Here is a 111,980-nt window from a genome sequence, read left to right as displayed (position 1 = left end):
ACGCGGTTGCGCGGACATGAGTTCCATTATGCCAGCGTCACACATCGCGGCGACGATGCGCCGCTGGTCGAACTGAGCGACGGGCAGGGTAAGTCTCTGGGGCCTGCCGGCAGCCGACGCGGGCCGGTGTCGGGGACTTTCTTCCACGTCATCGCGGTCGACCAACCACTGGAGTGAGCCATGAACGCCTTTCGCCGCTTTCTCGTCCTTCTGGCCGGGCTGATGGGAGCGTCGGGCGTGGCGGCGGCAGCGGCGGGGGCGCACATGAACCCCGATCCGAACCTCCTCACCGCCGCCTATTTCCTCATGTTCGGCGCGCCGGCGGTGATCGGCGCGGTTGCGTTTGCCGCCGCGCGGGGGGCGGAATGGTCTCTGGCTACCTCGGGGGCGGCGGTGATCGCACTGGGAACGGTGCTGTTTTCAGGTGCACTGGCGGCGCGAGCCCTTTGGGGCATCGTGATTTTTCCTATGGCCGCGCCGACCGGCGGGACTATGCTGATCCTCGGGTGGCTGGTCCTGGGACTGGCGGCTTTCGAGCGGAGAGCCCGTGTCGGCTGAAGTTGGCCAAAAGGTTGCATCAAGCAGGATGAGTCGTCGTCGCCCGTCCCGTCCGGGCTGGCGGCCGCAACGGGAGCACTAGCTGCACATGTCAGTCGAGGTCGAAGATAAGATGCTGGACAAGCCGGAGACCGCCGCCCGCGCCACACCTGCCGCGGCGGGCGACGATGTCGCCAAGTTCCGCGCCGCCGTGATCGCCAAGCTCACCTATGCGGTGGGCAAGAATCCGGCGGCGGCGAGCGATCGCGACTGGTTCCTGGCCACGGCCTTCGCCACCCGCGACCGCATTGTCGACCGCTGGGTGACGTCCACCCGGCAGACCTATTCGGAAGGCCGCAAGCGGGTTTACTACCTCTCGCTGGAATTCCTGATCGGCCGCCTGCTGTTCGACGCGCTCACCAATCTTGAGCTGCTGGACACGGTGCGGGCGGCGCTCGGCGATCTCGGCGTCGATCTCGACCGGCTGCGTCAGGTCGAGCCGGACGCGGCGCTCGGCAATGGCGGCCTCGGCCGTCTGGCGGCCTGCTTCATGGAAAGCATGGCGACGCTCTCCATCGCCGCCTATGGCTACGGCATCCGCTACGACCACGGCCTGTTCCGCCAGCGCATCAAGAATGGCTGGCAGATGGAATATCCCGAGGACTGGCTGTCCTTCGGCAATCCGTGGGAATTCGAGCGCCCCGAAGTGCTCTACGACATCGGCTTCGGCGGCTCGGTCGAGGCGATCTCCACCGGCGGCGACCGCAAGAAGCAGGTCTGGCACCCGGCCGAGACGGTGGAAGCGGTCGCCTATGACACGCCCATCGTCGGCTGGCGCGGCCGCCATGTGAACACGCTGCGCCTGTGGTCGGCGCGCGCGGTCGACCCGCTGCGGCTCGACGCCTTCAACCAGGGCGACCATGTCGGCGCGCTGGCCAACCAGGTGAAGGCCGAGGCGATCTCCAAGGTGCTCTACCCGTCCGACGCCACCCCGGCCGGACAGGAACTGCGCCTGCGGCAGGAATACTTCTTCACCGCCGCCTCGCTGCACGACCTTATCCGCCGCCACATCGACAGCTTCGGCGACATCCGCTCGCTGCCCGACAAGGTGTCGATCCAGCTCAACGACACCCACCCCGCGATCGCGGTGGCCGAACTGATGCGCGTGCTGCTCGACGAGAACGACATCGAGTGGGACGAGGCGTTCGACATCACCACCCGCACCATCTCCTACACCAACCACACGCTCCTGCCCGAGGCGCTGGAGACCTGGCCGGTGCCGCTGATGGAGCGCGTGCTGCCGCGCCACATGCAGATCATCTACCAGCTGAACGCCAAGCATCTGGAGCGGGTGCGCACCGAGTTCCCCGGCGACGACGCGCTGCTCTCCTCCGTGTCGCTGATCCAGGAAGATCACGGCCGGCGCGTGCGCATGGGCAACCTCGCCTTCCTCGGCTCGCACTCGATCAACGGCGTCGCGGGGCTGCACAGCGACCTGATGACCACCACGGTCTTCAAGGATTTCTACCGGCTGTTCCCCGAGCGGATGAACAACAAGACCAACGGCATCACCTTCCGCCGCTGGCTCTACCAGTCCAATCCGGCGCTCACCAACCTGCTGATCGACGTGTGCGGCCCGGCCGTGCTGGACGACGCCAGCCAACTCACCAAGCTCGCCGCGCTCGCCTCCGATTCGTCGCTGCACGACCGCCTCGCGGCGGCGCGCCGCCAGAACAAGGTGGCGCTGGCCCGCCTGATCCGCGACCGGCTCGACATCAAGGTCAATCCGGGCGCGCTGTTCGACGTGCAGATCAAGCGCATCCACGAGTACAAGCGCCAGCTTCTCAACGTGCTGGAGACCATCGCGCTCTATGACGCGATGCGCGCCAATCCGGCCAAGAACTGGGCGCCGCGCGTCAAGATCTTCTCCGGCAAGGCGGCGGCGAGCTACCAGATGGCCAAGCTGATCATCAAGCTGGCCAACGACGTCGCCAAGGTGGTGAACGACGACCCGACCGTGCGCGACCTGCTCAAGGTGGTGTTCCTGCCCAACTACAACGTCTCGCTGGCCGAGGTCATCATCCCGGCGGCCGACCTGTCGGAGCAGATCTCCACTGCCGGCATGGAAGCCTCGGGCACCGGCAACATGAAGATGGCGCTCAACGGCGCGCTCACCATCGGCACGCTCGACGGCGCCAATGTCGAGATCAAGGACCATGTCGGCGACGACAACATCTTCATCTTCGGCCTGACCGCCGAGGAGGTCGAGGAGCGTCGCCGCAACGGCATCGACGAGGCCGGGGCGATTCGCAATTCGGCGCATCTCGGCGAGGTGCTGGACGCCGTCGGCTCGGGCGTGTTCTCGCCGGACGAGCCGGACCGCTTCAAGCCGCTGGTCGACGCGCTGCGCCACCACGATTTCTTCCTGGTGACGCCGGACTTCGACGCCTACTGGGACGCCCAGCGCGCCGTCGACGCCCGCTGGAACGACCGCGCCGCCTGGTGGACCTCCAGCGCCCTCAACACCGCCAATATGGGCTGGTTCTCCTCCGACCGGACCATCACCGAATACGCCACCGACATCTGGAACGTGCCGGTGCGCCCCATCCGCTGACCCCGACGGGCCATGCGGCAGCCGCCGCATGGCCCGTCCTTTCCGGCTTTCGCCACGATTAAGTGGCCGTGAATGTGGACTTTGTCTTGCCGGTAGAGGAACCTTCACTCTCCCCGGGTCTTGATCCCGGTCGTCCGGGTCGGGAGAGGTTGGCAGTGATGTTCGCGTGGCAGGCGCCCGACCGGGAGGTCGACGCACTCGTTGGGGGCCGCCACAACGATCCGTTCGGCCTGCTGGGCCCGCATGAGAGCGCCGACGGCCTCGTCATCCGCGCCTTCGTTCCCCATGCCGGCACGCTGGAGGCCATCGAGCCCGACGGCACGCGAATCGCCGCGCTGTCCCGCCGCCACGACGCCGGATTCTTCGAGGCGCTGGTGCCCGGCCGTCCCGCCTGGGCGCGCTACCGCCTGCGGGCGCGCAATGACGGCGGCGAATGGGAGCTCGACGATCCCTATTCCTTCGGGCCCGTGCTCGGCCCGATCGACGACTATCTGCTCGTCGAGGGAACCCATCGCCTGCTTTATGAGCGGCTCGGCGCGCATCCCTGCGAGCATGAGGGCGTGGCGGGCGTGCGCTTCGCGGTGTGGGCGCCGAACGCCTCGCGCGTCTCGGTGGTCGGCGACTTCAACACTTGGGACGGGCGCCGCCACCAGATGCGCAAGCGCGTCGACAGCGGGCTGTGGGAGCTTTTCGCCCCCGGCGTCGGCGAAGGCACCATCTACAAATACGAGATCGCCGCCGCCGACGGCCGCCTGCTGCCGCTGAAGGCCGACCCGTTCGGCTTCCGCGGCGAGTTCCGCCCCGCCACCGGCTCGGTGGTGGCGCGCACCGACACGTTCGAGTGGCACGACGAGGCCCATATCGCCGCCCGCGCGCAGGGCGAGGCGCGCCGCAAGCCGATGAGCGTCTACGAGGTGCATCTGGGCTCCTGGCGGCGCGGCGAGTGGGGCCGCTTCCTGACCTATGACGAACTGGCCGACCAGCTCGTCTCCTATGCCGCCTGGATGGGCTTCACCCATATCGAGCTGCTGCCCATCTCCGAGCACCCGCTCGACGCTTCCTGGGGCTACCAGCCGATCGGCCTGTTCGCGCCGACCAGCCGCTTCGGCGACCCGGCCGGCTTTGCCCGCTTCGTCGACCGCGCGCATCAGGCGGGGCTGTCGGTGATCCTCGACTGGGTGCCGGCGCATTTCCCGACCGACATTCACGGCCTCGCCCATTTCGACGGCTCGACGCTCTACGAGCATCCCGACCCCCGGCGCGGCTTCCACCCCGACTGGAATACGGCGATCTACGACTTCGGCCGGCGCGAAGTCGCCAATATGCTGATCGCCAACGCGCTGTACTGGCTCGACCGTTTCCACATCGACGGTCTGCGCGTCGATGCGGTGGCCTCGATGCTCTATCTCGACTATTCGCGCCGGCAAGGGGAATGGTCGCCCAACCCCGACGGCTCCAACGACAACAAGGACGCCGTCGCCTTCCTGCGCCGGGCCAACGAGGCCATCTATGCCGAGCATCCCGGCACCGTGGTGATCGCCGAGGAATCGACCTCCTGGGCCGGCGTCTCGCAGCCGGTCTATGCCGGCGGCCTCGGCTTCGGCTTCAAGTGGAACATGGGCTGGATGCACGACACGCTCGACTACATGTCGACCGGCGCCGTCTACCGTCCCTGGCACCACGACAAGATCACCTTCGGCATCACCTACGCCTTTTCGGAAAACTTCGTGCTGCCGCTCTCCCATGACGAGGTGGTGCACGGTAAGGGCACGATCTTCGGCCGCATGCCGGGCGACGACTGGCAGCGCTTCGCCACCCAGCGCGCCTATTACGGGCTGATGTGGGCCTATCCCGGCAAAAAGCTGCTGTTCATGGGCCAGGAATTCGCCCAGCGCCGCGAATGGAGCGAGGAACGCTCGCTCGACTGGCACCTGACCGACCAGGGCCCGCACCATCGCGGCATGCAGATGCTGGTGCGCGACCTCAATTTCCTCTACCGCGACGTGATCGCTCTGCACGCCCGCGACTGCGAGCCGGAAGGCTTCCGCTGGATCGTGGTCGACGACAAGGACCAGTCGGTGTTCGCCTGGCTCCGGTTCGGGGCGGAGGGCGACCCGCCGGTGGCGATGGTCGCCAACCTCACCCCGGTGCCGCGCACCGACTACCGGCTCGGCCTGCCGCAGGCCGGCAGGTGGCGCGAGATCCTCAATACCGACGCGGCAGGCTATGGCGGCTCCGGCCTCGGCAATCTCGGCGCGGTGACGGCCCATGCCGACCCCGCGCACGGGCTGCCGGCCAGCGCGCGCGTGGTCTTGCCGCCGCTCGCCACACTCTACTTCATATGGGAACCGGAAGAGGCCGCGCCGCAGGGCGCGACCGGCGACCGGCAATAGAGACTTCAGGGAGACGACGCTTCATGGCACGGCCGACGCTTCAGCATGCTCCTCTGGCCCGTTCGGCCATGGCCTATGTCCTTGCCGGTGGCCGGGGCAGTCGTCTCATGGAGCTGACGGATCGCCGCGCCAAGCCGGCCGTCTATTTCGGCGGCAAGTCGCGCATCATCGACTTCGCGCTGTCCAATGCCATTAATTCGGGCATCCGCCGCATCGGCGTCGCCACCCAGTATCAGGCCCACAGCCTGATCCGGCACATGCAGCGCGGCTGGAACTTCCTGCGGCACGAGCGCAATGAGAGCTTCGACGTGCTGCCGGCGAGCCAGCGCGTCTCCGAGACCATGTGGTATCTCGGCACGGCCGATGCCGTGTTCCAGAACCTCGACATCATCGAGGCCTATGACACCCGGCACATCATCATCCTGGCCGGCGACCACATCTACAAGCAGGACTACGAGATCATGCTCCAGCAGCATGTCGACCAGGGCGCGGACGTCACGGTCGGCTGCCTCGAAGTCCCGCGCGGGGAGGCGAGCGCCTTCGGCGTCATGCATGTCGACGCCAAGGACCGCATCATCTCCTTCCTCGAAAAGCCGAAGGACCCGCCGCCGATGCCGGGCAAGCCGGACAAGGCGCTGGCCTCGATGGGCATCTATGTCTTCGAGACCAAGTTCCTCATCGACCAGCTGCGCCGCGACGCCGCCGATCCGCTGTCGACGCATGATTTCGGCAAGGACATCATCCCCTACATCGTCAAGCACGGCAAAGCCTCGGCGCACCATTTCGCGCGCTCCTGCGTGCGCTCGGACATGGAGACCGCGCCCTACTGGCGCGACGTCGGCACGGTCGATGCCTATTGGGAAGCCAATATCGACCTGACCGGCGTGGTGCCAGAACTCGACCTCTACGACCGCGACTGGCCGATCTGGACCTATGCCGAGATCACGCCGCCGGCGAAGTTCGTGCATGACGACGAGGGCCGGCGCGGACAGGCGATTTCCTCGCTGGTGTCGGGCGGCTGCATCATCTCCGGCTCGTCGCTGCGCCGGGCGCTGCTGTTCACCGGCGTGCGGATCAATTCCTACGGCTCGATCGAGAACGGGGTGATTCTGCCCTATGTCGAGGTCGGGCGGTCGGCGCGGCTGAAGAACGTGGTGATCGACTCGCATGTGCGCATTCCCGAGGGGCTGGTGGTCGGCGAGGATCCGGTCCTCGACGCCTCACGTTTCCGCCGGACCGAGAAGGGCATCTGCCTCATCACCCAGTCGATGATCGACCGGCTGTCGAGCTGATGCGGCCCCGCGCCCGGACAAGTCATCCGGGTGACGGGGAGCGGGCCTAATGGTGCAGGACGGCGCGGGGCGCGGCAGCGGCAGGCTGGCGCGGAATATGCAGCCGGGAATTCAGTGCGCGGGATCGGGGCGTGTCATCCTTGAAGGTTCTTTCGGTCGTTTCGGAAGTTTTTCCGCTGGTGAAGACCGGCGGCCTGGCCGATGTGGCCGGCGCGCTGTCGGCGGCGCTGGCGCCGCACGGCGTCATGCTGCGCACGCTGATCCCCGGCTATCCCTCCGTCATGGCGGCGCTGGAGTCGGGCGAGCCGGTCCACCGCTTCGACCAGCTCTTCGGCGGGCCGGCGCGGCTGCTGGCGGGCCGGGCCGGCGGGCTCGACCTCTTCGTCGTCGACGCGCCCCATCTCTATGACCGGCCCGGCGGCCCCTATGTCGGGCCGAACGGCGTCGACTGGCCCGACAATGCCCAGCGCTTCGCCGCGCTCGGCGTAGTGGCGTCGGGTCTCGGCCTCGGGCTGGTGCCGGGCTTCGTGCCGGACATCGTGCACGCCCATGACTGGCAGGCGGGTCTTGCCCCGGCCTATCTGCACTATTCCGGCACGCGGCGGCCGGGCACGGTGATGACGATCCACAACATCGCCTTCCAGGGCCAGTTCCCGGCACCGGTGGCGGCGCTGCTCGGCCTGCCGCCGCATGCCTTCGCGATCGACGGCATCGAGTATTACGGCATGGTCGGCTACCTCAAGGCCGGCCTGCAGCTTGCCGACCGCATCACCACCGTCTCGCCGGGCTATGCCGGGGAGATCCTGCTGCCGGACGGCGGCATGGGGCTCGACGGCCTGCTCAACATGCGCAGCCACGTGCTCTCGGGCATCCTCAACGGGCTCGACGACGAGGCGTGGAACCCGGCCACCGACCCGCTGATCGCGGCGCGCTTCGACGCCAAGGCGATGAAGGGACGCGCGGCCAACAAGGTGGCCTTGAAGGCGGCCTTCGGCCTCGATCCGGACCCGGACGCGCTGCTGTTCGGCGTGGTCAGCCGGCTGTCCTGGCAGAAGGGGCTGGACCTGCTGGCCGACAGCCTCGGCACGCTGCTCGGGCTCGGCGCGCAACTCGTGCTGCTCGGCTCGGGCGATGCCGATCTTGCCGGGCGCTTCGCCGGGGCGGCGCAGGCGCATCCCGGCCGCATCGGCGTGCGCCTCGGCTATGACGAGGCGGTGGCGCACCGGCTTCAGGCCGGCTCCGACGTGCTGATCGTGCCCTCGCGCTTCGAGCCCTGCGGGCTCACCCAGCTTTCCGCGCTGCGCTATGGCGCGCTGCCGCTGGTGGCGCGTGTCGGCGGCCTCGCCGACACGGTGATCGATGTCAACGAGATGGCCCGCACGACGGGGGTGGGAACCGGCGTGCAGTTCTCTCCCGTGACCGCGCCGGCGCTGCAACTCGCGCTCAAGCGCGTCGCCGGGCTGTGGCAGGACAAGGCGCTGTGGAAGAAGCTCCAGCGCAACGCCATGAGCACGGACGTCTCGTGGCAGCGCGCCGCCGGCCAGTATGACGCGCTGTTCCGCCAGCTCGCGGCGGAGCGCGGCGCGTGAGTTCCTATTCCGTCGCGTCCGGACGTCCCGAGCCGATGGGCGTCACCGCCGACGCCTCCGGCGTCAATGTGGCGGTGTTCTCGGCCCATGCCGAGCGGATTGAGTTCTGCCTGTTCGACGCGGCGGGCGAGGTCGAGATCGCCCGCATCGCCCTGCCGGAACGCACCGGTGACATTTTCCACGGCCATGTCGCCGGCGTGCCGGCGGGCGCGCGCTACGGGCTGCGCGCGGTGGGGCCGTGGGCGCCGGAGCAGGGGCACCGCTTCAATCCCTACAAGCTGCTGGTCGATCCCTATGCCAGCCGGCTCGACCGGCCGTTCCGGCTCGATCCGTCAATGTTCGACGCCCGCGCCCGCGGTGCCGCGCGCGACGAGACCGACAGCGCCGCCGCCGTGCCGAAGGCCATCGTGCCCGCGTCCGCCGCTCCCGGGGTAGGGCTGGTGGAGCGCGCGCCGTCGCCGCCGTTCCGCTGGGATGCGCAGGTGTTCTACGAGCTGCATGTGCGCGGCTTCACGAAGCTGAACGAGGCCCTTCCGGCCGAGATGCGCGGCACCTTCGCGGCGCTGGCCGAGCCGGCCGCGCTCGACCATCTGGTGCGGCTCGGCGTCACCACGGTCGAGCTGATGCCGGCCATGGCGTGGATCGACGAGCGGCATTTGCCGCCGCTCGGGCTGACCAATTACTGGGGCTACAACCCGCTGGTGTTCGGCGCGCCCGATCCGCGCCTCGCCCCGGGCGGCTTCGAGGAGGTCACGCGCGCCATCGCCGCGCTGCACGGCGCCGGCATCGCGGTGGTGCTCGATGTCGTGCTGAACCATACCGGCGAGAGCGACGAATTCGGCCCGACGGTGAGCCTGCGCGGCCTCGACAACGCGACCTATTACCGGCACGCCAAGGACGATCCCGCGCGCCTGCTCAACGATGCCGGCACCGGCAACACGCTGGCGCTGGAGCGGGCGCCGGCGCTGCGGCTCGGCATGGACGCGCTGCGGCGCTGGGCGGCCTGCGGGCTCGACGGCTTCCGCTTCGATCTCGCCGCCACGCTGGGGCGGCGAGTGGACGGTTTCGATCCCGATGCGCCCTTCCTCGCCGCGCTCCAGCAGGACCCCCTGCTGCGCGATCTCGCGCTGATCGCCGAGCCGTGGGACATCGGGCCGGGCGGCTATCAGGTCGGCCAGTTCCCGCCCGGCTGGGGCGAATGGAACGACCGCTTCCGCGACACGGCCCGGCATTTCTGGCGCGGCGACGGGCCGGTGGGCGAGCTGGCGACCCGGCTTTCCGGCTCGGCCGACATCTTCGCACGGCGGCACCGGCCGCTGTCGCGCGGGATCAACTTCGTCACCGCCCATGACGGCTTCACGCTCGCCGACCTCGTCGCTTTCGAGCACAAGCACAACGAGGCGAATGGCGAGCAGAACCGCGACGGCACCGACAATAACGGCAGTTGGAACCACGGCGTCGAGGGCTGGACCGAGGATCCCGCCATCAACGCCGCGCGGCGGGGCGACATGCGGGCGCTGCTGGCGACGCTGCTGGCGTCGCGCGGCACGCCGATGCTCACCATGGGCGACGAGTGCGGCCGCTCGCAGGCCGGCAACAACAACGCCTATGCACAGGACAACGAACTGACCTGGCTCGACTGGTCGAAGCTGGACGAGGATCTCGCCGCCTTCACCGCCCGGCTGGTGAAGCTGCGGCTCGACCATCCCGCCCTGCGGGGGGAGGCGCCGCTGACCGGGCGTCCGCCTGATGCCAGCGGCCTTGCCGATGTGGAATGGCGCAGCCCTGAGGGCGGGCCGGTCGACTGGGACGGGCCCGGCACGCGCACGCTGGTCGCGGTGTTCTACTCGCCCGCCGGCGACGGGCAGGGCGCCGACCGCGTGGCGGTGGCGCTCAACGCTTCGGGCGAGGCCCGGCAACTGGTGCTGCCGCTCCCCCGCGAGGGCTTCGTCTGGCGCACGGCGCTCGACACCGCGCAGCCGGACGGGATTACGCGCGAGGGGCAGGACGCGCTCGCCGCGCGCTCCGTGCGGATCGCGGTCGAGGAACCCGTCGCGGGCGGATCGCGCGGAAGCGGCGATCCTCAGCTCCTGCAGCGGCTTGCCGCCGGGGCGGGCATCGACGCGGAATGGTGGGACGTCACCGGCACGCATCAGGAGGTCGGCGACGATACCAAGCGCGCCCTGCTGGCGGCGCTGCGGCTGCCGGCCGGTACCGACGGGGAGGTGCGCGATAGCCTGGCGCTGCTGTCCGAGCAGCGTTTCGGGGCCGACCTGCCGCCGGCACGCGTGCTGCGGACCGGCGCGCCGCGCCTGCTGACGCTGGCGGGAGCGGCGGCCGACGCGCCGCGCCGGCTCGACCTCGCCATCCGCCTCGAGGACGGCGGCAGTCTCGAATTTCCGGTGCGCCCGGAGGACGGGCGCCGCGACACCGTCGAGCGGCCGGACGGACGGCTGGCCACGATCCGCACCATCGAACTGCCGGAACTACCGGTCGGTCGGCACCGTCTGGTGCTCGGCGCGGCCGAATGCCGGCTGACCGTGGCGCCGCGCGCCTGCTACCTGCCGGCGAGCCTCGCGGACGGCGGGCGGATCGCCGGCATCGGCACGCATCTCTACACGCTGCGGCGCGCGCAGGACGACCAGGGCATCGGCGACTTCACGGCGCTGGGCGACCTCGCCGCGCTGGCGGCCGGCGCCGGCATGGAGGTGCTGGGCCTCAACCCGCTGCACGCGCTGTTTCCGCACGAGCGCGAGCGGGCGAGCCCCTATTCGCCGTCCGACCGGCGCTTCCTCGATCCGATCTATATCGACATTGCCGCGCTGGGCATGGACCTCGCCGGCTTCGCGGCGGTCGCGGGCGAGGCGAGCGTCGACTACAGCGCAGTGTGGGCGGCCAAGGAGGCGGCGCTGAAAGGCGCCTTCGCGGCGTTCCAGAAGGCGCCGGACCCCGATTTCGACCGCTTCGTCACGGAGGGCGGGCAGACGCTGGCCCGCTTCGCGCTGCATCAGGCGATAGCCGCCGCGCATCCGGGCACAAGCTGGCGCGACTGGCCGGGCGGGCTCGCCGAGGCGGACGGGCCGGCGTCCGAGAGCTTCGGGCGCGAGAATGCCGGGGCGGTGCGCTTCGCGCTCTGGCAGCAATGGGTTGCCGACCGCCAGTTCGCCGCCGCTGCCGCGAAGGCGCGCGCGGCGGGGCTGTCGCTCGGCTTCTACCGGGACCTCGCGGTCGGCACCACGCCGGATGGGGCGGAGGCGTGGTCGGAGGCCTCCATGCTGATGCCGGGCGTCACCATCGGCGCGCCGCCCGATCCGCTGGGACCGGAAGGGCAGAACTGGAACCTGCCGCCCTTCGACCCGCTGGCGCTGACCCGCGACGGCTATGAGCGCTATGCCGGCCTCGTGCGCGCCAATATGCGCCATGCCGGGGCGCTCCGGATCGACCATGTAATGGGGCTGCGCCGGCTGTTCCTCATCCCGCACGGGGCCAGCGGGGCGGAGGGCACCTATCTCGCCATGCCCTTCGAGGACCTCGCCGGGCAGGTGGCGCTGGAGAGCGAGCGAGCGAAATGCCTCGTGGTGGGCGAGGATCTCGGCACCGTGCCGTTCGGCATGCGCGACCAGCTCAACGACGAGCGCATGCTGTCCTACCGGGTGCTGTGGTTCGAGCGGAACGGCGAGGACTTCATTCCGCCGGCCGATTATCCGGCTTTGGCGGCGGCGTGTGTGTCGACGCACGACTTGCCGACGCTGGCCGGCTGGTGGGCGGCGGTGGACCTCGACGAGCGCCGCGCACTCGGCCTCGAGGATGAGGCGAGCCATGCGGCGGCGCTGGAGGGCCGCGCCCGCGAGCGCGAGCATCTCGCGCAGGCGCTGCTGAGGGAGGGGCTCATCGCGCAGGTGCCGGCCGCCGATGCGCCGCTCGACGACGACTTTCTCGCCGCCGTGCACGGCTATGTCGCGCGCACCCCTTCCATGCTCGCCTTTGCCCAACTCGACGACCTTGCCGGCGAGAGCGTGGCGGTCAATTTGCCGGGCACCGACCGCGAGCGGCCGAACTGGCGGCGCCGGCTCGCCCGCCCGCTGCGGGAGGTGATGGAAAGCGCCCGCGCCCGCGCCGCGCTCGCGGCGATGACGCGCGAGCGCGGCGGCGGCTGAACCCGGTCAGGGTGTCGTCGGCGCGGGGGCATTCGGCGCCGGCACGGCCGGCGGCGGGGTCGTCATCGTGTCCGGCGCCGGGGGCGGCGGCGTGACCGGATCGGCCGCCGGAGGCACGGCGGGCGTCGTCGCGGCCGGCGGCGTCGGGTTCTCGGTCGGCTGTGGCGTCATCCGCCCCGAATACTGGACGGCGGCATAGGCCGCCAGGAGGAGGACGACGGCGGCGAGGATCAGCAGGGTGTTGCGGCTCATGGGCGCGTCTCCGGCGGGCGGTGGGCCGCGAGCGGATGATGCCGGGCCGGCCGGCGCGTGCCGCTCCCGAAATCGCTTCCGCACGCAGATTTCGATTGTCCCAACGTGACGATTAGACGAAAGTTCCGACATGCCCGGCATGGCTCGCCTGCCGGGACAAGGAGCGAGCCGCGAACGCGGCCACGCTGCCCGCAATGTCGGGCCGGACAGGGAGGGACCGAACATGCCGCACGCCGATTTCGACGTTGTTACGCTCTCGCCTTCCACCGTGCGCGTGATGCACCGTGTGGCCCACCACATCTATGAGTTCGCGCTGGTGGACGATGGCGACGGCCGCCGCGTGGTGAGCCGTGGGCCGCAGATCACCTTCGGCCGGGATTGTGTGATCCCCGCCTGGGACCTTGTCGGCGTGGCCGAGCAGGTCGCCGCCGCCACGGCGCGCCATACCGGCATGATCGACTGACGACGCCCGCGCCCTGAACGGCCCGGCCGCCCGCGCGGCCGCTTCGCGACGCGCGGCCCCCGGGCCGTGATCGCTCGCTTTTCCCTCCGCCGACCGCCTCGTGCGCCCTTGCGCGGGCCGCCGCCGTGCGTCCGCATGCCCCTTCGCGACCGCCGGATGGGTGCTGGTATCCCGCGATCAATCATGTATATGGAGAAATACATGTATATCGGCGGATATACGGAACAGGGAGCCACGCCATGTCGTCTCGCCGTCTTTTCCTGCGCCGCGCCTCGGCGTTGCTCGCCTTCGCCGGCCTCGTCGGCGTCTTGCTCGCGCCGGCCGGCCTGCGCGCGCAGGAGACCGTGCCGACCGTCTTCGCCGCCGCCAGCCTGACCAACGCCTTCCAGGACATCGGCAAGCTCTACAAGGAGAAGACCGGCAAGGACGTGACCTTCTCCTTCGCCGCCTCCTCGTCACTCGCCAAGCAGCTTGAGGCCGGCGCCCCCGCCGCCATCTTCGCCTCGGCCGACAACAAATGGATGGACTATGCCGAGGGCAGGGACCTGACCCTCAAGGCCACCCGTGTCACCCCCATCGGCAACAGCCTCGTGCTGATCGCCCCCGCCGACAGGGCGAGGGACGTGACCATCGACGGGTCGTTCGACTGGCTCGCCTTCCTCGGCGCTGACGGCAGGATCGCTACCGGCCTCACCGACAGCGTGCCGATCGGCATCTATGCCAAGGCGGCGCTGACCAGCCTCGGCCAGTGGGACAAGGTGAAGGCGCGCATCGTCGGCACCGAGAGCGTGCGCGCCGCGCTGGCGCTGGTCGAGCGCGGCGAGGCCGCCGCCGGCATCGTCTATTCCACCGACGCCGCCATCGCCAGGAACGTGAAGGTCATCGCCACCTTCCCGTCCGACAGCCACCCGCCGGTCGAGTATCCGTTCGAGATCGTGAAGGGGCAGGACAATCCGGCGACGCGGGCGTTCTTCGCCTTCCTCACCAGCCCGGAGGCGAAGGCGGTGTACGCCAAATACGGCTTCGTGGTGAAGTGACGTCCTCCTCTTGAGAGGGCAAGCGGATCGAGCCGTGTGCGTGCTTCGAGGCCGGCCATTCGGCCGGCACCTCAGCATGACGTAACGTGCTGGATCATGAGAACCACGTCATCCTGAGGTGCTCGCGCAGCGAGCCTCGAAGGATGTTCGTTTCAGGGCGGAAAGCATGCTCACCCCCGAGGAATGGACGGCCGTCCTGCTGAGCCTGAGGGTCGCTTTCTGGGCGACCTTCTGGAGTCTGCCCGTCGCCGTGCTGACGGCCTGGGTGCTGGCGCGCGGGCGCTTTCCCGGCCGGGGGATGCTGGACGGCATCGTCTATCTGCCGCTGGTGCTGCCGAAGGTGGTGGTGGGCTATCTTCTCCTCCTCACGCTGGGCGCGCGCGGCTTCATCGGCCAGTATCTCGACGCCTGGTTCGGCATAAAGCTGATCTTCACCACGGCCGGCGCCACGGTGGCGGCTGCCGTGGTGAGCTTCCCGCTCACCGTCAACGCCATCCGCCTCGCGCTGGAGGCGGTCGACCGGGGGCTGGAGACGGCGGCGCGCACGCTGGGCGCCTCACGGCTCGACGTGTTCTTCTCGGTGACGCTGCCGCTGATGCTGCCGGGCATCCTCTCCGGCGCGCTGCTCGCCATCGCCTCGGCGCTGGGCGAGTTCGGCGCCACCATCACCTTCGTCTCCAATATCGAGGGCCAGACCCGCACCATCCCGCTCGCCATCTACAGCGCCACTCACATCCCGGACGGTGACGCCATGGCGCTGCGGCTGACGCTTGTGTCGGTCGTGCTGGCGCTCGCCGCGCTGCTGCTGGCGAGCCTCGTCGACCGGCGCATCCGCGCGCTGATCGGGCGGGCGTGAGGGCGCCATGATCGAGATCGATATCCGCCTCGCCCGTCCGGGTGGCTTCGTGCTGGAGGCGACCTTCCAGGCGCCCGGCGCCGGGGTGACGGCTCTGTTCGGTCGCTCGGGGGCGGGCAAGACGACCATCATCCAGGCGCTGGCCGGCGTGGTGCGCCCCGATGCCGGGCGCATCGTCGTGGACGGCGAGGTGTTCTTCGATGCGGCGCGCGGCATCGACCTGCCCATAGAGGCGCGGCGCACCGGCTATGTGTTCCAGGATGCGCGGCTGTTTCCCCATCTCTCGGTGGAGCGGAACCTGCGCTATGGCGAGCGGCGCACCCGGGTCACGGAGCGGCGCATCGACTTCGGGGCGGTGGTCGACCTGCTCGGCATCGGCCATCTGCTGGCGCGCCGGCCGCACACGCTCTCCGGCGGCGAGCGCCAGCGCGTCGCCATCGGCCGGGCGCTGCTGGCGCAGCCGCGCCTTTTGCTGATGGACGAGCCGCTGGCTGCGCTCGACGCGGCGCGCAAGGCGGAGATCCTGCCCTATATCGACCGCCTGCGCGACGCGATGGGGCTGCCGGTGCTCTATGTCAGCCACTCCATCGACGAGGTGCTGCGCCTGTCCGACCGTATCGTGGTGCTGCACGAGGGCCGGCAGGTGGCGGCCGGCACGGTCGGGGAGGTGATGGCGCGCCCGGAGGTGGTGCCGGTGGTTGGCCGCTTCGACATTGGCAGCGTGCTCGACTGCGTGGTCGCCGGGCACGATGGCGGCTACGCGCTCTCCGACCTTGCCTTCGCCGGCGGGACGCTGCGCGTGCCGCAGGTCGCCCTGCCTGTCGGCGCGCCGGTGCGGGCGCGGGTGCGCGCGCGCGACGTGGCGCTGGCGCTGGCGAAGCCCGAAGGCGTCTCGGTCTCCAACCTGTTCCCGGCGGTCGTGGAGGAGGTGCGGCTACAGGAGGGCCCTTATGCCGATGTGGCGCTCGCCCTCAGCGAGGGGCGGCTTTCCTCCATGGTCACGCGCGAGAGCGTGGAGCGGCTGGGGCTGCGCCCCGGCCTTTCCGTCTGGGCGATGGTCAAGAGCGTGGCGGTGGACAGCCGAGGCGCCGATTTCAGCGCGGCCCCCTGAAGGTCAGGGCGGCGCCATGATCGGGGCGACGCCGGGGCCGACCGCCCGTTCGTCGCTGACGAAGCCGATCACCGCGAGGACCAGCAGGGCGATCACCAGCCCTATGATGAGGCCGCGCACGCCGCCGGCGCGGTGGCCGAAGAAGCCGGTGATGCTGAGCACCAGCAGGATGAGGATGACGACGATGAGGGTCTGCATGGGGCCTCGTGGCGCAGGACTTGGCCTGTGGAGAACCCGGCCGGGCGTGGAAGGTTCCTCGCTACCGGACGTGTCCGCCTTCCGCGCCCGCTATGGCGCCCCTTCGCGCACCGGCGGCGCATGTGGCGCCAGCGCCGCGCGCAGTTCGTCCATGGCGTCCCGGCTTGCGTCGGCGCTGCTGCGCTCGATGGAGCGGTAGAGCGCGATCAGCCGCTCGCCGAAGGGCGTGAGTTCGCTGCCATGGCCGCGCCTTCCCGGATGGGTCTCGACCACCGGCTCGCGGAAATTGCGGCCGATCTCGTCCACCAGCAGCCAGGCACGGCGGTAGCTCATGCCCATCTTCTTCGCGGCGGAGAGGATCGAACCCTCGCGGCGTATGGTCTCCAGCAGGTCGATCATACCCGGGCCGAGATGGCGGCCGTCGCCGAAATAGACGCGGATGAACAGGCCGTCGCGCGGCGCCTGCGCGTCGGCCTTCGCTTCCGTTTCCGTCGATGGATTTGCCACGCGCCTCTCCCCCGCACGATGTTAGGGGAAGAGGCGCCCGGCTGGAACCCGTGAGGGCGGTGCGATCAGGCGGTGCGCAGCTTCGGGCGCCGCCAGCCGAAGGCGAGGTCGAGCACCAGCATCACCACGAGCGAGGCGCCGACCAGCGGGAAGACGAGGCCGACCACCGCCATGATGGCGATCAACCCCCACATCACCGAGCGGTCGGCGGGCGCGGGCGGCACGCCGAGCGAACCCTTCGGCCGGCGCTTCCACCACATCACCCCCGCCGAGACGGACATCAGGATGATGGCGAGGCAGACCACCAGCAGGAAGAGCTGGTTGGCCAGCCCGAATTCCTGCCCCATGTGGAAGTTGATACCCCACTCCATCGCCTTCGCCACCGGGCCGTAATCGGCATAGGAGAAGTCGATCAGCGGCTTGCCGCTGTACTGGTCGAGATGGACGACGCGCTGCTTCGACAGGTCGTCCGGATAGACGGTGGCCGAATAGACGCCGCTCGCCCCGCCCGGCAGGCTGAGCGTGTAGCCGGGCGACACGCCGAGCCTGTTCACGATCGCCGCCGCCGCGTCGACCCCGATCGGGGCGCCAGTGCCTGTCGATTCGGGCATCTTCGCCTGCTCAAGCGACCAGGTGGTGGGGCCGTTGGCATGGGCGAGGTGCTCGTCCGACATCGGCACGTTCACATACAGGCCGGAGGGGTAGCCGTAATTGGAGCTGTTCGCCCATTCGTTGACCTTCTCGCCCCAGACCAGCGACCACGGCATGCCCGACAGCGACATGAAGGCGATGACGGTGCCGGCGAAGGCGCCGGTGACGGCGTGCAGGTCGCGCCAGAACACGCGCCGGCGCGGCGTGCCGCGCACGCTCACGACACCGCCCATTCGGCCGCCGGCCTGCTTGCGCGGCCACCACAGATAGAAGCCGGTGCCGACCAGCAGGATCGACCAGCCGCCGACGATCTCGATGATGCCGTTGGCGACGGTGCCGAACTCGGCGAGGCTGTGCAGCCGGCGCATCAGCCACATGATGGTGCCGCGGTCGGCGAGTTCGCCGAGCACGCGGGAATCATAGGGGTCGACATAGACCGAGCGGCGCTCGCCCTCAGTGGTCTTGATCACCACCTCGGCCGAGGCGGTCGGGTCGGCCGGCACGATGACCTTGAGCGCCGTGCCGGGGCGCGCCTTCAGCGCGGCGTCGATCCAGGCGCTCGGGGCCTCGACCGGCGTCGCGCGGGCCTCGACGACTTTGAGCTGGCGGTGCCAGATGCCGTCGATCTCGTCGCGGAAGAGGTAGAGCCCGCCGGTGACGGCGAGCAGGACCAGGAAGGGCAGCACCAGAAGGCCGGCATAGAAATGCCAGCGCCAGACGGCGCGGTAGAGACTGGCGGCGCGCTCGGGCGCCTCGGCGGCGGACATGGCGATATCGCTCATCGGAATCGATCCCGGATTGGGTGCGTCGGAACGCGCCGCGACGCCCGGCCGCCGTCAGGGGGCCGGGGTCGGGTGGCGCGCGAGCGGATCAGTTGGCGGGGGTGCCGTGGTCGTGGCTGTGCGCGGCCGGCGCGTCCTTAGGCCCGGCCATGCCCTCGACCTTGAACTCCACCTCGACCTTGCCGGCCTTGGCGAAGGTCAGCGAGCCCTTGAAGCTCTCGCCTTCCTTCAGCGGCTGCTTCAGGTCCATGAGCATGAGATGATAGCCGCCGGGCGCGAGCTTCACCTCGCCGCCGGCCGGAACCGCCAGCCCGTCGGGCAGCATGCGCATGGTCATGATGCCGTCCTTGACGGCCATCTCGTGGATCTCGACGCGGCCCGCGACATCGGCGGTGGCGGCAAGGAGGGTGTCGGCGTCCTTGCCCTCATTGTGGATCGCGAGGTAGCCGCCCGCGACCTTGGCGCCGGCCGGCGTCACGCGCGACCAGGGATGGCCGATCTCGATCTCGCCGACCTTGAAGCCATGCGCGAAGGCGGGCTGGACGGCGAAGAGGGCGAGGGCGGTGGCGAGGATGGCGAAGCCGATGCGGTCCTCGGCGTGGCGGAGCACGTGGCTCATGATGTAGCGGATCATTGGGTTCACTCCCTGATGCCGGCGTGGGCGCGTGGCGCGGCCGGCGAATTCGACTGACGGTGATGGGCGCGGCGGGGCGCGGTCAGGCGAGGGGAGGGGCCCGTGTGTGGCGGGGCGTGCGCTCAGGCTGGAGCGCGGGGGCGGAAGCGCGCGGGAGCGTCACCCGGGCGCTGAGCCGGGCGGCCGGCTGCGCGGGGACGGCGGCCGACGGCGGCGGCAGCGCCGCGCCGGCCGCGGTCTGGCAGCCGGTGGTGCAGCAATCCGGGGTATGACGGGCGGGATCGGCCGGCGAGGACGGCGCGTCATGCGCGCCCGAGCAGATGACCTGCCCGAACGCGTCCACCGCGATGCCGCCGGCCGCGTGCGCGCCGCCGGCGAGGCCCCCGAGCAGGGACTGCAGCACGAGCAGATAGGCGACGGCAATCACCAGCGCCAGACGGCGCAGGGCCGTTGCAGGTGTCCGTCGGTCCGGTTGACTGCCGTGGGTGATCATCGCCCGGTGCTTCCTCGCCCGCGATCTAACACGAGCGAGGCCGTCAGGAAAACAGCGGCACGGCGCCGCTGTGCCGCTGGACGTCGCCATTCCCGGGCCGAGCCCGGGGATGACGATGTGTTTGGTGGGGCAGGGTCCCGGCGCGGAGGCCCCGTCCGTCAGGCCGAGGCGCCGGGGCCGGCGGCGGCGCCGGGCGGGCTCTTGCCGAGGATGATCATGCCGAGCACCTCGTCCTTGGTCACATCAGAGGTGCGGGCGGTGCCGACCAGCTTGCCGTTCTTCATCACGCTCACGCGGTCCGCGAGGTCGAAGACGTCGTGGATGTCGTGGCTGATGAGGAAGATCGCGATGCCCTCGGCCTTGAGCTGCTTGATAAGCTCCGCCACCTGCGCCGTCTCCTGCGGGCCGAGCGCGGCGGTCGGCTCGTCCATGATCAGGATCTTGGCGTTGAAGTGGATGGCGCGGGCGATGGCGACCGACTGGCGCTGGCCGCCGGAGAGGCCGCGCACCGGCTCCTTGAACTTGCGGAAATTGGGGTTGAGCCGGCCCATCACCTCGCGGGTGGCGGCCTCCATCGCCACGTCGTCGAGCGTTCCCCACGCGGTCCGAAGCTCACGGCCGAGGAAGAGGTTGGCCGCGGCGTCCACATTGTCGGCGAGGGCGAGCGTCTGATAGATCGTCTCGATGCCGTAGCGCTTGGCGTCGCGCGGATTGGCGATGTCGACCTTCTCGCCGCCGATGCGGATCTCGCCCGCATCGGGCCTGTAGGCGCCGGCGAGGATCTTGATCAGCGTCGACTTTCCGGCGCCGTTGTGGCCGAGCAGGCCCACCACTTCGCCGGGATAGAGGTCGACGGTCACGCCGTCGACGGCGCGGATGCCGCCGAAGGCGATGCAGATGTCGCGCATCTCCACCATCGGGGCGCCGGAGATCAGCGAGGCACCGGGATTGGCCACGGGAGCGACGGTTTCGGCTGTGACAGCGTTCATGACGTCACCTCTCACTTGAACCGCTTGCGGTAGACGGTGTCGATCCACACCGCGAAGACGAGGACGATGCCGACGACGATGTTCTGGTAGGGCGTGTCGACGCGCATCAGCACCATGCCGGACTGCAGGCTCTGCATCACCAGCGCGCCGACCATGGCGCCGGCGATGGTGCCGGAGCCGCCGGAGAGCGAGGTGCCGCCGATGACCGCCGCGGCGATCACGTAAAGCTCGTCGAGCGTGCCCTGCGCGTTGGTCGCCGAGTTGAGGCGGGCGGTGGAGATGGCGGCGCCGATGGCGGCGAGCGCACCCATCAGCGCGAACACCGCGAGGGTGACGCGCCGCGTGTTGATGCCGGCGAGTTCGGCCGCCTCCGGGTTGCCGCCGATCGCGAAGACGTAGCGGCCGAAGCGGGTGCGGGTGGTCACGAACGTCATCACGATGCCGACTGCCAGCGCCACCAGCACCGGCACGGCGTAGCCGAAGCTGATCGAGATGCCTTCCGGCGGGATGGTGATGCCGGCGGCCTCGGCGTAGCGGCGGGCAAGGACCGGCGGCAGCGTGTAGGCGTTGACCACCAGCGTCGCGGCGACGACGGCGGCACAGCCGGCGGCGACGGTGACGCACTCGGCCCACATCGGCTTGAGCGGAAAGTGGAAGCGCTGGCGCTGGCGGCGGGCCTGCACCGCCGCGACGGCGATGGCGAGGCACGCGATGACAGCGACGATCCAGCTCCATTCGGCGCCGATCGAACCGTCGGCGCCACCGCCGAGCAGCTTGAAATTGTCGTCGGTGAGCGGAATGGTCTTGCCTTCCGCGACCGCCCAGGCGGCACCGCGCCAGACCAGCAGGCCGCCCAGCGTGACGATGAAGGCCGGCACGCCGAGATAGGCGATGACGAAGCCGTGCAGCGCGCCGATGGCCGCGCCGAGGCCGATGCCGACGGCGAGGGTGAGGATGAAGACGGCCGGGTGGTTGAAGCCGAAGGTCGGCATCAGCGTGCCGACCTGGAACACCGCCATCACCATGCCGGTGACGCCGAGGATCGAGCCGACCGACAGGTCGATGTGGCGCATCACGATCACCAGCACCATGCCGGTGGACATGACCGCGATCGACGAACTCTGGACCGAGAGGTTCCACAGGTTGCGGGCGGTGAGGAAGGTGCCGCCGGCGAGGACGTCGAACGCGATCCAGATCACCGCGAGCGCGCCGAGCATGCCCAGGAAGCGCATGTCGACTTCCAGCGCGCCGAGGAAGGAGGTCGGCGCGGCGGTCGGTGCCGACGGGGATCCTCCCTGCGGCCGGGATGACGGGACGGGGGTGCTGGCCGTCGTGGTGTCGGTCATGTGCGTCCTCCTGCGGCCCGCGCGGCCCGCGCGGGCGCCCTGATGGGCGAGCGGCGGGGTTGGCCCCCGCCGCGGTTGTGCTGGATCAGTTGCAGGCCTTGACGGTGCCCGGCTTCACGCCCTGGCAGACGGTGGCCTTCGGCACCCAGCCGGCCTCGATGATCACGTCCAGATTGTCCTTGGTGATCGGAACCGGCTTCAGGAAGGTCGAGTTCATCGGCAGGCCCTTCGGGCCGCCGGTGAAGGTGGTGGTGCCCTTCACCGCCTTGGGATCGGTGCCCTTGGCGAGTTCGAGGGCGATCTCGGCGGCGCGCTTGCCGAGCTCGCGCGAGTCCTTCCAGACCGAGACGGTCTGGGTGCCGAGCGCGATGCGGTTCAGCGCCGCGAAATCGGCGTCCTGGCCGGAGACCGGCACCGAGCCGGCGAGGCCCTGGGCAGCGAGGGCGGCGACGGCGCCGCCGGCGGTGCCGTCATTGGAGGCGACGACGGCGTCGACCTTGTTGTTGGCGGCGGTCAGGAACTGCTCGGTGTTGCGCTGGGCGTTGGCCGGCAGCCAGCTGTCAGTGTAGGCCTCGCCGACATTCTTGATGTCGCCCTTGTCGATGGCGGGCTTGAGCACTTCCATCTGGCCGGAGAACAGGAAGTCGGCATTGGGATCGGAGGCCGAGCCCTTGATGAAGATGTAGTTGCCCTTCGGCTTGATCTTCATCACCTCGGCGGCCTGGAGGCGACCGACCTCCTTGTTGTCGAAGGTGATGTAGTAGGCGTCGGGATTCTCGATCAGGCGGTCATAGCCGACGACCGGGATGCCCTCGTTGCGCGCCTTGGTGATGGCGGGGGAGATGGCGTCCGAATCCTGCGCAAGGATGATCAGCGCGGTGGCGCCCTGGGCGATCAGCGCCTCGACGTCGGAGAGCTGCTTGGCGGCCGAGGACTGGGCGTCGGCGGAGATGTACTTGGCGCCGGCGGCGGCCAGCGCCTTCTTGATCGCGGCCTCGTCGGTCTTCCAGCGCTCTTCCTGGAAGTTGGACCAACTCACGCCCACGACGGGCTCGGCGGCGCGTGCCACGCCGGCGGCCATGACGGTGGCGAGCGCGGCGGCGGTGACAGTCAGTTTCAGATTCATGCTTTCCTCCCAAGGGGGTGCGATATGCCGGTGCCGCTTGGCTTGGCGCTCCGGGGGCGGCGCGCATGCCACGGTCGTTCTTGACGTTCGAACCTCAGAAGCACTGAGATCCATCAGATTCAGGATCGGCCGCGAAGGGCCGACAGACCTCCAGACACCTCGACGATCGGGGTGATGGCCGTCAACGTAACAAATCGTGAGCCTGTATGCCCTCGATACTTGGTCTAGGCAATCGCCTCACTCGATGAGTTGCGTACCTCAGATTTTGAGGGCAACATGGCGACATGTCCAGAGGTGTTTCGCGCATAACGCTGCAAGACGTGGCCCGGGAGGCCGGCGTGTCGCTCGCCACGGCCGACCGTGTGCTCAACGGGCGCACCGGCGTGCGCGGCGTCACGGCCGAGCGTGTGAAGGAAGCCGTGACCCGTCTGGGATACCGCCCGAACCTTGCCGCCGCGCGCCTCGCGCGGGGCGAGACCTACCGTTTCTGCTTCGTGCTGCCGGTCGGCGCCAACGTCTTCATGCGCATGCTGGCCGAGCAGGTGGCCAACACCGCGGACTGGCTCGCCTCCAACAACGCCTATATCGACACGCTGCGGGTCGACGTCTTCGCGCCGGACACGCTGGCGGCGGCGCTGGAAGGGCTGATCGGCCATTATGACGGCGTCGCCGTGGTGGCGCTCGACCATCCGCGCGTGCGGGCGGCAATCGACGACCTGAGCGCCTCGGGCATCGCCGTGGTGACGCTGGTGTCGGACGTGCCGTCCTCGCACCGGCTGCATTATGTGGGCATCGACAACATCGCCGCCGGGCGCACCGCCGCGACCCTGCTCGGGCGCTTCGCCGGCGGGCGGCGCGGCGCGGTCGGGCTGATCGTCGGCACGCCGGCGCTGCGCGACCATGCCGAGCGCCAGTTCGGCTTCACCCAGGTGCTCGCCGGCGAATATCCGGCGCTGCGCGCGCTGCCGGTGCAGGAGAGCCTCGACGAGGACGAGCGCACCGAGGCCATCGTCTCGCAGATGCTGCGCGAGGTGCCCGATCTGGTCGGCCTCTACAATGTCGGCGCCGGCAATCGCGGCATCGCGGCGGCGGTCTCGGCCGCCAACCGCGCCGGTGATCTCATCGTCATCGGCCACGACCTCACCGACGACACCCGCCGCTTTCTGCTGCGCGGGGTGATGGACGCGGTGATCAACCAGGACGCCGGGCACCAGTCGCGCTCGGCCGCCCGCGTGCTGCTGGCCCATTGCTCCGGCGAACCGCTGCTCAACGAGCAGGAGCGCATCCGCATCGACATCTTCGTGCGGGACAACCTGCCGTGACTTTCCCAAACCCTGCTGCCGAAAGGGCGTGAGGCATGTTTCTCGGCCTCGACATTGGAACCTCCGCCATCAAGGCGGTGCTGGTCGACGACGCGCAATCGGTCGTCGCGACCGTGGAGACGCCGCTGGCGATCTCGCGCCCGCATCCTGGCTTCAGTGAACAGAACCCCGAGGACTGGTGGCAGGCGACGCTGACCAGCATCGACCGTCTGAAGGCAGAGCAGCCCGCCGCGCTTTCCGCCGTGCGGGGCATCGGCCTGTCCGGCCAGATGCACGGCGCCGTGCTTTTGGACAAAAACGGTGAGGTGCTGCGCCCGGCGATCCTGTGGAATGACGGGCGCTCCTCCACTGAGTGCCGCGAACTGGAGGCGCGGTTCCCCGCGCTCCACCAGGTCGCCGGCAATCTCGCCTTTCCCGGCTTCACCGCCCCGAAGCTGCTGTGGGTGCGAAAGCACGAGCCGGATATCTTCGCCCGCACCGCCAAGGTGCTGCTGCCGAAGGCCTATGTCGGCTACCGCCTGACCGGCGAGATGGTCGAGGAGATGTCCGACGCCTCCGGCACGCTGTGGCTCGATGTCGGGGCGCGCGACTGGTCGGACGCGGCGCTGGAGGCGACGTATCTTTCCCGCGCCCGCATGCCCCGCCTCGTCGAGGGTAGTGCGGCCGCCGGGCGCATCCATGCCGATCTCGCGGCCCGCTGGGGCATGGCGAGCCCGCCGGTGCTGGCGGGCGGGGCGGGCGACAATGCCGCCGGCGCCGTCGGCCTCGGCGCCATCCATGCCGGCAATGCCTTCGTCTCGCTCGGCACGTCGGGCGTGCTGTGGGCGACCACCGACCGCTATGCGCCGAACCCGCAGTCGAGCGTGCACGCCTTCTGCCACGCCATTCCCGCCACGTGGCACCAGATGGGCGTCATCCTCTCGGCCGCCTCGGCGCTGGGCTGGTGGTCGGGCGCGGCGCAGGTGCCGGTCGCCGACCTCTTGGCCCCGCTCGGCGAGCGCCCCTCGGCGCCCTCGACGGCGACTTTCCTTCCCTACCTGTCCGGCGAGCGCACGCCGCACAACGACACCGCTATTCGCGGCGCCTTCATCGGCCTCGACCACGACACCACGCGCGAGACGCTGACGCAGGCGGTGCTGGAGGGCGTCGCCTTTGCCTTCCGCGACTGCCTCGACGCGCTGGCGGCGGCGGGCACGCGGCTCACCGAGGCCGACGTGATCGGCGGCGGTTCGCGCTCGCGCTTCTGGATCGCGGTGCTGGCGAGCGTGCTCGGCCTGCCGCTCAACCGGATCGAGGACGGCGAGCGGGGCGGGGCCTTCGGCGCCGCGCGCCTGGCCCGCATGGCCGCGACCGGCGAGAGCCCGGCGCAGATCTGCCTGCCACCGCGCCGGATCGAGACGATCCGGCCCGATCCCGAGCTTCAACATGCCTATGCGGAACGGCACGCGCTCTACCGGGCGCTGTACCCCGCCCTGAAGGGAGTGACGTCATGACTGCATCCGCCCGCTTCTTCGCCTCCACCGAGCCGCTGAAATATGCCGGCCCCGAGAGCCGCGATCCCTTCTCCTTCCGGTGGTACGACAAGGACCGCGTCGTGCTCGGCAAGCGGATGGAGGACCATCTGCGCTTCGCCGTCGCCTACTGGCACAGCTTCACCTGGCCGGGCGGCGACCCGTTCGGCGGCGAGACCTTCCTGCGCCCTTGGATGCACGGCGCCGACGAGATGGCGCTCGCCCGGGCGAAGGCCGATGTGGCCTTCGAGCTGTTTCGCATCCTCGACGTGCCGTTCTTCGCCTTCCACGACCGCGACATTGCCCCGGAAGGCGCGAGCCTGAAGGAATCCAACGCCAATGTGCGCGCCATCGCCGACATCTTCGCGAAGAAGATGGAGAGCGAGAAGGTGCGCCTGCTGTGGGGCACCGCCAACCTGTTCTCCAACCGGCGTTTCATGGCCGGTGCGGCGACCAATCCCGACCCGGACGTCTTCGCCTTTGCTGCCGCGCAGGTGAAGAACGTGCTGGAGATCACCCATGAACTCGGCGGCGAGAACTACGTGCTGTGGGGTGGCCGCGAGGGCTATGAGACGCTGCTCAACACCGACCTGACGCGCGAACTCGACCAGCTGGGCCGCTTCCTCAACCTCGTCGTCGAGCACAAGCACAAGATCGGCTTCAAGGGCACCATCCTGATCGAGCCGAAGCCGCAGGAGCCGACCAAGCACCAGTACGACTTCGACGTCGGCACGGTGTACGGCCTGCTCTGCCGCGCCGGGCTGGAGAAGGAAGTGAAGGTCAATATCGAGGCCAACCACGCCACGCTGGCCGGCCACTCCTTCGAGCATGAGATCGCCATGGCGGCGGCGCTCGGCATCTTCGGCTCGATCGACATGAACAAGGGCGACGCCCAGTCCGGCTGGGACACCGACCAGTTCCCGATCAATGTCGAGGACACGGCGCTCGCCATGTACGAAATCCTGCGCGCGGGCGGCTACACCACCGGCGGTACCAATTTCGACGCCAAGGTACGGCGCCAGTCGATCGAGCCGGAAGACCTCGTCATCGCCCATGCGGCCGCCATGGATGTGTGCGCCCGCGCCCTGCTGATCGCCGCCGACATGATCGAGGACGGCGCGCTGCAGAAGGCGGTCGATGCGCGCTATGCCGGCTGGGACGCGCCGGCCAACAAGGCGATGCTGGGCGCCGGCTCCTCGCTGGACGCCATCGCCGCCCGCGTCGAGGCGGAAGGTCTCGACCCGCAGCCGCGCTCGGGCCGTCAGGAGCGCCTGGAAGCCCTCGTCACCAGCTATCTGCGCTGAACGGGGCCGCAACGATCTGCGCCGGCCGGAACGTGGTCCCGCCGGCGCAGATTTCATCATACTGTGATTGACTTGACGGCAATTCCCCCGTTCGATCCGTGCTAGGGAGCGACCCGTGACTCGGCGGCATGCCATTGCGCGCGCCATGCCTTCAGAGGGGAAGTGACGAAATGCCGTTTGCTATGACGAGAGCGGGCCTGACGGGAATGGTGCTGGCGGTCGCGGTCGCGCTTCCCCTCGCCACGGCGCAGGCCCAGATGCGCCCGGCCGCCAGCGTGGGCAACCAGATTGTCGACGTGCCGGAAAAGCCCGGCTATGTGCCCTCGGCGGACGAGGAGCAGCTCGACCCGGCTTTCCGCCGGCAGCCTGTCTATTTCCGCACCAACGAGCCGCCGGGGACGATCATCGTCCACACCAATGAGCGCTTCCTCTATCTCGTCCTCGGCGACAACCGGGCGATGCGCTACGGCATCGGCGTCGGCCGCGACGGCTTCCAGTGGGCCGGGCTGCAGAAGGTGACGCGCAAGGCCGAGTGGCCGGACTGGACGCCGCCGCCGGAGATGATCGAGCGCCAGCCCTACCTGCCGCGCTTCATGGCGGGCGGGCCGGGCAACCCGATGGGCGCCGCCGCGCTCTATCTCGGCTCCACCGTCTACCGCATCCACGGCACCAACATGCCGAACACCATCGGCATGGCGATCTCTTCCGGCTGCTTCCGGCTGGTGAATTCCGACGTGCAGGATCTCTACAACCGCGTTCCGGTAGGGACCAAGGTCATCATCCGGCAGGCGCCCGAGCTGTGAAGCCGCGCCGAGGCTCGACTGGGGGAAACATGAACAGGATCGCAACCGCGCTGGCTTTCGCCGGCGCCCTGACCGGCGCCGTCGTCACGGCGAGCTTCGCCCAGGCGGGTACGCTCGACGACGTGAAGACGCGCGGCGTGCTCAAATGCGGCGTAAGCCAGGGCCTCGCCGGCTTCTCGGCCAAGGACGACAAGGGCCAGTGGGCCGGCTTCGACGTCGACCTGTGCCGGGCCGTCGCCGCCGCGATCTTCGACGATGCGTCGAAGGTGGACTATGTGCCGCTCTCGGCCGATGCGCGCTTCCCGGCGCTGCAGAAGGGCGACGTCGACCTGCTCTCGCGCAACTCGACCTGGACGCTGTCGCGCGAGGCCGGCCTGAAGCTGATGTTCGCCGGCGTCTCCTATTATGACGGGCAGGGCTTCCTCGTGCCGGTGTCGAAGAACGTCGTCGGCGCGCTCGAACTCGGCAAGTCGAAGATCTGCACGCAGAGCGGCACGACCAGCGCGCTCAACGTGCAGGACTACTTCCGGCAGAACAAGATGGATCTGGAGCTGATCGAGCTTCCGACCGTCGCCGAGGTGGTGAAGGCCTATGCGGACGGCAAGTGCGACGTGCTGACGACCGACGTGTCGCAGCTCTACGCGCTGCGCCTCCAGCTTCCCAAGCCGGCCGACCACATCGTGCTGCCCGACGTCATCTCCAAGGAGCCGCTGGGCCCGGTGGTGCGCCAGGGCGACGACGCCTGGCTGAACCTCGTGAAGTGGAGCCTGTTCGCCCTCGTCAATGCCGAGGAGCTTGGCATCAGCACCGCGACGCTCGATCAGGCGCTGAAGTCGGAGAAGCCGGACGTGAAGCGCTTTGTCGGCACCGACGGCACCTATGGCGAGCAGCTCGGCGTCACCAAGGACTGGGCCGTGCGGATCGTGAAGAACGTCGGCAATTACGGCGAGGTCTTCGAGCGCAATGTCGGTGCGCAGTCCAAGCTCGGTATTCCGCGCGGCATCAACCAGCTCTGGAGCGCCGGCGGCATCCAGTACGCCCCGCCGATCCGCTGAGCCTTAGCCAGCGCGACGCACGAAAATAAGCCGGCGATCCGGGAGACGGATCGCCGGCTTTTTCAGTTGCTCCTCGAGGGGGAGGGTGTCACTCGCCGCGCCACTGCGGGGGGCGCTTGGCGAGAAAGGCGTCGACGCCTTCGCGGAAATCGGCGCTGCCATAGGTCCTGCGCACCAGATCCGCGTCGGGCGCGTGCGGGTCGTGGGCGAGGCGGCGCAGCATCTCCTTGGTGACGGCGAGCGTGATCGGCGCGTGCGAGACGAGGCGGGTCGTGATGTCCGCGAGGCGGGCAGCGAGTTCTTCGGGCGGCACGATGGTGACGTAGCCCGCCGGCAGTTCCTCGGCCTTCGGCGTCTCGGCCAGCAGCAGCATGCGCTTGACGACGCTGGCGCCCAGCGTGGCGACGAGGCGCTGTACGTTGGAGGCGGAGAGGCAGTTGCCGAGCGTGCGGGCGATCGGCACGCCGAAGCGCGCGCCGGGCGTGGCGAGGCGGAAGTCGCAGGCATTGGCGAGCGCCATGCCGCCGCCGACCGCCCAGCCTTCCACCACCGCGATGGTGGGGATGGCGAGGTTTTCCAGCCGGCTCACATAGTGCTCGACCTTCTCCTCATAGGCGATGCCGTCCTGGCCCGAGGAAAAGGCCCGGAACTGCTCGATATCCGTCCCGGCCACGAAGGCCTTGCCGCCGGCGCCGCGCAGCACGGCGACGCGGATCGAGGGATCGGCGGCGATGCGCGCGCAGGCCCCGGCGAGCTCCTCATACATCCGCCAGGTCATGGCGTTGCGGGCCGAGGGGCGGTCGAAGACGAGATGGGCGACCGCGCCCTCCACGGTGAAGCGAACCGTGCCCTGGTCCGCCTCCGGCTTCAGATCGGCGGCAGTGGCGGCGACGTTCATGGCGCAAAGGCTCCGCGCGCGGTGAGTTCCTCGACGGCGGCCTTGTCGAGGCCGATCTCCTTCAGCACTTCCTCGGTGTGCTGGCCGAGCAGCGGCGGGTGCAGGCGCACCTGCTGCGGCGTGCCGGTCAGCTTCACCGGGAAGCCGATGTTCGAGACCTTGCCCTCGTTCGGGTGGACGATCTCCATGCGCATCTGGCGGTGGCGGCCGTGCTCGCTCTCGAAGGCTTCGGGATAGGTGTACATGGTGCCGGCCGGGATGCCGACGGCGAGCAGCGCCTCCACCCATTCGTCGGAGGTGCGGGTGACGAAGCTCTTCTCCAGCTCCTCGATCAGCACTTCGCGGTTGGCGAGGCGGTCCGGGTTGGTCTTGAACCGCGGATCGTCGACAAGGTCGGCACGATCCAGCGTCTCGCAGAGCTGCAGCCAGAGCTTCTGGTTGGTGGCGCCCATGACGAAATAGCCGTCCTTGGACTTCACCGCCTGATAGGGCGCGCTCATGCGGTTGGCGGTGCCGAGCGGGATCGGCTGGGTGCCGCGACCCCAATATTCGGAGATGTCCCACACCGAGAAGGCCAGCGCCGCCTCGAACAGCGAGGCGTCGATATACTGGCCCTCGCCGGTGGCCTTGGCACCGATATAGGCGGCGAGCGCGGCATAGGTGGCGAACAGGCCGCAGCCGATGTCGGCGACCGGCACGCCCGCCTTGACCGGCGGACCGCCGGGATGGCCGGTGACGCTCATCACGCCGGACATGGCCTGCGCCATCAGGTCGAAGCCCGGGCGGCCGGCCCAGGGGCCGGACTGGCCGAAGCCGGAAATGGACGCGTAGACGAGGCGCGGATTGTACTGGCGCACGGTCTCATAGTCGCATTTCAGCTTCTTCATCACGCCGGGCCGGTAGTTCTCGACCAGGATGTCGGCGCTCTTCACCAGCTCGTAGAACAGCTCGCGGCCGGCCTCGCTCTTGAGGTTCACGGCCACCGACCGCTTGTTGCGGTTCATGTTGAGGAAGCCCATCGAGTCGGGGCCCTTCATCTTGAAGCCCATGGCGCCGCGGGTCTGGTCGCCGGTGCCCGGGGGCTCGATCTTGATGACGTCGGCGCCGAGGTCGCCGAGCAGCATGCAGCTATAGGGACCGGCCATCACCTGGCTGACGTCGAGCACGCGCACTCCGGCGAGGGGAAGCGGGCGGGCGGCCGTGGCCGTGTCGCCCTCGCGCTGCGGCGTGGCGGGCGTCTCCCGCGCATGGTCAAGAACGTCGCTCATCGGTTTCGACCCTTTCAGAATTCCGGGCTTGGCCCGAATGCACAATCAATAATTACGTGTTTCACACCGCATCCCGCCGAAACGGGCGGCGCTCAGGCGGTCAGCGGGCTGCCGGCCTTGCGGCCGCGCGCCGGAGTGCGGTCCTCGGCCGGCGCAGCCGGCGCCTCCATGCCGGTGCGCTGGATGAAGGCGCGGGCGATGCCGGAGGTGGTGCCCATCACGTGGACTTCCAGCAGGTTCCCGAGGCGGGGCCCGTCGCGCGCTTCCAGCGCCTCGATCATGGCCTTGTGCTCGATCACCGCCGCCGCCCAGTGCTCGCGGCTCTTGCGCACCACGAAGCGGCAGGCATGGATGCGGGTGAGGATCTGCTGGTAGAACGCCGAGAGCGTCGCATTGCCGGTGATCTCGAAGAAGGATTCGTGGATCAGCCGGTTATGGCGCAGGTACTCGGCCTCCTCGCCCTTCTCGAAATGCTCCATCATCCGGTCGTGCAGGGCGCGCACGCGGGCGATCTCGACGTCGCTGGCGCGGGTGCAGGCGAGGATGCCGGCGAGCCGTTCCAGCGAGGCCATGATCGGGAAAAGCTCCTCGATCTGTTCTTCGGTGATGCGGGCGACGATGGCGCCGCGATGCGGCAGGATCTGCAGCACGCCCTCGGCGGCGAGCACCTTCAGCGCCTCGCGGATCGGCGTGCGGGAGACGCCGAAGCGCTCGCAGAGCTGTTCCTCCGGCACCTTCTCGCCGGGCCGCAATTCGCCCTGCAGGATCATTTCCCGCAGGGGCGCCACGAGCGATTCGTGGAGAGAGTGTCGGACGATCGGAGCGGACGGCATTCGTTGTTTCCTTGGCGGCTTCTGCGAGCCTGGACGTTTCCTGTCCGAAGGATAGCCGGGAAACACCGGCGCCGGGAAGACGATCACGCCGACCTCCCCTGCGCCCCGGCATCTCCCGCTCCGGCGCGGCCGAAGAATCCGCCCTTGAAGACGGCGGAGATCAGCGGCAGGCACAGCAGAAAGATGCCGAGCCCCATCATGGTGGCGACGAGCGGATTGGCGAAGAAGATCGCCGGCGAACCGTCCGAGGTCAGCATGGCCTGCCGGAACGCATCCTCCGCCTTGTCGCCGAGCACCATGGCGAGCACGAAGGGCGCGAGCGGGTAGTCGAGCTTCTTGAACACGTAGCCGACGATGCCGAAGCCCAGCGCCAGCCAGATGTCGAAGACGTGGTTGGCAACTGTATAAGCGCCAATGACGCAGACGATGGTGATGATCGGCCCGACCACGGTGAAGGGCGCGCGCAGGATGACGGCGAACAGCGGCACCGTCGCCAGCACCAGCACGACGGCGATGAGGTTGCCCATATACATGGAGGCGATGAGGCCCCAGACGAAATCCGGGCGGGTGGAGAACAGCATCGGCCCGGGCGAAAGACCCCAGATCATCAGCCCGCCCATCATCACCGCCGCGGTAGCGGAGCCGGGAATGCCGAGCGCCAGCATGGGCAGCAGGGCGCAGGAGCCGGCCGAATGGTCGGCGGTCTCGGGCGCGACGATGCCTTCCGGCTCGCCCCGGCCGAAGTTCTTGCCGCGCTTCGAGAAACGCCGGCCCAGCGCGTAGCTCATGAAGGAGGCGGCGGTCGGCCCGCCGGGGGTGATGCCCATCCAGCAGCCGATCAGCGCGCTGCGCACCAGCGTGACCCAGTAGCGCGGCACTTCGGCGACGGTGCGGGCGATGGTGCGGATGTCGAGCTTGGCGCGCACGCCCTCGAATTTCAGCCCTTCCTCCATGGTCAGCAGCAGTTCGCCGAGGCCGAACAGGCCGATGACCGCGATGAGGAAGGAGATGCCGCCGATCAGCTCGTCGAACTCGAAGGTCAGGCGGCTCTCGCCGGAGATGGTGTCGATGCCGACGGTCGCGACGGCGAAGCCGAGCATCATCGACACCAGCGTCTTGAAGGGCGAGCCGCCGGCCATGCCGATGAAGCTGGCGAAGGCCATGAAATAGACGGCGAAATACTCGGCCGCGCCGAAGCGCATGGCGAAATTGGCGACCCAGCTCGACAGCAGCGTGATGACGATGACGCCGGTGAGCGCGCCGATGCCGGCCGAGGTGAAGGCGAGGGTGAGCGCGCGTACCGCCTGGCCCTGCTTGGCCATCGGGTAGCCGTCGAAGGTGGTGGCGACGGAGGAGGGCTCACCGGGGATGTTGAACAGGATCGAGGTGGTCGAGCCGCCGAACAGCGCGCCCCAGTACATCGAGGTCAGCAGGATGATCGCCGAGATCGGGTCCATGGTGAAGGTCAGCGGCAGCAGCAGCGACACGCCATTGGGTGCGCCGAGGCCCGGCAGCACGCCGACGACGAGGCCGAGCAGGACGCCCACCACCATGATCATCACGTGATGGGCGGTGAGGGCGACGGCGAAGCCGTCCATCAACTGACCGAAATTACCCATGGCCGCGTGCGCTCCCTTGCTCTTTTTCTTCTTCGTTTTTCAGTAGATGCCGAAATATTCGAGGATCGGGCCCTTCAGCAGCGGGACCATGAAGATCTTCTCGAAGATGACGAAATTGACCGCGACCACCACAGCGGCGGTGAACAGCGAGGCCGGGTTGCGGAAGCCGGCGGAGACCCGCATGGCGTAGAAAATGTAGAGCGCCATGCCGATGTAGAGGCCGAGCCAGGCGGAGACGAGCGTCAGCGCCACGATCGGCAGGAAGAAGGCGAGGACGGTGCGCAGGCGCTCCCCGTCGATGAAGACATCGGACACCGTGGCGCGGCGCAGCACGGTCTGGCCGATGGTGACGAGGCTGCCGAAGATGATGAGGCAGCCGATGTAGAACGGGAAATAGCCCGGCTCCGGGCCGCCGTCGTTCCAGGTGATGCCGTTGAGCGTCGCGCCGTAGCACACGACGCCGCCGGCGGCGGCGGTCGCGCAGGCGGTCGCGATCTCCATGGTGTTGCGCGAGATGTCCATGACGTCGCTCCGGGCCGGCGCCGGTGGCGCCCGCTTCAGGTCGTGGTTTGGGTTCGGGGGTGAGGGGGCGGCGCGCCGCCCCCTCGGCCGTCGGCCGCAGCTCGGGCTACTGCGCGGCCTTCAGCCAGCCATTGGTCTTGTAGATCTCGGCGTAGGTCGCCTCGTGCTTGGCGATGAAGTCCTTGAAGGCGTCGCCGGTCAGCATGCGCGGGATCTGCGCGCCGCGTTCCTCATAGCCCTTGAACTCCGGGGTGCCGACGACCTTGGTCAGCAGCTCGACATAATAGGCCAGCGCCTCCGGCGGGATGTCCGCCGCCGCCCACACGGTGCGGGGTTGGGCGAAGGTCTTCACGTCGATGCCGGCTTCCACGCAGGTCGGGACGTCGTTCCACGACTTGCCGTCGGCGATGACGGTCTTGTCGGCGAGGCGCTCGCTCTCGAACACGCAGAGCGGCTTCTGCACGCCGGCCTTCCACTGCTCGACGCTCTCGCTCGGGTTGTTGACGTTGGCGGTGATGTGGCCGCCCGCGACCTGGATCGCCGCCTCGCTGCCCGACTTGTAGGGGATGTAGGTGAGGTCGGTGCCGGTGGCGCGCTCGATGAGGGTCATCAGCGTCTCGTCGGCTTCCTTGGCCTTGGCACCGCCGAGCTTGATCTGGCCGGGGTTTTCCTTCGCCTTGGCGATGAAGCCCTTCACGTCCTCGATGCCCGAGGTCTTGGGGTTCACCCACAGGATGAAGGGGTCGAACACCAGCGCCGCGACCGGGGTAAGGTCCTTGAGGCTGTAGGAAAGCTTGTTGGCGAGCGGCAGGACATAGGCGTCCTGGGTGCCGAAATAGAGCTTGTAGGGGTCGCCCTTGTTCGACTTGGCGTAGATGAAGGTCTCCGCGCCCGAGCCGCCGGACTTGTTGGCGACGATGATCGGCGTGGTCAGCAACTCGTTCTTGCTCAGCGCGGACTGGACCACGCGGGCGAAGGTGTCGGTGCCGCCGCCGGGACCGGCCGCCGCCACGAACTCGACCGGGCGGTTCGGCTGCCAGTCGGCAAGAGCGGCGCCGGGAAGGGCCACCGTGAGCGTGAGCGCAAACGCAGTAAGGGCATAGTTGGGCACGAACGTCCTCCCTAGTGAGAATTCTTGAGCGGGCGGGAAACGTTCCCAGCCTCGCGGTTGGCGGCACGCTAACGCATCAATCATTTCACATCAATAATTATAGATGCGATTTTGATGACGCGATGCAAGCGCGTCATCCGCCTGTGGGGAAGCCGATTTCGATCTCCTGAAGAGCTAATAGAATTAATGGGTTGCGACGTGGGATAGCTGGTGCCCGCACGCACCGGCGGTCGCGCTGGGCACGGGCGGAGCTCTCACGAACCCGTCCGGCGCACCGGCGCGAGGGGCGTTTCGCCGGCGATGGCGCTGTCGAAGCGGGCCTGGGCCTGGGCGATCTGCGACAGGTGCGCCTGTGCCCATTGCCCAAGCGCCATCACCGGCTCGCGCAACGAATGGCCGAGCGGTGTCAGCTCGTAATCCACGCGCGGGGGGATGGTGGGATAGACGGTGCGCGAGACGAGGCCGTCGCGCTCCAGCCCGCGCAGGGTGAGGGTGAGCATGCGCTGCGAGATGCCGTCGATCATGCGCTTGATCTCGTTGAAGCGGCGCGGGCCGTCGGCCAGCATCATGACGATCAGCACGCTCCATTTGTCGCCGATGCGGGCCAGAACACGGCTGACGCCACGGCAGCTTTCGTTCTGGAAATGTTGATGTTCCTCAGTCACTTCCGTGTGCCTCGGTATGAGAATTGTGCGTTCTTGCGGCATATGGGGGCAGGCACCTAATTAGTCCAGGTCACAATTCGTAACCGTGGCAATGAAGGTTCCCCCATGTCAAATGCGACGCTCCTCCATCTCGATTCCTCCATCCTCGGCGGCCATTCGGTCAGCCGTCAGGTCAGCGCCGCCATCGTTGCGCGCCTGACGCAGGCCGACCCGGCGCTGAGGGTGGTCTATCGCGACCTCGCGGCCGATCCGCTGCCGCACGCCACGCCGGCCAGCATGCCGGCCGACCATCCGCTGTCGGGCGGCAAGGGTGACGTCGCCAGCCAGCAGGCGCTCGACGCCTTCCTTGCCGCCGACATCGTGGTGATCGGCGCGCCCATGTACAATTTCTCGGTGCCGACGCAGCTTCGCGCCTGGGTCGACCGCATCCTCGTGCCGGGCAAGACCTTCGCCTATGGCGCCAACGGCGCGGTGTCGGGGCTGGCCGGCAACAAGCGGGTGATCGTGGCGCTGGCGCGTGGGGGGAACTATGCCGATCCCGGCTTCGCCGCCGCTGCCGAGCATGCGGAGACTTATCTGCGCTGGGTGTTCGGCTTCATCGGCATCGCGCCGGAATTCATCGTCGCTGACGGCATCGCGGCGGGCCAGCGCGAGGCGGCGCTGGAAGGGGCGCTGAAGAGCGCGGGTGAACTGAAGGCGGCGTGAGGGGTATTCATGGAGCGTCATCCCGGACGGCCGGAGGCCGATCCGGGATCGCATCGGAGACGGTGAGCGATCCCGGCTCTGCGCTGCGCTTCGGCCGGGATGACGTTCTGTCTGAACGCGGCCCACCTACTCGGCGGCGCGGACGTCCGGCGGGTCGAGCGATTCGTGCACCATCGCCGCCTTGTGCCGCAGGTGCAGCTTGAGGATGGCGCCGAGCCGCGCGCCGTCGCGGGCCCTGAGCGCGGCCATCATCTCCTCATGATCGTCCACCGCCTCGCGCCAGCGGTCGCTGGACTTCTGGGCGATGAAGCGCACCGCGTGGATGCGCACCATGAGGGTCTGGTAGAGCTGCGCCAGCGCGTGGTTGCCGGCGATGTCGAAGAATTTCTCGTGGATGGCCCGGTTGAGCCTGAGATAGGCGGCCGGGTCGCCGGCCCGGTAATACACCAGCATCTCGTCATGCATGGCCTGGACGGCGGCGACGTCGGCGTCGGTGGCACGGGCGCAGGCAGTCTCGCCCGCCACCGCCTCAAGCGCCCCCATGATCGGGAACAACTCGTCCACCTCTTCGGGCGAGACGCGCGCCACGCTCGCCCCGCGATTGGGCGAGAGAATCAGCAGGCCCTCATTGGCGAGAACCTTCAGCGCCTCGCGCAGCGGGGTGCGCGAGACGCCGAAGCGCTGGCACAGCGCCTGTTCGGAGATCTTGTCGCCGGCCTTGAGATCGCCGCGCATGAGCATGTCGCGCAGCTGCGCGGCCAGCTCGTCGTGCAGGCTGCGTCGCGGAATAATGGCCGTATCCGACATCGCCATGCGGCGGGTCTCCCGGAGGCCGCGCGCGAGGCGCGGCATGAAAGGTCACAAGGACCCCTAAATTGACCCGGCCGGCGGATTTCGCAAGCCGGCCGGGCCGATCCGCTCACGCGGCGGCGCGTATCGGGTTCGAGGCGCAGTCGGCGAGGTAGTCCATCGCGGCCTGCGTGCCGCCCTTGCGGTGCGGGACGCCGGCGACCGACAGGCCCATCTCGACGCCGGCGAGGGCGCCCAGAATGGTCAGGTCGTTGGTGTCGCCGAGATGGCCGATGCGGAACACCCGGCCCGACAGCTTGGTGAGGCCGGTGCCGAGCGACATGTCGAAATGGTTCAGCGTCTTCTCGCGGAAGGCGTCGGCGTCATGGCCTTCCGGCATCAGCACGGCGGTGAGCGAGGACGAATAGTACTTCGGGTCGCGGCAGAGCACTTCCAGGCCCCAGGCGCGCACGGCGCGGCGGGTCGCCTCGGCGTGGCGGTCGTGGCGGGCGAAGACGTTGTCGAGCCCTTCCTCGTGCAGCATGTCGATGGCTTCGGCGAGGCCGTAGAGCAGGTTGGTGCCGGGCGTGTAGGGGAAGAAGCCCTTCTCGTTATGGGGCAGCATCTCCTCCCACGACCAGAACAGCTTGGGCATGGAGGACTTCTTCGCCGCCGCCAGCGCCTTGTCGGAGATGGCGTTGAAGGACAGGCCCGGCGGCAGCATCAGGCCCTTCTGCGAGCCGGAAACGGTGACGTCGACGCCCCATTCGTCGTGGCGGTAGTCGATCGAGGCCAGCGAGGAGATGGTGTCGACGAGCAGCAGCGCGGGATGGCCGGCATTGTCGATCGCCTTGCGCACCTCGGCGATGCGCGAGATGCAGCCGGTCGAGGTCTCGTTATGGACCACGCAGACCGCCTTGAACTCGTGGTTCTTGTCCTCGCGCAGCCGCGCCTCGATGGCGTCGGCATCGGCGCCGATGCGCCAGTCGGAGGCGATGAACTCGGGATGCAGGCCGAGCTTGATGGCCATGTTCTTCCACAGCGTGGCGAAATGGCCGGTTTCGAACATCAGCACCTTGTCGCCGGGCGAGAGCACGTTGGCGAGCGCGGCTTCCCACGCGCCGGTGCCGGAGGCCGGGTAGATGATGACCGGGCTGGCGGTCTTGAAGACGCTCTTCATGCCTTCCAGAACGCGCTTGCCGAGCTTCTGGAACTCGGGGCCGCGGTGGTCGATGGTCGGCATGTCCATCGCGCGCAGGATGCGGTCGGGCACCGGGGTGGGACCCGGAATCTGCAGGAAATGACGACCCGCGACCCGGGCGGCATTACTGGACATCTGTGTTCTCTCCCTTGGTCGGCGCCGGTTGACGCGCGCGCCTTTGATCGACGGCAAGGCCGGGGATACGCGCTCCCGGCGCGTTCCATCTTGCATAAATGAATTATGAATGCAAAATGCGGTCAAGTCCATGGGGGCCGCTCGCGGTCCCGCACAGATGGGCGCATGGGAGTGAGAGCATCATGGCGGCACGGCTGACGCCCGGACTGGAGCGGCGTCTGAAGGCGGAAGTCTCGGGAGATGTGTGGTTCGACCGCTTCAATCGCGGCCGCTACGCCACGGACGCCTCGTTCTACCAGATCATGCCGCTCGGCGTTGTCGTGCCGCGTACCGCCGAGGAGGCCGAACGCGCCATCGCGCTCGCCCGCGTGGAGGGCATCCCGGTCACGCCGCGCGGTGGCGGCACCTCGCAATGCGGCCAGACCATCAACGATTCGCTCGTCATCGACGGCTCCAAGCACCTCAACCGCATTCTGGAACTCGACGTCGAGGGCCGGCGCTGCGTGGTCGAGCCGGGCATCGTGCTCGACGACCTGAACCGGGCGCTGAAGAAGCACGGGCTCTGGTACCCGGTCGACGTGTCGACCGCCTCGCGCGCCACCATCGGCGGCATGGCCGGCAACAATAGCTGTGGCGGGCGCTCGCTGCGCTACGGCACGATGCGCGACAATGTGCTGTCCATCGACGCCATGCTGGCCGACGGCACCAAGGCGCATTTCGGCCAGGTGGACCACAACCTTTCCGGCCTGCCCCTCGATTCGCCACTGGCCCCGCTCGCCCGCGACCTGCTCGACCTCGGCGCCCGCGAGGCCGGTGAGGTGGCCGCACGATTCCCCAGCGTCCAGCGCCGCGTCGGCGGCTACAATCTCGATGCGCTGGTGCCCAATGAGCGGGGTTATAACCTCGCCCATATCCTCGTCGGCTCGGAGGGCACGCTCGCCTATTCCACCCGCATCGAGCTGAAGCTCTGGCCGCTGATCGGCAAGAAGGTGGTCGGCGCCTGCCATTTCGGCAGCTTCTATCAGGCGATGGATGCCGCCCAGCATCTGGTGAAGCTCAAGCCCATTGCCGTCGAGCTGGTGGATTCGACGCTGCTGGCGCTGGCGAGCGAGATTCCGATGTTCCAGGCGACGCTGCGCCAGTTCGTGCGCGGCACGCCGGAGGCGATCCTCCTCGTCGAGTTCGCCGAGGACGAGGCGGAGAACGAGCGCCGGCTGAAGCTTCTTGAAGACACGATGGGCGATCTCGGCTTCGGCTGGGACCGCGAGGGCGCGCGGTGGGGCGGCGTCGTCGCCGTGCGCGAGGCGGGCTTGCAGGCCGCCATTGCCGATGTGCGCACCTCCGGCCTCAACATCATGATGTCGATGAAGCAGGCGGGCAAACCCGTCTCCTTCGTCGAGGACTGCGCCGTGCCGCTGCCGCACCTCGCCGACTACACGGCGCGGCTGACGGAAGTGTTCGAGAAGAACGGCACGCGCGGCACCTGGTACGCGCACGCCTCCGAAGGGTGCCTGCATGTGCGCCCGGTGCTGAACCTGCGCCTTGAGAAGGACGTGAAGGCGATGCGCGCCATCGCCGAGGAAGCCTTCGCCATGGTGCGTGAGTACAAGGGCTCGCATTCCGGCGAGCATGGCGACGGCATCGTGCGCTCGGAGTTCCACGAGCCGATGTTCGGCTCGCGCCTCGTGCGCGCCTTCGAGGAGGTGAAGGACCGCTTCGATCCGAATGGGCTCTACAATCCCGGCAAGATCGTGCGCGCCCCCAAATTCGACGACCGCAGCCTGTTCCGCTACGCGCCGGACTACAAGGTGGAGCCGATCCGGGCGGCGCTCGACTGGACCGGCTATTCCGGCGAGGGCGGCGGCCTGCAGGGCGCCATCGAGATGTGCAACAACAACGGCGCCTGCCGCAAGGCGGTGGGCGGCGTCATGTGCCCGAGCTATCGCGTCACCCGCGACGAGAAGGATGTGACGCGCGGGCGGGCAAATACGCTGCGCCTCGCCATTTCCGGCCGGCTCGGCCCCGATGCGCTCGCCTCCGACGAGATGATGGAGACGCTGAAGCTGTGCGTCTCCTGCAAGGGCTGCCGGCGCGAATGCCCCACCGGCGTCGACATGGCCAAGATGAAGATCGAGGCGCTGGCGGCGCGGGCGAAGGCGAAGGGCATCACCCTGCACCAGCGGCTCGTCGCCTACATGCCGCGCTATGCCTGCCTCGCGGCGAGGGTGCCGTGGCTGCTGAACCTGCGCGACAGCCTGCCGGGCGCGGCCAAGTTCTCCGAGATCGTGGCGCAGTTCTCCGCCCGCCGCACCCTGCCGCGCTGGCGCGCCGATGCCTTCCGCGAGGATGACGTCGCCTTCGGTCCGGCGGACGGGCGCGAGGTGGTGCTGTTCGCCGACACCTTCAACCGCTGGTTCGAGAAGGAGAACGTGGTCGCCGCGCTCGACGTGCTCACCTCGGCCGGCTACCGCGTGCACATGCCGCGTCCGGTGGATGGGAGCCGGCGGGCATTGTGCTGCGGGCGCACCTTCCTGTCCGCCGGCCTCGTCGACGAGGCGAGGGCCGAGGCGCGCCGCGTGGTGGAGACCTACGCCCCCTTCGTCGCGCGCGGCGTGCCGGTGGTGGGGCTGGAGCCGAGCTGTTTGCTCGCCTTCCGCGACGAGCTGCCCTCCATGCTGCCGGGGGAGGGGACGCAGAAGCTCTCCGCCCATGCGCTGCTGATCGAGGAATTCATCGCCCGCGAGATCGACGCCGGGCGCTTCGACCTGCCGCTGGCGCCGGTCGCCGAGAAGGCGCTGCTGCACGGCCACTGCCACCAGAAGTCCTTCGGCGCCATGGGCGCGGTGGAGAAGGCGCTGCGCCTCGTGCCGGGGCTGCATGTCGAGACGGTCGAATCGAGCTGCTGCGGCATGGCGGGGGCCTTCGGCTACCACGCCGAGACCATCGACACCTCGCTGGCCATGGCGGAACTCTCGCTGCTGCCAGCGGTGCGCAAGGCCGAGCCCGGCACGCTGGTGGTCGCCGACGGCACCTCCTGCCGTCACCAGATCCATGACGGCGCCGACCGCGACGCCATCCATGTCGTGCAGGTGCTGGCACGCAGCGCGGCGGCCGCCCGCAGCCGCCAGCCGGCGCGCCGGCTGGAAGCGGCAGAATAGGGGACGGCGCTTCCCCGTTTATCGCTGCGGATATTCAGGCGCTCGAGCTTGCCGGCTCGGGCGCCTTTGTCTTTTAACGGTGCCGTATTGCGCCCGGCGGCGCCGGCAAAGAAAAGCCTCCCCGGCCGGGGCCGAGGAGGCGGGAGTTGCGCGGATGGTCGGGCCGGTCAGTTCACCGGCATGGCGCCGATCGAGGGGTCGCCATAGAACCACTGGGTCGGCGCCAGCGCGAACCACGGCACATAGGTGCAGATCATCAGCACCATCAGCAGCACGAACAGGAAGCCGACATTGGCCTTGGTCGTCTGCCAGATGTCCGATTTGGCGATCGAGCAGGCGGCGATGAGCACCGAGGCCACGGGCGGGGTCTGCTGGCCGATGGCGAGGTTCAGCGTCAGCACCAGTCCGAAATGCACCGGGTCGATGCCCACCTGCTGGATCAGGGGCAGGACGATCGGAACGGTGAGGATGATCGCCGCCGCCGAATGCAGGAACATGCCCAGGATGAGGAAGAGCACGTTCAGCAGCAGCAGGACGAGGTAGGGGTTGGTCGTCAGCTCGGCGATGGAGCTGGCGAGAGCCTGCGGCACCCGGCTTTCGGTCAGGAACACGCCGACCAGCGCCGAGGAGGCGACCAGCAGCATGACCACCGCCGTCTGCAGCGCGCCGTCGACGAGCGCCCGGTAAAGGGCCCTGAAGTCGAGCTCGCGATAGACGATGACCGAGATGAATAGCGCCGCGCACACGGCCACGGCCGCGCCTTCGGTGGCGGTGACGAAGCCGCCGAAGATGCCGCCGAGGATGACGACCGGCAGCATGAGCGCCCACAGGGCCTCACGGAAGGCCGTCACCAGCCGGCTCCAGGCGAAGCGCTGTTCGACGGGGAAGTCGTTCTTCACCGCGTAGTACCAGCTCGCCAGCGCCAGTCCCGCGCCGCCCAGCAGGCCGGGAAGCAGGCCGGAGATGAACATCTTCACCACCGAGACCTGCGCCATGACCGCGTAGAGGATCATGGGGATGGACGGCGGCAGGATGATCGCCAGGCTCGCCGAAGAGGAGGAGATCGCCGCGGCGAATTCCTTGCTGTAGCCGCGGCTCTTCATGGCCGGGATCAGCAGCGAGCCGAGCGCGGCGACGCCGGCGACCGCCGAGCCGGAAATCTCGGCGAAGAACATCGAGGAGCCGATCGTCACCATGGCGAGGCCGCCGCGCACGAAGCCGAGCATGGCGGAGGCGAGGTTGATCAGCCGCCGCGAGATCGACGACGAGTTCATGATGCCGCCAGCGAGGATGAAGAGCGGGATCGCCAGCAGCGGGAAGTTGGTGGCGCCCTCGAACATGACCAGCGCCACGTTCGGCAGCATGTCGGCGCCCTGCGTCGCCCAGATGGCGATCACCGCCACCATGCCGAGAGCCACGGCGATCGGCACGTTCAGCAGCACCATGCCGAACAGGCCGATGAACATAAGACCCATCGTGCTGCTCATCGGACGTTGCCTCCCGCGGCAGGAGCCGATTCATGGACGGTTTCCAGCGCTTCCTTCAGCTCGTGGTCCTCGAAGCCGGCCCCCCGCGCGGCGGCGAGAACCTCGGGGAAGCGTATCAGCTCGGCGATGATGAACAGCACCGCCGTGATCGGGATGACCGACTGGGTGACGACCAGCGACACGTTCGGCAGCGAGACCAGCGTGCTGCCCTGGAGGATGTCGAGCACCTCAAGGCCGGTGACGGTGAGGATGACGAAGAACGCCAGCACGATGATTTCCGCGACGATGGTGCTGGCGACGCGCAGCGACGGCGGGAAAGCGTTCACAATGCCCGGAAAGCCGATATGAGCGCCGCGCAGGGCCGCCAGGGCGCTGCCGTAATAGGTCAGCCAGCACAGGCCGATCGAGGCAATCTCGTCGTACCAGACCAGCGAAAGATCGATGGCGCGAAAAACGAAGCCGAGCACGATGATGCCGGTCAGGGCCGCCATCAGCGCGGCAGCGATGACTTCCAAGATCCGGTCGTAGGATCTTCTGATTGCGAGCATGTTCCTGTTCCACGGGCGCGGCCGATCGGCCGCGCGTTCTGATGGGGCGGGAGGGGGGCGTTCGGGAATGTTCCGGCCGGCGTTCCGCGAGGATGGCCGGCCGGAACGGGCTCAGGAGCCCTTGCCGAGGGCGAGGGAGTCGTCGACCAGCTTCTGGCCGCCAGGGACTTCCTTCGCGAACTCCTCATAGACCGGCTTGGATGCGGCGATGAAGGCGGCCTTGTCGACCTCGTTCACCTGCATGCCCGCTTCCTTGAGCTTGCCGAGAAGCTCGCCGTCGAGCCGGGCGGCGATCTCAAGAGCCACCGGCTCCATCTCGATGGCGGTCTCGGTCAGCGCCTTCTGAACGTCGGGCGGCAGCTTCGACCAGCTGCGGCCGGCGGTGAGATAGGCCGGCGTGTAGACATGGCCGGTCATCGACAGGTACTTCTGCACTTCCTGGAAGCGCGAGGGGTAGATCTGGGCGAGCGGGTTCTCCTGCCCGTCCATCACGCCGGTCTGCAGGGCGACGAAGACTTCGGAGAGCGCCATCGGGCTCGGCGTTGCGCCATAGGCCTGGAACATGCGCACGCGCCACACGCCCTGCGGGACGCGCAGCTTGATGCCCTTGAGGTCTTCCGGCTTGTTGATCGGACGCGTGTTGTTGGTGACGTGGCGGATGCCGTTCTCCCAGACCGCGATGATCTCGTAGCCCTTGTCCTTGGCGATCGGCACCAGCACCGGCTTGATGACGGCTTCCCGGATCTTGGCCGCATGATCGCGGTCCTTGACCAGATAGGGCATTTCGAACACGCCGAATTCCGGCGCGACCGTGGTCATCACGGTCGAGGGGAGGGCGAGATCGACGGTGCCGAGCTTGAGCTTCTTGAGCAGTTCGGTGTCGCCGCCGAGCTGGCTGGAGCCGTAGACGACGACCTTGCCCTTGTCGCCCAGCTTGGCATTGGCGCGCTTGGCGAATTCCTGCGAGGTCTGGTCGAACAGCGAGCCAGGCTCGCCGACATGGCCGAGCTTGACCTCGACGGGTTCGGCGACTGCGGTAGCGGCTAGCAACAGAGTGCCGGCGAATGCCGACACGATTCGCGTGAAGCGGATCATGGCATGCTCCTTTGGGTTTCCTGTCGACCGGTTTTCCGGTGCTTTCTGGCTTGGCGCGGCGTTGCCGTGAACGACGCCATACGAGTGACGCCGATCCTAGACCAACCGAACTATGAATTATGAATGCAAAAATTCCCGAAGAAGGCAAGGCGAGACTTGACGTTGCCGTACCGAAAGGCTCATTCGGCCTCAGCAAGAGCCAGCCCAGCCAGGGAGCGAACATGCCTAGCCTGACCCTGAATGCCGCCCAGACGATCCTGTCCACCGCCCTCGACGTCATCCGCAAGGGCAACTTCAAGCCGATGGCCGTCGTGGTGCTCGACGCGCGCGGGGCGGTGAAGGTATCCGCCGCCGAGGACGGCACCAGCCTGAAGCGCTTCGAGGTCGCCCACGGCAAGGCCTATGGCGCGCTCTCGCTCGGCATGGGCTCGCGCTCGATCTTCAAGCGGGCGAAGGAGCAGGCCTTCTTCGTCACCTCGGTGACGGACGTGGTCGGCGGCGCGCTGGTGCCGGTGCCCGGCGGCGTGCTGATCCGCGACGAGTCCGGCGAGATCGTCGGCGCGGTCGGCATCTCCGGCGACACGTCCGAGAATGACGAGGCGGCAGCGATTGCCGGCATCGAGGCGGCCGGGCTCAAGGCCGATCCCGGCGCCGACTGACGGCGCGGCTCCGTCGCGGAGCCCCTCCATTACCGATCACAAGGGCGCGCGGCGGGAACGCCGGGCGCCCTTCGTGCGTTTGCGCTCAGGACCGTTGCGCCCGCCGGGCGGGATGCGCGTGCGGCAAGCTGAACGAAAGCGACAGTCGTCGTTCAGTCGCCATTCATCCCGGCACCGCTACGACATGTCCAGCGCATCGTATTTCGGAGGATATCCGTGATGAAAAAGTTCAATATCGCCCTCGCCGCGGCCGCAACTCTGCTCACATCCAGCGTCGTTCCGGCAATGTCCGCTCCGTGGAGCCCGCAGGGACTGAGCAATCAGGGCTCGCAGGTGGAGCAGGTGCGTTATCGTCGTGGACCTTATTACGGTGGTGGCCGAAATTACTATCGCGGCTACCGCGGTTACAACTATTACCGGCCCGGCTATCGTCAATATAATGGCTGGTGGTATCCCGCCGGGGCCTTCGCGGCCGGCGCGATCATCGGCGGTGCCATCGGCGCCATGGCCAACCAGCCGACCTATGCCGCACCGCCGGCCTATGCAGGCGGTGGCGGCGCCCATGTGCAGTGGTGCGCCAGCCAGTACCGTTCCTACCGGGCCTATGACAACACCTTCCAGCCCTATAACGGGCCGCGCCAGCAGTGCGTCTCGCCCTACTAAGCGACGACGCGCATTTCATCCGACGACGCAAAGCCCGGCCTCGCAGCCGGGCTTTTTGCATGTCGGGCGGCGAGGTCGGGCACCCTGGCCCGCCCACCCCTACGGCGCCGGCAATGCGGGATACAGGGCCGGGCTGCGGTCATGTTCCGCACGGAGTGCAGGGCGCGATGGGCTTCGAAGCCCGGAGCCCACATGGCGTCAGAATATACGTATTTAATTCAAAATTTGAATGATATTTCAGTCTATTTCTATCTATGTCAATCTAGAAGCGTTGTAATATCGGTTTGAATCTAGGGCTGGCTGAGTCTTTTTGAGTCATGGCGCTTACATATGGCACCGATTTCAGCGATTTTGCCTAACGCATGATGCTGTAGACTCTCTGTGTCGGTAAAATGAACTGGACGTTTGAACGGTGCTGCGGTTTATTCATGCCCGCATAATCACTATCTTGCGTTGCATGCGGCATATTTAGGGGGCGTGCGGGATGCCTTTTGGCGTCGGGGGGCGGCACGAAAGTCGCAATTTCGTCAATTGCTTGAACGGCTCGACCGCTCTGGTGCAGATCGCGTCCCTGCCGGCCGGGCGCAGGTCGAGCCCGATGCCCGATTCGGGGCGGGGCAGGGATCTGCGTATCGGCAAGGCGGGTGCCTTTGCCGGTGCGCTCGCGACGGTCCTCGCCGCGGCGGTCGCTGTGCCGCCCGCCGCCGATGCCGAGACTCTGAACGGCTCCGGCCAGGCCGGTTTCGATACCCTCATCCCGCAGGCGACACAGCCCGGGGACAACGACACCGTCGATATCGCCATCGGTTCGACCGCCGGCAATGTCGTCATCGGCTCCGGTCTTGCCCTTCCAGGCGCGGCGACCGGCATACAGCTCAATTTCCTTGCGGACCCCGGCACGCCGGCAGGCGATGCGAACGTGAACGTCGAGAACGGCGCCCATTTCGTCATCGGCTCGGGCGCGGCCGTCGACTTCGTCGGCAATGGTCGTTTCAACATCGGCCGCGGCGCCGGTGCCGAGGGCTCGGTCGGCATGACCGGCGGCACGCTGTCGCTCGGCAAGGAGAACGGCTACTCGGCGCTCAACATCGGCTATACGGGCAGTGGCAGCTTCACCCAGTCCGGCGGGGCGGTGGATCTCGACGGCAGCGCCTTTCAGGTGGGCGTGGTCGGCGGAACCGGCACCTATAACCTCAATGGCGGCAGCTTTTTCCTGACGCCCGCTTCGACGGTCTATCTCGGCGAGGGCGTCGGCGGCGTCGGCACACTCAATGTCACCGGCAACGCGCAGTTCACGACGACCGATGTCGTGTCGGGCGGCGGCACACAGATGTTCGTCGGCGTCGATGGGGGCACGGGCAAGATCGTGCAGGACGGGGCCGGTTCGCTCGTGTCGATAGACACTGGCAGCAATGCCTTCTGGTTCGGCTGGGGCACCGGCGGGCAGGGCACTTACGACCTGCGGGCCGGCACGTTCAATGTCGATGGGACGACCGGGGTCACCTTCGGCCGCGATGCGGGCACGTCCGGCACCTTCCTCCAGAGCGGGGGCACCTTCTCCTCCACAGGCCAGGTCATCATCGGCGCTGGCGGCACGGGCTCCTACACCCTGTCGGGCGGCACCTCGACGATGAACGGTGGCCTGCGTATCGCCAGCGGCGCCGGGACCGGCCAGGTGGTGCAGTCCGGCGGCGCCGCGACGGTGATCGGCGGCATCACCTATGGCTCCGGCATTGGCAGCTATGAGCTTAATGGCGGCACCTTCACCGTCGACGGCATCACGGGCGGGAACGTCAATTCGACCTTCAGCTTCGGCGGCGGCACTCTGATCGCTTCCCAGAGCTTCACCACCTCATCGGCTTTCGCCACCAGCTTCGACGCCGCCTCGACCATCCAGGTCGACGGCACCGACGTGCTGAGCTGGAACAGCGTCATCTCCGGTACGGGCGGGCTCACCAAGACCGGCACCGGCACGCTGAGCCTCGGCGGCGACAACAGCACCTATGGTGGTGACGTCGCCATCGCGGGCGGCACGCTTGCGCTGACCAACAAGAACGGCATCGGCATCGGCAACGACGTCACCGCAGGGGCCGGCACCGTCTTCGACCTGACCGCCCTCGACGCCGGCAATCCCGGTACGGGCGCGGGAATCGTCCAGATCGGGGCGCTCTCCGGTGGCGGCGAGGTGAAGCTCGGCGACAGCTTCCTCGTGTCCTCCGTCGGCGCGGGCCAGAGCGCGGCCTTTTCCGGCACGATCACGTCGGACGGCTGGGCCTACGATTCGCTCTACGGGCGCTTCTACAAGGCGGGTGCGGGAGATCTGCTGATCAACGGCTCGACGATGGAGCGGGGCGAGGCGACCATCATCGAAGGCTCGATGACGCAGAGCGCGGGCACGACGAACTGGTCCAACATCAATGTCGGCGGCGACGGCGGGACCGGCCTGCTCACCGTGTCCGGCGGCACGCTCACCCTGAATGTCGGCCTGCGAGTCGGCGATTTCGGCGGCACCGGCACGGTCAACCAGACCGGCGGCACGGTGCAGCTGGAGCAGAGCTGCGACGACGACGACAGCTGCGCTTCGCTCAATATCGGCAATCAGGGCGGCACCGGCATCTACAACATCAGCGGCGGCTCGCTGCTGCTGGGGGGCGGCAGCCACTCCATCGGCCGCAATGCCGGCAGCCGGCCGACCAGCAGCGGCACCCTGAACATCAGCGGCACCGGCCTCGTGCAGCTCTCGCCCGACATCAGCGACGGCTATCTCGTCATCGGCGACCGCGATCCCGGCAGCCAGCCCAACAGCACGGGCGTCATCAACCAGACCGGCGGCACGCTGCGCATCGCCGGCTCGCGCCTGTATCTCGGCGGCTACGGCTCGGGCACCTACAACCTCAATGGCGGCACGCTGGAGATCGGCGGGGCGAGCCTGCTCGGCCTCTATGGCGGCGGCGGCAACACCACCGGCTCCTACGACTTCAACCTGGGCGGCGGCGCCATCAAGGTGATCGGCAGCAGCCTGACCACCTCGGTCGACGCCGAGCTGACCGGGACGTCGATCTCCACGATCGACACCAACGGCTTCGACGCCACCTGGAACGGCACGCTCTCCGGCACGGGGTCGCTGCGCAAGAGCGGCGAGGGGCTGCTCGACCTGACGAAGCCGGAGAACAGCTACATCGGTGACACCTATTTCGCCGGCGGCAAGCTGCGCGCGGTCGACGGGGCACTCGGCGCCGGCGACATGATCTTCGAGGGCACCAGCAGCTTCGTCTTCGCCAGCACCTTCGGGCTGACCAACGATGTGACGCTGCAGTCCGGCGTCATCGGCGGCTTCGATGTCGGCGGCGGCCTGACGGGCACGCTGAGCGGGAATATCTCGGGTGCCGGCGGGCTCGCCAAGACCGGCCTGGGCACGCTGGTGCTCGACGGCACGGAGAACACCTATTCCGGCGCCACCCTCGTGCAGGAGGGCACGCTCGTCGTCGCCAGCGAGGGCGCGCTGTCCGACTTCACGCAGGTCAGCGTCACGACCGGCGCCTTCTTCGAGCTTCAGGGCGTGGAGCAGAGCGTCGACGGTCTCGAGGGTGACGGCAATGTCGTGCTCGGCGCGGGTTCGAGCCTGACCGTCGCCCCGACGGCGGGCGGCTCCGAGTTCAGCGGCGTGATTTCCGGCCCGGGCGGGCTGAACGTCTCGGGCTCCAGCTCGACGCCGGGGGCTCCGCCCAGCGTGCTCACGCTGAGCGGCATCAACGACTATTCCGGCCCGACCTCGGTCGACACGGCCAAGCTCGTCGTCAACGGCTCGATCGCCAATTCGGACGTCACGGTGGGGGAGGGCGGCACGCTGGGGGGCTCGGGCACCGTGAAGTCGGTGACGCTAACCCCCAACTCGACGCTTGCGCCGGGTAACTCGCCGGGGGTTCTTACCGTCGTTGAGGATGTGAACTTCGTCGCCGGCTCGGCCTATGAGGTGGAGTTCGACGGCTCCCTGTCCGACAAGGTTATCCTTCAGGAAGGCGACGCCTTCATCGCCGATGACGCCGAGCTCAGCCTGCTGATCCTGTCCCGCGCCAGCCTGCTCACGCCCTACACCATCATTGAAATCGCGGATGGCTCCTCGGGCACGGTGCAGGTCACGGGCGACGGGTTCGAGGTGACGTTAAACCGCCCGCTGCTCGAAGCGCTGATTTCCTATTCCAGCACGTCGGTGGACGTGACTTTCGAGGCCATCGACGCCCCGTGGTCGTCAATGATGCGCACCACCAACCAGGGGGCGACCGCCAATGCCGTCCAATCGCTGGGCTATGGCAATCCGCTCTTCGAGGAGGTCGCCTTCCTGAGCGACGTGCAGGTCGGCCCCACCGTGGACCTGCTGTCGGGCGAGATTGGCCCATCGGCCAAGAGCGTGCTGATCAATGACAGCCAGTTCCTGCGCAGCGCGGTGTTCGACCGGCTGGCCAGCGCCGACAGGCCGGAGGCGGCAAGCGGCATCGTGGTCGCTCCGCTGGCTTATGCCGCGCCCGCGCCGACGGCGGCGGCCTTTCCGGTGAAGGCCGAGCCTGCGGTTGCCGAAGCGCCCGTGAGCGCGATCTGGTCCCAGGCCTTCGGTTCCTGGGGCTCGACGGACGGCAACGGCAACGCCGCCTCCGTCAATCGCGACACGGGCGGATTTTTCATCGGCGCCGACACGCTGTTCGGCGACTGGCGCCTTGGCGTGCTTGGCGGCTACAGCCGGACGAGCTTCGACGTCAATGCGCGCTCTTCGACCGGCGACAGCGACAATTATCACGCGGCCCTCTATGCGGGAACGAACTGGGGGGCGGTGAACCTGCGCGCCGGCGCGGCCTATACCTGGAACGACGTGTCCACCTCGCGCTTCGCGCCGCTTCCGCTCCCCGGGACGCTGAATGCCGACTACGACGCCGGCACGGCGCAGGTGTTCGGCGAACTTGGCTACGGCATGAGTTTCGGCGCGGTGGATTTCGAGCCCTTTGTCGGCCTCGCCTATGTGAATCTCGGCACGGATGCCTTCGCCGAAACCGGCGGGCTGGCGGCGCTCTACAGCCCGAGTTCGACGATGGATGCCACCTACTCGACGCTGGGCCTGCGCGCGGCGTCGACGGTCAATTTCGGCCGGACAGTCGCGACGCTCAAAGGACTGCTGGGCTGGCGCCACGCCTTCGGGGACGTGGATTCGCTGTCGACCTACATGTTCGAGATGGGCAGCACGCCGTTCACCGTCGCGGGCGTGCCCATTGCCGAGGACTCGTTGCTGGTCGATGTCGGAATGAGCGTGGCGGTCAACGCTTTCGTGAATGTCGGCATCGCCTATAGCGGCGAGTTCGGCGACGGCTCGACCGACCAGAGCGTGCGCGGAAGCCTCGACTGGAAGTTCTGAGGCGTCGGGTTTCCCGCCACGGCGACGCAGCCGTCCGCGCAGCGTGGATCGAACGCGTCCGCGCGGGCTCGTGCCAGGCCGCGACCATTGCTCCGTGTCAACGCATCCTCGCCACAGGGAACACGGAATTGTTGCCCGCGCCGCGCCGGCGCGGCCAGCACCCGGCTGGACGGGCTTGCCTGCGGCAGGCCTTCGCGAATGGCCTCGCCGTCGAGCGATCAAGAATTTCCGTCGGATGTAGTGGTAGCGGGAGAGGGACTTGAACCCCCGACCCCAGGATTATGATTCCCGTGCTCTAACCAGCTGAGCTACCCCGCCACGACGCGCCGGCAGCGGGGCCGGAGCGCAGAGTGGCGCGATATAAGGAAGGGGGCCGGACGGTGTCAAGGCGGGAATGTCCCGCAAAGGGTCCACTCGGTACGACCGCCCCGGAGAAACGGCCTGGCGCAAGGCGTCCGGACGCATTCCGCGCCGCCTGTCTTCACCAGTGGGCGTCGGCAGGCGTCCCCTCCAGCACTTCGGCAATGCGCCGCCGGGTCGCCGGCGAAGTGTCCGGCGGCAGCGCGCCGGGGGCGAAGAAACCGATCTCGACGATCTCGCGATTGGGCACATTGGCGACGCCCCGCTCGAAGCGGTCGATCACATAGACCGCCACGTGGTCGCGTCCGCCCAGATGCCGGTTCAGCAGCAGCCCGTGCAGGCGCGGCGGCGCGGTGGGCGTGACGGCGGTCTCCTCGAAAAGCTCGCGCAGCACCGCCGCGTCGGCGCTCTCGCCGGGGTCCACCGCGCCGCCCGGCAGGTGCCAGCCGGGCACGTAGCTGTGGCGCAGCAGGAGGACGGCGCCGGCCTCGTCGATCACCACGGCGCGCACGCCGAGGGTGACGGAGCGGGTCAGCCGGCCCCAGCCATGGATGAGGCGCACCAGCAGCCGCCGCGACGCCGGCATCGGGGTGGGCAGGCTGCCGGGCTCGGCCCTCGCGCCTTCCTTCCCCCGTCCGGGGCTGGTAAGGAAGCCCCCGTGTTTGTCCTCGCCCATGTCACCGACGCCCATCTGGGACCTCTCCCCCGCGCGCGCTTCGCCGAGCTCGCCGGCAAGAGGGCGCTTGGCGTGCTCAACTGGCGGCGCGGGCGCCAGCACCGATTCTCCATTGCCACGATCGACCTGCTGGTGGCCGACATCAAGGCGATGGCGCCCGACCACATCGCGGTGACGGGCGATCTGGTGAATGTCGGCCTCGCCGCCGAGTTCGCCACCGGCCTCAATTTCCTGAAATCGCTGGGCGAGGGGCAGGACGTGACCGTCGTGCCCGGCAACCACGATGCCTATGTGCGCTCGACCGCCCATCACTCGCTGCTCAACTGGGGCGACTATATGCGCGGCGACGGCGTGAACGGCGACGTCACCGACGCCAGCGCCTTTCCCTTCGTGCGCCGTCGCGGCGGGGTGGCGCTGGTCGGGGTCTCCAGCGCGGTTCCCACCCATCCCTTCATGGCGACCGGCAAGGTCGGGCGCGACCAGCGCGAGCGGCTCGGCCATGTGCTGGACGGGCTGGCGGCGGAAGGGCTGTTCCGCGTCGTGCTGATCCATCACCCGCCCTGCGGCCATCGCTCCGCCCATAAGCGGCTGATCGACGAGGAGGCGGTGCGCGCCCTGCTGGCGCGCCACGGCGCCGAGCTGGTGATCTGCGGCCATGATCACGTGCCGATGGTGGAGATGATCCCGGGGCCGAATTCCGGCCTCATCCCGGTCGTCGAGGCGCCGTCCTTCGCCGCCGGACCGGAGGACCGCCACTGGCCGGGTGGGTATCATCTCTACCGCATCGAGCGGGTGGCGGACGCGTCCTTCCCCTGGCGCTGCACGCTGGAGGCGCGCGGCTTCCAGAGCGGCGACGCGGGCGTGGCGACGCGCACGGTGCGCGTGCTCTCGCAGGGCTTCAGCGCAGCCTGAACTCGGGCAGGACCAGCGCCAGCACCAGCATGGCGAGCACGCCGACCAGAATGCCGAGAACGAAGGGGATACCCCCGTGCCGCCCGCCCGCCGGGCCGGTGGCCCGCGGCTCATGCGCGGGCCGGTGCGGGGCCGGGTGCGGCTCGGCGTCCGGCGGCAGGGCGACGGCGACCAGCGCCTGCTCGCGGGCGATCAGCCGGCGGGCGATGTAGCGCGTCACCGCATCGACGATGTCGTTCGGATTGGTGCTCTCGGCCAGCACGTGGCGTCCCGAGCGGGTGTCCTGCAGAAAGCGGAAGGTCCGGCGGTCGCGGCCGAGCGTGACATGGGCCACCATGTCGACGAAGAGACGCGGCGTCTCGCCCGGCATCAGCCCGCGATCGAACAGGTCGGCATGCTCCAGCGGCACTTCCGCGAAGACCGGGTCGAGCAGTTCGTTGAGCATGGACAGGCGGGCGAGACTGGCGTCGCGCAACTCGACGATGACGCCCGAGCGCTCGGCCGCCTCCACCCGCGCCACCCGCAGGGCGTCGCGCAGCGACAGGCCGGGCATATCGCCGCGATAGCTCTCGCCGTCGTCCATCCGCTCCGGATCCCCGTTACCCGCTTCGCGGCCCGTAGGCCGCCTTCCGCATCATAGAACCGCCCGGTTAATGGGCCGTTCGTCCGTCCCCATGCTGCACGCGAAGCCGGAAGCGATTATGAAGTGGCAGGGGAGCTGCGAACAGGGCGCGGCCGCGTGGCCGGGAACCACGGGGCCTTGCATCGGGAACGGCATGTCGAGGGACTACGCGATACCGCCCGGCGTGGTGGCGCCGGACGACTATGAGGCGCTGGCGCGCGAGCGCCTCAGCCCGGCCGCCTACGCCTATTTTGCCGGCGGGGCAGGGGACGAGGCGACGATCCGCTGGAACCGCGAGGCGTTCGAGCGGGTGAAGCTCGCCCCGCGCGTGCTCGGCGAGCTCACCGGCGGCGGCACCGGGCTTTCCCTGTTCGGGCAGGAGTTCGCCCATCCGATCCTCGTGGCGCCGACCGCCCATCACGGGCTGGCCGTGCCGGAGGCGGAGATCGCCACCGTGGTCGGGGCGGGCGGGGCGCGCGCCGGCATGGTGGCGAGCACCGAATCGGACGTCACGCTGGAGGAGATCGCGGCGGCCGCCCGCACGCCGCTCTGGTTCCAGCTCTACATCCAGCACGATCGCGGCTTTACCGCCGATCTGGTGCGCCGCGCCGAGGCGGCGGGCTATGGCGCGCTGGTGGTGACGGTCGACGCGCCGGTGCACAGCCTGCGCAACCGCGAGCAGCGCGCCGGCTACCGCGCGCCCAAGCTCTCCGAGCACGCCAACACGCGCGGGCTGCACACGAGCCACATCGCCGAGGCGGCGCTGGGCGAAAGCCTGATGTTCCGGGGCTTCCTCGACGTCGCCGCGCGCTGGGACGACATCGCCCGGCTGCGCGGGCTGACGAGCCTGCCGATCCTGCTCAAGGGCATCATGACGGCGCAGGATGCCGAGCTCGCCATCGCCCATGGCGCCGACGGGCTCATCGTCTCCAACCATGGCGGTCGCGTGCTCGACACGGTGCCGGCCAGCCTCGATGCCCTGCCCCTCATAGCCCGGCAGGTCGCCGGCCGTGTGCCGGTGCTGATGGACGGGGGAATCCGGCGCGGCACCGACGTGCTGAAGGCGCTGGCGCTCGGGGCCTGCGCGGTGATGGTGGGGCGGCCCTGCCTCTACGCGCTGGCGGTGGCCGGGCCCGCCGGCGTCGCCCACGTGTTGCACCTTCTCCGATGCGAGTTCGAGGTGGCGATGGTGCTCACTGGCTGCCGCACGCTGGCCGATATCGGGCCGCAGGTGATCTGGCGGGACGGCCGCTGAGGCGGCTCAGTAGAGCGTGGCGCGGTAGCGCTCCAGCATCTCCGCCTGACTTTCGGCGGTGGCCATGCCGAGCTGGTCGCGCATGATCTCGCCCATGCTGGGCAGTCGGTCGCGCGGCAGGAAGCTGTCCGCGTCCCAGGCACGCGAGCGCATCAGCGCCTTGGCGCAGTGGATATAGACCTCCTCCACCGCGATACGCAGCACTGTGGCCGGCGCCTTGCCGTTCACGACGAAGCGCGCCAGCAGGTCGGCATCGTCGCGGATCTCCGCGCGTCCGTTGACCCGCAGCGTCTCGTCGACGCCGGGAATGAGGAAGAGCAGGCCCACCGCCGGATTGGCGATCAGATTGGTCAGCGTGTCCAGCCGGTTGTTGCCCGGCCGGTCCGGCAGAAGCAGCGTGCCGGGGGCCTCGACCACGACGAAGCCCGGGGCGTCGCCGCGCGGGGTGACGTCGGCGTGCCCGTCCGCCCCCATGGAGGAGAGCATGACCAGCGGCGAGAAGCCGATGAAGGCGCGCGAATGCGGGTCGATGGCCGGCAGCACCTTGCGGCGGCTGCGCTCGCGCGGCTCGGCATAGAGCGCGCGCAGTTGCTCGGGGCGGGTGATGCGGGCCATGGCGATTGCTGTCCGGTCTACCTGTCAGTTCTTCACCACGAGCTGCACGCGGTCGGCGGCGAAGCGGGCTCGTGAATACTGGATCGGCCGGCGCTGCGCATCCCCGTTGATGGCGTCGACCACCAGCACGGTGCGCCCGGCCGGCAGGCTGAGCTCGCGGCGCTCCTCCTCGTCGGCGGGGCGGGCGGTGATGCGGGTCTCCAGTCGGCGGTAGTCGCCGAGGCCGAGCGTTTCCAGCGCCCGCGTCACCGAGCCGGTGGCGGCGACCAGGAGGTCGAGGTCGCGGCAGCGGGCGGCCTCGTACCAGTGCGAGCCGATATTGAGCGGCACGCCGTCGGCCTCGCGCACGATGTCGACGCGCAGCACCTCGGTACCGGGCGGCAGGCCGAGGGCGGTGGCGATCTCCGCGCTCGCCGGCTCGATCCGCGAGCCGGTGAGGCGACCGCTGGGGGCGCGTCCCTCGCGGGTGACGATCTCGGAGAAGCGGGTGCGCGGGCCGATGGGGTAGCGGATCGGCGGCTCGCGCACGAAGGTGCCGCGCCCCGGCGTCGCCTCGATCAGCCGTTTCTCCGCCAGTTCCGCCAGCGCCCGGCGCAGCGTGTGGCGGTTCACGCCGAAGCGTTCGGAAAGCTCCATCTCGGTCGGCAGCCGCGCGCCGGCGGCAAGCCGGCCGTCGAGGATTTCCGCCTCGAGGCGCTCGGCGATCTGCTTCCACAGGGCGACGCCCGTACCCCGGGCGACATCCTCGCCGGACGCGGGAAGGGACGGCTCCGTCACGGCACTGTCGTCGCTCTCGCTCATAAGTTTCACCGCCGCTGCAAAACTGCGCTTGCCTATTTGTATAGATGAATATACAAATCCGCCGAAATGTAAACGGCCTTCACGGCCCGTCGGGCGCGGATCCCAAAATGCAGCCATCCGAGACACCTTCCACTGACGGCCATGCCCCGCATGCCGCCCGCCAGAGCGCCATGGCGCTGCTGGCGCGGGCCCAATCGGGCGAACTCGACGCGATGCTGGCGATGCTGGCGCGGCTGGCGCCGGTGCCCGCGGCCGCCGACCTTCGCCCGCCGGAGATCGGCCTCGTCATGCTGCGCGGCCGCACCGGCGGCGACGGGGCGCCGTTCAATCTCGGCGAGGCGACGGTCGCCCGCGCGGCGGTGCGGCTGGAGGGCGGCGCCACCGGCTTCGCCTACCGGCTCGGGCGCGACGCTTCGGCGGCGCGCGCGGCGGCCATCGTCGACGCGCTCTGGCAGGACGGCGCGCGCCGTCCGGCGGTGGAGGCGGCGCTGGCCCCCGTCCGCGCGCGGCTGGAGGCCGAGGCGGCGCAGCTGCGCGCCGAGACGGCGGCCACCAAGGTCGATTTCTTCACCCTCGTGCGCGGGGAGGACTGAGATGTCCGCCACTCTTCTTGCCAGGGGTTTCGACGATCCTGTCTTCGAGTCGCAGGCTACCTTCCGCGCCGCCATGTGGGCGCTGTCGCGGCCGGGCCGGGTCGAGCCGCTCGATGCCGGCCTCGCCCCGCCCGCGCCGCTTTCGCCCGAGGCGGCGGCGCTGGCGCTCGCCCTGTGCGACTACGAGACCCCGCTCTGGCTCGACCCCGCGCTGGCCGCCGTGCCGGCGGTGGCCGAATTCCTGCGCTTCCACACCGGCGCGACGATTGTCGAGGAGGCCGCCGAGGCGCGTTTCGCGCTCATCGCCGAGCCGGCCGACATGCCGGACTTCGCCGTCTTCGCGCAGGGCACGCCGGACTATCCGGACGCCTCCGCCACGCTGATCGTGCAGGTGGAGCACTTCACCGGCGGCCTCCTTCTGGAGGGGCCGGGCATCGAGGGGCGGACCGCTTTCGGCGCCACGCCGCTGCCGGCCGATTTCGCCGCGCGCATGACGGCGAACCGGGCGCTGTTCCCGCTCGGCGTCGATCTTCTTCTGGTGGGGCCGGGCGGGGTTGCCGGCCTGCCGCGTTCCGTGACGGTGTGGGAGGGCTGAGCCGATGTATGTGGCGGCCAAGGGCGGCGAGAAGGCCATCCGCAACGCGCATGCGCTGCTGGCCAAGCGTCGGCGGGGCGATACCGATCTTCCCTCGATCGGGCTCGACCAGATCGCCCAGCAACTCACCCTCGCGGTGGACCGAGTGATGGCGGAGGGGTCGCTTTATGATGTGGAACTGGCGGCGCTGGCGGTGAAGCAGGCGCGCGGCGACCTGATCGAGGCGATCTTCCTCATCCGCGCCTTCCGCACCACACTGCCGCGCTTCGGCTATGCGAAGCCGCTCGACACGGGCGGGATGCAGGTGCGCCGGCGCGTCTCCGCGACCTATAAGGACCTGCCCGGCGGGCAGCTTCTCGGCCCGACCTTCGACTATACGCACCGGCTTCTGGATACCTCTCTGGCGCTGACCGATCAGGCCGATGAGGTGGACGATCGGGCCGATGAGGCCAAACAGGCCGATGACGCCGTCGCGCCCGTTTCCATGCCCCGCGTGACCGACCTGCTCGGCCGCGAGGGGCTGATCGAGGGCGCGCCGGAAGACGACGGTTCCGAGCCCTTCGACCTCACCCGCGCGCCGGTGAGCTTCCCCGTCGACCGCCCGACCCGGCTTCAGGCGCTGGCGCGCGGCGACGAGGGCTATCTGCTGGCGCTCGGCTATTCCACCCAGCGCGGCTATGCCCGCTCGCACCCCTTCGTGGGCGAGATCCGCTTCGGCGACGTGGACGTGGTCTTCGAGGCGCCCGAACTCGGCTTCGAGGTGTCGCTCGGCACGGTGCAGATCACCGAGTGCCAGACGGTGAACCAGTTCAAGGGCTCGGCGACCTCGCCGCCGCAGTTCACGCGCGGCTATGGCCTCGTCTTCGGCCAGTGCGAGCGCAAGGCGATGTCGATGGCGCTCGTCGAGCGGGCGCTGCGCTGGCAGGAACTCGGCGAGGAGCGTGGGGCCCCGGCGCAGGACGAGGAATTCGTGCTCTCCCATTGCGACAACGTGCAGGCGACCGGCTTCGTCGAGCACCTCAAGCTGCCGCATTACGTGGACTTCCAGGCCGAACTCGACCTCGTGCGCCGGATGCGCGCCGAGCAGGAGACGGAGCGCCGGGACACGGAACTGAAGGAGGCGGCGGAATGAACGCCCGTGCCATCGGCGGCATGCCGGAGATCACCTATAATTTCGCCTATCTCGACGAGCAGACCAAGCGGATGATCCGCCGGGCGATCCTCAAGGCGATCGCCATTCCCGGCTATCAGGTGCCCTTCGCGGCGCGCGAAATGCCGATGCCCTATGGCTGGGGCACGGGCGGCGTGCAGGTGACGGCCGCCGTGCTCGGCCGCGACGACGTGCTGAAAGTGATCGACCAGGGCGCCGACGACACCACCAACGCGGTGGCGATCCGCGGCTTCTTCGAGAAGACCGCTGGGGTGGCCACCACGACCTCGACATCGGAGGCGACCATCATCCAGACCCGCCACCGTGTGCCGGAGACGGCGCTCACCGAGAACCAGATCCTCGTCTACCAGGTGCCGATCCCCGAGCCGCTGCGCTTTCTCGAGCCGCGCGAGACCGAGACCCGCCAGCTTCACGCGCTGGCCGAGTACGGGCTCATGCATGTGAAGCTCTACGAGGACATCGCCCGGCACGGCCACATCGCCACCACCTATGCCTATCCGGTCGAGGTGGCGGGGCGCTATGTGATGGACCCCTCGCCGATCCCGAAATTCGACAATCCCAAGCTCGACGACTGCCCCGCGCTCCAGCTTTTCGGCGCGGGACGCGAGAAGCGCATCTACGCCATCCCGCCGCACACAAAGGTGCGCTCGCTCGATTTCGAGGACCACCCGTTCAAGGTGCAGCGCTTCGCCCATCCCTGCGCGCTCTGCGCGGCGACGGGGGTCTATCTCGACGAGGTGATCCTCGACGACCAGGGCGGGCGGATGTTCGTGTGCTCGGACACCGACTACTGCAACACCCGGCAGGAGCAGGGCCATCGCGGCGAGATGTCCGGCGCGTCCCCCTCACCCCAACCCTCTCCCCCGCGGGGAGAGGGAGCAGACGGCGCGCTTCACCTCTCCCCGTCGGGGAGAGGTCGGCCCGCAGGGCCGGGTGAGGGGACTTCGGACGGGTCCACCACGCCGTCGTCAGCGGGCGATCCCGGATCGGCGCGTGCCGCGCCGTCCGGGATGACGAAGTAGAGGAGAGGCACGTCATGACCGAGCAACCCCTCCTGATCGCCGAAGGGCTCTCGAAGAACTACGGCGCCCGCATCGGCTGCCGCGACGTCTCGCTGGAGGTCCATCCCGGCGAGGTGCTGGCGGTGGTGGGTGAATCGGGCTCGGGCAAGTCGACCCTGCTCGGCCTGCTCTCCACCGAGCTTGAGCCGAGCGCGGGCCGCGTCTCCTACCGCATGCGCGACGGCCGGCTGGCGGACCTCGCCACCCTCGGAGCGGCCGAGCGGCGCCTGCTGATGCGCACCGACTGGGGCTTCGTGCGGCAGAACCCGGCGGACGGGCTGCGCATGGCGGTCTCGGCCGGCGGCAATGTCGGCGAGCGGCTGATGGCGGTGGGCTGGCGCCACTACGGCAATATCCGCGAGGAGGCGCTCGACTGGCTCGGCCGGGTCGAGATCGCCGGCGACCGCATCGACGACGATCCGCGCGCCTTCTCCGGCGGCATGCGCCAGCGCCTGCAGATAGCGAGAAATCTCGTGACGCGGCCACGCCTGGTCTTCATGGACGAGCCCACCGGCGGGCTCGACGTCTCGGTGCAGGCGCGTCTGCTCGACCTCATACGAGGGCTGGTATCCGAACTCGGCCTCGCGGTGATCATCGTCACCCACGACCTCGCGGTGGCGCGCCTGCTGTCGCACCGCATGGTGGTGATGCGGCAGGGCCGGGTGATCGAGACCGGGCTGACTGACCAGGTGCTCGACGATCCGCGCGAGCCCTATACGCAGCTTCTGGTGTCCTCGGTGCTGGCGGCGTGAGGATGTTCCCCCCTTCTTCGCCGTCATCCCGGACGGCGCGGCACGCGCCGATCCGGGATCGTCTGCTGACGGGAGCGCGCGGTCGGCCCGCGTTCCCGGCTCTCCGCTTCGCTACGGCCGGGATGACGAGGGAGACACGACATGGTGACTAATCCCATCCTTTCCGTCACCGGCGTCGCCAAGACCTTCATTCTGCATCTGCGCGAGGGGGCAAGGCTGCCGGTGGTCGACGGCGCCGGTTTCGAGCTGTTCGCCGGCGAGTGCGTGGCGCTGGGCGGTCCCTCGGGGGCCGGCAAGAGCTCGCTGCTGAAGATGGTCTACGGCAATTACCGCGTCGATGCCGGCGCCATCCTCGTGCGCGACGGCGCGGAGGCGGTGGACGTGGCGAGCACCTCGCCGCGCCGGCTGATCCGGCTGCGCGACACCACCATGGGCTATGTCAGCCAGTTCCTGCGGGTGATCCCGCGCGTCGGCGCGCTCGACGTGGTGGCCGAGCCGCTGGTGCATGACGGCGTGCCGCAGGCGGAGGCGCGGGCGCGGGCCGGCGTGCTGCTGGCGCGGCTGAACCTGCCCGAGCGGCTGTGGCAGTTGCCGCCGGCCACCTTCTCCGGCGGCGAGCAGCAGCGCGTGAACATCGCGCGCGGGCTGATCGCCCATCGGCCGCTGCTGCTGATGGACGAGCCGACCGCCTCGCTCGATGCCGCCAACCGCGCGGTGGTGGTGGAACTGATCGAGGAGAAGAAGCGCGCCGGCGTCGCCATTCTCGGCATCTTCCACGATACCGAGGTGCGCGAGGCGGTGTGCGACCGGGTGATCGACGTCACCAGCTTCGGGCGGGCGGCGGCATGAACGAGACGGTCTACGCCAATGCGCGGCTGGTGCTGGAGGGCGAGGTGCGCCCCGGCCATCTCGTCGTCCGCGACGGACTGATTGCCGAGATCGGCGAAGGCGCGGTGCCGCGTGGGGCGCAGGACCTTGCCGGCGACTACCTTCTCCCCGGCTTCGTCGAACTGCACACCGACCATGTGGAGGGCCATCTCTACCCGCGCCCGCGGGTGACGTGGAACGCCTTCGCGGCGGTGACGGCCTATGACGCGCAGATCGCCGCCTCCGGCATCACGACCGTGTTCGACTCGCTGCGGGTATGGCCGGACAAGCGGGCCGTCGGCATGGACGGTGACGCGCCGCTGCTGGCGGCGGCGCTGCGCGAGGCGGGCAGGGCCGGGCTGCTGCGCGCCGAGCATCACGTGCATCTGCGCTGCGAAGTGGCGGCCGATGGCGTCGTCGAGGAGACGCTGGCGCTGATGGAGAGCGCGGATGTGCGCCTCATCTCGCTGATGGACCACACGCCGGGCCAGCGCCAGTTCCTCACCGTCGAGCAGTTCCGCAGCTACTACAAGAAGAAGAGCGGCATGAGCGACGACGAGATGGACATTGTCGTCGCCGACCGGCTGGAGGCCCATGCCCGCCACGCCCGCACCAACCGGGCGCGCCTCGTCGATCTCGCCCGTGCGCGCGGCATCGTGCTGGCGAGCCATGACGACGCCACCGACGCACATGTCGCCGAGGCGATCGAGGATGGCGTCGCCATCGCCGAGTTCCCGACCACGGACGGCGCCGCCGACGCCTCGCACGGCGCCGGCATACGCGTGCTAATGGGCGCGCCGAATGTGGTGCGCGGCGGCTCGCACACCGGCAATGTCGCCGCCGCCGGTCTCGCGCGGCGCGGCGTGCTCGACATCTTGTCGTCGGACTACGTGCCGGGCAGCCTGCTGCTCGCGGTCTTCACGCTGCCCGGGCTGGTGGAGGGGATCGACCTGCCCGGCGCCGTCCGCATGGTCAGCGCCAATCCCGCCGTGGCGGCCGGCCTTGCCGATCGTGGCCGGCTGGCGCCGGGGCTGAAGGCCGACTTCATCCGCGTCGCCGATGTCGGCCCGGCGCCGGTGGCGCGCGCCGTGTGGCGGGACGGGGAGAGGGTGGCGTGAGCGGGGAGCCGGCGGACGCGGACGGACGGCTGGGGCCGGGGCTGCTGGTGCTGGTGGTCGGACCCTCGGGCGCCGGCAAGGACACGCTGATCGCCTATGCCCGCGAGCGTCTGGCCGGGCGGCCGGGCCTGTGCTTCGCGCGCCGGCGCATCACCCGCCCGACCGACGCCACCGAGAACCATGTCAGCCTCGACGAGGCGACGTTTGCGCGGGAACTGGCGCAGGGGCGCTTTCCGCTGCACTGGCGCGCCAACGGTCTCAGCTACGCGCTGGGCGAGGAGGTGGCGCAGGACATCGCGAGCGGTCTCATCGTCGTCGCCAACGGCTCGCGCGCGGCGGTGGCGGAGGCGCGGACGCGCTTCGCCCGGGTCAAGGTGGTGCATGTGACGGCGCCGCCGGAACAGCTGGCGGCGCGCATCGCCGCGCGGGGCCGCGAGAGCGCGGAAGAGGTGCTGGCGCGCCTCGCCCGCGAGCCGGCGCTCGACGCGCCGCCCGACCTGCGCATCCTCAATGTCGATGCGGTAGACGCCGCCGGCGAGCGGCTGACGGCCTTCCTGCGCAGCCTTGCGTGACCGGCCGGACATGAAAACGGCCGGGTCGTGGCCCGGCCGTCTTTTCAATGCGACGTAATGGCGTTCACTGCCGGTATTGCTGGATGCGCGTGGTGCGCAGGCCGGCAAGGCCGTGACGGTCGATGGATGCCTGCCAGGAGAGAAACTCCTCGGTGGTCAAAGTATAGCGCTTGCAGGCTTCCTCGAGACTGAGGAGCCCGCCGCGCACGGCCGCGACGACTTCCGCCTTGCGACGAATGACCCAGCGCCTTGTGTTCGGCGGGGGCAGATCGGCAATGGTCAGCGGACTTCCGTCCGGCCCGATTACATATTTCACCCTCGGGCGGTAGGGCTCTGTCATGTTACGCTCACTCAATACACACGACCAATGCAGGCAGCATATCTCGCGAGCTTTAAATATTTCCCTAAGCGAATCACGTAGCGGTGAGCGTGAATTGTTTGCCGATACGTTAATATTTGCGCAGGACTTTGTTTACGGTTGATGTCGCAAGGGCAGCACTGTCGTGGCCGCATCGCGGAATGACGGTTACTGGAGCCCGATCGGCGTTAACGCGCGGTTCACGACCGTTTCGCGCGCGGGCAGGGTTCATAGAAGCGCCATCGTGCCCTATATAGGTGCGTCGACCGCGCTCCCGCTTTCCGACTCTCCTGTTCCGGGCCCATGATCCGTCTCGATGATACCTCCCGTCCTGCCAGCCAGACGCGCGTCGTCGTGGCGATGTCGGGCGGCGTGGATTCCTCCGTCGTGGCGGCGCTGTACGCGCAGGCCGGCTACGACGTGGTGGGCGTGACGCTGCAGCTCTACGACCATGGCGAGGCGATGCACCACCGCCCCGGTGCCTGCTGCGCCGGCCAGGACATCTACGATGCGCGCATGGTGGCCGAGAAGCTCGGCATCCCCCATTACGTGCTCGATTATGAAAGCCGGTTCCGCCACGCGGTGATCGAGCGCTTCGCCGACGCCTATGCGGCCGGCGAGACCCCCATTCCCTGCGTCGACTGCAATCGCACCGTGAAGTTCCGCGATCTGCTGGAGACCGCGCGCGACCTCGGCGCCGACATTCTCGCCACCGGCCATTACGTCACCAGCCGGGCGCTGGAAGGCGGGCGGCGGGCGCTGTTCCGCCCGCTCGACGAGAGCCGCGACCAGAGCTATTTCCTCTACGCCACCACGCAGGCGCAGATCGACATGCTGCGCTTCCCGCTCGGCGAGACCACCAAGCCGGAAGTGCGCGCGCTGGCGGAGAGCTTCGGGCTGAAGGTCGCCGACAAGCCGGACAGCCAGGACATCTGCTTCGTCCCCAACGGGCACTACACCGCCATTGTCGAGAAGCTGCGCCCCGAGGCGGCGGAACCCGGCGACATCGTGCATCTGGACGGGCGCGTGCTCGGCCGCCATGCCGGGGTGATGCGCTACACGATCGGGCAGCGCAAGGGGCTCGGCATCGCCGCCTCCGAGCCGCTCTATGTGGTCGGCATCGACGCCGGCGCCCGGCGCGTGGTGGTCGGCCCGCGCACGGCGCTCGGCGTCGCGGCGATCCGCATCGACGAGGTGAACTGGCTCGGTGACGAGCCGCTGGACGCGGCGGCGGCGGGCGAGCGCGAGATTTACGTGAAGGTGCGCTCGGCGCGCGCGCCGGCTGCCGGCCATCTCGGTCGCGCGGCCGATGGCGGCATCGAGGTGCGCCTGCACGTGGCCGAGGAAGGCGTGGCGCCGGGGCAGGCCTGCGTGTTCTACGAGGAGGGCGGCGCCGGGGCGCGTCTGCTGGGCGGCGGGGTGATCCGCCGCGCGGCCGAGGCCTTCACCGGGGTGACACGTGACGTGGAGATGATGGCACGTTCGGCGTGAGTCGGGCGTTGGTGGCGTGACGGGCGGCTGCCCGGGGCATTCAAGGGGAACCGCATGACGACCGATCTCGATCGCGCCACCGTGGAAGAGGCCTATGCCCGCTGGGCGCCGATCTACGACATCGTGTTCGGCGCCGTGTTCGAGCCCGGCCGCAAGGCGGCGCTGCGCGCGGCGGAGCGGATTGGCGGGCGCATCCTGGAATTCGGCGTCGGCACCGGCTTCGCGCTGCCGGCCTACAAGCCCAGCAACCGCCTGGTCGGGGTCGACATTTCCGAGCCCATGCTGCGCAAGGCGCGCGAGAAGGTGGAGAAGGAAGGCCTCTCCCATGTCGAGGGCCTGTGCCTGATGGACGGCGCCCATATGGGCTTCGCCGACAATTCCTTCGACGTCGTCATGGCGCAGTTCGTCATCACCGTGGTGCCGCACCCGGAGGAGACGCTGGACGAGATGGCCCGCGTGCTGAAGCCGGGCGGCGAGATCATCCTGGTGAACCATCTCGGTGCCGAGGACGGGCCGCGCGCGGTCTTCGAGCGCTGGTTCGCGCGGCGCGCCCGCAAGCTCGGCTGGCGCCCGGAATTCCAGTTCGCCCGCCTGCACAACTGGGCGGTGCGCAATGGCTCCGTCGACCTGCCGATCAAGCGCGACGTGGCGCTCGGCATGTACACCATGGTCCGCTTCCGCAAGCGCACCGAGGCCGAGATGGCCGCCGCGACGGAAAGCGTGGCGCTGGCGGGCTGAGGACGGTATTGCGCGGGGGCGTCCGATCGCGGACGCTCCGGCACGAATCCCCGTCCTCGCGCCGCATGGGCAGATCATGGCCTTCCTGTTTCGCGCCCTCGCGCTCTGCCTTCTCGCCATCGCCGCATCCGCTCCCGCCCGGGCGCAGGAGAAGGGCGCAGTCGCCGTGCCGGGCGGCATCAGCTACGAATTCCTCGAACGCTGGGATGTCGACCGGCTCAACACGGTCCTGAAGACCGAGACGCCGGCCTTCGCCGGTGTTGCGGTGGACTACACGCCGGCCCGCAACGCGGTGCGCCTCTACCGCGTCACATACCCTTCCGTGATCCCCGAGCGCGGCAACCGGCCGACGACCGCGACCGGCCTGCTCGCCATCCCGGACCTGCCGGGCACCAGCTTTCCCATGGTCTCCTACCAGCACGGGACGGTGTACGGAAAACAGCAGGTGCCGTCCTTCATCGCGCAGTCGACCGAGACGGCGCTGATGGTGGCGCAGTTCGCCGGGCAGGGCTATGTCGTCGTCGGCGCCGACTATTTCGGCCTCGGCCTCTCCACCGAGCCGGAAGGCTACATGGTGAAGGCCGCCCACCAGCAGGCGACCGCCGACATGGTGACGGCCAGCCGGCAGGTGCTGGCGGCGATGAAACTCTCCACCCCCAAACTGTTCCTCGCCGGCTGGTCGCAGGGCGGCTTCGTGACCATGGCGCTGCTGGAAAAGCTGGAGGCGGACGGCATCGCGGTGAACGCCGCCGCCACCGCCAGCGCGCCGGTCGACATCTTCGTGGCGCTGAGCGGCTTTCTCGACTTCCCGCGCCCGAACGACGCCTCCTGGGTGACGACGCTGTTCATCCTCTCGTCGTTCTCGTTCGAGAACTATTACGGCGTGCCGGGGCTGGCGCGCTCGCTGATCGCCGACGCGTATTACGAGGTGGCGCGCAAGGCCTATGCGCGCGAGCCGTTCGACGCCGCCAACATACCGACCGATCTCAGGAAGCTGATCCGGCCGGACTATTTCGACCCGCACTTCTTCGCGGCGTCCGCCTATGGGCGGCTGGTGGCGGCCACCAACGCCTATCGCTGGATCATCCGTACGCCGGTGCGCAACTATTACGGCGAGAAGGACGAGGTGATCAGCATCGGCCTCGGCCAGCTCGCCCAGACCTACCAGCGCGCCATCGGCGCCGGCAATCCTGCGGTGGAGGCGATCTCCACCGGCGAAACCACCCACCGCGGCACCTTCGCCACCGCTGTGCCCCAGTGGAAGGCGTGGTTCGACGGGAAGTGAGGGGGGCGACCTTCACTCCAGCCCGTTTTCACCCCCACCACACCTGCGGTCCCACCGGTACGATGCCTGTCGGGTTGATGGTGGTGTGGCTCTCGTAATAGTGCCGCTTGATGTGGGTGAGGTTGACCGTGCCGGCGACGCCGAGGCGGTGGTAGAGCGCCTTCACGAAGCGCGACAGGTTCGGGTAGTCCGCGATCCGGCGGATGTTGCACTTGAAGTGGCCGACATAGACTGGGTCGAAGCGGATCAGCGTGGTGAACAGGCGGATATCCGCCTCCGTCAGCGTCTCGCCGAACAGCCAGGAGCGGCCTTCCAGCCGGGACTCCAGCTCGTCCAGCATGGTGAAGAGGGCGCCGACCGCCTCCTCATAGGCGGCCTGCGCGGTGGCGAAGCCGGCCTTGTAGACGCCGTTGTTCACCGCGTCGTAGATGCGCGCATTGAGCGCGTCGATCGCCTCGGCCAGCGCCGCCGGGTAGTAGTCGTGCCGGTCGGGGGTGAAGGCGTCGAAGGCCGAGTTGAGCATGCGGATGATCTCCGCCGATTCGTTGCTCACGATGGTCGCGCGCTTCCTGTCCCACAGCACCGGCACGGTGACGCGGCCGGAATAGTCGGGGGCGGCTTCCAGATAGACCTCGTAGAGCCGCTTCTTCCCCAGCACGGAATCGGCGGTGGCGCCGTCGGTGTGCCGCTCGGCATGGTCGGCGAAGACCCAGCCCTCGGCGCCCATGAAGGGGTCGACCACCGACACCGAGACGACATCCTCCAGCCCCTTCAGCGCGCGCAGGAGGAGGGTGCGGTGCGCCCAGGGGCAGGCATAGGAGACATAGAGGTGATAGCGCCCGGCCTGCGCGGGAAAGCCGCCCTCGCCGGTGGGGCCGGGGGCGCCGTCAGGGGTGATCCAGTTGCGGAAGCTGGTGACGGTGCGCACGAAGCGCCCGCCGGTGCTCTTCGTGTCGTACCATTTGTCGACCCATTTGCCCTCGACCAGCAGTCCCATAATCGCCTCCCTCTGTTGTCCGGGAGAGTAGAGCGGAACGGGCGGCATTCCAGCGGGGATCGCTTGCGCGGGCGGCAGGGCGGTCTTGCGCGCATGCCTTCCGGCGTCGACCCTTTCGGCGTCAGCTTTCGCCGGCCATGACGTGGCGGCCGCGGCCCTCGCCCTTGGCGCGGTAGAGGGCAAGGTCGGCCTGCCGCATCAGCACCACCTCGTCGTCGCCGTCGCCGGCGACGGCGCTGCCCGCCGAGGCGCGCACCACGAGATGGCGGCCCTCGATGTCGTATGGCGCGCCGAGCGCCTCGACGAGGCGGGCGCCGAGCGCGCGGGCGCCCTCCGGCTGCGCCGCGCCGGTCTGCAGCACCGCGAATTCGTCGCCGCCGAGCCGGGCGGCGAGGTCGCCCGCGCCGAGGCAGCCGCGCAGGCGCTCGGCGGCGGCGACCAGAAGCGCGTCGCCGACCGGATGGCCGAAGCGATCGTTGACGGTCTTGAAATGGTCGAGGTCCACCAGCAGCAGCGCCGCCGGCGGGCCGCTGCCTGCGGTGGCCTCGCGCAGGCGCTGCGAGAACAGCGTGCGGTTGGCGAGGCCGGTGAGCGGGTCGTGATGGGCGAGGTGGTGGATGCGCATCTCGGCGTGGTGGCGCTCGGTGGCGTCCTCCACCGTCGCCAGATGGCCGCCATCCGGCGTGGTGTCGAGTTCGACGACGAAGACCCGTCCGTCGGACAGATGGAGGGTGAGCGAGGCCGGCATCGTCGCCGGCAGTTCCGCGATGGCGCGGCGCAGGCGGCGGATGTCGGCGGCCGTCACCCGGCCGGCGGCCACAGCCGCGCGGGCGAATGCACCGAGGGAGAGCCCGACCAGCGCGGCCTCCCCCGGCAGGGCCAGCAATTCGCGCAGGCGCGGGTTGATCACCGCGATGCGCCCGTGCGGGTCGAGCATGCACACGCCCTGGTTCAGATGCTCCATGGCGGTGGCGAAGCGTATGTGCTGGGTGCGGCGCTCGCGCTCCATCTGCGCCAGACGGCCCTGGCTGCGGATCTGCCGCACCCCCAGCACCACCACGCCGGCGAGGCTCAGCTCGACGAGGCCGGCGCCGAGCAGGATCACCAGCGCCTCCTGCTGCCAGCTGCCCAGCACATGCACGGCTTCGCGGCTCACCTGGACCTCCACCGGATAAGCGGCCACCGGATGGGTAGCGGTGAAATGGGACGGGCCGACGCGGATGGTGCGTTCGTGCGGCTTCTCGGCCACCGGCACGAAAGCGGCGAGGGGGTTGCCGCCGCCATCCTGCGGGCGGCCCTCGAGGGCGGGATAGCGGGCGAGGACGTCGCCATCGGTATGAACGAGCGAGATGACGTCGCCGGAGGTGGCGGCCACCGTGCCGTACAGGGTCTCGAAATAGCTCAGCCGCACGGCGCCGATCACGATCCCGACGAAGGCGTCGTCCTTGCCGCTCACCCGCTGGGCGATGTGGACCGTCCACACGGTGTCGTTCGGATCGGCCAGCGGCACGGAGACATAGCGCCCGTTCGGCGGACCGTCGCGCAGCGCGGTGAAAAAGCGGCGCTCCGCCAGATTGCCGACCGAGGCGGTGATGGGATGGGAATGGCCGACCACCTCGCCCTTGTCGTCGATCAGCGCGATCAGTTCGATATGGGCGAGGCCGGCGATGCGCTGGCGCAGCGATTCGTGCAGATCCGGCCGGTTCTTCTGATCGCGCAGGGCGTCGGGATTGTCGACCTCCTGGGTCTGAAGCTCCTGCAATATGCCGTTCTGAGCGGTCTCCAGCGCCTGAAAGGCGCGTTCGGCCTGATCGGCCAGCACGAGCGCCATGCGCTTGAGCTCTTCGTCGACGCGATGGATGGCGGCGTGGCGGAACTCGATCAGCACGAGGATGACGCCCACGGCCAGCAAGGCGCCGACCACGACACCGAACAGCGCGAGCTGGCGCCCGACCTTGCTCCGCCGTTCGCGTCCGGGGGCAGGGCGGGCGACCTTTCGCGCGGATATGGGCTCGTCACGCATCAGGGCATCCGAAGTCATCGGCGCGCGACCAGCGGCACGCACCTATGACGCATTATCGCACCGATCCGTTAAAAGATGCTGCGCCCGCCGCTAGCCGCCGTCGCGCGCCGTTGCCGCAAGCTGCTTCCAGTAGAGCAGCGTGGCGGTCAGCCCGCCGCGGGGCTTCAGCGCGAAGCCGGGAATCTCGCCGGCGCGGACGAAGCCGTGCTTCTCGTACAGGCCGGCGGCGCCGCCATCGGCCGCCGTGTCGAGCACAAGAAGGGTGCGGCCATGGGCGAGGGCCAGCCGTTCGGCCTCGTCCAGCAGCGCGCTGGCGATGCCGCGTCGGCGATGGGCGGTCGCCGTCATCATCTTGGCGATCTCGGCACGGTGGGGCTGGTTCTCCGGCAGGGCGAGTTGGAGCGTCACCGTGCCGGCGAGAGCGCCGTCGAGGAACGCGCCGAGCACGATCCGCTCGCCGCGTGCCGCACTGTCGAGCGCCGCGCGGCAGAAGGCCGCCGCCCGCTCGGGGGACAGCGGGTGCATGAAGGACACCGAGCCGTCGGCGGCCACGGTTTCGATGAGGAGCGCGGCGAGCGCGTCGACGGTCGCATCGTCGGGGGCGAGGGGGCGGATGGCGGGCGCGGTCATGGTGGCGGTGAGGCTAATCCATCCCACGAGGGGACGGCAACGCTCGACCTCGCGCGCCGCCTGTGCTATCCGGCCCGACCAATCGAGGAAGGTCCCGATGTCAAGGATGCCGGCCCAGCGACGACGAGACGAGCGAGCCCGCCGCGCGGATGCGCGCGCGTGCCTGTCCGTTTCTGCCCGCCGGCGGCCGTGAGGCGCGGACGCTCGGTGCGCACTGTGCCGAGCCTTGAGCGCCGAGTGTCCCGATGACCGAACTGTCCATTTCGCTTCTGCCCGAGAACCCTTCCGACGATGCCGCCATCGAGCGGCTGGTGGCGCGCACCTTCGGTCCGGGCCGTTTCGCGCGCACGGCCTATCGGCTGCGCGAGAACAACCCGCACCGGCGCGACCTCTCCTTCACCGCCTATATCGGCACCATGCTGGTCGGCTCGGTGCGGCTGACGCCGATCGAGATCGGCACGCTGCCTGCCCTGCTGCTCGGCCCGCTCACCGTGGAGCCGCCCTTCCGCTCGCACGGCATCGGCCGGCGGCTGGTGGAGCGCAGCCTGGAAGCCGCGAAGGCGGTCATGGACATGTCGGGCGCGGCGCGCCTCGTGCTGCTGGTGGGCGACGAGCCCTATTACGGGCGCCTCGGTTTCCACCGGGTGCCGCACGGCCAGGTGAGCCTGCCGGGGCCGGTCGATCCCGCCCGTGTGCTGGTCTGCCCGCTCGACGCGACGCCGCTCGACGAGGTGCGCGGCGCCGTGAGGAAGCGCGTGCCGGCGTGAGGCGAGGGGCGGCTCGCCGCCCCTGGCGCGACGTTGCTGTTGATAGGCGTCCGCCAGCCGGGCCCGCATCGACCGGATTCCGTCGATCCGCGGTCGAATGACAGTATAGTGGCCGTCAGCCGCCGCCCCCTGCCTGTTTTCCCCTGATCGCAGAACCTCTGGAAGCCGTGATGAACATGTCGGACCTGATCTACGATCTTGGCCTGCATCGCGGCGAGGACACGGAATTCTATCTCAAGAAGGGCTTCCGAGTGGTCGCCATCGACGCGAACCCCGAGCTGTGCGCGCGCGCCCGGCAGACCTTCTCGCCCCATATCGCCGATGGCCGCCTGATCATCGTCAACAAGGCGATCTCCGACCAGCGCGGCACGCTGACCTTCTACAAGAACGAGCTGACGGAGTGGGGGACGGTCGACCCCGACTGGGCGCGCCGCAACGAGCGGCTCGGCAAGAAGTCGGAGGAGATCGAGGTCGAGGCCGCGCCCTTCGAGGACATCATCGCGGAGTTCGGCCTGCCCTATTTCATCAAGATCGACATCGAGGGCATGGACATGGTCGCCCTGCGCTCGCTGAAGCTCTCCGCCGAACGGCCGAAATACATCTCCATCGAATCCGAGAAGGTGTCCTTCGGCAAGCTGCGCGAGGAGTTCGAGACCTTCCGCGAACTGGGCTATGACCGCTTCAAGGTCGTGCGCCAGGACACGGTGCGCAAGCAGCGCCCGCCGAATCCGCCGCGAGAGGGAAGCTACGCCGACCATGCCTTCACGTTCGGCGCCAGCGGCCTGTTCGGCGACGAGGCCCCCGGCGAATGGCTGACGGCGGAGCAGGCGATCGAGGCGTACAAGTCGATCTTCCTGCGCTATCACCTCGTCGGCGACGAGCCGCTGCTCGGCCCGAATCTTGTCAGGGTGCTCAACCGGCTGCGCTATCGCGCCGGCTGGTACGACACCCATGCGCGCCTTGCGGGAAGCTGAGCGGGCCTCGAGGCGGGGCTAGCGCCCCTCGCGCGCCCAGGCCGCCGCCACGCCGGCGAGCAGGATGAGCAGGCCGGATAGGCCGGCGAAGAGCGGGAACAGGCCGAGGCCCCGCACCACCGACACCTCGCGCATGGCAAGGCCCATCCAGTCGTCGCCGGCGAAACGCTCGCCGGAACGCACCGCGATGACGCGCGGCACGCCCCCCGCGAGGTTTGCCATGCGCCAGACGCCGCCGCCGGTGGCCTCGACGGTCGGGCGCAGCGTTTCCGTCGTCGACGTCACCTCGGCGAATTCGCGCGGGTTGAGCGGGCCGACATTGACGAGGGCGGTGTGGATGCCGTCGCTCGCCCGCCACAGGCCGAGCGTATCGGCCGGGAAGGTGACGCGGAACAGGCCCGGCGCGGCGGGCTCCAGCGTGGTCCTGCGGGTGGCGCCGGTGGGGGTGGTGATGGTCACAGGCGGGGCGGAATCGCCCATGGTCTGGCGCTCGACGACGATGTCGCCGCCATGGGCGGACATTTTGAGACGCTCCTCCTCGAGGTCCGGCTCCTTCATCAGCCAGTGCGAGAGCCGGCGCAGCAGGTCGATATGCGGGCCGCCGCCCTCATAGCCGCGCGCCCACAGCCAAAAATGATCGGACAGCAGCAGCGCCACCCGGCCCTCGCCGACGCGGTCGAGCAGCACGACGGGCTTGCCGTCCGGGCCGTCCATCACGCTGGTGCCGCGCGGGTTCTGCGTGTCGACCACGCGGAAGAAGCGCGACCAAGCCGGCGGCTCGCTCTGCGAGCCGGGCAAAGCGCGCGTCACCGGGTGGCGCTGGCCGGCCTCGGTGAGACGGGCGCGGAACGGCGTCTCGGTCATGGTGCCGGTGGGTGCCGCCGGCAGGATGGAATCCAGCGGCGTGTAATAGACCGAGCCGTCCGAGATGTAGTCGGTGCCGGCGGCGACGAGCAGGGCGCCGCCTTCCTCCACATAGCGCACGATGTTGTCGAAATAGATCATCGGCAGCACGCCCTGCTGGGCGTAGCGGTCGAAGATGATCAGGTCGAAGTCCTTGATCTTCTGCTGGAACAGCTCGCGCGTGGGGAAGGCGATCAGCGACAGTTCGTTGATCGGAGTGCCGTCCTGCTTCTCCGGCGGGCGCAGGATGGTGAAGTGCACGAGGTCGACATTGGCGTCGGACTTCAGCAGGTTGCGCCAGGTGCGCTCGCCCACATGCGGCTCGCCGGAAACGAGCAGCACGCGCAGCTTGTCGCGCACGCCGTCGATGGAAACCGCCGCGCGGTTGTTCACCGGCGTCAGCTCGCCTTCAAGCGCGGCGGCCTCGATCTCGACGATGTTGGCGCCGGCATGGGTGATCTCGACCTCGACGCTCGCCGGCTGGCCGGCGGTGACGATGGGGCGGGCCACCACCTCGCCGTCGCGGCGCACGGTGACGGCGACGCGCGCCCCGGCCGGGGCGCCCTCGTCCTCGACCCGGTAGCCGATGGTCTGCTTCTGGCCGACAATGCCGAAGCGCGGGGTGGAGGTCAGCGCCACGCGGCGGTCGCGCTCGCCCTCCTTGCCGGAGATGATGGCATGCACCGGCGCGCGGAACCCGAGCGCGGCGACGCTGGCCGGGATGTCGTGGACCCGGCCGTCGGTGATGAAGATGGCGCCGGCCACGCGCTCGGGCGGCACGTCGGCGAGCCCGGCCGACAGCGCGGTGAACAGGCGCGTGCCGTCCATCTCGCCGGCACCGCCGCCGGCGTCGATGAAGCGGATCTCGGCGCCCTGCTCCTTCAGCCGGGCGAGGCGGGTTTCCAGCTCGGCGCGGGCGGCTTCGGTCATGCCGGTGCGGTCGCCGAAATCCTGGCTGGCGCTCTTGTCGACGACGACGGCGACGACGGTGGAGAGCGGTTCGCGCTCCTCCTGCGTCAGCGAAGGATTGGCCAGGGCCAGCACGGCGAGCGCGATGGCGAGCGCGCGCAGTAGCGAGCCGCGCGTGCGCGAGACGATCACCAGCAGCGCCACCACGCTCGCGACGACGGCGGCCGCGATCAGCCAGGGCAGCGGGATGAGCGGATCGAAGGCGAGGCCGAGATTCATGCGGTGAGCCTTTCCGCGCGCCCATCAGCCGTCATCCCGGACGGCCGTAGGCCGCGCCGGGATCGTGGGCCGAATGGAGAGCGATCCCGGCTCTCCGGCTGCGCCTTCGGCCGGGATGACAAAGTCCGGATGATGAACTCCATCACTGCCCGAGCCTCTCCAGCAGGGCCGGCACATGGACCTGGTCGGCCTTGTAGTTGCCGGTGAGCACATACATCACGAGGTTCGCCCCAGCGCGGTAGGCGAGTTCGCGCTGGCGCTGGCTGGAGCCGGAGACCGGCAGCATGGGCTGGCCGTCATCGTCCACCGCCCAGGCGCCGGCGAGGTCGTTGGAGGTGAGGATCACCGGCGAGACGCCGTCGCCGGCGCGGGCCGGCCGCTCCTCGCCGTCCTCCGGCGCCGGAAGCGCCTCGACCCAGGTGGTGCCGCCGGTGAAGCGGCCGGGGAAATCGCGCAGCAGGTAGAACGCCTTGGTCAGCACGTGATCGCGGGGAACGGGTTCGAGTTCCGGTATGTCGAGCCCGGAGAGAATGGCGCGCAGCGTGTCGTTGGCCGGCGAGCCGGCGCCGTTCGAGCCGGGCAGGGTGGTCTCGGCGTCGCGCGTGTCGAAGACGATGGTGCCGCCCTGCTTCATGAAGGCGTCGATGCGGGCCAGCGCCTCGGGGCTCGGGCGGGCGGCGCCGGGCACGATCGGCCAGTAGAGCAGCGGGAAGAAGGACAACTCGTCGCGCGCAATGTCGACGCCCATCGGCTCGCCGGCCTCCAGCGCGGTTCGCTCGCCGAGGAAGCTGGTGAGGCCGTGCAGGCCGGCGCGGCTGACCGCATCGGTGTCGGCGTCGCCGGTGATGACATAGGCGAGGCGGGTGGCGCTGGTGGCCTGCACCGCGAAATCGGCCTCGGCGGCGGTCATCGGCTTGTCCGGCTTTGCCGCCGGGGTGGCGGGTGCCACCTGCGCCAGCGGCCGGGGCTCGGCCTGCGCCGGACCGGACGGCAGGGCGGCGGCGAGGCCGAGGGCGAGCAGCACGGCGGCGCTGGCGGCGCGGCGGGCGGTGAGGCGGGCGAAGCCGCCGGCGAGCAGGAAGACGATCATGGCATCGATCAGCAGGAGGGCGAGCAGGGCCAGCAGCAGCGGCGCGCGCAGGTCGCGGGGCGTGGCGTCGCGATAGGGCTCCAGCCGGCCGAGGCCGGACAGGTCCAGCGCGACGAGGCGGTCGCGCGGCAACAGCGCGTTGACCGCCACCAGCCCTTCCGGCGGGCCGTAGAAGCCGGGCGGATGGTCGGCGCTGGCGCGGCCGGTATAGCCGACGGGAATCGCCTTGGCGGTCGGCGTGGTGGGGCGGAAGGCGCCGAAGCCGTCGAGCAGCCGGCTCGGGGCGATGGTCTCGCCGGTCATCACGGTCGTCGCGCCGGCCTCGCCTCCCGCCTCGGCCGCGCTGGACCCGCCGAGCGCGACGACCCGGCGCAGCATGTCGACGAAGGCGCCGGAGATCGGCAGGTTCGACCACGAGGTGTCGGCGGTGACGTGGAACAGCACCAGCGCGCCGGCGCCGCGCCGCTCGCCGGTGACGAGCGGCGTGCCGTCCGAGAGTGTGGCCCAGGTGCGCGAGGCGAGCAGGCCGTCGGGCTCGGCCAGCACCTGCCGCTCGACGGTGACGTCATTGGGTACGGTCACGTCGCGGAACGGCCCCTCGGCGGTGAAGCTGCCGAGCGACTGCGGCTGCTCCCAGGAGAGCGAGCCGCCGAGCACGCGCCCGCCGCGCCGCAGCGTCACCGGCACGAGGTCGTCCGAGCCGTTGGCGAGGCGCGGGCCGGCGAAGCGGATGAGAACGCCGCCGCCCTCGATCCAGCGGGCGAGGCGCGCGCGCGTCTCCGGCTGCAGCGTGCCGACGTCGGACAGGATGATGACGGGCAGCTTGCCGTCGATGAAGCGGTCGATCGCCTCGGAGGTCGTGGCCCCCTCGGCCGTGCGGATGTCGGCGAAGGGGCCGAGCGCGCGGGTGAGATAGTAGGAGGGCGCCAGCAGCGGCTGGCGCTGGTCGGCGGAGGTGCCGGAGACGATGCCGACCGTGCGCCGGCGCCAGCGCTTGTCCAGCAGCTGCACCGCGCCGGCGGAGGCCTCGTCGACGATGTCGAGCCGGGCGACCTCGTTGCGGATCTCGACCGGCAGGTCGAAGCGGGCCTCGGTCTCGCGCGCCCCGGGTTCGAAGCCGAAGGGCGCCTCGCCGAGCACGAGGCCGCGCATGTCGTGGGCGCGCACGGTTCCGGCGCGCGCCAGCGTGTTGCGGTCGGCCCGCACCACCTTCACGGTCAGCGCGTCGACCGCATTGTCGGCGGCGACGAGAGCCACCGGCTCCTTGACGCCATCGGCCAGCGTGGTCAGCGGCCGGTTGCCGGCGGCGGCGGCGATGTCGGCGGGAATGGCCTCGCCGCCCTCCAGCGCCACACCGTCGGAGAGATAGACGATGGACGCCTCCGGCGCGGCGGCGAGCGCCTTGCGCAGGCTGCTCAGGGCGGGCGCGCGGTCGGGCACATGCGGCACCGGGCTGAGGGTGCGCAGGCGCTCTCGCGCCTCGTTCGGCGCCATCACGCGCGGCTCCAGCGGCGGCTCGCCGGTCGGGATGAGCACGATGCCGCGCCCTTCGAGGTCGGCATCGGCGACGACGCCCTCGGCGCTGGCGCGGCGCGCGTTCCAGCTTGCGGCGGCCGGCCAGCCGGAATCGATCAGCAGCACCACCGGCCCGGAGGCGGCGGGGCCGGCGACCGGCGGGTTCCAGATCGGGCCGGCGGCGGCGATGATGATGATGGCGGCGAGCAGCAGGCGCAGCGCGGTGAGCCACCACGGCGTGCGGGCCGGCGTCTCCTCCTTCGGCGGAATGTCGAGCAGCAGCCGGGTCGGCGCGAAGGCGACCTTGCGCGGGCGTGGCGGCACCAGCCGCAGCAGGAACCACAGCAGCGGGAGGCCGGCGAGGGCCGCCAGCAGCATCGGCGTGGCGAAGGCGAGGGGCAGCCCGAACAGACCCGTCATGCCACGTGTCCCGTCTCGTCGGCCGCACTCTCGCGCGGCGGCACCGCGCCGTGCCCGCCGCTCATGCGGGCGTGCAGCCCGAGCAGCAGCTCGCTCGCCGGCCGGTCGGTGCGGTGGACGACAAAGCTCCAGGTGCGGCGCTCGGCCTCGTGGCGGATGGCCTCGCGGTGGGCCCCGACGCGGGCGACATATTCCGCCCGCACCGTCTCCGCCCGGCCGATGGTGAGCGTGGCGCCGCTTTCCGGCTCGCGGAACTCGACACGGCCGGAGAAGGGAAAGGTCTCTTCCGCCGGATCGCAGACCTGCACGACATGGCCGTGCGCGCCGGAGGCGGCGAGCCCGGCGAGGCTGGCCACCACCTCGCGGGTCGGGCTCCACAGGTCGCCCAGCAGCACCACCTCGGCGAGCGGGGAGGGCGCGAAGGCAGGCGGCAGGCTCTGCGGCAGGCTCGGCGCGTGGACCAGCGATTCCGCCATCTTCTCGACGATGCGGCGGGAGGCCGAGGGGCGCATCACGCCGGGTATGCCGACGCGCTCGCCGCCGCGCACCAGAAGCTCCGCCAGCGCGAAGGCGACGATGAGCGCGCGGTCACGCTTGGTCTCCCAGACCAGCGGCGAGGCGAACACCATGGAGGCGGACAGGTCCGGCCAGATCCATACCGTGTGGGCGGCTTCCCATTCGCGCTCGCGGACATACAGATGGTCGTCGCGGGCCGAACGGCGCCAGTCGACGCGCGAGGAAGGCTCGCCATCCATGAAGCGGCGGTACTGCCAGAAATTCTCTCCGGTGCCGGCGCGGCGGCGCCCGTGCAGGCCGTGATGGACGCTGGCCGCGATCCGGCGTGCTTCCAGCACGAGGCGGGGCATCGCGGCCACGAGGCCGGCGGCATCCTGCGCTGCGCTTCGCACGGCTGTATCGGCGTCGAACTCCACCCGCTCTCGTCTCCGTCACACGGTGCCGCGGCACCTGCCGCCGGCAATGCAATCCATCAGCCACACGGCTGAACGCAAGGGCTTCCCGGACAGCCGGTCGTCAGCCGATCTTCCGGGCGAGCTTGGCGATGACGCCCGGCACCGTCTCGCCATCCGCGCGCGCCGCGAAGGTCAGCGCCATGCGGTGCTTGAGGATCGGCTCGGCCAGCGCCACCACGTCGTCGATCGACGGCGCATAGCGCCCGTCCAGCAGCGCACGGGCACGCACCGCCAGCATCAGCGACTGCGAGGCGCGCGGGCCGGGGCCCCAGGAGATGAACTTGGAGAGGTCGCCGGCCTCGGACCCCGGACGGGCCGAGCGGACCAAAGTGAGGATGGCCTCGACCACGGATTCGCCGACCGGCAGCCGGCGCACCAGCCGCTGGGCGGCGGCGAGTTCGTCGGCGTTCATCACCGCGCGCGGCTTGGTTTCCTCGGCGCTGGTGGTGTCGAACAGGATCTTCCTTTCCGAGTCGCGGTCGGGGTAATCGACGTCGATCTCCATCAGGAAGCGGTCGAGCTGCGCCTCGGGCAGCGGATAGGTGCCTTCCTGCTCCAGCGGGTTCTGCGTCGCCAGCACGTGGAAGGGCTTGGGGAGGTCGTGGCGCACGCCGGCCACGGTCACATGGCCTTCCTGCATGGATTGCAGCAGGGCGGACTGGGTGCGTGGGCTCGCGCGGTTGATCTCGTCCGCCATCAGGAGCTGGGCGAAGACCGGGCCGGGAATGAAGCGGAAGGAACGGCGCCCGCCGGCACTCTCCTCCAGCACCTCGGCGCCGAGAATGTCGGAGGGCATGAGGTCCGGGGTGAACTGGACGCGCCGGGCATCGAGGCCGAGCACCACGCCGAGCGTCTCGACCAGCTTGGTCTTGGCGAGGCCGGGCACACCGACGAGAAGTCCGTGGCCGCCGGAGAGAATGGTGATGAGGGTGCGCTCGACCACCGTTTCCTGGCCGAAGATCACCGCGCCGATGCCGGCGCGGGCGGCGCGCACATTGGCCGCCGTCGACTCCGCCGAGCGGATGATCATGTCGTCGAGGGATTCGAAATTCTCGCCGGTGGCGGACGTCATGTCGTACTCCTGCAATCACCGAGACCCGTGTCGAAACGATCCGTGCCGACCATGTTGCGCTGCAACAAACAATATTGCAATGCACCTACCACCGTACCGTTTCGGTCTGGAACGGGAGGCAGGCATGGGCTTTCGGAAGGGCAAGCTTACGCTATCTTGCAACCGCGTCGACTATCGGGCGGGGGATCACGACTGCGCGATTACGTCTGTGTGACACGGATTGGATCATGACTTCAGGGGCTTCCGGCCGACTTGACGAATTGGTGCGGGCGGTCGGAAACGGTCGCGAACGCCCCCTGCCGCCGATCGAAAGCTGGAATCCGCCCGATTGTGGCGAGATCGACATCGTGATCGACCGCGAGGGCGTATGGCACCATGACGGGCGGCCGATTCGCCGCGAGGGGCTGGTGCGCCTGTTCGCCTCGGTGCTCAAGCGCGAGGGCGAGCGCCACGTGCTGGTCACGCCGGTGGAGAAGCTCGGCATCCGGGTGGAGGACGCCGCCTTCCTCGCGGTCGAGATGAACGTCGACGAGAGCGGGGCTTTGCCCGTGCTGGTGTTCCGCACCAACATGGACGACCTCGTGGCCTGCGACGAGGTGCATCCGCTGCGCATCGAGACGGGGGCGGACGGGGGGCCGCGCCCCTATATATATGTGCGTCGCGGCCTGTGGGCGCGGCTCACCCGCGCCGTGTTCCTCGATCTCGCCGAGCGGGCCGAGGAGCGGGTGGTGGACGGGCACGCCGTGTTCGGCGTCGCCTCGGGCCGGGCGTTCTTCGCGCTGGCGCCCGCCGAGACCGTGAAAGAGGGCCTATGATCGCCGTGCCGCATCCCTTCTCGCCCGCCGATGTCGCCGCGACCGATGTGAGCGCGCCGCTGACGCTCGACGATTTCGTCGCTCGTGCCCGCGTCCGGCTGCTGGCGGTGCCGGACCTGACCGGCGACCCGCCGCGCGGCGACCACGAACTGACGCCGGAATACCGCGCGCTGGTCGACGCGCTGCCGATCCGCGCCGCCGCCGTGCTGGTGCCCGTGGTCGCCCGCCCCGAGCCGACCGTGCTGCTGACGCTGCGTTCCTCGCATCTGGCGAGCCATGCCGGGCAGATCTCCTTTCCCGGCGGCAAGATCGACCCGCAGGACGACGGCCCGCTCGGCGCGGCGCTGCGCGAGGCGGAGGAAGAGGTCGGGCTCGCGCGTGGCCTCGTCGCGCCGCTCGGCTATCTCGACGCGTATCTGTCGCGCACGGGCTTCCGCATCGTGCCCGTGGTGGCGACGGTGGAGCCCGATTTCGCGCTGACGCTGAACCCCGGCGAGGTCGATGAGGCTTTCGAGGTGCCGCTCGACTTCCTGATGCGCCCCAACAACCATGTGCGCGAGACCCGCGAATGGCTCGGCATGATGCGCACCTTCCACGCCATGACCTATGAGCGCCGCCGCATCTGGGGCATCACCGCCGGCATATTGCGCAGCCTCTATGAGCGGGTCTATCTGCCATGACCCGCATCCTCGCCGAGATCGCGCTGTTCCTGCTGCCCTTCGCGGCCTTCGCGCTGTATCTGCGCCATGGCCGCAAGGTGGACTCGGTTTTCGCCGCCTGGTCGCTGCGGGCGCTGGTCGTCTGCTCGCTGCTGGCCGTGTTTCTGGTGGCGGCGAGCCTCTATTTCATCGAGGCCACGGGGCGCGGGCCGACGACCGGGCGCTACGTGCCGCCGACCTGGCAGGACGGCGTGCTCACCCCCGGCCATATCGAATGAGACGCCGGGCATGAACCCGCTTCTGGAGGGCCGCCCGGGCCTCGCCCGCGTGCTCGCCGCGCTGGACGGGGCGGGCGAGGAGGCTCGCATCGTCGGCGGCGCGGTGCGCGACTGGCTGATCGGGCGCGGCCTGCGCTCGGATATCGACATCGCCACCACCGCCACCCCCGACGAGGTGACGCGCCGCGCGCACGCGGCCGGGCTGAAGCCGGTGCCGACCGGCATCGAGCACGGCACGGTGACAGTGATCGCGCAGGGCGAGCCCTATGAGGTGACGACGCTGCGCGAGGACGCGGAGACCGACGGCCGGCGCGCCCGCGTGGTGTTCGGCCGGAGCTGGCGGCATGACGCCGAGCGGCGCGACTTCACCATGAACGCACTCTACCTCACCCGCGAGGGTGAGCTGGTCGATCTCGTCGGCGGGGTGGCGGACGCCAGGGCCGGGCGGGTGCGCTTCATCGGCGACCCGGATGTGCGTATCGCCGAGGACTATCTGCGCATCTTGCGCCTGTTCCGCTTCCATGCCGCCTTCGGTCGGGGGCCGCTGGACGAGGCCGCTCTGGCGGCGGCGATCCGCAACCGCGCCGGGCTCGATCGGCTCTCGCGCGAGCGGGTGCGGGCGGAGTTGCTCAAGCTCATCGTCGCGCCGCGCGCGCCGGAGACGCTGGCCACGATGGACGCCGCCGGCCTGCTGGCGCCGGTGCTCGGCGGGGCGGGGGACGTGCCGACCTTCGCCCGGCTCGCCGGCATCGAGGCGGGCCTCGGCATGGCGCCCGACCCGGTGCGCCGGCTCGGCGCGCTGGCGGTGCGCGGCGAGGCGGATGCGCTGGCGCTGCGCGAGCGGCTGCGGCTCTCCAATAGCGAGGCCGCGCGCCTCGCCGCGCTCGCCGGCCCGGCGCCGACACCGGGCATGTGCGAGAAGGGGCAGAAGGCGTTCCTCTACCGCATGGGCCGCGAGACGTTCCAGGACCGGGCGCTGATCGCCTTCGCCCGTTCCGGCGCCGCCCTTGACGAGGAGGGCTGGCGCGCTCTGGCCTCCATCGCGGCCGACTGGCCGCTGCCGGAGTTTCCGCTCAAGGCCGCCGACTTCCTCGCGCGCGGCCTGACCCCCGGCCCGGCGCTTGGCGCCGCACTCAAGCGGGCGGAGGAAGCGTGGATCGAGGCGGGTTTCCCCATGGGGGAGGCGGCGCTGGAGGGGATTATCGAGGGGGCGGCGAGGTGATCGTCATCCCGGCCGAAGCGTAGCGGAGAGCCGGGATCGCTTCCCCAATATCCCGCGATCCCGGATCGCGCCGCTGGCGCGTCCGGGATGACGGCTTTCCCTCACGGCCACTTCACCACGGGCGGCATGGAGGAGAGGATCGAATCCACATTGCCCCCCGTCTTCAGCCCGAAGATCGTGCCGCGGTCGTAGAGCAGGTTGAACTCGACATAGCGCCCGCGCCGGATGAGCTGTTCCTCGCGCTCGGCCTCGGTCCACGGTTTGTCGAAATTGGCGCGGACGAGGTGGGGGTAGACGTCGAGAAAGGCGAGGCCCACCGCCTTGGTGAAGTGGAAATCGGCGTCCCAATCGCCCGAGTCCAGCCAGTCGTAGAAGATGCCGCCGATGCCGCGCGGCTCGCCCCGGTGGGGCAGGTGGAAATACTCGTCGCACCACGCCTTGTAGCGGGCATAGTCGATGTGCGGGCGGCCCTCGCAGGCGCCGCGCATCGCCGCATGGAAGGCGACCGAATCCGGGTCCTCCTGCGTGCGGCGGGCGTTCAGAACCGGGGTAAGGTCCGCCCCGCCGCCGAACCACGCCTTGGTGGTGACGACGAAGCGGGTGTTCATGTGGACCGCCGGCACGTGCGGATTGTGCATATGGGCGATCAGCGACACGCCGGTGGCGTGGAAGCGCGGGTCTTCCTCGGCGCCGGGAATCTGCTTGCGGAACTCGGGGGCGAACTCGCCATGCACGGTCGAGCAGTGGACGCCGACCTTCTCGAAGAGCCGGCCGTGCATCATCGCCATCATGCCGCCGCCGCCGGGGGCGCCGGTGGAATCGGTGCGCTGCCAGGGCGTGCGCACGAAGCGGCCCGGCTCGCCCGGATAGAGGCCGGCCGGGGCGTCGTCCTCCAGCCGCTCGAAGGCGGCGCAGATGCGCTCGCGCAGTTCCTCGAACCAGGCGCGGGCGGCGACCTTGCGGCTTTCAACATCGGCGGTCATGGCAATCCCCAATCGGCTGGCCGCGCTTCTAGCGCCTCCCGCGCGGTGCCGGAAGGGGCGGCTAGACCATGGTGCCGGACAGCGCGCCGATGACATAGGTCGCCGCCATGGCGAGCGCGCCCCAGAAGGTGACGCGGGCGGCCGCTTTCAGCGGGTCCGAGCCGCCGGCCCTGGCGCCGGCGACGCCGAGCACGGCGAGGAAGACCAGCGCCGCCGCCGAGACCGTGACGGGCACGCCCGCAGCGGGCGCCACCAGCGCCGTCACCAGCGGCAGCGCGGCGCCGGCGGCGAAGCTGGCGGCCGAGGCGAGCGCGGCCTGGACGGGGCGCGCCGTGGTGATCTCGTTGATGCCGAGTTCGTCCCGGGCATGGGCTTCGAGGGCGTTGCCGGCCGTAAGTTGCGTGGCGACCTGCGCGGCCAGCGCGGGATCGAGGCCCCGCGCCACATAGATCGCCGTCAGCTCGGCATGCTCGCCGACGGGGTCCGCCGCCAGTTCGGCCTTCTCGCGGGCGATGTCGGCCTTTTCGGTGTCGGACTGCGAGGACACCGAGACATACTCGCCCGCCGCCATCGACATGGCGCCGGCCACCAGCCCGGCGATGCCGGCGAGCAGCACCGCGCCACGGTCGGCATCGGCGGCGGCGACGCCGACGATCAGGCTGGCGGTGGACAGGATGCCGTCATTGGCGCCCAGCACAGCGGCCCGCAGCCAGCCGGCGCGGTCGATGAAATGGCTTTCGGCGTGGCGGGCGCGCATGGGGAATCATCCTTCGGGTGTGGCAACGGCGCCAGTCTGGGCGAGGATCTTGAAGGTGGTATGATGGCGCCGTCAAAGCCTCAGGCTTCGACATACTGGTGCCGCATCGGCGGCGCAGAAGGCGGCCATGTTCGCACGCCTCTTTGCCCTGTTCGAAAAGCTGGTCGATTCCTTCCATCCGATGCCGATCGCGCGGCCACCGGAGGACCTGCTCGCGTTCTACTTGCACTTCGTCCGGCAGACCGGCTGGGTCTATGTGGCGGCGCTGGGCGCGGCGTTCCTCGTCGCCATCATCGAGGTCTCGCTGTTCCGCTATATCGGGCAGATCGTCGACCTTGTGCAGACCTCCTCGCCGCAGACGATCTTCGCGGACCATGGCGGATTGCTGCTGTGGATGGGCTTCGTCGTGGTGGTCGCGCGCCCCTGCGCGAACCTGCTGCACGACCTTTTGGTGCGCCAGACCATCACCGCCAAGGTCGGGCCGATGATCCGCTGGCAGTCCTATCGCTGGGTGGTGCGCCAGAGCGTCGGCTTCTTCAGCAACGATTTCGCCGGCCGCATCGCCACCCGCGTGCTGCAGGCGGGGCCGGCCGTGCGCGGCTCGGTGGTGGAGGTGATCGACGCGCTCTGGTACGCCGGCATCTACGCGGTGAGCGCGGTACTGCTCTTCGCCGAGGCCGACTGGCGCCTCGCCATGCCGATGGTGGGGTGGATCGTCTTCTACGTGCTGGCGCTGACGGTCTTCGTGCCGAAGATCCGCCATCTCTCCAAGCGGACCGCCGAGAGCAATTCGGCGCTGACCGGGCGGGTAGTCGACAGCTACACCAACATCCTCACCGTGAAGCTGTTCGCCCATTCCGACCGCGAGGACAGCTATGTCCGCTCGGCGCTGGCGCGCAACATCGAGGACAACAGCCGGCAGCAGCGCCACATCACCCGTATGGCGGCGACGGTGAGCGTGCTGAACAGCCTGATGCTCGGCGGCGTCGGCGGGCTCGGACTCTGGCTGTGGTCGGTCGGGGCGATTAATCTCGGCGCCATCGCGCTGTCCACCGGCCTCGCCATCCGCATCACCAACATGTCCGGCTGGATCATGTGGGTGGTGACGGGCGTGTTCGAGAATGTCGGCACGGTGCAGGAAGCCATCACCACGCTGTCGCGTCCGCGCGAGGTGGTCGACCGCCCCGGGGCGCCGGAACTCGTCGTCGCGCGCGGGGAGATCCGCTTCGAGGATGTCAGCTTCCACTATGGCAAGGGCGCCGGCGTCATCGACGACCTGTCGCTGGTCATCCGTCCCGGCGAGCGGGTGGGGCTGGTGGGCCCCTCGGGCGCCGGCAAGTCCACCCTGATGAACCTGCTGCTGCGCTTCTACGATCCCGAGAGCGGGCGCGTGCTGATCGACGGGCAGGACCTCTGCGCCATCGCGCAGGAGAGCCTGCGCGCGCAGATCGGTGTCGTCACGCAGGACACCTCGCTGATGCACCGCTCGGTGCGCGACAACATTCGCTACGGCCATCCGGAGGCCGACGAGGCGGCGGTCTGGGAGGCGGCGCAGCGCGCCCATGCCGCCGGCTTCATCGCCGGGCTCTCCGATCCGCAGGGGCGCACCGGGCTCGACGCCCATGTCGGCGAGCGCGGCGTCAAGCTCTCAGGCGGCCAGCGCCAGCGCATCGCCATCGCCCGCGTGCTGCTGAAGGACGCGCCGATCCTCGTGCTGGACGAGGCCACCTCGGCGCTCGATTCGGAAGTGGAAGCGGCGATCCAGACCAATCTCGACGCGCTGATGGCCGGCAAGACCGTGATTGCCATCGCCCATCGCCTCTCCACCATCGCCCGCATGGACCGGCTGGTGGTGATGGAGCACGGGCGCATCGTCGAGACCGGCACCCATGCCGAGCTGGTGGCGCGCGGCGGGCTCTATGCCCGGCTGTGGCAGCGCCAGTCCGGCGGGTTTATCGACGCGGATGAGGTGGACGCGGCGGCGGAGTGATCCCTTTTCCGCCCTCATCCCCGAGGCTTGAGGGAAGAGGGGGGCAAGCGAAGCGCCGCGTTGGCCGGGCGTTCTAACTGTCGCCGTCGTCCAAGGAGGTGATGGACAGGATTTCGAGACTGTGCGGCCCGAGCTGGACAACGTCGCCCACGGCTTTGCCCATCAGGGCGATGGCGACGGGAGAGCCGTGCGAAACGGTCGCCTGAGACGGGTTGGCCTCATCCTCGCCGACAATGCGGTAGGTCTGGACGCGACCATCATCACGCTCAAAGCTGATGATGTGACCGAACGCGACGACGTCGTTCGACGGCGGCGGCAGCGACACCCGCGCCGTCTCCACGCGCTGGGAATAGTAGCGGAGGTCGCGGAGCGGAACCGCCGACTGCCGTCGCCTCTCATTGACGTCTTCCAGCGCATTCGCGACCGCCAGCGCCTGCTGAGCGCGTGCCAACTCCTCCTGCAGCATCCGCAGGCCGGCCTCGGTGACAAGATTGATTCGACCGGAGATCGGGCGCGCCGGCAGAACGGTTTCCGATGCGGCCTCGGCACTTTCTTCCTTCGCAAACGCCACGCTCAATGTTCCGGGCTCCTGTCGGCCGTTCCAGATGTCGATGCCCACAGCTAGCACTGCGCGGTGCGGGCGGGCTATGGCCGGCGCTGCGGAGGCATGCCGCATTCCACGGGTCGAGCCCGGGGATGAGGGCCGTTCAGTCTGAAACGTCAAATCCCCCCGGTCTGCCGCAGCGCCTCGCCGAGAATCATCGCCCCCGCCAGCGCCACGTTGAGCGAGCGGGTGCCTTCGACCTGCGGCACGCGGATGCGCGCATTCGCCGCTGCATGGATCGCCTCCGGCACGCCGGCGCTCTCGCGGCCGAGCAGCAGCACGTCGTCGGGCGCGAAGGCGAAGGCGGTGTGGGCGACCGCGCCGCGCGTCGTGCACAGCACCAGCCGCCGCGCCTCGCTCCGGCGCCACTCCTCGAAGCGGGCGAAGCTGGCATGGCGCAGGATGGCGGCGCGGTCGAGATAATCCATGCCGGCGCGGCGGAAACCGGCATCTCCGGCCGGGAATCCGGCCGGCTCGATGATGTGCAGGCTGAGCCCGAGGCAGGCGCAGGCGCGCGCCAGCGTCCCCGCATTCTGCGCGATATCCGGCTCGTAAAGGGCGAGCGCCAACGTCATCCGATACTCTCCTCCGGCATCATTGCCGCGCCCGCCTCCCGGCCGGCCCCGTGACGGGCCGGCGAACAGATGGGGGCAGGACGGACTGCCGCACTGCCTTCATCTGGACAAGGGCCTGTTCCGATGCAATTAGAGGCACTCGAAGGTAGGGTCGACCGCGCGCCACGCGGCCGCACGCCCGTTTTGCGCGAGCACCCGGCGACGGGGCTAAGCGGGCTTTGCGGGGGAGCGCGGTTGCGGGCATGAGGGGAAAGGAAACCGATCGTGGCAGCAACTGAGACGGCGGGTACCACGCGCCGCGACTTTCTCTACATCGCGACCGGCGCCATGGGCGCGGTCGGCGCCGCGGCCGTCGTCTGGCCCTTCATCTCCCAGCTCCAGCCGGATGCCTCGGTCCTCGCGCTGTCGTCGACGGAAGTCGACCTGTCGCAGATCGCCGAAGGGCAGATGGTCACCGTGAAGTGGCGCGGCAAGCCGGTCTTCGTGTGGAGCCGCACCGAGAAGGACATCGCCGAGGCCAAGGAAGTGCAGCTTTCCGCGCTGCTCGATCCGGTGGCCCGCAATGCCAACCTGCCGGCCGACGCGCCGGCCACCGATGCCAACCGCGCCGCTGTCGACAAGGAAAAGTGGCTGGTCGTGATCGGCATCTGCACCCATCTCGGCTGCGTGCCGATCGGTCATTCCGGCGAGTATGACGGCTGGTTCTGCCCCTGCCACGGCTCGGAATACGACACGGCCGGGCGCGTGCGCCGTGGCCCGGCGCCCGAGAACCTGGCGATCCCGCCCTTCAATTTCGTGTCCGACACGAAGATCTCCATCGGCTGAGCCGGCGTTCAGGGATACTGACAGATGAGCGGACACTCCACGTTCGAGCCGAAGCACCCGGCGCTCAAGTGGTTCGAGAGCCGGCTTCCGCTGGTCGGCCTGATTCATTCCTCCTTCGTCTCCTACCCGACGCCGCGGAACCTGAATTACTGGTGGACCTTCGGCGGCATCCTGTCGCTGATGCTCGGCGTGCAGATCATCTCCGGCGTCGTGCTGGTGATGCACTACACCCCGCACGTGACGCTGGCCTTCGATTCGGTCGAGCACATCATGCGCGACGTCAGCTATGGCTGGCTGATCCGCTACATCCACGCCAACGGCGCCTCGATGTTCTTCATCGCGGTGTACATCCACATGTTCCGCGGCCTCTATTACGGGTCCTACAAGAACCCCCGCGAGGTGCTGTGGATCCTCGGCGTGATCATCTACCTGCTGATGATGGCGACCGCCTTCATGGGCTACGTGCTGCCGTGGGGCCAGATGAGCTTCTGGGGCGCCACCGTCATCACCAACCTGTTCTCGGCCTTCCCGGTCGTCGGACCGACCATCGTCGAGTGGCTGTGGGGCGGCTTCGCCGTCGACAACCCGACGCTGAACCGCTTCTTCTCGCTGCACTATTTGCTGCCCTTCATGATCGCCGGCGTCGTCATCCTGCACGTCTGGGCGCTGCATGTGGTCGGCCAGAACAACCCGACCGGCGTCGAGCCGAAGAGCGCGAAGGACACCGTGCCCTTCACGCCCTACGCGACGATCAAGGACGGGTTCGGCATGGTCTGCTTCCTGATCTTCTTCGCGTGGTTCCTGTTCTATATCCCGAACTATCTCGGCCACGCCGACAACTACATCCCGGCCAACCCGCTGGTGACGCCCGCCCACATCGTGCCCGAATGGTACTACCTGCCGTTCTACGCGATGCTGCGCGCGGTGCCGGACAAGCTCGGCGGCGTGCTCACGATGTTCGGCGCCATTCTGGTGCTGTTCTTCGTGCCGTGGCTGGACACCTCCAAGGTGCGCTCGGCGGTCTACCGCCCGCTCTACAAGCAGTTCTTCTGGATCTGGCTGGCGGCCTGCATCGGCCTCGGCTGGCTCGGCTCCAAGCCGGCGGAGGGCGGTTACGTGATCGCCGGCCGTATCCTGACGGTCTACTATTTCGCGCACTTCCTGATCATCCTTCCGCTGCTCGGCCTGTTCGAGAAGCCGAAGGCCATCCCGGCCTCCATAACCGAGGCCGTGCTGGGCAAGAACAAGGGCGCGGCTCCTGCCTCCGCGGGCGTCTCGGCGCCGCAGACCAAGGGTTGAGCGGAACACGATGAGCAACACCATGTCCTTCCGTTCCTCCCTTCTCCGTCCGCTGGCCGTGGCCTCGCTGGTCCTCGGCCTCGCCGTCCCGGCGCTGGCTGCCGAGGGCGGCCCCAAGCCGCACCGCGAGGACTGGAGCTTCGCGGGCCCGTTCGGCAAGTACGACCGGGCGCAGCTTCAGCGCGGCTTCCAGGTGTTCAAGGAAGTCTGCGCCTCCTGCCACTCCGCGCATCTGCTGGCCTTCCGCAACCTCGCCCAGCCGGGCGGGCCGGAATTCAGCGAGGCGCAGGCCAAGGTGGTGGCCGAGGGCTACCAGATCCAGGACGGGCCGAACGACGCCGGCGACATGTTCGACCGGCCCGGCCGCCTGTCCGACCACTGGCCCTCGCCCTTCCCGAACGAGCAGGCCGCGCGCGCCTCGAATGGCGGCGCCTATCCGCCGGACTTCTCGACGCTCGCCAAGGCGCGCACCTATGAGGTGGGCTTCCCGGGTTTCCTGATCGACATCGTGACCCAGTATCAGGAGCAGGGGCCGGACTACATCCACGCCCTGCTGAACGGCTACAAGGAGCCGCCGGAAGGCTTCACCGTGCCGGAAGGCGCGCATTACAACGCGTACTTCCCCGGCCACGCCATCAAGATGCCGCAGCCGATCTCGGACGGCCAGGTGACCTACACCGACGGCACGCCGGAGACCACCGATCAGTATTCGCGCGACGTGACCGCCTTCATGATGTGGGTCGCCGAGCCGCATCTCGAGGCCCGCAAGCGCATCGGCTTCCAGGTGTTCATCTTCCTGATCATCTTCGCCGGGCTGCTCTACTTCACCAAGAAGAAGGTCTGGAAGAGCGTCGGGCACTGAGCCACGCTCTCCCGCCGGATACAGATATGCGAAGGGCCCCGAGAGGGGCCCTTTTGCGTTGGGGGACGTGGGAAAGGGGCGGCGCCCGATAAGGCCGGGAAGACGTCCGCCTAGACGGCCCGCACTTGCCTCACGCCTCCAGCCGCTCGACGAAGATGCAGTTGGTCAGCTCGAAGGCGAGGCGGCCGTGCTGGTCGGTGCCGGTCTCGCGGGTGAAGACGAGGCCCCATTCCGGGCGCGTGGTGCTCGGCTTCTTCGCCGTCACCTCGCTTTCGAAGGTGAGCGTGTCGCCCGGCCGCACCGGGCGCAGCCATTTCAGGTCCTTGAAGCCGGGGGAGGGGCCGATGCGCGGCGCCCGCAGGCCCGCCCGCGCCAGGTTCTCGTGATCGCGCGCCCAAGCCTGCGCCCGCAGCCTCGCGCTCACCACCACGCTCTGCCAGCCGGAGGCGACGAGGCCGCCGAAATGGGTGCGCGCCCCCGCCGCCGCGTCGAGATGGAACGCCTGCGGGTCCCAGGCGCGGGCGAAGGCGACGATCTCGCCTTCCGTGAAGCTGTAGGAGCCGAGCCGCGTGACGGCGCCGATCTCGATATCCTCGAAGAACCGCATCGTGCCCCCTCAGATCGGCCGGAAGCCGGGATTGCGCCGGCCGAACAGCACGGTGCCCACGAGGTCCGCCATCACCGCGCCGGCGGCGTCGACCAGCTCGAAGCGGAAGCGGACGAGGCCCATTTCAGGTCGGCTCTTCGACGAGCGGGTCTCCAGCACCTCGCGGCGCAGGCTCAGCACGGTGCCGGGATGCACGGGCTTCAGGAAGCGCACCTCGTCGAGGCCCGGCGAGCCGAGGCAGTCGGAGCCGTTCAGGAAGCCGTCGGCGGCGAGGCGCATGAAGATGCAGCACAGGTGCCAGCCGGAGGCGGAAAGCCCGCCGAGCCGCGTCGCCTCGGCGGCGGAATCGTCGAGATGGATGGGCAGCGGGTCGTAGTCGTGCGCGAAGGCCACGATCTCCTCGCGCCCGACCACGTAGCGACCGCTGGTCGCGACATGGCCCTCCTGAAAATCCTCCCAGAAGAGCATTGGCGGTCGAACTCCCTCACGCGCACCCTCGTCATGACAGGCGAGAGCGGCGTGAAGGTCAAGCGCGCAGGGGCGCCGGCGCGGTCGCGAGCGGGTCCAGCGTCGGGCAGGGCTCAGTTGTTGAAGCGGAAATGCAGCACGTCGCCATCGGCGACGACATATTCCTTGCCTTCCAGCCGCAGCCGGCCGGCATCGCGCGCGCCCGCCTCGCCATTGCCCTTCACATAGTCGTCGAAGGCGATGGTCTCGGCGCGGATGAAGCCCTTCTCGAAGTCGGTATGGATGACGCCGGCGGCGCCCGGCGCCTTGGTGCCCGACGTGATGGTCCAGGCGCGGGCTTCCTTCGGGCCGACGGTGAAATAGGTCACCAGCTTCAGCAACTCGTAGCCGGTGCGGATGATGCGGTTGAGGCCGGGCTCCTCAAGGTCGATGGCCTCGAGATAGTCCTTCTGCTCCTCGGCCGGCAGCACGGCGATCTCGCTCTCGATCTTGGCCGAGACGACGACGGCCTTGGCGCCTTCCTCCGCCGCGCGGGCGAACACTTCGGCGGAAAGGGAATTGCCGTTCTTCGCCGAGGCTTCCTCGACATTGCAGACATAGAGCACGGGCTTGGAGGACAGCAGGCCGAGCATGCGGAAGGCCTTCTCCTCCTCGGGCTTCACCTCGACGAGGCGCGCCGGCTTGCCTTCGCGCAGCAGCACGAGGGCGCGGGTCATCAGGTCGAGCAGTTCCTTGGCGTCCTTGTCGCCGCCCTTGGCCTTCTTCTCCAGCGCACCGGCGCGCTTTTCCAGGCTTTCGAGGTCGGCGAGCATCAGCTCGGTCTCGATGGTCTCGATGTCGGAGACCGGCGCCAGCTTGCCCTCGACATGGGTGACGTCGGAATCCTCGAAGCAGCGCACCACATGGGCGATGGCGTCGCATTCGCGGATATTGGCGAGGAACTGGTTGCCGAGGCCCTCGCCCTTGGAGGCGCCGCGCACCAGGCCGGCAATGTCGACGAAGGTCAGGCGGGTCGGGATGATCTGCTGCGAGCCGGCGATCTTCGCCAGCGTCTCCAACCGGGGGTCGGGCACGGCGACGTCGCCGACATTCGGCTCGATGGTGCAGAACGGGTAGTTGGCCGCCTGCGCCGCCGCCGTCTGCGTCAGAGCGTTGAAGAGGGTCGACTTGCCGACGTTCGGCAGGCCGACGATGCCGCATTTGAAGCCCATGGTGCGATGCTCGGTCGAGAGGAAGGTTTGCCGCCGTGGTTAGGCAAGACGGCGCGCAAGTGCAAGTGAATGAGGTGGCGGGGCCGGATCAGCCGGGCTTGCGGGCGCCGGCCGCCTTCTCCGTCGCGCCGAAGCCCTGCGCGTCGAGGAAGAGGTGGATGCGGTTCTGGAACTCGTCCAGCCGATGGGTGGCGATCAGCCCGGCGAGGTCGGCGCAGCCGTCGCACACCGCGTCGACCCAGCCGCGCTCAGCCTTGGCGAAGTCGCTCAGCACATAATTATGCACCAGCGCCTTGTCGCCGGGGTGACCGATGCCGAGCCGCAGGCGGGCATAGTCATTGCCGCAATGGGCGGTGATGGAGCGCAGGCCGTTATGGCCGGCATTGCCACCGCCGACCTTGTAGCGGACCTTGGCGGGGGGCAGGTCGAGTTCGTCATGGAAGACGAAGACGTCGCGCAGCTCGATCTTGTAGAAGCGCTGCGCCTCGGCCACGGCCCGGCCGGACTCGTTCATGTAGGTCTCGGGCAGCAGGGCGAGCACCTTCACGCCCTCGATCTCGCCTTCGCAGGCCGCGCCCTGGAAGCGCCGCCGCCACGGCGTGAAGCGATGGCGCCGGGCGATCGCGTCGACCGCCATGAAGCCGATATTGTGCCGGTTGCCGGCATATTTCGGCCCGGGATTGCCGAGCCCGGTGAAGAGCATCATCGCGTGCCTCCCTACCGCCGAAAGCGCGCCGGGGCCGGCGCCGAAACGACGAGAGCCGGAAGCGGGCTTCCGGCTCTCGATTCACGGATCGTCCGGGCGCGAAGCCCGTTCGTCATCGGCCGATCGCGATCAGCTCTTGGCAGCATCCGCAGCGGCGGCTGCGGCGTCGTCGGCCTCGGCTTCCTTGAGGCCCGACGGAGCGGTGATGGTGGCGAGCGTGTCGTCGCCATGGCCCGCCCAGGTCACGCCGGCCGGCAGGGTGATCGCCGACAGGTGGATCGAGTCGCCGAAGCCGTACTTCGACAGGTCGACCTCGATCGCCTCGGGGATCGCATGGGCCGGGGCGTTCAGCGAGACGGCGTGGCTGACGATGTTCAGCGTGCCGCCCTGCTTGAGGACCGCAGCGGATTCGGCGTTGAGGAAGTGCACCGGGACTTCGACGGTCAGGGTGGTGCCGGCCGCCACGCGCAGGAAGTCGACATGCACGGTGAAGTCCTTCACCGGGTCGAGCTGGTAGTCGCGCGGAATGACGTGGTGCTTCTCACCGTCGACGTCGATGTCGAACAGGGTGGTGAGGAAGTGGCCCGCATAGATGATGCGGTTGATCTCGGTATAGTCGAGCGTGATGCCGACGGGGGGCTTGCCTTCGCCGTAGATGACGGCGGGAACACGGCCGGCGCGACGATCAGCACGAGCGGCCCCCTTGCCGACCTTCGTGCGCGGCAGCGCCTTGAGCTGCTTGGTAGCGGTCATGACTTGTCCTTACATGGTTGCAAAAGGACGAAGGCCGCTCGCGCGGCCCCTTCCTCCAGGCTGGTCTGCTTGACCGTGGCGCGCCTCCAGGGGTGCGGAATGGCCACGGACGGCCGGGCTCATAGCAGCAAAAGCCTTGGCGGGCAATGCGCGGCGCGCCCGCCGCGTCAGAACTTGCCGAGCACGCCCGCCTTCACCACGCCGCTGGCGCCGGCATCGGGCCCCTGGGAGCGCTGCACCGAGATGAAGCGTTCGGCCGAGCCCACGGGCGCGCGCAGTTCGACGCCGGTGGTGACGGTCCGGCCGTCATTCATCTCGACGCTGGCGCCGAGCTTCTGGTCGCCGAGGCCGACCGGCGCCAGCGGCACGGCGTAGATGCTGCCGACGGCGAGGCCGTCATAGAGCGAGGTGGTGTTGCCGCTGGCCGAGGCGCCCAGCGTGCCGGCGGTGTAGACGGTGATGAAGTCCTGCTCGACGCCGACGCGGCCGGTGATCTCGCCGCTGCCGGAGGTGCCGGTCGTGCCGAGCGGCCCCGAAACCGGGGCGACGGCGCTGGCCTTCGAGGACACCGAAAGGTTCGCCGCGCCCTGCCGAAGCTCCATGCGGGTGGGCAGGCGGTCGGGCGTGCGCCCGGCGACGCTCTCCCGGCCGTTCGGCAGCCAGGCCGGGGCGGCGGCCTCGGCCGGCGTACCCGCCTCGGCCCCGACCGGGGCGCCGATGCCAAGCTCCAGCGCCGTCCACAGCGAGGGCGCCTCGGCGGTCTCCGCGTCCGGGTCGAAGGGAACGTAGACGTCTTCCGCCTCCGCCGTCTGCGGGGCGGGCGCGGGCTCCTGCGGCTGCGGGCTCGCGGCGGCGTCGGCCGCGTCGAGCGCGGCGCGCTGGGCGTCGTCATAGGCGGAGGGCGTCGCGTCCGTCATCGGCACCACGACGATGTTCTGCCAGGGATCGAGCGAGGTGGCCGCCAGCGGCGCCGGCGCGCTCATGAGCACGGCCGCGGCGAGCAACACGGTGCCGGCGAGGGTCTGTGCGCTCGGCAGCGCCATCGTGCGCGTCGCCGCCGGACGCGTCGAGGGAAGTCGCATCGGGGCGTCATCCGGTTCGTTGAGCGAGCCGGCAGGCTGGGGCCGAACTGTGGAATGAAAATGGCGCAGCGCACAATCGGCGCCGACAGGCACCGTATTTCCGCCTGTCGGGTAAAGGGGTGCCGCCGTCTCAGTCGAACAGGCTGGAGACGCTTTCCTCATGCGCGGTGCGGCCGATGGCCTCCGCCAGCAGGCTGGCGATGGAGACGACGCGGATGTTGCGCGCTACCCGTACCGCCTCGGTCGGCTGGATCGAGTCGGTGATCACTAGTTCCTTGAGGTTGGAGGCGGTGACGCGCGAGACCGCGCCGCCCGACAGCACGCCATGGGTGATGTAGGCGTGCACCTCGGTGGCGCCGCGTGCCAGCAGCGCGTCGGCCGCGTTCACCAGCGTGCCGCCGGAATCGATGATGTCGTCGACGAGAATGCAGCGCCGGCCCTCGACGTCGCCGATGACGTTCATCACCTCGCTCTCGCCGGGCCGCTCGCGGCGCTTGTCGACGATGGCGAGCTGGGCGTCGATGCGCTTGGCCAGCGCGCGGGCACGCACCACGCCGCCGACATCGGGCGAAACCACGGTGATGTTGGAGAGATCGAAGCGGGACTTGATGTCCTGCACCATCACCGGGGCCGAGAACAGATTGTCGGTCGGGATGTCGAAGAAGCCCTGGATCTGGCCGGCATGCAGGTCGACGGTCAGCACGCGGTCGGCGCCGGCATGGGTGATGAGGTTGGCCACCAGCTTGGCGGAGATGGGCGTGCGGCCGGAGGAGCGGCGGTCCTGGCGGGCATAGCCGAAATAGGGCAGCACGGCGGTAATGCGCTTGGCGGAGGAGCGGCGCAGCGCATCGGTGATGATGAGCAGCTCCATCAGGTGATCATTGGTCGGGAAGGAGGTCGACTGAAGGACGAACACGTCCTTGCCGCGCACATTCTCCTGGATCTCGACGAAGATCTCCATGTCGGCGAAGCGGCGGACCACCGCCTTGGTCATCGGCGTGGCGAGATACGCCCCGATCGCCTCCGCCAGCGGCCGATTGGCATTGCCGGCTACGAGTTTGATCGAACCGTTTTTCTGAGACATTTCCGGCGCGCTCCCAGCCGTCAATCGTATCGTCCGACCGTCGTACAGCCGTCGCGCAGACCTGATAGGCGGGCCGGCCCTGCCTGTAAAGCGGCGCGAGGCCCTTGCGGCGGCTTGTCCCTATGCGGCCACCGCATGGGACATGCGCGCATCACGGGTGGGCGGCGAAGGTGAGCGCGTTGGCCGGGGCGCCGGCGGCCGGCGCGGCGTCGGCGAGCGCGCTGCCGGGCTCTTCCGCGCCATCGGCGACGACGGGGCCGTCATCCTCGCGCACCGGCGGGGCGTCGGCCGGATCGAGTGTGCGGGCGGGGCCGGAGCCCGCCTTGGGCGCGCCGCCGGCGAGGCGGGTGGAAATCTCGTCGAGGCTCTTGGCGGCGATGCGCTGGATCGTCTCGTCGTCGAGGCGGTTCCAGACATCCTTGCCGGGGCCGACCTTCTCGACGCCGGAGACGCGCAGCACGCGCTCGCGGTCGGCGTCGAACACGTCCCACACCCAGTCGACCTCGCCCTTGCCGTTCTCGACGCTGGCGGCGAGGTAGCCGCGCACGCGGTAGGCGGCCTGCGACTGGCGCGAGGCGATGGGTACGCGCTGCGCCTGCGCCTCGGTGGAGAGGTTGGCGACCAGCTTGTCGAAGACGGGCTTGGGAGGGCCGTCGATCGATTCGAAGGCGAGGGCCTGATTGCCGGAAGAGGAGGAGATCGACTTGGTGGCGACCGGCCTGTTGCCGTCGGTCTGGCAGGCGCCGAGGGCGAGAGCGGCCATCAGGACCGCGGTCGTCGGCAGGCGCCGGCCAAGCACGCGGCGAAGTCGATCGAACATGAACCATCCCCAGATGGTCGGTCGCGCCACGTATCTCCGGCAGGCGGAGTCGCGGCTGTCGCCGACGGACCGGCAATGGTTAAAACTAATTAACGATTAGGTCCAGAGGGGCCGGCGTTAAGCACTCGTTACCGTTAACATCCACCAGATAGGTGCGCCCGAGGCACATGGCGGTGCCGCTCGCGCTGTCCATCAGGATCATGTGCGCGAACAGGACCATGCCGGCTTCCAGCACCCACGGATTGTCCGCGTAGAACATCGGCGGGTCCATCCAGGAGGGGGTGAATTTGGCGCCGAGCGAATAGCCGCAGGCGGCCAGGCGATGCTCGGCGAGGCCGTGCCCGTCCATCACATGGGCATGGGCGGCGAAGACGTCGCCGGCGGTGCGGCCCGGCACCATGGCGTGGGCGCAGGCTTCCAGCGCCTGCTTCGCGGCGGCGAACAGTTCGAGGTGGCGGTCGCGCGGCGGGCCGACGACGACCGTCTCCATCATCGCCGCGTGGTAGTGGCGATAGGCACCCGCCCATTCCAGCGTGATCTGGTCCTCCTCGTCCAGCACCCGGCGGCCGGACTTGTAGCGGCACAGCAGCGCGTCGCGGCCGGAGCCGATGATGAACTCGTTGGCGGGGTAGTCGCCGCCGCCCTCGAACACCGCGCCCTGCATGGCGGCCAGCACCACGCCCTCGTCGACGCCGGGGCCGACCGTGGCGATGGCGGCCTCGCGCGCGGCCAGCGCCAGCTTGCCGGCCTGCCGGACATAGATGATTTCCGCCGGCGACTTCACCGCGCGCAGCCGGTCGACGAGGCGCGAGGCGTCGGCGAGCGTGGCGACGCCGTCGAAGGCGGCGTCGAGCTTTTTGCCGGCGGCGGCGGTGAGGCCGTAGCTCTCATATTCGACGCCGATGCGCGCCCCGGCGCCGCCGAGATCCTCCACCATGGCGCGCAGCTGCTGCTGCGGCGTGGCGTCGGCGCGGTCGGTCCAGACCCGGATGTCCCCGATCAGCGAGGTGTGCTGCGCCTGCCGCAGGTCCGCCGAGCGGGTGAGCAGCGCCATGCGCCCGTCCGCCCCGAGCCACAGCGACTGGAAGAAGCAGAAGCCGAACGTGTCGTAGCCGGTGAGCCAGTACATCGACTCCTGCTGGAACATCAGCAGGCCGTCGAGGCGCTGTTCGGCGAGGACGGCAAGCAGGCGCTGCTTGCGCCGGGCGAATTCGGGATCGGTGAAGTGCAGGGTCATGAGAGTTCTTCAGACCAGCGTGATGGCGGCGACGAGGCGTCCGTAATCGGGTTCGCCGCGATGGGTGGCGCGGCGATAGGAGAAGAAGCGCGTCTCGTCGGCATAGGTGTCGAGGCCGAGATCGTCGATAGTGCCGACGCCCAGCGCGGCCAGCCGCGCGGCGATGTAGCCGGGCAGGTCGAACATGGCGTGGTTCGCCCGTGCCGAGGCGGCGAGGAAGCGGTCGTTGCGGGCGTCGAGGCCGGTCAGCGTGTCGATGAAATCCGGGCCGACCTCGTAGCTCTCCTGCCGGATCAGCGGGCCGATGGCGGCGACGACCCGCTCGCGGCGCGCGCCGAGTTGCTCCATACGGGCCAGCGTCGCGTCGAGCACGCCGCCGACCGCGCCCTTCCAGCCGGCATGGGCGGCGCCGACGACGCGCGCCTGCGGGTCGGCGAACAGCACCGGCCCGCAATCGGCGATGGAGACGGCGGCAGCGATGCCGGGCGTGGCGGTGGCGACCGCATCGGCCTTCGGGCGCTCGTCCCATGGCCGGTCGACCACCACGCAGTCCGGCGAATGGATCTGCCAGGCGGTGAGCAGGTGGCCGGCCGGCACGCCGAGCGTGGCCGCCATGCGGGCGCGGTTCTCGGCGACCAGCGACTGGTCGTCGCGCGAGCCGGTGCCCCCGTTCAGCCCGGCATAGATGCCTTCCGACACGCCACCCTCGCGGGTGAAGAAGGCGTGGCGGATGCCGGGCAGGGCGCTGAGCGCGGCGGACTCGACCTTCATGCGGAACCTTCCTCGAATGCCTAGCCGGGAGCGAATCCGGCGATCTCCTTGAGAGCAGGATGCACCAGAGCGAGCGCCTTGAAGAGAGTGCCCATCTGGCCTTCGTCCGAGCCGGCGAGGCGCAGGCGCGCGGCCTCCACCATTTCCCGGTCGGCCTCGCTGGCGGCGCGCTTCAGCCGGAAGGCGCGGTCGTCGAGGCCGAGCCGCTGCAGCAGCGCGCCCTGGGGGAGCGGGCCGAAGGCGCGGGCGCCGGCGCCCATTGCCGCGCGGGCGAGGGCGGCGAAATCGACATGGGCGGTGAGATCGGCCTGGCCGGGATGGGCCAGCACATCGTCAAACGCGTGCCGGTAAAGAGCCTGCAGCGTGTCGCCGAATCCTCCCGCATGGCCGTAGTCGACCAGCAGGGCGGCGCCGCCGCTCAAAGCGAGCCGGGCGCCGAGCGTCGCGGCGACGGACAGGCCGAGCGGGCAGATTTCCAGCACCGCGCCGGGTGGGGCGACTGCGAGACGCGCCTCGGCGCGGGAATCGAGCCGGGCGCCGGGGCGCAGGCCGAAAGCGAGGTTTCCCGCCGCGTCGAGACCGACCATGCGCTCGGCGATGCCGTCCGGCGTGCGGACGAACTGGCGGATGGGCAGCGCGTCGATGAACTCATTGGCAAGCAGGACCAGAGGGCCGGGCGGCAGTGCCTCGATCCGCTCCACCCATTCGACGGGATAGGCGCGCAGGGTTTCGGCCTGCTTTGCCCGCAGGCGCGGCGAGGCTTCCACCAGCACGACCCGCGCGGCCTCATGGAAGCCGGCGACGCGGGCGGTGGCGCGCAGAATGTCGGCCATCATCGTGCCGCGCCCCGGGCCGAGTTCGGCGAGGACGAAGGGCGCGGGCGAACCCAGGCGCAGCCAGGTCTCCGCCGCCCACAGGCCGAGCAGTTCGCCGAACATCTGGCTGATCTCCGGCGCGGTGACGAAGTCGCCCGTGGCGCCGAAGGGTTCGCGCGTCGTGTAATAGCCGTGCGCCGGGTGGAACAGGCACTGTTCCATGTAGTCGGCCACGGTGAGCGGCCCGGTCAGCGCGATCTGCCGGGCGAGGATGTCGGACAGGGCCGTCATGCCGGGCGCACGTCGAGCGCCGGCCGGCGGCGGGCGCGCCACACCAGCCACGATCCCAGCGCCAGCATCGGCAGGGACAGCACCATGCCCATGGTGAGCCAGCCGCCGGCGAGATAGCCGAGCTGGGCGTCGGGCTCGCGGAAGAACTCCACGAAGATGCGGGCGCAGCCATAGAGGAACACGAACAGGCCGGCCACGGTGCCGGGCCGCTTCAGGGCGCCGGCCCGCACGGCCAGCAGCAGGATAGCGAAGATGGCCAGCCCTTCCAGCCCGGCCTCGTAGAGCTGGCTGGGATGGCGCGGCTCCGGCCCGCCATGGGGGAAGACGAAGGCCCAGGCGACGTCGGTCGGCCGGCCCCACAATTCGCCGTTGATGAAATTGGCCAGCCGGCCGAGGAACAGCCCGATGGGCACCACGGTCGCGGCGATGTCGAGCATCGAGACGAAGGGCAGGCTCCGGCGCCGGCAGAACAGGTACATGGCGAGGACGGAGCCGAGGAACCCGCCGTGGAAGGCCATGCCGCCATGCCAGACGGTGAACGCCTCCAGCGGGTGCGCGGCGTAATAGGGCAAATTGTAGAACAGCACATAGCCGATGCGCCCGCCGAGGATGACGCCGAAGGCGATCCACACCACGGCGTCGTCGAACTCCTCCGGCTTGATCGGCGCGCGGCCGCCCCACAGCGCCGGCGAGGCGCACAGCCGCTTGGCCAGCCACCAGCCGAGTAGCAGCCCGGCGACATAGGCGAGCGCGTACCAGCGGATCGCGAACGGCCCCAGCTCGATCAGCACGGGGTCTATGCTCGGGAAGGGCAGGGCGAACAGCGGCGGGGCGAGCATGGGCATGGACGGTCTCGGCGGGAGGCGGGCGCGCCGCCGGAATCATGACGGGGAGCGCGCCGGACGGGAAGCCCCCGCTTTGCCCCCCTCGCGTGACAGGATCAAGGCGCGTGGCTTTGCCGGCACCCCGGTCGGCACCCAACCCTTGCGAACGCCTCGCCGACGCCCCATTTTTCGCGTAAAGGCAGCGCATTGCGCCGGCTGTCATGCCGGCCGCCATTTTACTGGCCCACGTCTTACTGGCCCACGTCGCGAGATGACCATGACCCAGACCAGCAGCCGAATCTTCGACGACTTCGCCAAGCTGATGAACGATGCCGCCGGCGTGGCGACCGGCGTGCGCCGCGAGGCGGAGACGGTGATGCGCGCGCAGGCCGAGCGTATCCTGCGCGAGCTTGACGTCGTCACCCGCGAGGAGTTCGAGACGGTGAAGGAACTCGCCGCCGCCGCCCGCGAGGAGAATGAGCGCCTTGCCGCGCGCCTCGCCGTGCTGGAGGCGAAGGAGGCCAAGCTCGAGGCCACCATCGACCCGCCGGATTCGCTCGGCTGACGAACCAATGCCGGGCAACGGGGCTCCCCGCTGTGGACGCACCGCCGGCAGGTTGCACGCAGGCTTGCGGTACCGGGGCGAATCCCCCGACAAGTTTCGCCATGGAGCGCTTTTCGGCGACCCATGGCCCATCGGTCGTAGCGAGGTACGGATTCAGCGCGATATAGTCGGGACAGCGGCGATTCGTTCGATTCTCGAACGCCTTGCCGGACTCACCGTCGCGTTGCGTGCGTTCGACCCCCTCCGCGCCCACCCTCGCGAGGTCGAGCATGACCTATACAAGTGACTTCGAGACCGACAGCCGCCTGAACCCGCTCGATCTCGTCGAGCGGATGGCTGCCCTCAACGAATGGTCGTTCGAGCGTTCGGCCGAGGACGAGATCACCATCTCGCTGGAAGGCCGCTGGACCGACTGCCACGTCTCCTTCCAGTGGATGGACGAGGTCGAGGCGCTGCACATCGCCTGCGCCTTCGACCTGAAGGTGCCGGAGAAGCGCAAGACCGAGGTCCTGCGCCTGCTCTCGCTGATCAACGAGCAGATGTGGATCGGCCATTTCGACCTCTGGTCGAAGGAGGGCGTGATCATGTTCCGCCATGCCCTGCTGCTGGCCGGCGCGGAAGCGACCGACCGCCAGTGCGAGGTACTGATGGAATGCGCCATCGAGGCGGTGGAGCGCTATTTCCCCGCCTTCCAGTTCGTCGTCTGGGCCGGCAAGTCGGCCCGCGAGGCGATGGACGCCACGCTGTTCGAGACCGTCGGCGAGGCGTGAACCCGTAGCGCCGTCCTCCCGGACGGACGCAGGCCGATCCGGGACCCGCGCGCCAGAGTGGGAGCGACCCCGGCTTGAAGCCCTTCGGGCGGCGGCCGGCGCCTCAGCACGACGAGCCTCATCGCATGGCGGAGCGGCGCTGCCGCTCCCAGAGTGGCCGCCGCCTGCACGCCGTCGTCCTGAGGTGCCCGGCGCAGCCGGGCCTCGAAGGATGGACCCTTCCGCTGTCCGTCAAAAGCGTGGACGCACCGCGCCGGGACGAGGCGTCGCCGCGCGGGACAGGCTATGCTGGGCGTAAGAACGTTCCTTTCGCATCAGACGCAGAGTCCCACGATGGCCACACTTTCCGACATTCCCGGGCGGGTGCTGCTCGTCGGCGCCGGCAAGATGGGCGGCGCCATGCTGGAGGGCTGGATCGGCCTCGGCCTCGATCCGGCGCGCACGGCGGTGATCGATCCCGGCCCGCCGCCGGAGATCGCGGCGCTGATCGAGAAGCACGGCGTCGTGCTGAACCCGCTCAATGGCGGCCCTCCGAGCGTGATGCTGCTGGCGGTGAAGCCGCAGGTGGCGCCCGACGTGCTGGCCCGCGTCGCCCCGCTGGCGGGGCCGCAGACGCTGATCGTCTCGGTCATGGCCGGCCGCACCATCGGCTTCCTCGAATCCTTCTTCGCGCCCGGAATCGCCGTGGTGCGCTCCATCCCCAATACGCCGGCGGCGATCGGGCGCGGCGTCACCGTCGCCGTACCCAATGCGGCGGTGACGCCCGAGCAGCGTGTGATCGCCGAGGCGCTGCTGCGTGCCTCCGGCATCGTGGAATGGGTGGACGACGAGGATCTGATCGACGTCGCCACCGCCGTCTCCGGGTCGGGCCCGGCCTATGTCTTCCTGCTCGCCGAGGCGCTGGCCCAGGCGGGCGCCGCCGCCGGGCTGCCGGCTGATCTCGCCGACCGCATCGCCCGGGCGACGGTGGCGGGCGCGGGCGAGCTGATGATCCGCTCCGGCATCGATCCGGCTCAGCTGCGCCGGAACGTCACCTCGCCCAACGGCACCACGGCGGCGGCGCTGGCCGTGCTGATGGACGAGGCGAAGGGCTTCGGCCCGCTGCTGACCGAGGCGGTGGCGGCGGCGGCCCGGCGCTCGCGCGAACTGGCCGGCTGACGCGGAGAATTGATGCGCGCTTGCGCCATGCCAAGGCGTGGCGGCGGCGGCCGTGGCCTTCTCCTCGCCACCTGCACGCCCTAGATTGAAGGCGAGCAACGTTCAGGACAGGAGGTCTTCATGGCACGCTCTCCGGGAACGAAAGCCGCCGCCGCACCGGCGGCCGATCCGCGCACGACGATCCTCGACGGCTTCCTCGTGCTGCTGGCGCAGAAGCCTTTCGAACGCATCTCCCTCGGCGAGGTGGCGACGCAGGCCGGCGTCACCCTGGCCGAACTGCGCGCGAGCTTCGGCTCCACCTTCGACATGCTGTCCGCCTTCCTGCGCGAGACCGACCGCAAGGTGCTGGCCGGCGCAGGCGAAGATATGGACGGCGAATCCGCCCGCGACCGGCTGTTCGACGTGCTGATGCGCCGGCTCGACGCGCTCGCCCCGCACAAGGCGGCGATCCGCTCGCTGGCGGAATCGGCGCGGCGCAACCCGTTCTTCGCGCTGGCGCTCAACCGCCTGTCGGTACGCTCGCAGCAATGGATGCTGGCGGCGGCGAAGATCGACACCGCCGGCGCCCGCGGCGCCGTGCGCGCGCAGGGCCTTGCCTTGCTCTTCGCCCGCGTGATGCAGACCTTCCTTGCCGATGACGAGCCGGACCTCGCCCGCACCATGGCCGCGCTCGACCGCGAGCTGGCGCGGGGCGAGCGTATGCTCGGCTTCGTGGAAGGGGCCGCCCGGCTTGCGCGGTGCGCGGGCCGTCGCCGCCCGAAGCCCGCCGCCGCCCCGGCCTCGCCGCCGGACGCGCCGGCCATGGCCTGACGGCCGCCATCGTCACCAGTGAGGAACGTCCCGTGAGCCTTGCGCCGCTCGAACAGATAACGATCGCCGATTTCCTCAAGGTGGACATCCGCGTCGGCACCATCATTCAGGCCGAGCCGTTCCCGGAGGCGCGCAAGCCGGCCTACAAGCTGGTGATCGACTTCGGGCCGCATGTCGGCTGCCGCCGGTCCTCGGCGCAGATCACGGTGCACTACGCGCCGGAGGACCTGATCGGCCGGCAGGTGGCCGCCGTCGTCAACTTCCCGCCGCGCCAGATCGGCCCGGCGCTGTCGGAGGTGCTGACGCTGGGCTTTCCGGACGAGGACGGCGCGGTGGTGCTGTTCAAGCCCGACCGCGAGGTGCCGAACGGCGCGCGGCTGTTCTGAGCAATAGCCGTCATCCCGGCCGAGCGAAGCGAGAGCCGGGATCGCGCCCCGATTCCTGCGCAGCGATGACGGCTTCACCCTCTCCCCGACGGGGAGAGGGTTGGGGTGAGGGGGGCGGGAGATGGGTCTTCGCCGCTCCGCAGCCGTGTCGCCCCTCACCGACCCGCTTCGCGGGCCACCTCTCCCCGCCGGGGAGAGGCAAGGAAGGCAGGGGCCCGGCACGACACTTCAGACCGGAATCCGCACGCTCGCCCGCAGCCCTCCGAGCGGGCTTTCACCGAGGGTGACATCGCCGCCATGGGCGCGGGCGGCATCGCGCGCGATGGTGAGGCCGAGCCCGGAGCCGCCGGCGTCCTGATTGCGCGCATCGTCCAGACGCACGAAGGGGCGGAACACGTCCTCGCGCCGGTCCTGCGGGATGCCGGGGCCGTCATCGTCGACGGTGACGATCAGCCAGCGCTCGTCGCGGGTGCCGGTGATGACGATCCGCCGGCCGTGCCGGCAGGCGTTCATCGCCAGATTGGCGAGGCAGCGGCGGAAGGCGTCGATGCGCAGCATGACCAGCGGGTCGCCGGTGAAGCTGGCGGTGACGTCGGCGCCGTGGCGCTCGGCATTGGCGCGCACGTCCTCGACGATGCGGGCGACATCCACCGTCACCGGCGGCTCGGCGACATCCTCGCGGGCAAAGGCGAGATAGGCCTCCAGCATGCTCTGTAGCTCGTCGACATCCTTGCGCAGCGCCTCGGTGTCGGGCGTGTCGCCGATCAGCGCCAGCTCCAGCTTGAAGCGGGTGAGGATGGTGCGCATGTCGTGGCTGACGCCGGCCAGCATGGTCGTGCGCTGCTCGATCTGGCGCTCGATGCGTCGCTTCATCTCCAGGAAGGCGAGCGCCGCCCCGCGCACCTCGCGCGCCCCGCGCGGGCGGAATCCGGCGACCTCGCGCCCCTTGCCGAAGGCGATGGCGGCGTCGGCGAGTGCCTCGATCGGCTTGATCTGGTTGCGCAGGAACAGGATGGCGACGGCCATCAGCACCAGCGAGGTGCCGACCATCCAGACGAGGAAGATGTGCGAGTTGGAGAGATAGGCCTGCGAGCGGCGGGCGAAGACCCGCATCACCATGCCGTCGAGCTGGATGCGGACCTCGATGAGGCTGGAATTGCCCACCGTGTCGGTCCAGAACGGCCGGCGCAGCCGCTTCACCAGTTCGCCGGTGAAGGCGGAATCGAGGATGGAGAAGAACGGCTTCGGCCCCGGCGGCGGCAGCCGCTCGTCGGGCAGGAACTCGACGGTGAGCCCCATGTTGAACTGGGCGATGCGCTTGATGCGCTCCTGATCGGCCGGGGTGGGAAAGGCGACCGCAAGCTCGGCGAGCGCGGAGATGTCCTGCGAGACGGCTGCCGAGAGACGGCGCGTCACCATGTTGTAGTGGCGCTCCATGAAGACGAAGGCCAGCACCGATTGCAGGATCACCACCGGGGTGATGATGATGATGAGCGAGCGGGCATACAGGCCCTTCGGCATCACCCGGTTGAACCAGGCGCCGAAGCGGGCATTGTTCTCGCGCATGCGCTTCTGCGTCAGGCGCAGCCGAGCGCGCGCGGCGCCCACCATGCTCGTGTCGAGCACGCTCAAGGCGCGACGACCAGACGGTAGCCGACGCCGCGCACGGTCTGCACATAGGCGGGGTTGGCGGGATCGCGCTCGATCTTGCGGCGCAGGCGGTTGACCTGCACGTCGACCGCGCGGTCGCCGGCGGCCACGCCCGGGGCGACCAGCGCCTGACGGGGCACGGTCTCGCCCGGCTTCTCGCCGAGCACGCGCAGCATGTCGCGCTCGCGGTCGGTGAGGCGCACCGGCTCGCCCTCGCGGGTCAGCTCGCCGCGTGCCAGATGGAAGACGAACGGCCCGAAGCGGACGGATTCGATCGCCTGCGCCGGCGGGGGAACGGCGCGCTTGATGATGTTGCCGATGCGCAGCAGCAGCTCGCGCGGCTCGAACGGCTTGCCGAGATAGTCGTCGGCGCCGATCTCCAGCCCCTCGATGCGGTCGCCGGAATCCGAGCGCGCCGTGAGCATGAGGATGGGCACGGACGAGGTGGTGCGTACCGAGCGGGCGAGGTCGAAACCGCTCTCGCCGGGCATCATCACGTCGAGGATGAGCAGGTCGAAGGCGAGGCCGGCGAGATGGGCGCGCGCGTCCGCCGCCGATTCCGCGGTCGTGACGCGGTAGCCGTGCTCGGTGAGGAAGCGCGAGAGCAGGGTGCGGATTCGCCGGTCGTCGTCGACGATCAGCAGATGGAAGGCGTCGTCGGCAGGCATGGGCCGGGCGTTCCTCGGGTCGTCGGCCACGGCGGCCTTGGCGTCGAGCATGGGCGGGTCCCCGTCAGCCGGCCGAACGGGCGCGGGCCGCGCTTCGCGTCTCCGCCGCCTGGTCGGCGCGGGCAATCAGTTTCTCGGTCGGGCTGCGATCTTCGGGGTCGATCATGGCGACAAGAAAGCGGCGCACGGTATCGCGCGACTCCGAGCCGCTTTCCTCCAGCGCGCGGCGCAGGCGGCCGGACTGAATGGCGACGAACTGCTGCGCCAGCGCCTCGCCCTTCGGCGTGAGGTAGAGCAGGCGCTGGCGGCGGTCGGAAGCGCCGGCGCGGCTGTCGATGAAGCCCTGGTCCACCAATTCGCGCAGCACGCGCCCCAGGCTCTGCTTGGTGATGCGCAAGATGTCGAGCAGGTCGGTCACGCGCATACCAGGGTGGCGATGCACGAAATGCAGCACGCGGTGATGCGCGCGGCCGAAGCCGATGCCGCCGAGAATTTCGTCGGGGTCGCTGACGAAGTTGCGGTAGGCAAAGAAGAAAAGCTCGATCAGGTCGAGCATCGGCTCGGCCTCGGCGGCGCCGGCAGGGCGCGGCGAGGGGGCCGGATCGCCCTTGCCCGCGCGATGGGTCAGCGAGACATTTATGTCAGCCATGTTGACTTTTTTCGTTATGATCGTTACCCAGATGTCCCGTTCAACGAAAGGATCGTTCGGCACGCCGGCCGATCCGGTTCGGAACAGGACTTGATCGCCTGCTCAACGGGGCGGCGAACGATAACGGGACTTCGGCCGCGAGGCAAAATATTGCGCTTTCGCGTTCAGGGCCGAACCCGCAATGTCGAAGGCATTGAGGCCGCTGGTGCCATCCATGGCGCGCCGGCGGTCCGTTTGGGAGACTTACCATGGCGAGCGAACCTTTCGACAAACGCAGCGGCTGGATCTGGTACGACGGCGCCTTCGTGCCGTGGCAGGATGCCCAGGTCCACGTGCTGACCCACGGGCTGCACTATGGCAGCTGCGTATTCGAGGGCGAGCGCGCCTATGGCGGCGAGATTTTCAAGCTCGAGGAGCACACGGCGCGCCTGAAGGAAAGCGCCCGGCTGCTCGACTTCGAGATTCCCTATGGCGAGGACGAGATCAACGCCGCCTGCCGAGAGATTCTGGTCCGCCAGAAGTTCAAGGACGCCTATCTCCGCCCGGTCGCCTGGCGCGGCTCGGACATGATGGGCGTGTCGGCGCAGAACAACCAGATCCATCTCGCCATCGCGGCGTGGGAATGGCCGAGCTATTTCGATCCGGCGCAGCGCCTGAAGGGCATCCGCATCGACGAGGCCAAGTACCGCCGCCCCGACCCGGCGACGGCGCCCTCGACCTCGAAGGCGGCGGGTCTGTACATGATCTGCACCATCTCCAAGCACGCCGCCGAGCGTAACGGCTATGCCGACGCGCTGATGCTCGACTGGCGCGGCCGCGTGGCCGAGTGCACCGGCGCCAACGTCTTCTTCGTGAAGGACGGCGTGATCCACACGCCGGAGGCCGATGCCTTCCTCAACGGCATCACGCGCCAGACGGTGATCGCGCTCGCCAAGCGTCGCGGCTATGAGGTGAACGAGCGGGCGATCATGCCCGAGGAGCTGGAGAGCTTCGACGAGTGCTTCATCACCGGCACCGCCGCCGAGGTGACGCCGGTGTCGGAGATCGCCGGCCGCCACTACCAGCCCGGCCCCGTCACCAAGACGCTGCTGGACGACTACATGGCCGAAGTGCAGCCGAAGAAGGCCGAGGCGGCCTGATCGCTTCGCGCTCCCCCGGGGAAACGAAATGCCGGCCCCAGGGCCGGCATTTTTCGTGTTGCCCGCGATCTTTCATCGTCATCCCGGCCGAAGCGCAGCGGAGAGCCGGGATCGCTCACCCGCCCGCATACGATTCCGGATCGGCCTGCGGCCATCCGGGATGACGGGTTCCTGCGGGAAACCCTAGTTCCACCGTTCCGCCGCTTCGTCGTCGGCGTCTTTGGCCGCGACCCAGCCGCGCGCGTCCTCGCGCTCTTCCAGCTTCCAGAACGGCGCGTTGGTCTTGAGCCAGTCCATCAGGAACTCGGCCGCCTCGAAGGCGGCGGCGCGGTGGGCGGAGGCGGTGACGACCAGCACGATGTTGTCGCCCGGCACCATCCGCCCGTAGCGGTGGATCACGGTGGCCCCGATCAGCGGCCAGCGCCCGCGCGCCTGCTCGATCAGGCGGCCGATCTCCTCTTCCGCCATGCCGGGATAGTGCTCCAGCGTCAGCGCGATGAGCGGGGCGCCGCCGGGGGCGTCCTGCGCGCGGCACAGGCCGGCGAAGGTGACGAGGGCGCCGATGTCGGTACGCCCGCGCGCCAGCGCGGCGGCCTCGGCGGAGGGGTCGAAATCCTCGGACTGGATGCGGACGGTGAACATGCTCACCTCGCGGGGTCAGCCGCCCGTCATGGGCGGGAAGAAGGCGATCTCGCGGGCGCCGCCGAGCGGCGTCTCGGGCCGGGCGTGGCGGCGGTCGAGCGCGGCACGCACGACACGCGGATTCTCGAATGCATGCGCGTAGCCCTCGCCCCGCGCCTTGAGGAAGGCGGCGAGGTCGGCGACCGTGCGTACCTCGCCGGGCAGCGCCAGATCCTCCGCTTCCAGCCCGACGCGCTCGCGCACCCAGGCGAAATAGAGAATCCTCACTGGCTGTCCTCGATCAGGTGCCGCGCGCCGGCGCGGAAATAGTCCCAGCCGGTGTAGAGCGTCAGCAGCGCGGCGACCCACAGCAGCATGATGCCGAACAGGGTGATCCCCGGTACCAGGAAATCGGCCGCCGGCCCGGCCAGCAGCACGCCGACGGCGACGAGCTGCGCCGTGGTCTTCCACTTGGCAAGGCGGGTGACGGGCACGCTCACGCGCAGCTCGGCGAGGAATTCGCGCAGGCCCGACACCAGAATCTCGCGGCACAGGATCACCACCGCCGCCCAGAGCGACCAGCCGCGAATGGTGCCGTCGGACGCGAGCATCAGCAGCGAGGTGGAGACCAGCAGCTTGTCGGCGATCGGGTCCAGCATGCGGCCGATGGCCGATTGCTGCGACCAGGCGCGGGCGAGGTAGCCGTCGAAGAAATCGGTGATGGCGGCGACGACATAGATGGCGACCGCCAGCCAGCGCAGCCACAGGCCGCCTTCCAGTATGTCCGACCAGAACAGACAGGCGGCCACCAGCGGCACCGCCACGCAGCGGCCATAGGTCAGCAGATTGGGCAGCGAGAAGGCGTGTCCGCGGCTCACCTTTGGCGGCTCCCGTAGAGTCTGCTGGCTCGTTGCGACTTCGACCATGCTTCGCCAGTCCCCATTGCAAGGCACGTAATCATGCCGTGCGCGCACGTCAATCGCATCGCGCCTATCGGCCGATGTTTCCCGCCCGTCATGCAGGGTGCGCGCCGCCTGTGGCCGTCGCATGACGGCCCGGACGTATCATGACGGCCGGGCATGAAAGAAGTCGTAGACGGCCCGCGCAGTGGCGGCGTTCACGCCCGGCACGGCTTCCAGATCGGCCAGCGAGGCGCGCTCGATCGCCTTCAGCGTTCCGAAATGGCGCAGCAGCGCGCGCTTGCGGGTGGGGCCGACGCCGGGAATCTCCTGCAGGCCGGCCTGGGTGATGTCCTTCTTGCGCCGTGCCCGGTGTGAGCCGATGGCGAAGCGATGGGCCTCGTCGCGCAGCCTCTGCACGAAATAGAGCACCGGGTCGCGCGGCTCCAGCCGGAACGGGGCCTGGCCGTCGCGGTAGAAGGTTTCGCGGCCGGCGTCGCGGTCCGGCCCCTTCGCCACGCCGACGAGCGGAACGCCGGTGAGGCCAAGCGAGGCGAGGGTCTCCTGCGCCGCCTTGAGCTGGCCGGGGCCGCCGTCGATCAGCACGAGGTCGGGCCATGCGGTGGAGGCGGCGTCGGAAGGTTCGGCTTCTTCCTCCCGCTCCCCGGCGGGGAGAGGTGGCCCGGAACGCGGGTCGGCGAGGGGAGCGGCCTCGTCCCCGGTCGGGGGCGCCGCTTCCCTCGGATTCTCCTTCAGCAGCCGCGAGAAGCGGCGCGTGAGCACCTCGCGCATCATGCCGTAATCGTCGCCCGGCGTGAGTTCGGTCGAGCGGATGTTGAACTTGCGGTACTGGCTCTTGGCGAAGCCTTCGGGCCCGGCGACGATCATGCCGCCGACCGCGTTCGAGCCCATGATGTGGCTGTTGTCGTAGACCTCGATACGCCGGGGCGGCGCCG

At 69.4% G+C, this 111,980-nt stretch carries 106 protein-coding genes and 1 tRNA gene (2 of these 107 only partly in view); 50 read left to right on the top strand and 57 right to left on the bottom strand.

All coding sequences use genetic code 11. The annotated features are described in order from the left end of the window. From GBB76_RS07530 to glgX, 7 genes are all read left to right on the top strand, one after another. Positions 1-177: the end of a cobyrinate a,c-diamide synthase gene (locus tag GBB76_RS07530; RefSeq protein WP_152302734.1), read on the top strand. Its footprint begins 1,146 nt before the window's first position; only the last 177 of its 1,323 coding nucleotides appear in the window; its start codon lies off the left edge, out of view; its stop codon occupies positions 175-177. Positions 178-180: 3 nt separating this feature from the next. Continuing rightward, positions 181-558, top strand: coding sequence for a DUF423 domain-containing protein (locus tag GBB76_RS07525; protein ID WP_152302733.1), 378 nt, complete (start codon positions 181-183; stop codon positions 556-558). Positions 559-646: 88 nt separating this feature from the next. Further along, positions 647-3,151 carry a glycogen/starch/alpha-glucan phosphorylase gene (locus GBB76_RS07520; RefSeq protein ID WP_152302732.1) on the top strand — a complete coding sequence of 835 codons (2,505 nt, stop codon included), beginning with the start codon at positions 647-649 and terminating at the stop codon, positions 3,149-3,151. Positions 3,152-3,309: 158 nt separating this feature from the next. Next, positions 3,310-5,544 carry a 1,4-alpha-glucan branching protein GlgB gene (gene glgB, locus GBB76_RS07515; RefSeq protein ID WP_152302731.1) on the top strand — a complete coding sequence of 745 codons (2,235 nt, stop codon included), beginning with the start codon at positions 3,310-3,312 and terminating at the stop codon, positions 5,542-5,544. Positions 5,545-5,567: 23 nt separating this feature from the next. After that, positions 5,568-6,836, top strand: coding sequence for a glucose-1-phosphate adenylyltransferase (gene glgC, locus GBB76_RS07510; protein WP_152302730.1), 1,269 nt, complete (start codon positions 5,568-5,570; stop codon positions 6,834-6,836). Between the two features lie 131 nt (positions 6,837-6,967). Beyond that, positions 6,968-8,425 carry a glycogen synthase GlgA gene (gene glgA / locus GBB76_RS07505; RefSeq protein ID WP_152302729.1) on the top strand — a complete coding sequence of 486 codons (1,458 nt, stop codon included), beginning with the start codon at positions 6,968-6,970 and terminating at the stop codon, positions 8,423-8,425. Positions 8,426-8,460: 35 nt separating this feature from the next. Next, positions 8,461-12,582, top strand: a complete 4,122-nt coding sequence (gene glgX / locus GBB76_RS07500; protein ID WP_371717112.1) for a glycogen debranching protein GlgX — start codon at positions 8,461-8,463, stop codon at positions 12,580-12,582. Positions 12,583-12,588: 6 nt separating this feature from the next. Here the strand turns inward: glgX and GBB76_RS07495 are convergent, their stop codons facing one another. Beyond that, complete coding sequence (locus GBB76_RS07495; protein ID WP_152302727.1) at positions 12,589-12,834, bottom strand: hypothetical protein; 246 nt, start codon at positions 12,832-12,834, stop codon at positions 12,589-12,591. 223 nt (positions 12,835-13,057) lie between these two features. Between GBB76_RS07495 and GBB76_RS07490 the strand changes: the two genes are divergently transcribed. The 4 genes from GBB76_RS07490 to modC all read left to right on the top strand — a co-directional run bounded on the left by GBB76_RS07490 (position 13,058) and on the right by modC (position 16,301). Then, positions 13,058-13,297 carry a hypothetical protein gene (locus GBB76_RS07490; RefSeq protein ID WP_152302726.1) on the top strand — a complete coding sequence of 80 codons (240 nt, stop codon included), beginning with the start codon at positions 13,058-13,060 and terminating at the stop codon, positions 13,295-13,297. Between the two features lie 239 nt (positions 13,298-13,536). Continuing rightward, positions 13,537-14,334 carry a molybdate ABC transporter substrate-binding protein gene (gene modA, locus GBB76_RS07485; protein ID WP_152302725.1) on the top strand — a complete coding sequence of 266 codons (798 nt, stop codon included), beginning with the start codon at positions 13,537-13,539 and terminating at the stop codon, positions 14,332-14,334. A 166-nt stretch (positions 14,335-14,500) separates the two neighbouring features. After that, a complete protein-coding gene (gene modB, locus GBB76_RS07480; RefSeq protein ID WP_152302724.1) occupies positions 14,501-15,190 on the top strand; it encodes a molybdate ABC transporter permease subunit in 690 nt (229 codons plus the stop codon). A gap of 7 nt (positions 15,191-15,197) precedes the next feature. Then, complete coding sequence (gene modC, locus GBB76_RS07475) at positions 15,198-16,301, top strand: molybdenum ABC transporter ATP-binding protein (RefSeq protein WP_152302723.1); 1,104 nt, start codon at positions 15,198-15,200, stop codon at positions 16,299-16,301. A gap of 3 nt (positions 16,302-16,304) precedes the next feature. Here the strand turns inward: modC and GBB76_RS07470 are convergent, their stop codons facing one another. The 8 genes from GBB76_RS07470 to xylF all read right to left on the bottom strand — a co-directional run bounded on the left by GBB76_RS07470 (position 16,305) and on the right by xylF (position 23,027). Further along, the gene (locus GBB76_RS07470; RefSeq protein WP_152302722.1) at positions 16,305-16,499 is read right to left on the bottom strand and encodes a hypothetical protein; all 195 of its coding nucleotides are present in this window, start codon (positions 16,497-16,499) and stop codon (positions 16,305-16,307) included. Positions 16,500-16,589: 90 nt separating this feature from the next. After that, positions 16,590-17,006: a winged helix-turn-helix domain-containing protein gene (locus GBB76_RS07465; RefSeq protein ID WP_246669071.1), complete on the bottom strand. Its 417-nt coding sequence runs from the start codon at positions 17,004-17,006 to the stop codon at positions 16,590-16,592. Positions 17,007-17,071: 65 nt separating this feature from the next. Beyond that, on the bottom strand, positions 17,072-18,439 hold the full coding sequence (locus tag GBB76_RS07460; protein WP_152302721.1) for a PepSY domain-containing protein: 1,368 nt from the start codon (positions 18,437-18,439) through the stop codon (positions 17,072-17,074). A gap of 88 nt (positions 18,440-18,527) precedes the next feature. Next, positions 18,528-19,073 carry a copper chaperone PCu(A)C gene (locus GBB76_RS07455; protein WP_152302720.1) on the bottom strand — a complete coding sequence of 182 codons (546 nt, stop codon included), beginning with the start codon at positions 19,071-19,073 and terminating at the stop codon, positions 18,528-18,530. Positions 19,074-19,155: 82 nt separating this feature from the next. Then, the gene (locus tag GBB76_RS07450; protein WP_152302719.1) at positions 19,156-19,566 is read right to left on the bottom strand and encodes a DUF2946 family protein; all 411 of its coding nucleotides are present in this window, start codon (positions 19,564-19,566) and stop codon (positions 19,156-19,158) included. Positions 19,567-19,724: 158 nt separating this feature from the next. Further along, positions 19,725-20,555 (bottom strand): ATP-binding cassette domain-containing protein, encoded by an 831-nt coding sequence (locus GBB76_RS07445; RefSeq protein ID WP_152302718.1) that lies wholly within the window; start codon positions 20,553-20,555, stop codon positions 19,725-19,727. 11 nt (positions 20,556-20,566) lie between these two features. Beyond that, positions 20,567-21,901, bottom strand: coding sequence for a sugar ABC transporter permease (locus GBB76_RS07440; protein ID WP_152302717.1), 1,335 nt, complete (start codon positions 21,899-21,901; stop codon positions 20,567-20,569). Between the two features lie 85 nt (positions 21,902-21,986). Further along, positions 21,987-23,027, bottom strand: a complete 1,041-nt coding sequence (xylF, locus tag GBB76_RS07435; protein WP_152302716.1) for a D-xylose ABC transporter substrate-binding protein — start codon at positions 23,025-23,027, stop codon at positions 21,987-21,989. Positions 23,028-23,311: 284 nt separating this feature from the next. On the opposite strand from xylF, the gene GBB76_RS07430 reads away from it, so the two are divergent. The 5 genes from GBB76_RS07430 to GBB76_RS07410 all read left to right on the top strand — a co-directional run bounded on the left by GBB76_RS07430 (position 23,312) and on the right by GBB76_RS07410 (position 29,022). Then, positions 23,312-24,349 carry a LacI family DNA-binding transcriptional regulator gene (locus tag GBB76_RS07430; protein WP_202911177.1) on the top strand — a complete coding sequence of 346 codons (1,038 nt, stop codon included), beginning with the start codon at positions 23,312-23,314 and terminating at the stop codon, positions 24,347-24,349. 35 nt (positions 24,350-24,384) lie between these two features. Beyond that, a complete protein-coding gene (gene xylB, locus GBB76_RS07425; RefSeq protein WP_152302715.1) occupies positions 24,385-25,842 on the top strand; it encodes a xylulokinase in 1,458 nt (485 codons plus the stop codon). Next, positions 25,839-27,164: a xylose isomerase gene (gene xylA / locus GBB76_RS07420; protein ID WP_152302714.1), complete on the top strand. Its 1,326-nt coding sequence runs from the start codon at positions 25,839-25,841 to the stop codon at positions 27,162-27,164. The genes xylB and xylA overlap by 4 nt, the downstream gene beginning before the upstream one ends. A gap of 170 nt (positions 27,165-27,334) precedes the next feature. After that, on the top strand, positions 27,335-27,967 hold the full coding sequence (locus GBB76_RS07415; protein ID WP_152302713.1) for a L,D-transpeptidase: 633 nt from the start codon (positions 27,335-27,337) through the stop codon (positions 27,965-27,967). Between the two features lie 29 nt (positions 27,968-27,996). Continuing rightward, positions 27,997-29,022, top strand: a complete 1,026-nt coding sequence (locus GBB76_RS07410; protein ID WP_152302712.1) for an amino acid ABC transporter substrate-binding protein — start codon at positions 27,997-27,999, stop codon at positions 29,020-29,022. Between the two features lie 88 nt (positions 29,023-29,110). Here the strand turns inward: GBB76_RS07410 and GBB76_RS07405 are convergent, their stop codons facing one another. The 7 genes from GBB76_RS07405 to GBB76_RS07375 form a co-directional block, all read right to left on the bottom strand. After that, positions 29,111-29,920, bottom strand: a complete 810-nt coding sequence (locus tag GBB76_RS07405; RefSeq protein ID WP_152302711.1) for an enoyl-CoA hydratase/isomerase family protein — start codon at positions 29,918-29,920, stop codon at positions 29,111-29,113. Further along, complete coding sequence (locus GBB76_RS07400) at positions 29,917-31,188, bottom strand: CaiB/BaiF CoA-transferase family protein (protein ID WP_152302710.1); 1,272 nt, start codon at positions 31,186-31,188, stop codon at positions 29,917-29,919. The genes GBB76_RS07405 and GBB76_RS07400 overlap by 4 nt, the downstream gene beginning before the upstream one ends. Before the next feature lie 92 nt (positions 31,189-31,280). Then, complete coding sequence (locus GBB76_RS07395) at positions 31,281-32,021, bottom strand: GntR family transcriptional regulator (RefSeq protein WP_152302709.1); 741 nt, start codon at positions 32,019-32,021, stop codon at positions 31,281-31,283. 83 nt (positions 32,022-32,104) lie between these two features. Continuing rightward, positions 32,105-33,640, bottom strand: coding sequence for a tripartite tricarboxylate transporter permease (locus tag GBB76_RS07390; RefSeq protein ID WP_152302708.1), 1,536 nt, complete (start codon positions 33,638-33,640; stop codon positions 32,105-32,107). A 39-nt stretch (positions 33,641-33,679) separates the two neighbouring features. Further along, positions 33,680-34,162: a tripartite tricarboxylate transporter TctB family protein gene (locus tag GBB76_RS07385; protein WP_152302707.1), complete on the bottom strand. Its 483-nt coding sequence runs from the start codon at positions 34,160-34,162 to the stop codon at positions 33,680-33,682. 106 nt (positions 34,163-34,268) lie between these two features. Beyond that, on the bottom strand, positions 34,269-35,273 hold the full coding sequence (locus tag GBB76_RS07380; RefSeq protein ID WP_246669070.1) for a tripartite tricarboxylate transporter substrate binding protein: 1,005 nt from the start codon (positions 35,271-35,273) through the stop codon (positions 34,269-34,271). Positions 35,274-35,527: 254 nt separating this feature from the next. After that, positions 35,528-35,980 (bottom strand): helix-turn-helix domain-containing protein, encoded by a 453-nt coding sequence (locus tag GBB76_RS07375; protein ID WP_152302705.1) that lies wholly within the window; start codon positions 35,978-35,980, stop codon positions 35,528-35,530. Positions 35,981-36,043: 63 nt separating this feature from the next. Between GBB76_RS07375 and GBB76_RS07370 the strand changes: the two genes are divergently transcribed. Beyond that, positions 36,044-36,643 carry an FMN-dependent NADH-azoreductase gene (locus GBB76_RS07370; RefSeq protein ID WP_152302704.1) on the top strand — a complete coding sequence of 200 codons (600 nt, stop codon included), beginning with the start codon at positions 36,044-36,046 and terminating at the stop codon, positions 36,641-36,643. 126 nt (positions 36,644-36,769) lie between these two features. On the opposite strand, the gene GBB76_RS07365 is transcribed toward GBB76_RS07370, so the two are convergent. Together GBB76_RS07365 and GBB76_RS07360 are read right to left on the bottom strand one after the other, a co-directional pair. Next, positions 36,770-37,456, bottom strand: a complete 687-nt coding sequence (locus GBB76_RS07365; RefSeq protein ID WP_152302703.1) for a GntR family transcriptional regulator — start codon at positions 37,454-37,456, stop codon at positions 36,770-36,772. A gap of 106 nt (positions 37,457-37,562) precedes the next feature. After that, positions 37,563-38,768: an alanine--glyoxylate aminotransferase family protein gene (locus tag GBB76_RS07360; protein ID WP_152302702.1), complete on the bottom strand. Its 1,206-nt coding sequence runs from the start codon at positions 38,766-38,768 to the stop codon at positions 37,563-37,565. A 182-nt stretch (positions 38,769-38,950) separates the two neighbouring features. Between GBB76_RS07360 and GBB76_RS07355 the strand changes: the two genes are divergently transcribed. Continuing rightward, positions 38,951-41,926 carry an FAD-binding and (Fe-S)-binding domain-containing protein gene (locus GBB76_RS07355; protein WP_152302701.1) on the top strand — a complete coding sequence of 992 codons (2,976 nt, stop codon included), beginning with the start codon at positions 38,951-38,953 and terminating at the stop codon, positions 41,924-41,926. Between the two features lie 167 nt (positions 41,927-42,093). Here GBB76_RS07355 and GBB76_RS07350 read toward each other — a convergent pair whose 3' ends face one another. The 3 genes from GBB76_RS07350 to GBB76_RS07340 form a co-directional block, all read right to left on the bottom strand. Beyond that, positions 42,094-43,401: a TRAP transporter large permease gene (locus GBB76_RS07350; RefSeq protein ID WP_152302700.1), complete on the bottom strand. Its 1,308-nt coding sequence runs from the start codon at positions 43,399-43,401 to the stop codon at positions 42,094-42,096. Between the two features lie 8 nt (positions 43,402-43,409). Further along, a complete protein-coding gene (locus GBB76_RS07345; protein ID WP_246669068.1) occupies positions 43,410-43,928 on the bottom strand; it encodes a TRAP transporter small permease in 519 nt (172 codons plus the stop codon). A gap of 144 nt (positions 43,929-44,072) precedes the next feature. Continuing rightward, positions 44,073-45,056: a TRAP transporter substrate-binding protein gene (locus GBB76_RS07340; RefSeq protein ID WP_152302698.1), complete on the bottom strand. Its 984-nt coding sequence runs from the start codon at positions 45,054-45,056 to the stop codon at positions 44,073-44,075. A 221-nt stretch (positions 45,057-45,277) separates the two neighbouring features. On the opposite strand from GBB76_RS07340, the gene GBB76_RS07335 reads away from it, so the two are divergent. From GBB76_RS07335 to GBB76_RS07325, 3 genes are all read left to right on the top strand, one after another. Then, positions 45,278-45,715 (top strand): heme-binding protein, encoded by a 438-nt coding sequence (locus GBB76_RS07335; protein ID WP_152302697.1) that lies wholly within the window; start codon positions 45,278-45,280, stop codon positions 45,713-45,715. Between the two features lie 219 nt (positions 45,716-45,934). Beyond that, positions 45,935-46,378 carry a BA14K family protein gene (locus GBB76_RS07330; RefSeq protein WP_152302696.1) on the top strand — a complete coding sequence of 148 codons (444 nt, stop codon included), beginning with the start codon at positions 45,935-45,937 and terminating at the stop codon, positions 46,376-46,378. Positions 46,379-46,976: 598 nt separating this feature from the next. After that, positions 46,977-51,779, top strand: coding sequence for an autotransporter domain-containing protein (locus tag GBB76_RS07325; protein ID WP_162375516.1), 4,803 nt, complete (start codon positions 46,977-46,979; stop codon positions 51,777-51,779). A gap of 241 nt (positions 51,780-52,020) precedes the next feature. On the opposite strand, the gene GBB76_RS07320 is transcribed toward GBB76_RS07325, so the two are convergent. Continuing rightward, positions 52,021-52,097 (bottom strand) — tRNA-Met (locus GBB76_RS07320). 163 nt (positions 52,098-52,260) lie between these two features. Then, positions 52,261-52,725, bottom strand: a complete 465-nt coding sequence (locus GBB76_RS07315; RefSeq protein ID WP_152304782.1) for an NUDIX domain-containing protein — start codon at positions 52,723-52,725, stop codon at positions 52,261-52,263. Positions 52,726-52,797: 72 nt separating this feature from the next. Between GBB76_RS07315 and GBB76_RS07310 the strand changes: the two genes are divergently transcribed. Further along, positions 52,798-53,727 carry a metallophosphoesterase gene (locus tag GBB76_RS07310; protein ID WP_152302694.1) on the top strand — a complete coding sequence of 310 codons (930 nt, stop codon included), beginning with the start codon at positions 52,798-52,800 and terminating at the stop codon, positions 53,725-53,727. Here the strand turns inward: GBB76_RS07310 and GBB76_RS07305 are convergent. Beyond that, a complete protein-coding gene (locus GBB76_RS07305) occupies positions 53,714-54,310 on the bottom strand; it encodes a hypothetical protein (protein WP_152302693.1) in 597 nt (198 codons plus the stop codon). The genes GBB76_RS07310 and GBB76_RS07305 overlap by 14 nt on opposite strands. A gap of 193 nt (positions 54,311-54,503) precedes the next feature. Here GBB76_RS07305 and GBB76_RS07300 point away from each other — a divergent pair, with 193 nt between their 5' ends. Next, a complete protein-coding gene (locus tag GBB76_RS07300; RefSeq protein ID WP_152302692.1) occupies positions 54,504-55,604 on the top strand; it encodes an alpha-hydroxy acid oxidase in 1,101 nt (366 codons plus the stop codon). Between the two features lie 6 nt (positions 55,605-55,610). Here the strand turns inward: GBB76_RS07300 and GBB76_RS07295 are convergent, their stop codons facing one another. Continuing rightward, on the bottom strand, positions 55,611-56,219 hold the full coding sequence (locus GBB76_RS07295) for a pyridoxamine 5'-phosphate oxidase family protein (protein ID WP_152302691.1): 609 nt from the start codon (positions 56,217-56,219) through the stop codon (positions 55,611-55,613). Positions 56,220-56,243: 24 nt separating this feature from the next. After that, the gene (phnF, locus tag GBB76_RS07290) at positions 56,244-57,020 is read right to left on the bottom strand and encodes a phosphonate metabolism transcriptional regulator PhnF (protein WP_152302690.1); all 777 of its coding nucleotides are present in this window, start codon (positions 57,018-57,020) and stop codon (positions 56,244-56,246) included. Between the two features lie 107 nt (positions 57,021-57,127). On the opposite strand from phnF, the gene phnG reads away from it, so the two are divergent. From phnG to phnN, 8 genes are all read left to right on the top strand, one after another. After that, a complete protein-coding gene (gene phnG, locus GBB76_RS07285) occupies positions 57,128-57,613 on the top strand; it encodes a phosphonate C-P lyase system protein PhnG (RefSeq protein ID WP_152302689.1) in 486 nt (161 codons plus the stop codon). A 1-nt stretch (position 57,614) separates the two neighbouring features. Further along, a complete protein-coding gene (gene phnH, locus GBB76_RS07280; protein ID WP_152302688.1) occupies positions 57,615-58,208 on the top strand; it encodes a phosphonate C-P lyase system protein PhnH in 594 nt (197 codons plus the stop codon). Between the two features lie 4 nt (positions 58,209-58,212). Further along, positions 58,213-59,340 carry a carbon-phosphorus lyase complex subunit PhnI gene (locus GBB76_RS07275; RefSeq protein WP_152302687.1) on the top strand — a complete coding sequence of 376 codons (1,128 nt, stop codon included), beginning with the start codon at positions 58,213-58,215 and terminating at the stop codon, positions 59,338-59,340. Then, positions 59,337-60,401 (top strand): alpha-D-ribose 1-methylphosphonate 5-phosphate C-P-lyase PhnJ, encoded by a 1,065-nt coding sequence (locus GBB76_RS07270; protein ID WP_371717103.1) that lies wholly within the window; start codon positions 59,337-59,339, stop codon positions 60,399-60,401. The genes GBB76_RS07275 and GBB76_RS07270 overlap by 4 nt, the downstream gene beginning before the upstream one ends. A gap of 14 nt (positions 60,402-60,415) precedes the next feature. Further along, entirely contained in the window at positions 60,416-61,192 is a 777-nt protein-coding gene (gene phnK, locus GBB76_RS07265) for a phosphonate C-P lyase system protein PhnK (RefSeq protein WP_152302686.1), read from the top strand. A gap of 141 nt (positions 61,193-61,333) precedes the next feature. Next, the gene (gene phnL / locus GBB76_RS07260; protein WP_152302685.1) at positions 61,334-62,041 is read left to right on the top strand and encodes a phosphonate C-P lyase system protein PhnL; all 708 of its coding nucleotides are present in this window, start codon (positions 61,334-61,336) and stop codon (positions 62,039-62,041) included. Beyond that, on the top strand, positions 62,038-63,177 hold the full coding sequence (locus tag GBB76_RS07255) for an alpha-D-ribose 1-methylphosphonate 5-triphosphate diphosphatase (protein ID WP_152302684.1): 1,140 nt from the start codon (positions 62,038-62,040) through the stop codon (positions 63,175-63,177). The genes phnL and GBB76_RS07255 overlap by 4 nt, the downstream gene beginning before the upstream one ends. Continuing rightward, positions 63,174-63,749 carry a phosphonate metabolism protein/1,5-bisphosphokinase (PRPP-forming) PhnN gene (gene phnN / locus GBB76_RS07250; RefSeq protein ID WP_246669067.1) on the top strand — a complete coding sequence of 192 codons (576 nt, stop codon included), beginning with the start codon at positions 63,174-63,176 and terminating at the stop codon, positions 63,747-63,749. The genes GBB76_RS07255 and phnN overlap by 4 nt, the downstream gene beginning before the upstream one ends. A 64-nt stretch (positions 63,750-63,813) precedes the next feature. On the opposite strand, the gene GBB76_RS07245 is transcribed toward phnN, so the two are convergent. Continuing rightward, positions 63,814-64,089 (bottom strand): DUF1153 domain-containing protein, encoded by a 276-nt coding sequence (locus GBB76_RS07245; protein WP_144342224.1) that lies wholly within the window; start codon positions 64,087-64,089, stop codon positions 63,814-63,816. Between the two features lie 321 nt (positions 64,090-64,410). On the opposite strand from GBB76_RS07245, the gene mnmA reads away from it, so the two are divergent. The 3 genes from mnmA (at position 64,411) to GBB76_RS07230 (ending at position 67,621) form a co-directional block, all read left to right on the top strand. Continuing rightward, positions 64,411-65,598, top strand: a complete 1,188-nt coding sequence (gene mnmA / locus GBB76_RS07240) for a tRNA 2-thiouridine(34) synthase MnmA (RefSeq protein WP_152302683.1) — start codon at positions 64,411-64,413, stop codon at positions 65,596-65,598. A gap of 54 nt (positions 65,599-65,652) precedes the next feature. Beyond that, a complete protein-coding gene (locus GBB76_RS07235; RefSeq protein ID WP_152302682.1) occupies positions 65,653-66,336 on the top strand; it encodes a class I SAM-dependent methyltransferase in 684 nt (227 codons plus the stop codon). Between the two features lie 76 nt (positions 66,337-66,412). After that, positions 66,413-67,621 (top strand): serine aminopeptidase domain-containing protein, encoded by a 1,209-nt coding sequence (locus tag GBB76_RS07230; protein ID WP_152302681.1) that lies wholly within the window; start codon positions 66,413-66,415, stop codon positions 67,619-67,621. Positions 67,622-67,649: 28 nt separating this feature from the next. Here GBB76_RS07230 and GBB76_RS07225 read toward each other — a convergent pair whose 3' ends face one another. The 3 genes from GBB76_RS07225 to GBB76_RS07215 all read right to left on the bottom strand — a co-directional run bounded on the left by GBB76_RS07225 (position 67,650) and on the right by GBB76_RS07215 (position 71,271). Next, positions 67,650-68,618 carry a glutathione S-transferase family protein gene (locus GBB76_RS07225; RefSeq protein WP_152302680.1) on the bottom strand — a complete coding sequence of 323 codons (969 nt, stop codon included), beginning with the start codon at positions 68,616-68,618 and terminating at the stop codon, positions 67,650-67,652. Between the two features lie 121 nt (positions 68,619-68,739). After that, the gene (locus tag GBB76_RS07220) at positions 68,740-70,641 is read right to left on the bottom strand and encodes a diguanylate cyclase domain-containing protein (RefSeq protein WP_162375514.1); all 1,902 of its coding nucleotides are present in this window, start codon (positions 70,639-70,641) and stop codon (positions 68,740-68,742) included. 90 nt (positions 70,642-70,731) lie between these two features. After that, a complete protein-coding gene (locus GBB76_RS07215; RefSeq protein ID WP_152304780.1) occupies positions 70,732-71,271 on the bottom strand; it encodes a GNAT family N-acetyltransferase in 540 nt (179 codons plus the stop codon). Between the two features lie 245 nt (positions 71,272-71,516). Here GBB76_RS07215 and GBB76_RS07210 point away from each other — a divergent pair, with 245 nt between their 5' ends. After that, a complete protein-coding gene (locus GBB76_RS07210; RefSeq protein ID WP_152302678.1) occupies positions 71,517-72,038 on the top strand; it encodes a GNAT family N-acetyltransferase in 522 nt (173 codons plus the stop codon). 170 nt (positions 72,039-72,208) lie between these two features. Beyond that, positions 72,209-73,012 (top strand): FkbM family methyltransferase, encoded by an 804-nt coding sequence (locus tag GBB76_RS07205; protein ID WP_152302677.1) that lies wholly within the window; start codon positions 72,209-72,211, stop codon positions 73,010-73,012. An 18-nt stretch (positions 73,013-73,030) separates the two neighbouring features. Here GBB76_RS07205 and GBB76_RS07200 read toward each other — a convergent pair whose 3' ends face one another. The 4 genes from GBB76_RS07200 to GBB76_RS07185 all read right to left on the bottom strand — a co-directional run bounded on the left by GBB76_RS07200 (position 73,031) and on the right by GBB76_RS07185 (position 80,171). Further along, positions 73,031-75,103, bottom strand: a complete 2,073-nt coding sequence (locus GBB76_RS07200; RefSeq protein ID WP_152302676.1) for a hypothetical protein — start codon at positions 75,101-75,103, stop codon at positions 73,031-73,033. Between the two features lie 142 nt (positions 75,104-75,245). Continuing rightward, positions 75,246-78,128 (bottom strand): DUF4159 domain-containing protein, encoded by a 2,883-nt coding sequence (locus tag GBB76_RS07195; protein ID WP_152302675.1) that lies wholly within the window; start codon positions 78,126-78,128, stop codon positions 75,246-75,248. Then, positions 78,125-79,060, bottom strand: a complete 936-nt coding sequence (locus tag GBB76_RS07190; RefSeq protein ID WP_152302674.1) for a DUF58 domain-containing protein — start codon at positions 79,058-79,060, stop codon at positions 78,125-78,127. The genes GBB76_RS07195 and GBB76_RS07190 overlap by 4 nt, the downstream gene beginning before the upstream one ends. Positions 79,061-79,160: 100 nt before the next feature. Further along, the gene (locus GBB76_RS07185; protein WP_152302673.1) at positions 79,161-80,171 is read right to left on the bottom strand and encodes a MoxR family ATPase; all 1,011 of its coding nucleotides are present in this window, start codon (positions 80,169-80,171) and stop codon (positions 79,161-79,163) included. A gap of 227 nt (positions 80,172-80,398) precedes the next feature. On the opposite strand from GBB76_RS07185, the gene GBB76_RS07180 reads away from it, so the two are divergent. The 4 genes from GBB76_RS07180 to GBB76_RS07165 are packed head-to-tail and all read left to right on the top strand — an operon-like array spanning position 80,399 to position 83,145. After that, positions 80,399-80,986: a DUF1285 domain-containing protein gene (locus GBB76_RS07180; protein WP_152302672.1), complete on the top strand. Its 588-nt coding sequence runs from the start codon at positions 80,399-80,401 to the stop codon at positions 80,984-80,986. Then, entirely contained in the window at positions 80,983-81,666 is a 684-nt protein-coding gene (locus GBB76_RS07175; RefSeq protein WP_152302671.1) for a CoA pyrophosphatase, read from the top strand. The genes GBB76_RS07180 and GBB76_RS07175 overlap by 4 nt, the downstream gene beginning before the upstream one ends. Next, the gene (locus tag GBB76_RS07170; protein ID WP_152302670.1) at positions 81,663-81,923 is read left to right on the top strand and encodes a DUF6111 family protein; all 261 of its coding nucleotides are present in this window, start codon (positions 81,663-81,665) and stop codon (positions 81,921-81,923) included. Before GBB76_RS07175 ends, GBB76_RS07170 begins: the two co-directional genes overlap by 4 nt. 10 nt (positions 81,924-81,933) lie before the next feature. Beyond that, entirely contained in the window at positions 81,934-83,145 is a 1,212-nt protein-coding gene (locus tag GBB76_RS07165) for a CCA tRNA nucleotidyltransferase (RefSeq protein ID WP_152302669.1), read from the top strand. Between the two features lie 101 nt (positions 83,146-83,246). Here GBB76_RS07165 and hemF read toward each other — a convergent pair whose 3' ends face one another. Next, the gene (gene hemF / locus GBB76_RS07160) at positions 83,247-84,128 is read right to left on the bottom strand and encodes an oxygen-dependent coproporphyrinogen oxidase (protein ID WP_152302668.1); all 882 of its coding nucleotides are present in this window, start codon (positions 84,126-84,128) and stop codon (positions 83,247-83,249) included. Between the two features lie 61 nt (positions 84,129-84,189). After that, positions 84,190-84,885, bottom strand: a complete 696-nt coding sequence (locus tag GBB76_RS07155) for a VIT family protein (protein ID WP_152302667.1) — start codon at positions 84,883-84,885, stop codon at positions 84,190-84,192. A gap of 127 nt (positions 84,886-85,012) precedes the next feature. Here GBB76_RS07155 and GBB76_RS07150 point away from each other — a divergent pair, with 127 nt between their 5' ends. Next, the gene (locus GBB76_RS07150; protein WP_152302666.1) at positions 85,013-86,875 is read left to right on the top strand and encodes an ABC transporter ATP-binding protein; all 1,863 of its coding nucleotides are present in this window, start codon (positions 85,013-85,015) and stop codon (positions 86,873-86,875) included. Positions 86,876-86,948: 73 nt separating this feature from the next. On the opposite strand, the gene greA is transcribed toward GBB76_RS07150, so the two are convergent. Together greA and GBB76_RS07140 are read right to left on the bottom strand one after the other, a co-directional pair. Beyond that, entirely contained in the window at positions 86,949-87,452 is a 504-nt protein-coding gene (gene greA, locus GBB76_RS07145) for a transcription elongation factor GreA (RefSeq protein WP_152304779.1), read from the bottom strand. A 143-nt stretch (positions 87,453-87,595) separates the two neighbouring features. After that, a complete protein-coding gene (locus GBB76_RS07140) occupies positions 87,596-88,054 on the bottom strand; it encodes a tRNA (cytidine(34)-2'-O)-methyltransferase (protein WP_152302665.1) in 459 nt (152 codons plus the stop codon). A gap of 264 nt (positions 88,055-88,318) precedes the next feature. Here GBB76_RS07140 and petA point away from each other — a divergent pair, with 264 nt between their 5' ends. From petA to GBB76_RS07125, 3 genes are read left to right on the top strand one after another with little or no spacing between them, the layout of a single operon-like run. After that, a complete protein-coding gene (gene petA, locus GBB76_RS07135; protein ID WP_152302664.1) occupies positions 88,319-88,879 on the top strand; it encodes a ubiquinol-cytochrome c reductase iron-sulfur subunit in 561 nt (186 codons plus the stop codon). A gap of 24 nt (positions 88,880-88,903) precedes the next feature. Then, positions 88,904-90,178, top strand: coding sequence for a cytochrome b/b6 (locus GBB76_RS07130; RefSeq protein WP_152302663.1), 1,275 nt, complete (start codon positions 88,904-88,906; stop codon positions 90,176-90,178). A gap of 10 nt (positions 90,179-90,188) precedes the next feature. Next, positions 90,189-91,040, top strand: coding sequence for a cytochrome c1 (locus tag GBB76_RS07125; protein ID WP_152302662.1), 852 nt, complete (start codon positions 90,189-90,191; stop codon positions 91,038-91,040). Between the two features lie 130 nt (positions 91,041-91,170). On the opposite strand, the gene GBB76_RS07120 is transcribed toward GBB76_RS07125, so the two are convergent. The 12 genes from GBB76_RS07120 to lgt form a co-directional block, all read right to left on the bottom strand. Next, on the bottom strand, positions 91,171-91,647 hold the full coding sequence (locus GBB76_RS07120) for a MaoC family dehydratase (protein WP_152302661.1): 477 nt from the start codon (positions 91,645-91,647) through the stop codon (positions 91,171-91,173). Between the two features lie 9 nt (positions 91,648-91,656). Continuing rightward, positions 91,657-92,115 carry a MaoC family dehydratase gene (locus GBB76_RS07115; RefSeq protein WP_152302660.1) on the bottom strand — a complete coding sequence of 153 codons (459 nt, stop codon included), beginning with the start codon at positions 92,113-92,115 and terminating at the stop codon, positions 91,657-91,659. Positions 92,116-92,228: 113 nt separating this feature from the next. Beyond that, positions 92,229-93,326: a redox-regulated ATPase YchF gene (gene ychF / locus GBB76_RS07110; protein WP_152302659.1), complete on the bottom strand. Its 1,098-nt coding sequence runs from the start codon at positions 93,324-93,326 to the stop codon at positions 92,229-92,231. 88 nt (positions 93,327-93,414) lie between these two features. Further along, on the bottom strand, positions 93,415-94,032 hold the full coding sequence (gene pth / locus GBB76_RS07105) for an aminoacyl-tRNA hydrolase (protein ID WP_152302658.1): 618 nt from the start codon (positions 94,030-94,032) through the stop codon (positions 93,415-93,417). 129 nt (positions 94,033-94,161) lie between these two features. Next, positions 94,162-94,785: a 50S ribosomal protein L25/general stress protein Ctc gene (locus tag GBB76_RS07100; protein WP_152302657.1), complete on the bottom strand. Its 624-nt coding sequence runs from the start codon at positions 94,783-94,785 to the stop codon at positions 94,162-94,164. A gap of 167 nt (positions 94,786-94,952) precedes the next feature. Further along, positions 94,953-95,867, bottom strand: coding sequence for a hypothetical protein (locus GBB76_RS07095; protein ID WP_152302656.1), 915 nt, complete (start codon positions 95,865-95,867; stop codon positions 94,953-94,955). 130 nt (positions 95,868-95,997) lie between these two features. Then, complete coding sequence (locus GBB76_RS07090; protein ID WP_152302655.1) at positions 95,998-96,951, bottom strand: ribose-phosphate pyrophosphokinase; 954 nt, start codon at positions 96,949-96,951, stop codon at positions 95,998-96,000. Positions 96,952-97,102: 151 nt separating this feature from the next. Further along, the gene (locus GBB76_RS07085; protein WP_152302654.1) at positions 97,103-97,771 is read right to left on the bottom strand and encodes a hypothetical protein; all 669 of its coding nucleotides are present in this window, start codon (positions 97,769-97,771) and stop codon (positions 97,103-97,105) included. A gap of 85 nt (positions 97,772-97,856) precedes the next feature. Next, positions 97,857-99,008, bottom strand: a complete 1,152-nt coding sequence (locus GBB76_RS07080) for a Xaa-Pro peptidase family protein (protein ID WP_152302653.1) — start codon at positions 99,006-99,008, stop codon at positions 97,857-97,859. 9 nt (positions 99,009-99,017) lie between these two features. After that, positions 99,018-99,779, bottom strand: a complete 762-nt coding sequence (gene pgeF / locus GBB76_RS07075) for a peptidoglycan editing factor PgeF (protein WP_152302652.1) — start codon at positions 99,777-99,779, stop codon at positions 99,018-99,020. Between the two features lie 20 nt (positions 99,780-99,799). Beyond that, positions 99,800-100,885 carry a class I SAM-dependent methyltransferase gene (locus GBB76_RS07070; RefSeq protein ID WP_152302651.1) on the bottom strand — a complete coding sequence of 362 codons (1,086 nt, stop codon included), beginning with the start codon at positions 100,883-100,885 and terminating at the stop codon, positions 99,800-99,802. After that, on the bottom strand, positions 100,882-101,730 hold the full coding sequence (lgt, locus tag GBB76_RS07065; protein WP_152302650.1) for a prolipoprotein diacylglyceryl transferase: 849 nt from the start codon (positions 101,728-101,730) through the stop codon (positions 100,882-100,884). Before lgt ends, GBB76_RS07070 begins: the two co-directional genes overlap by 4 nt. A 256-nt stretch (positions 101,731-101,986) precedes the next feature. On the opposite strand from lgt, the gene GBB76_RS07060 reads away from it, so the two are divergent. The 5 genes from GBB76_RS07060 to GBB76_RS07040 all read left to right on the top strand — a co-directional run bounded on the left by GBB76_RS07060 (position 101,987) and on the right by GBB76_RS07040 (position 105,398). Continuing rightward, a complete protein-coding gene (locus GBB76_RS07060) occupies positions 101,987-102,274 on the top strand; it encodes an accessory factor UbiK family protein (RefSeq protein ID WP_152302649.1) in 288 nt (95 codons plus the stop codon). Between the two features lie 269 nt (positions 102,275-102,543). Further along, positions 102,544-103,044, top strand: coding sequence for a YbjN domain-containing protein (locus GBB76_RS07055; protein ID WP_152302648.1), 501 nt, complete (start codon positions 102,544-102,546; stop codon positions 103,042-103,044). Between the two features lie 333 nt (positions 103,045-103,377). Beyond that, the gene (gene proC / locus GBB76_RS07050) at positions 103,378-104,202 is read left to right on the top strand and encodes a pyrroline-5-carboxylate reductase (protein ID WP_152302647.1); all 825 of its coding nucleotides are present in this window, start codon (positions 103,378-103,380) and stop codon (positions 104,200-104,202) included. Between the two features lie 120 nt (positions 104,203-104,322). Further along, positions 104,323-105,012: a TetR/AcrR family transcriptional regulator gene (locus tag GBB76_RS07045; RefSeq protein ID WP_152302646.1), complete on the top strand. Its 690-nt coding sequence runs from the start codon at positions 104,323-104,325 to the stop codon at positions 105,010-105,012. 32 nt (positions 105,013-105,044) lie between these two features. Further along, positions 105,045-105,398 (top strand): tRNA-binding protein, encoded by a 354-nt coding sequence (locus GBB76_RS07040; protein WP_152302645.1) that lies wholly within the window; start codon positions 105,045-105,047, stop codon positions 105,396-105,398. Between the two features lie 228 nt (positions 105,399-105,626). On the opposite strand, the gene GBB76_RS07035 is transcribed toward GBB76_RS07040, so the two are convergent. Genes GBB76_RS07035 through GBB76_RS07025 form a run of 3 tightly spaced genes read right to left on the bottom strand, consistent with a single transcriptional unit; the run spans position 105,627 to position 108,365 of the window. Next, positions 105,627-107,030 carry an ATP-binding protein gene (locus tag GBB76_RS07035; RefSeq protein ID WP_152302644.1) on the bottom strand — a complete coding sequence of 468 codons (1,404 nt, stop codon included), beginning with the start codon at positions 107,028-107,030 and terminating at the stop codon, positions 105,627-105,629. Beyond that, the gene (locus GBB76_RS07030; RefSeq protein ID WP_152302643.1) at positions 107,027-107,767 is read right to left on the bottom strand and encodes a response regulator; all 741 of its coding nucleotides are present in this window, start codon (positions 107,765-107,767) and stop codon (positions 107,027-107,029) included. The genes GBB76_RS07035 and GBB76_RS07030 overlap by 4 nt, the downstream gene beginning before the upstream one ends. Positions 107,768-107,780: 13 nt before the next feature. Further along, a complete protein-coding gene (locus tag GBB76_RS07025) occupies positions 107,781-108,365 on the bottom strand; it encodes a MarR family winged helix-turn-helix transcriptional regulator (RefSeq protein ID WP_152304778.1) in 585 nt (194 codons plus the stop codon). A 248-nt stretch (positions 108,366-108,613) separates the two neighbouring features. Here GBB76_RS07025 and GBB76_RS07020 point away from each other — a divergent pair, with 248 nt between their 5' ends. After that, the gene (locus tag GBB76_RS07020; RefSeq protein ID WP_152302642.1) at positions 108,614-109,504 is read left to right on the top strand and encodes a branched-chain amino acid aminotransferase; all 891 of its coding nucleotides are present in this window, start codon (positions 108,614-108,616) and stop codon (positions 109,502-109,504) included. Positions 109,505-109,687: 183 nt separating this feature from the next. Here the strand turns inward: GBB76_RS07020 and GBB76_RS07015 are convergent, their stop codons facing one another. The 4 genes from GBB76_RS07015 to uvrC form a co-directional block, all read right to left on the bottom strand. Beyond that, a complete protein-coding gene (locus GBB76_RS07015; RefSeq protein ID WP_152302641.1) occupies positions 109,688-110,146 on the bottom strand; it encodes a molybdenum cofactor biosynthesis protein MoaE in 459 nt (152 codons plus the stop codon). A 15-nt stretch (positions 110,147-110,161) separates the two neighbouring features. Continuing rightward, on the bottom strand, positions 110,162-110,413 hold the full coding sequence (moaD, locus tag GBB76_RS07010) for a molybdopterin converting factor subunit 1 (protein ID WP_152302640.1): 252 nt from the start codon (positions 110,411-110,413) through the stop codon (positions 110,162-110,164). Continuing rightward, entirely contained in the window at positions 110,410-111,051 is a 642-nt protein-coding gene (gene pgsA / locus GBB76_RS07005; RefSeq protein WP_246669066.1) for a CDP-diacylglycerol--glycerol-3-phosphate 3-phosphatidyltransferase, read from the bottom strand. The genes moaD and pgsA overlap by 4 nt, the downstream gene beginning before the upstream one ends. A gap of 138 nt (positions 111,052-111,189) precedes the next feature. Next, positions 111,190-111,980, bottom strand: partial view of an excinuclease ABC subunit UvrC gene (gene uvrC, locus GBB76_RS07000; RefSeq protein ID WP_152302639.1) — the final stretch only. Its footprint extends 1,288 nt past the window's final position; only the last 791 of its 2,079 coding nucleotides appear in the window; the start codon falls outside the window, past its right edge — the gene reads right to left on this strand; the stop codon is at positions 111,190-111,192.

This window comes from Ancylobacter sp. TS-1 (assembly GCF_009223885.1).
In the GTDB taxonomy this organism is placed as follows: domain Bacteria; phylum Pseudomonadota; class Alphaproteobacteria; order Rhizobiales; family Xanthobacteraceae; genus Ancylobacter.
The sequence above is the reverse complement of the archived record's forward strand: the minus strand, read 5'-3'. Positions and strand labels throughout refer to the sequence as shown.

Bases quoted from the DNA above. Each gene is read 5' to 3' on its own strand.
- GBB76_RS07225 (WP_152302680.1), bottom strand. From the start codon at position 68,618: ATGGGACTGCTGGTCGAGGGCAAATGGGTCGACAAATGGTACGACACG.
- GBB76_RS07180 (WP_152302672.1), top strand. From the start codon at position 80,399: ATGACTTCAGGGGCTTCCGGCCGACTTGACGAATTGGTGCGGGCGGTC.
- GBB76_RS07305 (WP_152302693.1), bottom strand. From the start codon at position 54,310: ATGGACGACGGCGAGAGCTATCGCGGCGATATGCCCGGCCTGTCGCTG.
- GBB76_RS07185 (WP_152302673.1), bottom strand. From the start codon at position 80,171: ATGACGTCCGCCACCGGCGAGAATTTCGAATCCCTCGACGACATGATC.
- GBB76_RS07440 (WP_152302717.1), bottom strand. From the start codon at position 21,901: ATGACCGACACCACGACGGCCAGCACCCCCGTCCCGTCATCCCGGCCG.
- hemF (WP_152302668.1), bottom strand. From the start codon at position 84,128: ATGACCGCCGATGTTGAAAGCCGCAAGGTCGCCGCCCGCGCCTGGTTC.
- xylA (WP_152302714.1), top strand. From the start codon at position 25,839: ATGACTGCATCCGCCCGCTTCTTCGCCTCCACCGAGCCGCTGAAATAT.
- GBB76_RS07170 (WP_152302670.1), top strand. From the start codon at position 81,663: ATGACCCGCATCCTCGCCGAGATCGCGCTGTTCCTGCTGCCCTTCGCG.
- GBB76_RS07495 (WP_152302727.1), bottom strand. From the start codon at position 12,834: ATGAGCCGCAACACCCTGCTGATCCTCGCCGCCGTCGTCCTCCTCCTG.
- GBB76_RS07080 (WP_152302653.1), bottom strand. From the start codon at position 99,008: ATGACCCTGCACTTCACCGATCCCGAATTCGCCCGGCGCAAGCAGCGC.
- GBB76_RS07385 (WP_152302707.1), bottom strand. From the start codon at position 34,162: ATGGACATCTCGCGCAACACCATGGAGATCGCGACCGCCTGCGCGACC.
- GBB76_RS07350 (WP_152302700.1), bottom strand. From the start codon at position 43,401: ATGGGTCTTATGTTCATCGGCCTGTTCGGCATGGTGCTGCTGAACGTG.
- lgt (WP_152302650.1), bottom strand. From the start codon at position 101,730: ATGCCCATGCTCGCCCCGCCGCTGTTCGCCCTGCCCTTCCCGAGCATA.
- GBB76_RS07020 (WP_152302642.1), top strand. From the start codon at position 108,614: ATGGCGAGCGAACCTTTCGACAAACGCAGCGGCTGGATCTGGTACGAC.
- GBB76_RS07090 (WP_152302655.1), bottom strand. From the start codon at position 96,951: ATGTCTCAGAAAAACGGTTCGATCAAACTCGTAGCCGGCAATGCCAAT.
- GBB76_RS07235 (WP_152302682.1), top strand. From the start codon at position 65,653: ATGACGACCGATCTCGATCGCGCCACCGTGGAAGAGGCCTATGCCCGC.
- GBB76_RS07445 (WP_152302718.1), bottom strand. From the start codon at position 20,555: ATGAACGCTGTCACAGCCGAAACCGTCGCTCCCGTGGCCAATCCCGGT.
- phnK (WP_152302686.1), top strand. From the start codon at position 60,416: ATGACCGAGCAACCCCTCCTGATCGCCGAAGGGCTCTCGAAGAACTAC.
- GBB76_RS07095 (WP_152302656.1), bottom strand. From the start codon at position 95,867: ATGCGACTTCCCTCGACGCGTCCGGCGGCGACGCGCACGATGGCGCTG.
- pth (WP_152302658.1), bottom strand. From the start codon at position 94,032: ATGATGCTCTTCACCGGGCTCGGCAATCCCGGGCCGAAATATGCCGGC.
- GBB76_RS07450 (WP_152302719.1), bottom strand. From the start codon at position 19,566: ATGATCACCCACGGCAGTCAACCGGACCGACGGACACCTGCAACGGCC.
- modC (WP_152302723.1), top strand. From the start codon at position 15,198: ATGATCGAGATCGATATCCGCCTCGCCCGTCCGGGTGGCTTCGTGCTG.
- GBB76_RS07155 (WP_152302667.1), bottom strand. From the start codon at position 84,885: ATGCGCGCCCGCCACGCCGAAAGCCATTTCATCGACCGCGCCGGCTGG.
- GBB76_RS07405 (WP_152302711.1), bottom strand. From the start codon at position 29,920: ATGAACGTCGCCGCCACTGCCGCCGATCTGAAGCCGGAGGCGGACCAG.
- GBB76_RS07025 (WP_152304778.1), bottom strand. From the start codon at position 108,365: ATGGCTGACATAAATGTCTCGCTGACCCATCGCGCGGGCAAGGGCGAT.
- GBB76_RS07255 (WP_152302684.1), top strand. From the start codon at position 62,038: ATGAACGAGACGGTCTACGCCAATGCGCGGCTGGTGCTGGAGGGCGAG.
- GBB76_RS07415 (WP_152302713.1), top strand. From the start codon at position 27,335: ATGCCGTTTGCTATGACGAGAGCGGGCCTGACGGGAATGGTGCTGGCG.
- GBB76_RS07175 (WP_152302671.1), top strand. From the start codon at position 80,983: ATGATCGCCGTGCCGCATCCCTTCTCGCCCGCCGATGTCGCCGCGACC.
- phnL (WP_152302685.1), top strand. From the start codon at position 61,334: ATGGTGACTAATCCCATCCTTTCCGTCACCGGCGTCGCCAAGACCTTC.
- GBB76_RS07525 (WP_152302733.1), top strand. From the start codon at position 181: ATGAACGCCTTTCGCCGCTTTCTCGTCCTTCTGGCCGGGCTGATGGGA.
- GBB76_RS07410 (WP_152302712.1), top strand. From the start codon at position 27,997: ATGAACAGGATCGCAACCGCGCTGGCTTTCGCCGGCGCCCTGACCGGC.
- GBB76_RS07205 (WP_152302677.1), top strand. From the start codon at position 72,209: ATGAACATGTCGGACCTGATCTACGATCTTGGCCTGCATCGCGGCGAG.
- GBB76_RS07335 (WP_152302697.1), top strand. From the start codon at position 45,278: ATGCCTAGCCTGACCCTGAATGCCGCCCAGACGATCCTGTCCACCGCC.
- pgsA (WP_246669066.1), bottom strand. From the start codon at position 111,051: ATGGTCGAAGTCGCAACGAGCCAGCAGACTCTACGGGAGCCGCCAAAG.
- GBB76_RS07220 (WP_162375514.1), bottom strand. From the start codon at position 70,641: ATGCGTGACGAGCCCATATCCGCGCGAAAGGTCGCCCGCCCTGCCCCC.
- GBB76_RS07370 (WP_152302704.1), top strand. From the start codon at position 36,044: ATGTCAAATGCGACGCTCCTCCATCTCGATTCCTCCATCCTCGGCGGC.
- GBB76_RS07030 (WP_152302643.1), bottom strand. From the start codon at position 107,767: ATGCTCGACGCCAAGGCCGCCGTGGCCGACGACCCGAGGAACGCCCGG.
- GBB76_RS07195 (WP_152302675.1), bottom strand. From the start codon at position 78,128: ATGACGGGTCTGTTCGGGCTGCCCCTCGCCTTCGCCACGCCGATGCTG.
- GBB76_RS07325 (WP_162375516.1), top strand. From the start codon at position 46,977: ATGCCCGATTCGGGGCGGGGCAGGGATCTGCGTATCGGCAAGGCGGGT.
- GBB76_RS07120 (WP_152302661.1), bottom strand. From the start codon at position 91,647: ATGCGGTTCTTCGAGGATATCGAGATCGGCGCCGTCACGCGGCTCGGC.
- GBB76_RS07070 (WP_152302651.1), bottom strand. From the start codon at position 100,885: ATGACGGCCCTGTCCGACATCCTCGCCCGGCAGATCGCGCTGACCGGG.
- GBB76_RS07275 (WP_152302687.1), top strand. From the start codon at position 58,213: ATGTATGTGGCGGCCAAGGGCGGCGAGAAGGCCATCCGCAACGCGCAT.
- xylB (WP_152302715.1), top strand. From the start codon at position 24,385: ATGTTTCTCGGCCTCGACATTGGAACCTCCGCCATCAAGGCGGTGCTG.
- GBB76_RS07060 (WP_152302649.1), top strand. From the start codon at position 101,987: ATGACCCAGACCAGCAGCCGAATCTTCGACGACTTCGCCAAGCTGATG.
- GBB76_RS07055 (WP_152302648.1), top strand. From the start codon at position 102,544: ATGACCTATACAAGTGACTTCGAGACCGACAGCCGCCTGAACCCGCTC.
- GBB76_RS07165 (WP_152302669.1), top strand. From the start codon at position 81,934: ATGAACCCGCTTCTGGAGGGCCGCCCGGGCCTCGCCCGCGTGCTCGCC.
- GBB76_RS07230 (WP_152302681.1), top strand. From the start codon at position 66,413: ATGGCCTTCCTGTTTCGCGCCCTCGCGCTCTGCCTTCTCGCCATCGCC.
- GBB76_RS07125 (WP_152302662.1), top strand. From the start codon at position 90,189: ATGAGCAACACCATGTCCTTCCGTTCCTCCCTTCTCCGTCCGCTGGCC.
- GBB76_RS07245 (WP_144342224.1), bottom strand. From the start codon at position 64,089: ATGACAGAGCCCTACCGCCCGAGGGTGAAATATGTAATCGGGCCGGAC.
- GBB76_RS07375 (WP_152302705.1), bottom strand. From the start codon at position 35,980: ATGCCGCAAGAACGCACAATTCTCATACCGAGGCACACGGAAGTGACT.
- GBB76_RS07330 (WP_152302696.1), top strand. From the start codon at position 45,935: ATGAAAAAGTTCAATATCGCCCTCGCCGCGGCCGCAACTCTGCTCACA.
- GBB76_RS07130 (WP_152302663.1), top strand. From the start codon at position 88,904: ATGAGCGGACACTCCACGTTCGAGCCGAAGCACCCGGCGCTCAAGTGG.
- glgB (WP_152302731.1), top strand. From the start codon at position 3,310: ATGTTCGCGTGGCAGGCGCCCGACCGGGAGGTCGACGCACTCGTTGGG.
- GBB76_RS07200 (WP_152302676.1), bottom strand. From the start codon at position 75,103: ATGAATCTCGGCCTCGCCTTCGATCCGCTCATCCCGCTGCCCTGGCTG.
- GBB76_RS07045 (WP_152302646.1), top strand. From the start codon at position 104,323: ATGGCACGCTCTCCGGGAACGAAAGCCGCCGCCGCACCGGCGGCCGAT.
- phnG (WP_152302689.1), top strand. From the start codon at position 57,128: ATGCAGCCATCCGAGACACCTTCCACTGACGGCCATGCCCCGCATGCC.
- phnH (WP_152302688.1), top strand. From the start codon at position 57,615: ATGTCCGCCACTCTTCTTGCCAGGGGTTTCGACGATCCTGTCTTCGAG.
- modA (WP_152302725.1), top strand. From the start codon at position 13,537: ATGTCGTCTCGCCGTCTTTTCCTGCGCCGCGCCTCGGCGTTGCTCGCC.
- GBB76_RS07430 (WP_202911177.1), top strand. From the start codon at position 23,312: ATGTCCAGAGGTGTTTCGCGCATAACGCTGCAAGACGTGGCCCGGGAG.
- GBB76_RS07100 (WP_152302657.1), bottom strand. From the start codon at position 94,785: ATGACCGCTACCAAGCAGCTCAAGGCGCTGCCGCGCACGAAGGTCGGC.
- GBB76_RS07015 (WP_152302641.1), bottom strand. From the start codon at position 110,146: ATGTTCACCGTCCGCATCCAGTCCGAGGATTTCGACCCCTCCGCCGAG.
- GBB76_RS07300 (WP_152302692.1), top strand. From the start codon at position 54,504: ATGTCGAGGGACTACGCGATACCGCCCGGCGTGGTGGCGCCGGACGAC.
- GBB76_RS07295 (WP_152302691.1), bottom strand. From the start codon at position 56,219: ATGGCCCGCATCACCCGCCCCGAGCAACTGCGCGCGCTCTATGCCGAG.
- GBB76_RS07215 (WP_152304780.1), bottom strand. From the start codon at position 71,271: ATGACCGCGCCCGCCATCCGCCCCCTCGCCCCCGACGATGCGACCGTC.
- GBB76_RS07210 (WP_152302678.1), top strand. From the start codon at position 71,517: ATGACCGAACTGTCCATTTCGCTTCTGCCCGAGAACCCTTCCGACGAT.
- GBB76_RS07340 (WP_152302698.1), bottom strand. From the start codon at position 45,056: ATGATCCGCTTCACGCGAATCGTGTCGGCATTCGCCGGCACTCTGTTG.
- GBB76_RS07390 (WP_152302708.1), bottom strand. From the start codon at position 33,640: ATGGGTAATTTCGGTCAGTTGATGGACGGCTTCGCCGTCGCCCTCACC.
- phnF (WP_152302690.1), bottom strand. From the start codon at position 57,020: ATGAGCGAGAGCGACGACAGTGCCGTGACGGAGCCGTCCCTTCCCGCG.
- pgeF (WP_152302652.1), bottom strand. From the start codon at position 99,779: ATGAAGGTCGAGTCCGCCGCGCTCAGCGCCCTGCCCGGCATCCGCCAC.
- GBB76_RS07395 (WP_152302709.1), bottom strand. From the start codon at position 32,021: ATGCCGTCCGCTCCGATCGTCCGACACTCTCTCCACGAATCGCTCGTG.
- GBB76_RS07115 (WP_152302660.1), bottom strand. From the start codon at position 92,115: ATGCTCTTCTGGGAGGATTTTCAGGAGGGCCATGTCGCGACCAGCGGT.
- glgX (WP_371717112.1), top strand. From the start codon at position 8,461: ATGGGCGTCACCGCCGACGCCTCCGGCGTCAATGTGGCGGTGTTCTCG.
- GBB76_RS07460 (WP_152302721.1), bottom strand. From the start codon at position 18,439: ATGAGCGATATCGCCATGTCCGCCGCCGAGGCGCCCGAGCGCGCCGCC.
- GBB76_RS07360 (WP_152302702.1), bottom strand. From the start codon at position 38,768: ATGTCCAGTAATGCCGCCCGGGTCGCGGGTCGTCATTTCCTGCAGATT.
- GBB76_RS07150 (WP_152302666.1), top strand. From the start codon at position 85,013: ATGTTCGCACGCCTCTTTGCCCTGTTCGAAAAGCTGGTCGATTCCTTC.
- GBB76_RS07355 (WP_152302701.1), top strand. From the start codon at position 38,951: ATGGCGGCACGGCTGACGCCCGGACTGGAGCGGCGTCTGAAGGCGGAA.
- GBB76_RS07520 (WP_152302732.1), top strand. From the start codon at position 647: ATGTCAGTCGAGGTCGAAGATAAGATGCTGGACAAGCCGGAGACCGCC.
- xylF (WP_152302716.1), bottom strand. From the start codon at position 23,027: ATGAATCTGAAACTGACTGTCACCGCCGCCGCGCTCGCCACCGTCATG.
- GBB76_RS07085 (WP_152302654.1), bottom strand. From the start codon at position 97,771: ATGTTCGATCGACTTCGCCGCGTGCTTGGCCGGCGCCTGCCGACGACC.
- GBB76_RS07140 (WP_152302665.1), bottom strand. From the start codon at position 88,054: ATGACGTTGGCGCTCGCCCTTTACGAGCCGGATATCGCGCAGAATGCG.
- GBB76_RS07270 (WP_371717103.1), top strand. From the start codon at position 59,337: ATGAACGCCCGTGCCATCGGCGGCATGCCGGAGATCACCTATAATTTC.
- GBB76_RS07400 (WP_152302710.1), bottom strand. From the start codon at position 31,188: ATGAGCGACGTTCTTGACCATGCGCGGGAGACGCCCGCCACGCCGCAG.
- mnmA (WP_152302683.1), top strand. From the start codon at position 64,411: ATGATCCGTCTCGATGATACCTCCCGTCCTGCCAGCCAGACGCGCGTC.
- GBB76_RS07455 (WP_152302720.1), bottom strand. From the start codon at position 19,073: ATGATCCGCTACATCATGAGCCACGTGCTCCGCCACGCCGAGGACCGC.
- GBB76_RS07365 (WP_152302703.1), bottom strand. From the start codon at position 37,456: ATGGCGATGTCGGATACGGCCATTATTCCGCGACGCAGCCTGCACGAC.
- proC (WP_152302647.1), top strand. From the start codon at position 103,378: ATGGCCACACTTTCCGACATTCCCGGGCGGGTGCTGCTCGTCGGCGCC.
- GBB76_RS07470 (WP_152302722.1), bottom strand. From the start codon at position 16,499: ATGCAGACCCTCATCGTCGTCATCCTCATCCTGCTGGTGCTCAGCATC.
- ychF (WP_152302659.1), bottom strand. From the start codon at position 93,326: ATGGGCTTCAAATGCGGCATCGTCGGCCTGCCGAACGTCGGCAAGTCG.
- glgC (WP_152302730.1), top strand. From the start codon at position 5,568: ATGGCACGGCCGACGCTTCAGCATGCTCCTCTGGCCCGTTCGGCCATG.
- GBB76_RS07490 (WP_152302726.1), top strand. From the start codon at position 13,058: ATGCCGCACGCCGATTTCGACGTTGTTACGCTCTCGCCTTCCACCGTG.
- modB (WP_152302724.1), top strand. From the start codon at position 14,501: ATGCTCACCCCCGAGGAATGGACGGCCGTCCTGCTGAGCCTGAGGGTC.
- GBB76_RS07315 (WP_152304782.1), bottom strand. From the start codon at position 52,725: ATGCCGGCGTCGCGGCGGCTGCTGGTGCGCCTCATCCATGGCTGGGGC.